The sequence below is a fragment of the Micromonospora coerulea genome (assembly GCF_016598485.1).
In the GTDB taxonomy this organism is placed as follows: domain Bacteria; phylum Actinomycetota; class Actinomycetes; order Mycobacteriales; family Micromonosporaceae; genus Micromonospora; species Micromonospora coerulea.
In genome coordinates this window covers 111,522-197,328 of record NZ_JAEMUW010000013.1, presented here as the reverse complement: position 1 = coordinate 197,328, position 85,807 = coordinate 111,522, and the positions used below count along the sequence as shown (strand labels likewise).

Below are 85,807 nucleotides of genomic sequence, written 5' to 3'. Positions count from 1 at the left end.
CGCCCCCCCCGGGGGGGGCGGGGGGCGCGCCCCCCCCCGCCCCCCCCCCGCCCCCCCCTGCCCCCCCCCCCCCCCCCCCCCCCGCGCCGATCATGGAGTTGTGGTCGTGGCCCCTCATCCGGGTGAAACGGGCGCCATAACTCGGTGATCGACGGGTGGGGGCGGGGTTGAGTGGGGGAGTGGAGAGCGGGGGGTTGCGGCGGGTTTATGACGAGGTGCTCGCGGAGGTGGACGCGGGCGGGTTCGGGGCGCCCGGCGAGGGGGAGCTGAGCGCGGAGCAGATCGTCGCGCACCTGGCCGCCAACGACGAGCTGCTGAGCGAGGCGACCGAGGCGGTGCTCGCCGGGTCCCCGTTCGCCTACTACGACCTGGAGGCGATCCATCGGCCGCAGCTCGACGCGCTGGTCTCCGAGTGCGGCGGGCTGGACGGGCTCGCCACCCTGCTCCGGGCCACCAGCCAGAAGCTCTGCGCGCTGGTCGAGCGGCTCGGCCCGGCCGCCGACACCCCGGTCGAGACCCACCTGAGCGAGGGCTTCGATCTGGTCGTCGAGGATTCCCTGCCCTGGGGGCGGGCCCTCGACCTGCACACCCGCGTCCACCTGCCGATGCACCTGGCTGAGCTCCGGCTGCTGCGGGACGGCGTGGCCCACGCACCCGTGGCCGGATCGTGAGCCGCCCGGCCTGGTGAAGCCCGCCCTTGGCCCCCGTCCCCACCCGCGCGGGGCGGAAAGCCGGGGGTGGAAAAGCGGGGGTTAGGGGGTGTGGCGGAAGGTGCGGCGGTAGGTGGCGGGAGGTACGCCCACGCGGTGGTGGAAGTGCTGGCGGAGGGCGGCAGTGGTGCCGAAGCCGGCGTGGCGGGCCACCTGGTCGACGGTGAGGTCGGTGGTCTCCAGGAGCAGTCGGGCGTGCTCGGTGCGCTGCCGGAGCAGCCACTGCGCCGGGCTCAGTCCGGTCTCCGAGCGGAAGTGCCGGGTGAACGTGCGTACGCTCATCCGGGCGTGCGCGGCCAGGTCGCGCAGCCCCACCGGCTCGTGCAGCCGTTGCCGGGCCCACTCCCGGGTCGCCGCGGTGCCGGTGTCCGCCGTCCGGGGGACCGGCCGCTCGATGTACTGGGCCTGGCCGCCGTCGCGCCACGGCGGCACGACGCAGCGCCGCGCCGCCCGGTTGGCCACCTCGCTGCCGTGGTCGGTGCGGATGACGTGCAGGCACAGGTCGATGCCGGCGGCCACGCCGGCGGAGGTGAGCACCCCGTCGTCGAGGAAGAGCACGTCCGGGTCGAGGTCGACGGCCGGGTGCAGCCGGCGGAACAGACCGGCGTACGCCCAGTGGGTGGTGGCCCGCCGGCCGTCGAGGAGCCCGGCGGCGGCCAGGACGAACGCGCCGGTGCAGATTGACATGATCCGGGCACCCCGCTGGTGGGCCGCCCGGAGCGCCGCCGCGACGTCCGGCTCGACGGTGCCGTCGGTCAGCGCCGACCCGCCGTGGATGCCGGCGACGATCACCGTGTCGGCGGCCTCGATCAGTTCCAGGCCGTGGTCGGGATGCACCTGGAAGCCGGCGGTGCTGCGGACCGGCCGGCCGCCCGGGGTGCAGACGCCGACGGTGTAGAGCTGTTCGAAGTCGGCCGTGCGGGCGGTGCCGAAGACCTGGGCGGGGGTGCCGAGGTCCAGACCGACCACCTGGTCGAGGGCGAGCACCGCGATCCGGTGCGGGACGAGGGCCATGGCCCGATTATTGCGCATGATGGCTTTCCGGCCACTCGTCGCACCGGCCGGCCGACCCGAGACTCGTACCGTGACCCGATTCCGTCGTCTCCACCCGGCCTGGGCCGTCGCCGCCGTCGCCTTCGTGGCGCTGGTCGGCGCGGCCGGCTTCCGCGCCACGCCCGGAGTGCTGCTGCACCCGCTGCACGCCGAGTTCCGCTGGCCGCTGGCGACCATCTCGGCCGCCGTCTCGGTCAACCTCATGCTGTACGGGCTGACCGCGCCCTTCGCCGCCGCGCTGATGGATCGCTTCGGCATCCGCCGGGTGGTGGCCGCCGCGCTGGTGCTGGTCGCGCTCGGCAGCGGGCTGACCGTGTTCATGACCGCGAGCTGGCAGCTGATCCTCTGCTGGGGCGTGCTGGTCGGGTTGGGTACCGGGTCGATGGCGCTGGCCTTCGTGGCGACGGTGACCGGGCGCTGGTTCGTACGCCGGCGGGGCCTGGTGACCGGGGTGCTGACCGCCGGCGGGGCCGCCGGGCAGCTGGTCTTCCTGCCGCTCGTCGCCGTGCTGGTGCGCGACCACGGGTGGCGGGTGGCGGCGCTCGTCGTCGCCGGGGCCGCGCTGGCGGTCGTACCGCTGGTGGTCTGGCTGCTCCGCGAGCACCCGGCGGACCTGGGCCTACCCGCCTACGGCGCGACCGAGGTGGTGCCCCCGGTGCCGCCGGCCGGCGGCGCGGCGGCCCGGGCGATCGGCGCGCTGGCCGCCGCCGCGCGGACCCGGCCGTTCTGGCTGCTCGCCGGCGGCTTCGCGATCTGCGGCGCGACCACCAACGGTCTGGTCGGCACCCACTTCGTGCCGGCCGCGCACGACCACGGCATGCCGGAGACCACCGCCGCGGGCCTGCTCGCCCTGGTGGGGCTCTTCGACATCGTCGGCACGGTGGCCTCCGGCTGGCTGACCGACCGGATGGACAGCCGGCTGCTGCTCGGCATCTACTACGCGCTGCGCGGCGCGTCGCTGCTGGTGCTGCCCGGCCTCTTCGCCGGTAGCGCCGAGCCGAGCATGCTGGTCTTCATCGTCTTCTACGGCCTGGACTGGGTGGCCACCGTGCCGCCGACGGTGGCGCTGTGCCGGGAGTACTTCGGCGCGTCCGGCGCGGTGGTCTTCGGCTGGGTCTTCGCCGCCCACCAGGTCGGCGCGGCCATCGCCGCCACCGCCGCCGGACTGGTTCGCGACCGGCTCGGCGACTACGCGCTGGCCTGGTACGTCGCCGGGGCGCTGTCGATCGGCGCGGCCGGGCTCTCCCTGCTGCTCCGCCGCCGGGGTGCCGCCGTGCCGGTGCCGGTGCTCACGCCGCCCGTCCCGGCGGGCGGCCGGGCGTGGAGCTATCGCGTTTGAGCCGGTCTCCCCGCGCTGCCCGGGCACCGCCGGGTCGGGGACGTCACGGGCGCCCCCTCAGCCGAGCGCCCACTGCTGCTCGGGGGCACCGGTGCAGGGGGCCTGTTCGAGCTCGTCACCGGCCTCGGTGCCGGCGTCGTCGACCTGGGCGCACTTGCCGCTGTGCGCGGCGACCAGCAGCACCGACCCGGGGCCGGTCGGGGCGAGCCGCCACTGCTGGTTGGGCTGGCCGTTGCAGGACCACTGCTGCACGTCCACGCCGTCGTCGGTGCGCTGCCCGTCGACGTCCAGGCACCTGCCGCTGGCCGCGTTGGTCAGGGTGAACACGTCGGCGGCGACCGCCGTCGCCACCCACTGCTGCTCGGGCCCGCCGGTGCAGTCGGCCAGCTCCGCGTCCGCGCCCTCGGGGTCGTCGTCGGTCACCCCGACGCAGAGCCCGGAGGCGGCGGCCCGGAACACCTTGGGCCCGGCCGCCGGCGCCGCCGGGGTGGTCGGCGCGGCGGTGGGCGACGGCGGGGCCGGGGTGGTCGGGGCGGCCGGGGTGGTCGGCGCGGCCTCGGCGGTCGGCGTCGCCCCGGTCGGCCCGTCGGCCGGCGGGCTGGGCGCGGCGGCCGCGGGCAGCACCGGCTCGTCGGCGCCGCCGAGCACGCCGGTGGTGAAGAACGCCCCGAGCAGTACGCCCACCAGCGCCACCCCGAGCGCGATCCGCATCAGTGGGTCCCGCGGCAGGCCGGGTCGGGCCGCGCGGCGGGCGCCGTACACGGTGCCGGGCGGGTCGGTGTGTGGGTCGGACATGGGGGCATCCTGACCCACCGCCACCGTCGATGGCCAGTCGCCCCGGCGTCGGGGTGACTCAGTCGACGACCCGGACGTCCTTCCAGAAGGCCACCCGGTCGCGCACCATCGCCGCATCCGGCTTGGGGTCCGGGTAGTACCAGACCGCGTCGGCGCTGGTCTTCCCGTCGTGTTCGAGCGTGTAGTAGGACGCGGTGCCCTTCCAGGGGCAGACGGTGTGCGTCCCGGAGTCGCGGATCACGTCGTCGCGCAGGGCGGCGCGAGGGAAGTAGTGGTTGCCCTCGACCACCACGGTGTCGTCACTCTCGGCGACGATCAGGTCGTTCCAGACGGCTTTCGGCATGCCCCCACGCTATGCCGCCCGCGTCGCGCCGGCCAGCGATCAGCGGGCCGGCTCGGGATCGGTGACGTCGGCGACCGTGGCGGCCAGCGCCGCGACGGCGGCATCGGCGTCCACCGCGACGGACACCCCGGGCTCGCCGGCACCGAGGGTGATCTCCCGGCCGCGCAGCCGCTCGTCGGCGACGACCGGCCAGGCGGTGGTCGCGCCGAACGGGGTGATGGTGCCGCGCTCGTAGCCGGTGGCGGCGCGGGCGGCGTCGGCGTCCGGCATGGACAGCCGGCTCACCCCGAGCAAGGCGCGCAGCTTGGGCCAGGAGACGACCCGGTCGCCGGGGGTGAGCACGAAGAGGTGGTCGTCCTCGCCCCGACGCACCACGATGGTCTTGACCACGTCGGGGACCTCGACGCCCCGGGCGGCGGCGGCCTCGGCGAGGCTGCGCACCGGGCCGTGCCGGATCACCCGGTACGGCAGGCCGGCGGCGTCGAGGGCGGCGATCGCGGGGGACGACATGCCCGCCACGGTAACCCGCAGGCCGGGTACGGGACGCGAAAAGGCCACCGTGGACATCCCACGGATCCGGCGCTCCAGGCGTACTGTGATCTCATGCACGCTGTCCGTGATCATGAGCGGGCGGTGGACACGCTGCGACGCTCGTACGCCGCGGTGCCCGCCGGCGAGCCCGTACGGCTGGCCAAACGCACCTCCAACCTGTTCCGACCGCGCTCGGCGCCCCGGGTCCCGGGGCTGGACGTCAGCGGGCTGACCGGGGTGCTCGCCGTCGACCCCCGGGCCCGCACCGCCGACGTGCAGGGCATGTGCACCTACGAGGACCTGGTCGACGCGACCCTGCCGCACGGGCTGATGCCGCTGGTCGTGCCGCAGTTGCGCACGATCACCCTGGGCGGTGCGGTGACCGGGCTGGGCATCGAGTCCACCTCCTTCCGTAACGGCCTGCCGCACGAGTCGGTGCTGGAGATGGACGTCCTCACCGGGGCGGGCGAGATCCTCACCATCCGGCCCGAGGGCGAGCACGCCAAGCTGTTCCGGGCCTTCCCCAACTCGCTGGGCAGCCTCGGCTACGCCACCCGGCTGCGCATCGAGCTGCAACCGGTCCGCCGGTACGTGGCGCTGCGCAACATCCGGTTCAGCCGGCTGGAGGAGCTGACCGACGCGATCCGCGACGTGGTCGCCAAGGGGGAGTGGGCGGGCGAGCCGGTCGACGCCATGGACGGGGTGGTGTTCAGCCCCGGCGAGGCGTACCTGGTGCTGGGCAGCTTCACCGACGAGGCGGAGCGGCCCAGCGACTACACCGGCCAGGACATCTACTACCGCTCGCTGCGCCGGCGCACCCGGGACGCCCTCACCACGTACGACTATCTCTGGCGCTGGGACACCGACTGGTTCTGGTGCTCGGCGGCGTTCGGCGTGCAGCACCCGGTGGTGCGCCGGCTCTGGCCGGCGCGGTACCGGCGCAGCGACTTCTACCACCGCCTGGTCCGGCTGGAGCACCAGCACCAGGTGGCCGCCCGGATCGACCGCTGGCGCGGCCGGCCGGCCCGGGAGCGGGTGGTGCAGGACGTGGAGATCCCGCTCGACGGCACGGCCGACTTCCTGCGCTGGTTCGACCGGCACGTCGGGATGACGCCGGTCTGGCTCTGCCCGCTGCGGCTGCGGGAGCCGGCCGGCCCGGGGTCCGCCCGGGCATGGCCGCTGTATCCCCTCCAACCGGGCGAAACCTACGTGAACATCGGCTTCTGGGGAAGCGTGCCGATCGCCGACGGTGCCGCGGACGGCGACGTCAACCGGGCGATCGAGCGGGCGGTGTCGGAGTCGGGCGGGCACAAGTCGCTCTACTCCGACGCGTACTACGACCGCGCGGCGTTCGACCGGCTCTACGGCGGCGAGACCTGGCGCGTGGTGAAGGACCGTTACGACCCCGACCACCGGCTCACCGGACTCTACGAAAAGGCGGTAGCGCGTCAATGAGCCTGATCGACCGTGAACAGGGGGCGGCGAACGCCCCGTCCGGCCCGCCGGCGGGCGGCCGGCGTACCGGCCCGACCGTGGCGGACGTGGTCCGCGCGGTGACCACCGGCGCGCTGCCGGTCCGGGTCACCGGGTACGACGGCAGCGCCGTCGGCCCCACCGACGCGGGGATCACCCTGTCGATCCGCACCGAGCGGGGCCTGTCGTACCTGCTGACCGCGCCCGGCGACCTGGGCATGGCCCGGGCGTACGTCAGCGGCGACCTGGGGCTGGACGGCGTCCACCCGGGCGACCCGTACGAGGCGCTGCGGGTGCTCAAGGACGAGATGCCGATGCGCCTGCCCCCGGTGGCGGAGGCGCTGGCCCTGGTCCGGGGGCTCGGTTGGGAGCGGCTGATGCCGCCGCCACCCCCGCCGCAGGAGGCCGCGCCGCGCTGGAAGCGGGTGATGAACGGGCTGCGCCACTCCCGTACCCGGGACAGCACCGCGATCTCCCACCACTACGACGTCTCGAACGCCTTCTACGAGAAGGTGCTCGGCCCGTCGATGACGTACACCTGCGCGGTCTTCCACACCCCGGAGGACACCCTGGAGCAGGCCCAGCGGGCCAAGTACGACCTGGTGGCGAACAAGCTGGCGCTGAAGCCGGGGATGCGGCTGCTGGACGTCGGCTGCGGCTGGGGCGGCATGGTCCGGCACGCGGCCCGGGAGTACGGCGTCAAGGCGCTCGGGGTGACCCTGTCCAGGGCGCAGGCGCAGTGGGCGCAGGCCGCGATCGAGCGGGAGGGGCTGGGCGAGCTGGCCGAGGTGCGGCACCTGGACTACCGGGACGCCCCGCGCGAGCAGTTCGACGCGATCTCCTCGATCGGGCTGACCGAGCACATCGGGGTGCGCAACTACCCGGCGTACTTCGGCGCGCTGCGCGACCGACTCAAGCCCGGTGGGCGGCTGCTCAACCACTGCATCACCCGGGCGGACAACCGCGCCCCGCACCGCTCCGGCGCGTTCATCGACCGGTACGTCTTCCCGGACGGCGAGCTGGCCGGGCCGGGCCGGCTGATCAGCGAGATCCACGACGCCGGGTTCGAGGTGCACCACGAGGAGAACCTGCGCCAGCACTACGCGCTGACCCTGGCCGGCTGGTGCCGCAACCTGGTCGAGCACTGGGACTTCTGCGTGAACGAGGTGGGCCCCGGCACCGCCCGGGTGTGGGGCCTCTACATGGCCGGTTCCCGGATGGGCTTCGAGCGCAACGGCATCCAGCTGCACCAGGTGCTCGCCACGCACAACGGCCCGGACGGCGTCAACGGCTACCCGCTACGCCCCGACTGGACGCCCTGACCGCTCCGCTGACGAAGAGGCCGCGCCACAGGCGCGGCCTTTTCGTATCACCGGGCGGACCGGTCCCCTGTCACACCCCATCGTGGTACAGGGGGCCCGTGCTGGTCGAAGTCGGCCAGGGCATGCGCGGCCGGTCAACAGGCTCCGAAGATTCCTCACGGTCGGATCAGGGAAGACGACATCGGTATCGGGCGAATATGGGACAATTTCACCATAGGGCGCCCGTTCGGCCCGAGTGCCGCAGCTCATCGGGACTCCCGTTCTCCGCTGAACGGCGCCTTCCCGCCTGTGTCCCCAATCGATGGTCAAGCGCCATCGACGAGCGTGGGCTCAGGCATCGCCTAGGAAGGAGCGGCAGTGATGGGACGTACTCGACTGTGGGCAGTTGCGGTGGCGGTCAGCGCGGCGGTGGCGGGCACCGCCGTGGGAAGCGCGGCCATGGGCGATGGTCGGGACTCACCCGACGCCCGCGACTCGCAGGAGTCCCGGGACTCGCATGACAAGCGAGACTCGCGGGACTCGGATGACAAGCGAGACTCGCGCGACTCGGATGACAAGCGAGACTCGTGGAACTGGGATGACTGGCGCGACTCGCGCGACTCGGATGACTGGGGCGACTCCCGGGACGAGCGGGAGACCGTTCGGGCGAGGCTGAGCGGCTACGAGGAGGATCCGCTCACCATCTCCACGCCCGGCTCGGGTCGTTTCGTCGCGCACATCGACGAACGGAATGAGGAGATCAGGTTCCGACTGAGCTACGAGGACCTCGAGGATGTCCAGCAGGCGCACATCCACTTCGGGGGGAGACACCAGAGCGGTGGGATCGCCGCCTTCCTCTGCTCGAACCTGGGCGACGGGAAGGGCGGCGCGCCAAAGGGCACCCAGCGCTGCCCCGAGTCTCCCGCCACGATCTCGGGGACCATCACGCCCGAAGATGTGATCGGCCCGGCTGACCAGGGCATTGAGCCCGGCGAGTTCGACGAGCTCGTCGACGCGATCGAGGCCGGCGTCACGTACGCCAACGTGCACACCAAGAAGTACCCGGCGGGCGAGATCAGGGGCCAGATCAAGAGCGACGACGACCGGAGCTGGGACAAGGACGACGACTGGAGCTGGGACAAGGCCGACGACGACTGGGGCCGGGACATGGGCGACGACGACCGGGGCCACGACAAGGGCGACGATCGGGGCAAGGGGAAGAGCGACGACTGAGCTCTCCGTTCGACCGGCTGAACGCCCGACCCGGCATGACGGGCCGGGCGTTCAGTCGTGCGGGCGTCCGCCCACACCGACCTGCGAACGCCACGAAAGGCCGCGCGATCCGCGCGGCCTTTCGTCGTCCTGAGATTGCCCGCCGGGACAGTCAACCTTCGGGCGGGAGCGGTCGTCCTTGGTGGCGACGAAAGGAGAGCCGGTGTGGCGGAAGCAACGCTTCGAGGGGTTGGACGTCCTCGTCGCGCAACGCGGCTGTGCCCTACTCGCGACGGCGGTGCTGCTGACCGGTAGCCGGGCCGCCGGGGAGGACCTGGTGCAGGCGGCGCTGGAGCGGCTGATGCGGAACTGGAGCCGGGTGCACGGCGACAAGGAGGGATATCTGCGTCGCACGCTTTACCACCTGGCGGTGGACCGGTGGCGGCTGCGCCGGCGCCGGCCGGAGGTGCTGACCGAGATCGAGCCGCCGGGCCAGACGGACGGCACCGACGTGCTGCACCTGCGGCAGGCGCTGATCCAGGCGCTGGCCATGCTGCCGCCGCGCCAGCGGGCCGTGCTGGTACTCCGCTACTGGGAGCAGTTCAGCGAGGCGGAAGCCGCCGAGCTGCTCGGCTGCTCGGTCGGCACCGTCAAGTCGTCCGCCTCCCGGGGGCTCACCCGGTTACGCCAGCTCACGGCCGACTGGGCGCTCGAGGACGCAGGTATGAACGGAGCAGTGGGATGACCACGGACCTTGAAGATCAGCTGACCGCCGGGATGCGGGACGAGGTCGCCGGCCTGGCGCTCACCCGGGATGTGCTGGGGGAGGCCGCCCGACGCCACCGGCGGCGCACCGCCCTGCACCGCACCGCGTACACCGCTGGCGTGGTCGGGGTGGTCGGGGCGCTGGCCGCGGTGGTGACCGTGGGCGGCGGTGCTCCGGCCGGCAGCGGCGGCTCGCCGGCGCCGGTCGCGGTCGGCCCCACGGCGACGGTCGCCGACACGCCCCAGATGCGGCTCGCCGCTGCCGCGGCGGCCAGCCAGAACATCAGTTACCGGGTGAAGGTCACCACCGCCGCGAAGGACAAGCCGGCCAAGCCCGGGGAGCTGCCGGCGCCGCAGGCCACGACGTGGGTCACCGAGGGCGCCTTCGACCCGGCGACCGCCACCGGCTACTGGAACTCGCCCTACGAGGGGCAGTTGCGTCCCGCGATCGTGTCGGGCTTTTCGGCCGAGAAGCTGATCAACGGCGTCCGGTACCGCGCTGCCCTGGACGGCACGGATCCGGACAGCGGGAAGCTCGTGTGGGCGCGGGAGAAGGGCAGCCATGACCACCTCGACTTCGACTCGGCGATGGGCGGCAGCCTGGGTGCCTCGGCGAGCCCGGAGGAGCTGTTCCGGGTGCTGGGCCAGGCCGGCGCCACGGTCACGGAGAAGGCCCCCGGGGTCTACCACTTCCAGTTGACGCTGAAGAACGTCTCCGACGAGATCCTCGCCGACAACTTCGTCGGCGACGTGACGATCGGCGCGGACAACCGGATCGCGAAGGTGTCCTACGACCGCGCGCCACGGACGAACATCCACGGCCGCAGATTCACCTACCACCTCCAGGTCGTCATCGAGCTGTCCGACTACGGCATGCCGGTGAAGGTCAACCGGCCTGCCCACCTGTTGCCGTTGCGGTAACGACGCTTCGCCGCACGAGAGGCCGCGCGACCCGCGCGGCCTTTCGTCGAAACCATTGACAAAGAAGTTTTGTACGTACAAACTGATTTTGCCATGAGAGATGTCCTGTACCTGGAGCAGATCGAGCAGGCCGAGGCCCTGCTGAAGCCGCAGCGCGTGGAGGTGCTGCGGCAACTGGCCGAGCCACGCACCTGCACCGAGGTCGCCGCCCTGCTGGAGCAGACCCCGCAGCGCGTCTACTACCACGTCAAGCAGCTCGCGGCGGCCGGCCTGGTCGAGCAGGTCGCCACCCGCAAGGTGCGCGGCATCAGCGAGGGCATCTACCAGGCCGCCGCCCGGTCGTACTGGCTCTCGCCGCGGCTGGTCGGGCGGATCGGCGGGCTGCGCCGGGCCCGGGACGAGCTGAGCCTGGGCTACCTGCTCGACCTGATGGAGGAGGTCCAGGCCGACGTCGCGGCGCTCGACCGCACCGCGCCGGAGCTGCCGTCCATCGGCGTCTCCGGCGAGATCCGGGTGCCCGTCGAGCGGCGCCAGGAGTTCCTGCACGACCTGCAGTCGACGCTGCAGGACCTGTTCACCCGCTACGGGGGCACCGAGGGGGACGCCTTCAAGCTCGCCGTGGCCTGCTATCCGAAAGGCGACAACCATGAGTGACCTGCTGACCGTGCGGGCCCGGCTGGCCGCGCCGGCTGAGGCCGTCCGCCGCGCCCTGACCGACCCGGCCGAGCTGCGCGTCTGGCTGGCCGAGCACGCCGAGGTCGAGCTGCCGGAGCGGTACGCGTTCTGGGGACGCTTCACCCCCGAGGGCGACGCGCCGCACCAGCGGCTGCTCCACGTCGACGCGCACATACTGCGCTTCGCCTGGCCGCTGGACGGTGTCGAGACCACCACCGAGTTCGAGCTGACGCCGGAGGACGGGACCACCGTGCTCACCCTGCGGCAGAGCCACTTCGACTTCGCCGAGGCGATGAGCGGCAGCAGCATCCGCGGCGTCCTGCAGACCTTCTGGGCCCTGGGGATCGCCAACCTTGCCGCCCACCTGGAGGGCCGGCCGCTGCTGCCGCGCACCGACTTCACCTCCGCCGACCTGCGCGGCGAGCTGACCATCGCCGCGCCGGTGGACCGGGTGTGGGAGTCGCTGACCGACTCGGCGCAGGCCAGCGCCTGGTTCGGGTACCCGATCGGCATCGAGCCCTGGGTCGGCGGCCGGTACGCCATGGGCGGCTTCGAGTCCGGGCACGCGGCCAAGGTGGTCGACCTGGAGCCCGGCCGGAAGATGTCCGTCGACTGGGGACCAGTCGGGGTCAGCACCTGGGAGCTGGCCGAGTCCGGCGGAAAGACGAAGCTCACCTTCGTGCAGAGCGGCTTCGACGAGGGCAACCCGCCGTACGGCGCGTGGAGCGGGTCGGTCGCCGGCCTGGCCGAGCTGCGCCGCTACCACGAGATGGCCGACTGGCAGCCGATCTGGCTCTCCGTGGAGATGCCCACCGGCACCACGGTGAGCTGACCGCCGGGTCCGCCGCCGCCGGCCCGGCCGGCCACCCCGCTGCGCCGACGCCCACCGGCCCCGGACCCGGTGGGTGCCGGCGCGGGGTCACCGGGCCAGCTCGGCGGCCCGCCGGAGCAGCGCCCGGCGCTCCGGCTCCGAGCGCACCCCGTCGGCGGCGGCCCGGAACAGCGCGGCGGCGCCGGCCGGGTCGCCCCGTCGGGCGGTGAGCTCGGCCTCCGCGGCCAGCGCCGGCGGGTAGCCGTCGAGCGCGCCGCCCGCGCGGGCCTCGGCGAGCAGGGCGAGGCCGGCCGTCGGGCCGTACGCGAAGCCGTGCGCCACCGCCCGGTTCAGCCGGATCACCGGCGTCGGGCGGAGGTGGACCAGCTCGTCGTACCAGTGGGCGATGGCCGCCCAGTCGGTGGCCCCGGCGGTCGGCGCGGTGGCGTGACAGGCGGCGATCCGGGCCTGCAGGGCGTACGGGCCGTGGCCCGCCCGCGCCAGCAGCGACCGGCCTTCGGCGATGGCGGCGTGGTCCCAGCGGGAGCGGTCCTGCTCCGCCAGGGTGAGCAGGTTGCCGTCGGCGTCGCGCCGGGTGGCCCGGCGGGAGTCGTGCAGCAGGAAGAGCGCGAGCAGCCCGGCCACCTCCGGCTGCGCCGGCATCAGCCGGTCCAGCAGCCGGGCCAACCGGATCGCCTCGCTGGCGAAGGCGGGCTCACCGTCGGCGTCGTACCCCCGGGTGAAGAGCAGGTAGAGCACGGCCAGGACGCCCGGCAGCCGCTCGACCAGCGCGGGCCCGGCCGGCACCCGGTACGGGATGCCGGCCGTCGCGATCCGCGTCTTCGCCCGGGTGAGCCGCCGGGTCATGGTCGACTCGGTGACCAGGAAGGCGCGGGCGATGTCGGCGGTCGGCACGCCGGCCACGGTGCGCAGCGTCAACGCCACCCGCGCCTCCAGCGCCAGCGCCGGGTGGCAGCAGGTGAAGATGAGCCGCAGCCGGTCGTCCACCACGTCCTCCTCCGCCTCGGTCGGCGCCGGCTCCGGGTCGGCGAGCAACGCCAGGTCGCGCAGCTTGCGGCGTTCCACGCTGGCCCGGCGCAGCACGTCCAGCGCCCGGTTCCGGGCGGTGGTCATCAGCCAGCCGCCCGGATTCGCCGGTACGCCGTCGCGGGGCCAGCGCTCCAGCGCCGCGGCCAGCGCCTCCTGCGCGCAGTCCTCGGCGAGCGTCCAGTCCCCGGTGACGCGGATCAGCGTCGCCACGATCCGCGGGTACGCCTCGACGCCCGCGCCGGCGACCGCGTCGGCCGCGTCGGTCACCGGCGTCAGTCCAGGTCCACGAGGGGGCGCAGTTCGAGCCGGCCCGCGTACGCCATCGGGTGGGCCCGGGCCACCTCGATCGCCTCGTCCAGGTCGGCGCACTCCAGCAGGTCGAAGCCCACGATCGCCTCCTTGGTCTCGGCGAACGGCCCGTCGGACAGCAGCAGCTCGCCGTCGCGGACCCGAACGGTGGTGGCCGCCGACGGCGGGGCGAACACGCTGCCCAACACCCGCTGGCCCCTGCCGTCCCGCTCGGCCACCCACTCGTGGATGTCGGGTGCGGCGGTGGGGTCGGCGTCCGGCTCGGTGTCGGTGCAGACGAACATCATGAACTTCATCGGTGCGCTCCTCGGTGTCGTGGTTACAGCAGCCTGACGAACGGGACGGGCGGATCCGGACACCTGCGTACCAGAAAATCGTGGGTGATTTCCGGGGCGGGGATGGGTACTGCCGAGCGATGTTCTTCATCTTCGGGCTCCGTACCAAGGTCGACCGGTCCGGCGTCGTCACCCGGGTCTGCCGCAACTGCGGCAACCAGGCCGCTCAGGTGATCACCCGCCGGGCCACGAAGTTCACCCTCTTCTTCGTCCCGCTGATCCCGGTCCGGACCCGCTACGTCCAGCAGTGCACCTTCTGCGGCGCCGAGTACGACATCGCCAGGGCCGACGCGCAGCGCCTCCCGGTCGGCTGACCGTGGCCCGTTTCCTCTGCTGGCTGATCGGCCGGCAGCCGGCCCTCCCGGCCGACGCCCCGGTGCACACCGTCTCCCGACCGCCGTGCACGCCCGGCCGCCGGCACCGCCGCCGCAGCCGGCCGTCGGCCGGCGCCGGGTCGCCCCGTTCGCCCTGGAACCGGTCCGCCGGCCGCTGACGGGCTGTGATCTTCGACCCGGTACGGACCCCGCCCCGATCTGCGCGAACTACGCTGGGGCCGCCGTCCGAACGGGGAGAACCGTGCGTAATCACCCAGCCGTCGTGCTGGTGGCCGTCCTGCTGTCCACCGTCGCGCTGCCGGTTTCGCTGACCGGCGCGTCCGTCGCGCTGCCCGATATCGGCCGGGACCTGCACTCCGGCCTCGCCGGCGTGCAGTGGGTGGTGAACGGCTACAACGCCACCTTCGCCAGCTTCATGCTCGCCACCGGCGCCCTCGCCGACCTGTTCGGCCGCCGCCGGGTCTACGCGCTCGGCGTCGCGATCTTCGCCGCGGGCGGGCTGCTCGCCGCGGTCGCCGACGGGATCGTGCTGCTCGACGTCGCCCGGGCCCTGGCCGGCGTCGGTGCGGCGGCCGCCGCGACCAGCGCCTCCGCCCTGCTCGCCGGGGCGTTCTCCGGCCGCGCCCAGGCGCGGGCGTTCGGGCTCTTCGGCACGGCGCTCGGGGTCGGGCTCGCCTTCGGCCCGTCGATCGCCGGGCTGCTCATCGAGGTCTTCGGCTGGCGGGCGGTCTTCGCCGCCCCGGCGCTGGCCGCCGGCGCGGTGCTCGCCCTGGTGCCGCTGCTGCCGGAGTCCCGCCCGCCGCACCCGGGACGGGTCGACTGGCCGGGCACCGTCTCGTTCACCGCCGCGCTGCTGCTGCTCATCTTCGGCTTCGTGCAGGGACCGGAGTACGGCTGGACGGCGCCGGTGATCCTCGGGGCGTTCGCCGCGGCGGCGGCGCTGCTGGTGGTCTTCGTCCGGGTGGAACGCCGCCGGCCGGACCCGATGTTCGACCTGGCCCTGCTGGCGAGCCCCCGCTTCCTCGGCATCTGCCTGGCGGCGGCCAGCATCGTGGCGGTCCTGGTGCCGCTGCTGGTCTACCTGCCGTCGTACCTGACCACGGTGGTCGGGCTCAGCCCCGGCGCGGCGGGCGCCACGCTGATCCTGCTCACCGCGCCCACCCTGGTGCTGCCGCTGCTCAGCGGGGCGCTGACCCGACTGGTCCCGGCCACCGCGGTCACCGTCGCGTCGGTGGTGGTGGTGGCCGCCGGTGCCGCCTGGGCCACCGTGCTCGGACCGGACGTGGGCACCGCGACGCTGGCCGGGCCGCTGCTGACCATCGGCGTCGGGGTGGGGCTGTCGATCGGGCTGCTCGACGCGATCGCGATCGGCAGCATCGTGCCGGCCCGCGCGGCGACCGGCGCCGCGATGATCAACACGGCCCGCCTGACCAGCGAGACCATCGCCATCGCCGTGGTCGGGGCGGTGCTGGCCAGCACCACCGCCGGCCGGCTCGCCGACCCCGGCTTCACCGGCGGTCTGCGTGCCGTGCTCTGGTCGCTGGCCGGGCTGGCCCTGGCGGCCGCGGTGGCCACCGCCGTACTGGTGCGCCGCGGCGCGCTCCGGGCCGTACCGGTGGGAAGCGCCTATCCTGGCGGATCATGACGAGCAGCGCGGAGCGACTGGCCGAGATCCGCGGCGGGGTGCCGCCCCGCCGGCACAACGCGCGGACGATCGCCGCGCTGACCGGAAACCCGGGCTGCACCCGCCGGGCGGTGCTGGACAGCGCCGGGGTGGACAAGCCGAAGCTGGCCGAGCGGATCGGCTTTCCGGCCCGGTTCGGCCAGTCCCGCTTCGCCATCACCCGGGGTAACGCCTTCGAGGCGCAGGTCAAGGCCGACGGCGGGATCGAGCTGCTGCGGCTGGTCGCCGAGCGGCTGGGCGTGCCGGTGCCGGCGCGGGCGAGCTGGACCGACCTCGGCGGCGACGACCTGCCGGACCGGCACGAACGGTCCCGGGCGGCGCTGACCGGCGGCGGTGACGAGGCGGCGCTCTTCGACCACCCGCTGCTCGGGCTGGAGGTGGCCGGACGCCGGGTGCACCTGGAGCCGGACCTGGTCGCGGCCCGGCTCGGTGGGCGGTTCCACGTCGTGGAGATCAAGTCCTTTCCGGTGATCGACGGCCAGGCCGACCCGGCGAAGGTCTCCGCCGCCGCCGTCCAGTCCGCCGTCTACGTGCTGGCGCTGCGCGAGCTGCTCGCCGCCGCCGGGCGCGACTCGGAGCTGGTCTCCCACGACGTGGTGCTGGTCTGTCCGCGCGACTTCGCCAACCAGCCGGTGGCCAGCCTGGTCGACGTGCGCAAGCAGCTACTCGTGCTGCGCCGCCAACTGGACCGGATGGCCCGGATCGACGCGCTGCTCGACGAGGTGCCGGCGGAGTTCACCGCCGACCTGACCGCGGAGCCGGGCACGCTCGCCGCCGCGCTGCGCACAGTCGAGGCCCGCTACGCCCCGGAGTGCCTGGCCGCCTGCGAGCTGGCCTACTTCTGCCGCGACGAGGCGCGCGGCCACACCACCACGCTGGGCCGGCCGGTGCGGGAGGCGCTGGGCGGGATCGCCGACGTGGCGGACGTGCTGGCGCTGGCCATCGGCGAACGCGCCCCCGGTCCGGAGCAGGCGGAGGCCGCGCCGCTGCTGCGCGCCGCCGCCGACCTGCGCGCCGCCATCCTCGCCGGAGACCCCGCATGAGTACGCTGCGCGCCCTCGCCAAGGCGCAGGCGGTCGCCGCCGGCGTGGCCCAGCCGGTCGCCACCGTCCGCCACCTGCACGTGTCAGACCGCCCGCTGGTGCTGGTGCCACTGGCCATGGCCGGAGAGGCGAACGCCCCCCTCGCCGCCCTGGTCGGTGCCGCGCCGGACGAGGCGCGGCTGCTGATCGTGCCGCAACCCCGCAACCGGCAGCAGCGCTTCGCGTTCGCCGCCGAACTGGCCGGGATCGTGCTGCCGTACCTGGACTCCTGCCGGGGGGTCTCCGAGGCGGTCCCCACCGACCGGGGCCGGGACGTCCGGTACCGCCACGTCGACGCGCCGCAACTGCTGGTGCCGAACCCGGCCGGGACCACCTTCCTGCGGCTGCTCGGCCGCTCCACCCGGTTCCGCCGCCCCGACGGCGACCACCCGGTGCACCCGTCGGTGCCGCTGCTCGGCCGCTGGCTGACCTTCTTCGCCGAGCGGGCCGAGCACCCCGGCTCGTCGGCGCTGCTGGCGATGACCGAGGCGCTGACCCTGCACTGGGCGACCGGGCAGAGCGCGGTGGAGGACCTGCACCTGCCGGCGCTGCTCGGCTGGATCGACCCGCCGCCGGGGTTGACCGGCGGGCAGGCGGCCGCCCGGGCCGAGGACCCGGCGGTCTGCCCGCCGGCCGGCCCGGCCACCGACCCGGACTTCGACAACCGGCGGCTCGCCCCGGCCGTCGCCGCGTACGCCGAGGCCGGGGACGACCCGGTCGGCCGCGCAGCGGCGTACGCGGAGCTGGAACGCCCGCTGCGCGACCAGCTCGCGCCCACCTGGGAGCTGATGTGGCGGGGCGTGGGGTTGCTGCGCGCCCTGCCGCCCGGGGCCCGGGTGGCCGGCCGGTGGGACCTCGACAAGGACGCCTTCACCGGGTACGCCGAGCACGTCGACGCCGGTGGTGGCCCGCAGCCACGACGCGACGGCGCGGTGGCCGCCGCCGTGCGCCTGCACCGGCTGGAACGGGCGCTGACCTCCTACGCGGTGCAGCGCGCCTACGACGATCCCCTCGTGATGGCCGAGCACCGGCTGACCGGGGAGGCGTTCGTCGGTGACGTGACCCTGGCCGACCCGAAGCGGGTGGACGACACCGGAAAGCGGCCGGTGCTGCGGCCCCGGATCCAGGTGGTGACCACCGAGCCGGTGCCGATGCCGGTCGGCGCGGCGCTGTGGTCGCCGGCCCGGCCGGCGCAGAAGGCCCGGGTGGTCTTCGTGACCCCGGGCGCGGACGGCAAGATTGAGGTGGTGCTGGAGCTGTCGGGCGGCATGGGCCGGGGGCTCACCGCGCCGCCGGGCACCGTGCCGGAGGTGGGGGAGCGGCTCTGCTTCACCACCCTGTCGGACGCCTTCCTGCCCGCGGGGAACTTCCCCGCGCCCGAGGAGACGCCCTGGACGCACGGCGGCCCGCCGGCCGCCGCACCGCTGCCCGACGAGCCGGCGACGGGCATCCCGGCCGGCGCCACCACCGGCGGCGACGACGGTGACCCGGCGGAGGACTGGGCCTGACTCCACCGTGCTGTGGCGCGGCACCGTCCTGATCGGGCGGGTGACGAGCGCCGAACGACTCTGGCGGCGGCACCAAGGCGGTGACTACGCTTGCGCCGTTCGCCGCCCGTGACCGGTCCTCATCGTCGAGGGTGCACGTCTGAGAGAGAGCCGGAGCGAATCGTTGTGCTGCCCCAGGACGTGAGCCGCGCCGTCGTGGCACCGGCCCGTCCGATCCCGTCCGGCCGCGTCGGTCTCGTCGCGGCCGCGCTCGTCGTCCTCGGCGAAGCCGGCTGGCTGGCGGCTGGGCTGCCCGGCGCCGCAGAGGTCAGCGACCTGGGCGCGGTGGCGCTGGCGGCCTGGGCCGCGTTCGCCTGCCTCCGCGTGGCCCGCCGGCACCCGGTCGCACTGCGCCGGTTCTGGGCCCTACTGGCGGCCACCATGGCGCTCGCCGCGCTCGGCCGCGTCCTGTGGATGGTGGAGCGGCTCGGTGGCCGGGAGTTGCCGCACACCCCGCTGATCGGCGGGCTCTTCACCGCCGGCATCGTGACCGGCACCGCCGCGCTGCTCTGCTCGTTGGCCGCCCCGCGCAGCCTGGTCGGGCAGGCCCGGACCCTCCTCGACGGGGTGATCGTCGCGCTGGCCCTGATCCCGATCGGCTGGGTGGTGGTGTTCCGCGACCTCGCCGCCGCCGAGCTCACCGATCCGCTGCGCACCTGGGGCCTGCTCTACCCGATGTTCGACCTGATGCAGCTGACCATCCTGGTCGCGGTCGCCGGGCCGTCCCGCCCGATGTGGCGCGCCTGGGCGGTGATCGGGGCCAGCCTGGCCACCCGGGCCGCCGCCGACACCGCCTACGTCTCGCTCGTCGCACACGGCAGCTACACCTCCGGCCATCCGATCGACGGCTGCTGGCCGCTGAGCTACCTGCTGATCGGCGCCGCAACCCGGTACCCGCCACCGGCCGGCAGCGACGGCGCCGAGGAGACGACCGAGTCGCCGCTGCCGCCGTGGTGGCGGGTCGCCCTGCCGTACCTGCCGGTCGGCGGGGCGATCGTCGCGGTGGCGCTGTCCCGCCGCCCCACCGGGCAGACCCCGCACCTGATCTTCCTCTGCATGATGGCGCTGCTCGGCGTGCTGGCGCTGCGTCAGGGGCTGGCCGCCAACGAGAACCTGCGGCTGGTCGCCCGCCTGCGCAGGCTGGCCTACTCCGACCAGCTCACCGGCCTGCCCAACCGGCTGACCTTCACCCGGCGGCTGCGCCGCGCCCTGCGCGACGAGGCGCCGGTCGCCGTGCTGCTGCTCGACCTGGACGGGTTCAAGCAGGTCAACGACCGCTTCGGGCACGTCACCGGAGACCGGCTGCTGACCAGCATCGCCGAGCGGATGCGGGACGCCACCGCCGACGACGGCATGATCGCCCGGCTCGGCGGCGACGAGTTCGCGGTGCTGGTCGACGGCGACCGGCCCGTGTCGCCCGAGCGGCTCGCCGAGCGGCTGCTCGCCGCCCTGGAGCCGCTCCCCGGCGAGGAGGACCTGGGCCTCAACCCGTCGGCCAGCATCGGCATCGCCGAGTACGGTCCGCAGCACGCCTCCCACACCGACCTGCTCCGCGATGCCGACATCGCGATGTACGCGGCCAAGGCGGCCGGCAAGTCCGCGTACCGGACGTGCACGCCGGCGCTGCGCGAGTCGGCGGTGACCCGCGCCGAGCTGATCGCCGAGCTGCGCCGCGCCGTGGACGAGGGGCAGCTGTGCGTGGAGTACCAGCCGATCGTCGACCTGGCCACCGGCACGGTGCGCAGCGCCGAGGCACTGGTCCGCTGGCGGCATCCCCGGCTCGGCGTGCTGCCCCCGGCCGCGTTCCTGCCGCTGGCCGAGGAGACCGGGCTGATCGTGCCGATCGACCGCTGGGTGCTCCACGAGGCGTGCCGGGCCGCCGCGGCCTGGCGGGAACGCGCGCCCCAGGTGACCGTCGCGGTGAACCTCGCCGCGGCGCACCTGCGCCGGCCCGATCTGATCGCCACGGTCATCGCCGCCACCGCCGGCGCCGGCCTGCCGCCCCGCGCGCTCACCCTGGAGCTGACCGAGTCGGCGCTGATCGAGGGGAGCGACGCGGTGCTGGATCGGCTGCGCCAGCTCCGCGAGCTGGGCATCCGGCTCGCCATCGACGACTTCGGCACCGGCTACTCCTCGCTGAGCTACCTGCACCACATCCCGGCCACCGAGCTCAAGGTGGACCGCTCCTTCGTGGCCCGGCTGGGCGCCGAGGACGTCCGGGCGTACGCCACGGTGGAGATGGTCAACCGGCTCGCCGCGGCGTTCGACCTGGCCGTGGTGGCCGAGGGGGTGGAGACCGACGCGCAGCACGCGGCGGTGACCGCGATCGGCTGCGTGCACGGCCAGGGCTGGCGGTACGGCCGCCCGGCCGCCCTGCCCGAGCTGCTGACCGCGCTGACCCCGGTCGACGCCACCCGCTGACCGGCCCGGTCGACGGGGGTCGAAGGTCCCGGGTGGATCAGGGGGTTCGGCCCTGCTGGCGACGGCGTGCCGACCGTGACGATGGGACGGTCACCGAAGAACGCCACCATCCCCACAGGAGCCGGACATGAAGCGACGGACGTTGGATCTGCTGTTCAGCATCGGCGGGCTGGGCCTCGCGGTCCTGCTGCTCGTCGTGGGCATCGTCCTCACCACGAACGCCAACTTCGCCAACACCTACGTACGCGACCAGCTCGGCGCCCAGCACATCAGCTTCAAGCCGGCCGACACCCTCACCGACGAGGAGAAGAAGTCCGACTGCCTGCGCGAGTACGCCGGCCAGCGGCTGACCACCGGCAAGCAGGCCGAGTGCTACGCCAACGAGTTCATCGGCCTGCACCTGACGGCGATCGGTGGCGGCAAGACATACGCCGACCTCGGTGAGCCGCAGGCCGCGCTGCGCGAGCAGGTGGCCCAGGCCGAGCAGGCCAAGGCCGCGAACCTGGCCGACCTGCAGAAGCAGCTCGCCGAGGTCAGCGCGCAGCGGGAGACGGTCTTCAAGGGCGAGACCCTGCGCGGTCTGCTGCTCACCTCGTACGGCTTCAGCGAGTTCGGCCGCAAGGCCGGGCAGGGCGCCCTGGCCATGTACCTGGGCGCGGCGCTGCTCCTGCTGCTGTCGCTGGCCGGCCTGGTGCACGCCTTCCGGACCCCGGCCAGCGAGACCTTCGCCGCCCCGGAGCAGGCCCGCGAGAAGATCACCACCTGACCCGCGCGGCACCGACCCGACCGCCCCCGGTCTCCCCACCCCTCGGGAGATCGGGGGCGGTCGCGTTGGGCGCACGCGTCGACCGGCCGACCCGCAGAATCGGGGTTGACCCTCACGTAACGGCAGGCGGGAGCCTTGGTCGCGGAAGGGAGGGAACCATGGCGTACACGGTGGGTCAGGTGGCGAAGTTGGCCGGGGTGACGGTGCGGACGCTGCACCACTACGACGAGATCGGCCTGCTCTCGCCGGGCGGGCGCAGCCCGGCCGGCTACCGCCGCTACGACGACGCGGACTCGGAGCGGTTGCAGCTCATCCGCTACTACCGGGAGCTGGGGTTCCCGCTGGAGGAGATCGCCGCGATCCTCGACGACCCCGAGGTGGATCCGGCGGCGCACCTGCGCCGGCAGCACGAGCTGCTGACCGTACGGATCAAGCGCCTCCAGGAGATGGTCACGGCGATCGAGTTCGCGATGGAGGCGAGCAAGGTGAACATTCGACTGACGCCCGAGGAGCGGTTCGAGGTCTTCGGCGACTTCGACCCGGACGCGCACGCCGAGGAGGCCGAGGAGCGCTGGGGCGACACCGACGCGTACCGGGAGTCGGCCCGGCGCACCGCCCGGTACTCGAAGGAGGACTGGCTGCGGCACAAGGCCGAGAACGAGGACTGGGGGCGGCGCCTCGCCGCCGTCATGGAGGCGGGCGTGCCGGCCGACGGCCCGGCGGCGATGGAGCTGGCCGAGGAGCACCGGCAGCTGATCAGCCGCTGGTTCTACGAGTGCTCGTACGAGATGCAGACCGGTCTGGCCGACATGTACGTGGCGGATCCCCGGTTCACCGCGTACTACGAGAAGATCCGGCCGGGGATGGCGGCGTACCTGAGCGAGGCCATCCACGCCAACGCGATCAGCCGGGCCTGACCGCATCTCCGGCGCCTCGGGGGCCGGAGATGCCGTCGCCTCAGCGGAGCGCGTCCGGCCGACGGGGGCACGCCGGGCGTGCCCCCGTCGGGCGGGACGTTGCTGTCGGTTCCCTTTGGAGCTGAATCGTTTACGACATCAAGCTCGGGTGTCGCCCGCGCCGGGTGATTCGCTGACGACATCAGCTCCAAAGCGACCGCGGGAGGAAATGGCAGCTACCCCAGAGACAGCCGTGGGCTCCGCTGCGCAGGTGCCGCCCAGCCCAGGGCGTCACAGGATCAGGTCGAGCAGCAGGACGCCGACGAAACCGACCACCGAGATGATCGTCTCCATCACCGACCAGCTCTTGATGGTCTGCCCGACGGTCAGCCCGAAGTACTCCTTCACCAGCCAGAAGCCGGCGTCGTTGACGTGCGAGAAGAACAGCGACCCGCAGCCGATCGCGAGGGCCAGCAGCGCCACCTCCGGCCCCTGGAGGGTGGCGGCCAGCGGCGCGACGATGCCTGCCGCGGTGATGGTGGCGACGGTGGCCGAGCCGGTCGCCACCCGGATGCCGACGGCGACCAGCCAGCCCAGCAGCAGCGGGGAGAGGTTGGCGTCCTTCGCGGCGTCGGCGACCAGGTTGCCCACGCCGGCGTCCACCAGCACCTGCTTGAAGCCGCCGCCGGCCGCGACGATCAGCAGGATGCCGGCGATCGGCGGCAGCGAGCCGCCGAGAAAACCGGAGACCTGGCTACGGCTGAAACCGGTCCGGTAGCCGAGGAAGATCATCGCGAAGATGACGCCGGCCAGCAGGGCGACGATCGGGGTGCCGACGATGTCCAGCGCCTTGCGCCCCCCGGTGTCCTTCTCCAGGGTCAGCTCGCCGATCGCGCGCAGGAGCATCAGCACCACCGGCAGCAGGACGGTGATGACCGCGGCCCACAGGGCGGGCGCGCGGCGCGCCCGTACCGCCTCGGTGGCGGCCTCGTCGATCGGCTCGCCGGGGCGGCCCCGGCCGGGGTTGACCAGGTCGTCCTCGGTGACCAGGTCCCCGTCGGCGTCGACCGGGCCGCGGCCGGTGGCCGAGGGCCCCCGCCTGCCGGCGACCGCCAGCGGTCGCCGGGTGGGCAGCAGCGCCTCCGGCGCGGTGGCGGGCACGTAGCGGGCGATGAAGTTGCCGAAGACCGGGCCGGCGACGATGACCGTCGGAATGGCGACCAGGAGGCCCAGCGCGAGGGTCTGACCGAGGTTGGCGCCGAGGGCGTCGATCGCGACGAGCGGGCCGGGGTGCGGCGGCACCAGGCCGTGCAGCACGGACAGGCCGGCCAGCGCCGGGATGCCGATCTTCATCAGCGGTACGTCGACCCGGCGGGACACCAGCAGCACGATCGGCACCAGGAGCACCACGCCGACCTCGAAGAAGAGCGGCAGCCCGATCAGCGCGGCCACCCCGGCCATCGCCCAGGGCAGCGCCCCGCCCGAGACCCGGCTGACCACCCGCTCGACGATGCTGTCCGCGCCGCCGGACTCGGCGAGCAGGCCGCCGATCATCGCGCCGAGCGCGATGAGCAGCCCGACGCCGCCGACGGTGGAGCCGACCCCGCCGCTGAACGAGGTGACGATCTTGTCGGGCGTCACGCCGGCGACCACGCCGAGCACGGCCGCGCCGAGGATCAGGGACAGGAACGGGTGGACCTTGCCCCAGGCGATGAGCAGCACCACCGCGGCGATGCCCAGCAGGGCCGCGATGATCAGTTGCGTGTTTCCGGCGTTGGTGAGTGGTTGCGCCGGCGCGGCGAGCACTGTGACCACGGTTATCACGACCTTCGGTAGTCGTCCGTGCCTCGGGACGGGCGATCACATGGGAGGGGCGGTGGGTGGTGGCTCCGGCGGCAGGCTCGGTGCCAGCCGTCGCAGCGACGCGAACGTCGGAACGAGCGCGTCGTACAGCTCGGAGAAGAGCGGCAGCAGGGCCGCGTACGTGGCCGCCGACCCCGGGTCGGGGTGTACCGTCTCGTCGATCCGGACCAGGTCGGCGGCGACCTCGATCGAGCCGATCAGGCCGAGGGCCTGCATGCCGAGCAGCGCGGCGCCGAAGCTCGACCCCTCGTGCCCGGCGGGGAAGCGCACCGGCAGTCCGAGCGCGTCGGCGAGCATCTGCCGCCACAGCGGGCTGCGGGCGAAGCCGCCGCTGGCCCGGATTTCGCGCACCTCGTTGCCGGCCGCCCGCACCGACGACAGCACCAGGGCGAGCTGCTGGCAGACCCCCTCCAGCGCGGCCCGGACCAGGTGCTCACGCCGGTGGCCGTGGGTCAGTCCGACGTACGCCCCGCGGGGCAGTGCGCTCCAGTGCGGCGCCCGCTCGCTGAGCAGGTACGGCAGCATGATCAGCCCGCCGGAGCCGACCGGCGCCTGGGCGGCCAGGTCGAGCAGTTCCACCTCGGCGTGCTCGCCCAGCTCGGGGGCGAGCGCGTCGCCGGCCCACTGGAGCACGATGCCGCCGTTGTTGATCGCGCCGCCGACCACCCAGCGGTCCGTGGTGAGCGCGTAGCAGAACACGCCGCCGAGCGGGTCGACGGCGGGCCGCTCGACGGCCACCCGCATCGCGCCGGAGGTGCCGATCGAGCAGGCCACCACGCCGGGCTTGACCGCGCCGAGGCCGAGGTTGGCCAGCGGGCCGTCCCCGGCGCCGACCACGATGGGGGTGGCCGCGGGCAGGCCGGTCGCCGCGGCCGCCTCGGCGGTCAGGCCCGGCAGCACGGTGGTGGTGGGCACCAGCTGCGGCAGCTGCTCCTCGGTGATCCCGGCGATGCCGAGCGCCTCCGGATCCCAGGCCAGCTGGTGGATGTCCAGCAGGCCGCTGGCCGAGGCCACCGAGTGGTCGATGACCAGCGCCTCGGTCAGCCGCAGCAGCACGTAGTCCTTGATGCCCACCCAGTGCGCGACCCGCTCGAAGAGCTTCGGCTCCTGCTCGGCGTACCAGACGAGCTTGGGCAGCGGCGCCATCGGGTGCACCGGCGTGCCGGTGCGGCGGTGCAGGGCCAGCCCGGACGGCGCGGCGCGCAGCCGCTCGGCCTGCGCGCTGGCCCGCGAGTCGGCCCAGGTGACCGACGGGGTGAGCGGCGTGCCGTAGGCGTCGAGACCGATCAGGCTGTGCATCGCGGTGCTGAACGACAGGCCGGCGATCGGCTCGGCCAGCTCGGCGACCACGGCCCGGACCGAGTCCACCACGGCGTCGAGGATCAGCGCGGGATCCTGCTCGGCGTAGCCGGGATGCGGTTCGTCGAGGGGGTAGCCGACCGAGTGCGCGGCGAGCTGCCGGCCGTCGGTGTCGTACGCCACGGCCTTGGTGCTGGTGGTGCCGATGTCCACGCCGACCACGACGGTGGAGGTCGGGTCGCCCACGGTCCACCTCCTCGCCCCCCAGGGCCACGGCGCGCACCCCGGCTGCGGCTGACGTTACCGACGCCGCGACCCCCCCGCATGGCGAAGCCGGCCGAGCGGGATGATCCGGCCCGGTCGCAATCGACGCAGCGGATTCGCACTATCGTGCGGGTCAATCAGCCGATCGGTCATATTAATGACTTTCGCGTGTCTTGTCGGTCTTCCGGCGCAGTTGATGTGCATGACACCCCGGTGGGCTCGCGCGGCGGAGGAGTCGGCGTGGCGAAGACTGATTCGACGGGTTCCACATGGCGTTACCGGTGGGCACACCGGCAGAACGAACGGCGGCAGCGGGCCTTCCGCGACGCCGACGAGGCGTGGTGCCGGCGCGACGAGGAGCTGCGCCGGCTACGGACGCTCGCCGGCTCCTTCCAGGGCACTGCCGAGGCGGGTGCCGGCCTGCCGCTGGAACTGTCCCCCGGCGAGGTCGTCTTCTGGGCCCTGCCGGCCGCGCAACTGGTCGAGGTGCGGCACACCGGCGTGCTGCCGGCCCCCGAGCTGACCGTCGACCCGGACCCGCCGGTGCTGCGGCCGCGCCGCCCGGAGGGCCTCAAGGTCACCGACGCCGGGCTCGCCGTGCTCACCAACCGGCGGCTGGTGCTGCTCGGCGGACGCGGCCGGCGCGACTGGGCGTACGGGCGGATGACCGGACTGGCGCACGACCCGGCGGCCCCGGTCACGCTGATCCAGGTGCTGGACCGGCGGCGCACCTCCGGGCTGCTGCTGCCCACCGGCGCGGTCGCCGACTTCCGGTTCAAGCTCACCATGGCCTTCGCCGACGCCATCGAGCAGCGTGCCGCCGTGGTCGCCCAGCTCGACGAGCTGATCGCCGAACACGCGCAGATGCAGCCGTTCCGGCCGGGCATCGTCACCCCGGCGCAGGCCCGGTACTCGGCCCGGGTGCCGGGTGGCCGGCGTACCGTCGCGGTGGCCACGGCCCTCGCGCTGGTGGTGCCGGCGATGCTCTTCGAGTCCGACCCGCCGGTTCGGCCCGGCTCGGACGTCGCCTCCGCCGCCACCCCGGCGGCCACCGGGACGCCCACGCCCCGACCGGTCGCCCCGGCGGTGCGGATCGACGCCCCGGGCACGCCGAAACCCGGCCAGCGGACCACCGCCGGGCCGACGCCCACGCGGTCCCGGAGCACCCCGCCGCAACCCGCCGGCGAGCGGCGCTGCGGCGCCCCGGCGAACCCCTTCGGGTACGACTTCTGCGGCGGCTACCGGATCCGCCGGCCCGCCGGGCGGATCTGCGACTACTTCGACTGCGCCCCCGGCTTCTGGGCCGGGCGCGGCTACCTGGTGCAGTGCCGGGACGGGATGATCAGCTGGACCGGCGGGCAGCCGGAGGCCTGCGCCGGCCATGCCGGCGTGCGCCGCACCGTCTGGACCTGACCGGTCAACCGCGGAGGTCGGGGACGGTGAGCGTGCCGTCCTCGGCGAGCGCGAAGCCGGGGTTCCAGGCGATCTCCCACAGGTGGCCGTCCGGGTCGGTGAAGTAGCCCGCGTACCCGCCGTAGAAGGTCTCCCGGGCCGGTCGGGTCACCCTCGCCCCGGCCTCCGCCGCCTGCCGCAGGACCTCGTCGACCTCCGCGCGGCTGCGCACGTTCTGCGCCAGGCTCAGCCCGCCGAAACCGTCGGTGCCGCGGTCGGCCAGGTCGGCGTCGTCGGCCAGCTTGTCCCGCCCCCACAGCACCACGGCGAGGCCACCGGCCTGGAAGAATACGGTCTGCTCGACCTCCTGACCCCGCCAGCCGAGCCGCTCGTAGAAGGCGCGCGACCGGGACAGGTCGGTCACGCCGAGGGTGACCAGGCTGATGCGTTGCTCCATGGGGGGACGGTATCGGCCCGTCCCCGGCCGGCGCCGGCCGCCGCGCCACCCGCGTCCGGCCGCCCACCCTCCTCCGTTCGACCCTCATGAATCCACCGAACCGGTCCCCGGTGCCGACGTGTCCTGCGCCGGCCCGCGCGGTTGTACCCGGTGGACGCGGAAACCCTTCGCGATGAGGAGCGACCCGGTGGCGGCGACGGACGACACGGCTACGGGCTGGCGGGCCCGCTGGGCCAGGCGGGAAAACGAGCGGCGGCGCGCCGCGTACGAGGCCGACGTGGAGACGTGGCGACGACGCGACGACGAGCTGCGGCGGATCTGCGCCCAGGCCGAGGATCCCCAGGAGCCGCTGGAGACGCCGGCGGGCCTGCCGGTGACCCTGGACCCCGACGAGGTCGTGGCCACCGTGCAACCCGTCGCGGAACTCGTCGAGGTGGCGGCCCGGCACACCGCCGGGCTGCCCGCGCCCGAACTGACCGTCGTCCCGGTGGAGGACCGGGGCGGGTCGTCCCGGCTGCCCAAGGGCGTCACCGTGGTCGACGCCGGCGTGGCGGTGGTGACCGACCGGAGGCTGATCCTCGTCGGACGCCGTGGGACCCGGGAGTGGCCGTACCCGCGGCTCACCGGGGTGGCACACGATCCGGACGAGCCGTTCACCCTGCTGCACACGGACGACCGGGGCCGGATCGGAGGAGTACGCGTGCCGGCCGGCGCCGCCGCCGACTTCCGGCTGCGCCTCACCATGGCGTACGCCGACGCGGCCGGGGAGCGGGACGCCCTGCTGGACCGGCTGGACGAGGCGGTGGTGACGCACTGGCGTACCCGCCCGGCGACGCCCGGGCCGGCCACCCCCGCCGACGCCCCGGCGGCCGCCCGCCTAGCCCGCCCGGCGCTGGTCGCCGCCGTGGCGGTGCTGGTGGCGCTGGCGGCGGTCGCCGGCACGGTCCGCTGGTCCGCGTTGGACCGGCCGGTGGTCGGGATGGGGCTGGACGGCGAACCCGGCGCGGACCCGACCGGACCGGTGGAGCCGACGGCGAGCACCGCCATCGGTGCGCCGGTCGGCTCCGTGGCTCCCCCGACCGGCACCGGGCCGACCGACGCCGCCGCGTCCGGCAGCCCCCAGCCCGGTACGGCCGCGGCGGCACCCACCGCCGCGCCGGCCACGACCGGAACGTCGAGCCCGCCCAGGGGAGGGCCCCCCACCACGTCCTCGGTACGACCGACGCCCGGCCGCACCAGCGCCCGCCCGGGCCCGACTAGCGGCTCGCCGAGCCCGACCGCGACCGGCCGGTGCGGCGCGCCGGAAAACCCGTACGGCTACAACTACTGCGGCGGCTCCTACGTCGAAGACCCCGCCGCGGACGTCTGCAGCTACTTCGACTGCGTCGCCACCTTCTGGGACGGCAACGGGTACGTGGTGCAGTGCAACGACGGCCTGGTCAGCATGACGGGCGTGGCGCGCGGGCCCTGCGCCGACCACGGCGGCACCAGGCGCCCGCTCTACGGCTGACCGGTCCGCCCGGGACGGGTGGCTGGCCCCCTCGGACTCAGCCCACGGACCGCCGGATTGGCAGCAGTCCGGCGAAGACCAGCGCGGCGCCGAGCGGCAACAGATCGAGGTCGACCGCGATCGCGACGAAGCCGACCAGCACCAGTACCGGCCCCCACGCCGGCAGCAGCCGGACGGCGACCGCCCGCACCAGCAGCGTGAGCAGGCCCAACTGGAACAGCGCCGGCCCGCCGGCCAGCACCGGGTCCGGCGGCGGCACCGCGTCCGCGAAGCCGGGGAAGATGTCGCCGAGGATGACCCAGACGAAGGCGGCCGCGCCGACCAGCCCGGCCACGGTCGCCACGTCGGTGAGCACCCGCAGGCGGGGCGACGTGGCGAGCAGCAGGCGGCGCAGCTCGACCATCAGCACGGCGAACAGGACGATGCCGAGCAGGAACAGGATGTGCCCGACCCGCCAGGGCCACCCCGACTTGTCGCGGTACCCGTCCCGGCCGTCCAGCAGGCGGAGGATGCCGTAGCCGAACAGCAGCACCGGCGCGGCCAACGCTGCTGGCCGCAACCAGGAACGTGGGGTCGTCACGGTCCCACGGGAACAGGTGGTTGTCATTGGGCCAGCCTGGCAGTGGGGTACGGCGCGAGCATCCGGGTCTTTCCTCGAGCGGTCCCGGAGCCGGCAACCCCGAGACCGCTCGGGGTGGGACTAGGTGCTCATCCGTTCGGTGAGCTGGAGGTCGGGGTGGTGGCTGACATTGCCGCGGAGGTTGGTGCTGCGGGATCGTGCCGCAGAATTGCCAGCAATGCCGAGACTCGCGCGTTACGCACGGCGTGCCCGTCGCGACGCAACTGCTCGGCCAGGGTGTCACGGGTCAACGGCAACCCCTGTTCGGCGAGCGCGTCGCGGGCGGCACGGGCGACCGGCAGGAGCTCGTGGATGTCCTGGGACGTCTGCCCGGCCGGCGAGCGTGACGCGACACTGCGACTCCCGGTGCCACGCCTGATGGACGGTGCGCCGGCCGTTCCATGATCGTCCCCGTTGGGCTGGCAGCGACCGTTGCTGCTGCGTCCTGAGCTGGTGGCCCGTCCGGCAGCACCGGGATCCCTGCCCCCGCCGGCCGCGGGGACGGGGACGGTGTCGGGGACGGCAACCGCGGCGGGGACGGGGACGGCGGCGGGGACGGGGACGGTCGGGACGCCACGGGCGGGGGCTGCCCTGTTGAGGGCGATCTTGGTCATGACGAGGAAACCGAGTGCGGGCAGGGCGGCGGCGATCCATCCGATGACGGACTGCTGCGCCTCCACCACCTGCGCGGCGATGGACAGGGTGACCGCGCACATCAATACGGTGCCAGGGAACCTCGTCGGGTGGTGCTGGCGTTTGCGGTGACGCAGTTCCAACCCAGCGGCGATGGACATGAGCTCGAGAACGATGGCATCGGCCCATGCGATCCAGCCGTCCTGCCCATGAGCTGCGGCGACGTTGTGGACGTGGGTGAAGCTCGCCGCCCCCGCCGCACCGCCGATCGTGAGCATGATGAGGATCTGGGTGAGGTTCTCGACGCGCGTTGCGCGTGTGTGTGGCATATGGATGAAATCCACACTGGCGGATGCGGTGTGCTGTTCAACCGCTGCGGCAGCGGGCGGTGGGGCCATAGGACTCCTCAGAGAAGGCGGAACGACGAATGAGTTGACGGCGAAGGGTCACGGTTCCCTCCTTCTCGAGTCGTCGGGCGACGCAACCTGCCTATTGATGAACGCGCGTTGCACGCGTCTTGTCAAGGCCCTTTACCAGGCGTATGGCGGGTCCCGGTTGGATGGCGCGGTCGAGTAGTGACACCCGGGGGGAGAAGCCCTATTAAAGGGCTGTCCGAGCAAGCCCCGCCGCGACAATGAAGCCGTCACCGCAGGTCACAGCGCTGACTGGCATGCCACGTATCCGCGGTAGGGGACTCGTTTCGGGAACACCCCCAAACGCACCCCCAAACGCGCACGGAAACGCAAGGGCAAACGCGACCCCACATCAGCGCTGACAGATACGACGCCGTCGGGCGGCGAGAAACCCAATTGGACGGCCGCGACGTGTTCGGCACAGCGGCATCCCAACAATCGCGGCCCTGCCGGATCCCCGCAGCCGCCCGGCTTTGCTGTCGGACCCTGTTCGGCGGCACGCCCGATGGATCAGAGCGTGGCCGCTTGCACTGTCAGGTCGTGTCAGACGGTGACCGGCGCTGTCAGGCCAATCCACCGTGCCGATCGTGCGGCAATAACCGCTCGCCCCAGGGGCGCGCCGACGATACCGTCCCCGCGTGTCCCGCACCGTCACCCTCGTCGTGGTCGACCCCGCTGGCGCGCCGCTGGGCGCCCTGCCCCCGTTCGACGTGCCGGAGCCCTGGTGGCAGGAGGTCGGCTCGGTGGTCACCAAGGCCCGCCGCCGGCACGGCCTCGACGTGGCGGTGCTGCGGCTGCTCACCGCGGACCGGCCGGAACCGCCCGGCGGCCACCTCACCTACCTGGGTCAGGTGGCCGAACGATCGGCCGTGCCACTGAAGCCGGTGTCGGTGGACCTGTCGCCGCACCCCCTGCGCGCCCCGTGGGCCGAGCCGGGCGGCCCGGCCGGCAGTATCGCCTGGGCCACCAGGGAGCTGGACCGCCTCGGCCGGCCGGTGACCGCCGTCGCGCAGCAGCGCACCTGGAACCTCTCGGCGATCTGGCGCCTCGACGGCGAGCAGCACACGGCCTGGCTCAAGCAGGCGCCGGCCTGCTACCGGCACGAGGGCGCGGTGCTGCGCTGGCTCAGCTACACCGTGCCGGGCGCCACCCCCATCCTGCTCGCCGACGACGGCGCCGGCCGGCTGCTGCTCGACCACGTGCCGGGCGAGGACCGGTACGCCGCCGACGTCGACGAGCGGGCCGCCATCGCCGCCGACCACCACGCCATCCAGCTCCGCGCCGCCGACGTGGCGGGTCTGGTGGCAGCCGGCGTGCCCGATCGGCGCGGACCGGCGCTCGCCGGCTGGATCCGCGCCGCCCTCGCCCCGCACGACACTTCCGTCGTGGACGACCTGCTTGCCGGCCTCGACGACCGCCTCGACGAGGTGCGCCGCTGCGGGCTGCCCAACACCCTCGTCCACGGCGACCTGCATCCCGGCAACGTCCGCGGCGACGGCCCGCGGCGGGTCATCATCGACTGGGGTGACGCGTTCGTCGGCCACCCCGCCTTCGACATCCTCCGGCTCACCGAGACCCTCGACCCGGCGACGGCCGCTGCGCTGTTCGCGGCGTGGGCCGCTCGGTGGCGGGCCGACGTGCCCGGCTGCGACCCGGAACGGGCCGTCACGCTGCTGCGCCCGGTCGCCCCGCTGCGGCTGGCCGCCGTCTACGCGATGTTCCTCGCCGGGATCGAGCCGAGCGAGCACCCGTACCACGCGGGCGACGTGCCGGCCTGCCTGGGGCAGGCGGCCACCGAGGCGAAGCGGGACTGACCCTCAGGCCCGCCGCACCGGGATCCACAGCTCCGCGTCGGCCTGCTCGCCGTCCGCCGACACCCGCACCCTCGAGATCTCCGGGCCGGGCCGGCTCTCGTACGGGTTCGACGGGAACCACTGGGTGAACACGTCCCGCCACAGGTGCTGCACCGCCTGCGGAAACGCGCCCGAGGTCTCGAAGACCGCCCAGGTGCCAGCCGCCACCGGCAGGACGTCCAAGTCCTCCGGCGCGTCGGCGCCGGTCACCACGCCGTGCCAGTAGTCCAGCTCGGTGCCCTCCTCCCGGCTGCCGGCCAGGTCGTCGCTGACGTTGACGATGCCCCGCGGCTCCTGGTCCGACAGCGCCTCCATCCGGCCTACGGTCTCCGGGTCGATGCCGCGGATGAACGCGACGATGGCCGGGTTCATCCCCTCGTGGACCAGCGGAACGCGGGCCTTCCGGCCGACCAGGTGGAAGGCCTCCTTCGTCACGATCCGGTATTCCATGCTGGTGCTCCCTTCGACGACGAGTCGGAAGGACATCCGGGGCTGAGCGCGCAGCGTCGCCCCCGTACGCCGGGCCTCGCTCGGCCCGACGCCGTGCACGGCGCGGAACGCCCGGGCGAACGCCTCGTTCGACCCGTATCCCCAGCGGACCGCGACGTCGAGCAGCGACTCCTCGCCAGCCAGCACCTCGGCACCGGCGACGGTGAGCCGACGCCGCCGGACGTACTCCGACAGCGGGATGCCCGCGAGGGCGGAGAAGAGCCGCCGGAAGTGGTACTCCGACGTGACCGCGATCCGCGCCAGCTCGGCCACCTCGACCGGTTGGTCGAGGTGCCGCTCGATGTGGTCCATGGCCTGGTTGAGCCGCTCCAGCACCCGGTTCCCCTTCCTCTGTGCAGCACCGACGCTAGGCGTCGCCGAGGGGCCGGACCCGATCCTGCCGAGCCCGTTGCGGTCGGGTCGGCGTCGCCCCGCGGCCAGCTGCCATCCGTGTTATAAGTATTATCTGAGGAGGTCGGATGATGCTTATATCGACGGCTGCTTGGCGGGCTCTGGTTGATGCCGGCCTCACGGTCATCCCGCTTGACGCTGAGCATGTCGAGCTGCAGCGCGGGGCCGCCCAAGCTGTATTGAGAGTGGTCAGCTCCTCAGCCGTCCTGAACCCGAGCGACATCGCCTCCTTGCGAACCCAGCATCGGCAGCCGGTCCTGCTCATCGTGCCGTCGGCGACGCCTGCTGTTCGAGCAGCAGTCGAGGCCGGTGGCTGGTCCTGGCTGGTTGATACCGGTCGGCAGGTCAGCGGCCTCCTGTCCATGGCAGGTCACCAGTTGCCCATCGGGAGCGGGGACGCTGATGCCCCGTCTCGTCGCACCCGACCAGGTCGCGTGCCGTGGGGCACGTTCATGCTGTTGCGACGACTGGCGGAGCACCCGTGGGCCACGCAGCAGCAGTTGGCTGCGCTCGCCGGTGTCTCCCAGCCTCGCGTTTCACAGGCCCTTGCCGCGTTGGCTGATCAAGGTCTGGTCCATCACACACCGGCTGGTTGGGACGTCACCGACATTGACGCCGTCTTTCAATGGTGGCTGCACGCGTATCCGGGGCCAGGTGGTCTACGAACCCTCTGGTACGACCTTGAGCCGCCGGTGAAGCAGGCGGAGACAGTCATTGGTCTCCTTAGGAGCGGCGACCGTGGGCGGACGGCCGTGTCCGGTGACGTCGCGGCCGACCTCATCGCCCCATGGCGAAGTCCGCGCCGAGCGATCGTCTATGCCCAGGCCGGTTTGGACCTGACCTCTGCCGGCCTGACACCCGCCAACGAGGATGACGCGACGTTGGAACTCATCGTGCCCAAGGACCCTGGAGTTTGGCCCAGCCCGACGGCCGAGGCGCAACCGGACAGCGTGCCGTTGGCAGACCTGTTGCAGGTCATGTGGGACATGTCGCGTACCCCGGGCGCTGACACAGACGAGGCGGTACGACGCCTCCAGCGAGCGCTGCGAGACCGTCGTGAAGGAGCGTGTAGGAGGCGGGTGGCATGACTGGGCCCACCTCGATGGCCGCCGACCGGCTGCACCGCTGTATGCCGGGCGTGCCACGCGGCAGCCACGACCCGCTGCGCTGACCCCGCCCGGTCCCGGCGCCTGACGGTCGGCGGCGGATGCTCGGATGGTCAGCGCACCGTGACCGGGGAGCCGAACACCACCGGGACGCCGGGCGAGTACAGCACGCTCGCCGGCGGTCCGGCCGGCGGCGGCAGACCGGCGGCGCTGACCAGCTCGTCGTCCAGGTGCAGCAGCTCGGCCCGGTGCAGCGGCCAGCGGGGATGCCAGTTCGGCAGGTGCAGGGTGCGCCCGTACGCCCGGGTGTGCAGGCCCCAGCGGGCGGTGACGAAGTGTTCCAGTGGGGTCGGGTCGGCGATCGGCTCGCCCACCCGGACCACCATCCGGCTGGTCGTGCCGGCCGGGCCGGGCCAGCGGCGCCGACAGCGGTAGGTGTAGCGGTCACCGTCCCGGTCCAGCCGCATCGCCGACCACTTGTACGGCAACCGCAGGCTCAGCTGCGCGACCAGCACCGGGACCAGCCGGGACGCGTCGAGCGCCCGGAACACCACCGCCCGCCGGCCGGTGCCGTCAACCGAGTAGAGCCGGACGTTGGTCTCCCAGAAGCTGCCGAGGTACGGCACTCCCGGGCCCCGTCCGAGGCCCAGCCCGACCATCCGGAAACCGATCAGGCCGACGTAGCTGAGTCCGTCGAGGGTGTCCGGGCGGGTGCCGCCGGGCAGCAGGGGCGCGACGAGTTCCGGTGCGACGGCCCAGTGCAGGAAGGTGAGGTCCTGCCAGTGCTGCCGAAGGACCGCGCGCGGGAACCTCCGTTCGGGCGCGCAGTCGACGGGCTCGATGTCCACGTACCCATCGTGCCTCGCTGAGCCGGTCGTCGGAGATCTGGTCGGGCCCGGTGACGTCAGGCCAGGAAGGCGAGAAGCTGTCGGGCCGTCTCGTCGGGGGCCTCCTCCGGCAGGAAGTGGCCGGCCGCGACGGGACCTCCGTCGACCTGGTCGGCCCAGCCGCGCCACACCTCCAGCGGTTCGTACCAACTCGCCACGGGGCCGGCGTGGCTCCACAGCGCCAGCACGGGGCACCGGATCCGCCGGTTGCCGAGGTCGGCCTCGTCGTGCTGGTAGTCCAGCCCGGCGGCCGCCCGGTACTGCTCACAGATGGCGTGGATGGTGTCCGCCGGGCGGAGCTTCGCCACGTACTCCGCCCGCACCGCGGCCGGGAACGCGTCCGGTACCTCGGACAACGAGTCGAGCATGTAGTCGACGATGACCTCCGGGGCCCGGCCGACGAGTCGTTCGGGCACCGGCTCGGGAGCGGCGAGGAACGACCAGAGCCAGAACCCGAGGCTGAAGTCCATGTCGGCGCGGCCGAACGCATCGCCGGTGGGCACGATGTCGAGCACCGCCAGGCGGGTCACCGTGTCGGGGTGGTCCAGCGCCATCCGGTACGCGCAGCGCGCGCCGCGGTCGTGCCCGACGACGGCGAACCTGTCGTACCCCAGCAGCCGCATCACCTCCACCTGCTCGCGGGCCACCTCGCGCATGCTGTACGGCGCGTGGTCCGGTGTGCTCGGCGGCTTCCCGCTGTCGCCGAAGCCGCGCAGGTCGGTGGCCACCACGGTGAACCGATCCGCGAGTCGCGGCGCGACCCGGTGCCACATGAGGTGGGTCTCGGGCATGCCGTGCAGCAGTAGGACGGGCGGGCCGTCGCCGCCCCGGCGTCCGTGGATGGTCGTGTCGGTGGTGGTGACATCCACCTCCTCGAAGCCGTCGAACACCAGAGCCTCCCCTCAGCCGATGCGGTGGGGCCGGCGCCGGCGTTGACGGGAGCCCGCTCGGGCTACCAGGCGGTCGCGCCGCCGTCGGCCGGGTAGTTGCCGCCGGTCAGGTATGCCGCCCGGTCGGAAGCGAGGAAGGCCGCCAGTTCGACGACCTCTTCGGGTTGAGCGAAGCGCTTGAGGAGCGTCTTGCGGGTTATCGCGTCCCGGGCCGCCTGGTTGTCGCCGAGGTCGCGGTCACTGGCCGGAGTCAGGACGGGTCCGGGACTGATCGCCACCACCCGGATCCCATCGGGCGCGCCTTCAAGCGCGAGCTGCCGCGTCATGCCGATGATGCCGGCGTTCGCCGCACAGTGCCCCACCATCGGGGGGACCTCGCCGGCGATCATCCCGGCCATGGACGCGACGTTGATGATGACGCCGCCACCGCGCCGGACCAGGTGCGGCCACGCGAACTTCGACACGAAGAAGGGAATGTCGAGTTCGCCGGCTATGGTCGCCCGCCAGTCCTCGACCGAGAAATCGGGCATCGGGCCGAAACGTAGCGAGGCCGCGTTGTTGTAGACCACGTCGAGCCCGCCATAGGCGGCCACGGCGTCCTCAACCATTTGCCGCGCCTGTTCCGGGTCGGTGAGATCGATCGGCGCGATGCCCGTCATTTCACCGCCGCCGCGACGTACGAGTTCGACCGTCTCATTGTTGCCGGCAGCCTGGATGTCGCATCCGACGACCTTCGCGCCTTCTCGCGCGAAGACCAGCGACGCGACGCGACCCATCCCGCCTCCGGTGCCGGTGATGAGTACCACCTTCTCGCCGAGTGTCCCCATGGAACTCCCTTGGCTCGTGATCTGTTCGGGCGGCTCCGCAGGGCAATCACGTTGAGTTCTCAGCCCTTCAGGGGCCGAGTATGCGCAGGAGTCATATTGACGAACGTAGTTGAGCGCCACCGCTACTTCGCACAGTAGTCGGTGCGCGAACTCAACGATCCAGGATCTGGAGAACGGGTGGCTTCAGGACTTGGGCTCGCGGTGGCACCCCGGCGATCGGTGATCGGCGCCGGGGGTCGGGTCAGGCGAGCCGCGATACCTGGTAGTGGCTGATGAACCAGTCGTCGCCGATCCGGCGCACGATGACGCTGAGTTGGACGGTCAGGACCGGCCGGTCGGTGAAGGCGAAGTCGACGCTCAGGTAGCCGAGGACAACGTCGTCGGCGAGGCGCCGGGTTTCCTGGATGGTGTAGGCGGCGGTCATGCCGATCGGCTGGGAGTCGTAGTACTCGGCGACGCCTTTGCGGCCGACGCTGTAGGGGTGCAGGCCTTGGAAGATCGCATCGTCGGTGAAAATTGACGCGACGCGTTCGGGGTCGTGGGCGTCGACGGCGGACTTCCACCGGTCGAGGACGGTGCGGAGGATCTCGGCCTCGGGGCTGGTCATGGTGCTGTCTCCTCTATTGGTCGGACCCGGGTCGCTCGGGTGCGGCGACAACGGCGTCACGGTGTCGTGCCGCCACACGCGCAGCGGCATCGAGGCGAGGACCGCTTCCAACGCATCCGCGTCACCCGCACGGAACAGGCCCCACGTGCGCCACTCGCCCGGCGCCAGCGGCGGTCGCCACAGTCGCAGGAGGCTGCCCTGCGCCGCCAGCTCGGCCGCCCGCGCCGCTTCACGCCTGCGCATGTCAGCGACCTCGTCGTCCGACGTGCCGTCGGGCACCGTGGTCACCATGTCAACCAGAAACTCCACTGCGCCTCCTGAACCATCGTGCGCCAGACACTGTGCCTCTTGCGTAGAGGTTCCCCCTTCTGATCCCTGATCAGAGGGCAATCACCACCTTGCCGGTCGCGTGACCACCCGCGACGTGCCGGATCGCGTCGGCCGCGTCGGTCAGCGGAAAGGTCCGATCGACCACCGGCCGCAGCCGCCCGGCCTCGATCAGCTCGCGCAACGCCATCAGGTTCGCGCTGCTCTCCTTCGCCACCAGCGGCACCAGCCGCTGCCCGACCAGCGGGGACAGCGCCAGCGCCCGCAGTTGCCGGTCGAAGCCCTGCAACCACTTCCCGTCGCTGGCCTCCCCGCCGACCAGGACGAGGGTTCCCTTCGGAGTGAGCACCCGCCGCAGCCGGGACAGCGGTCGGTTGCCGGCGGTGTCGATCACCGCGTCGTAGCGGAGATCGGGCAGGTCGTGCCGGGTGTAGTCGACCACCTCCGCCGCGCCGAGGGAGCGGACCAGGTCGAGCTTGCCGGGCCCGCAGACGCCGGTGACGTGCGCGCCGGCCGCGCGGGCGAGCTGGACGGCGTACGAGCCGACGCCGCCGCCGGCGCCGATGACCAGGACCCGCTGGCCGGGGCGTACCCGGGCGGCGTCGCGGACGGCGGTGAGGGCGGTCTGCCCGGAGACGGGGACGGCCGCGGCCTCGGCGTAGGTGAGGTTGGCGGGTTTCGGGGCGAGCCGGTCGGCGGGGGCGAGGGCGTACTCGGCGAAGCTGCCGGCGGCGGTGCCGTAGACCGCGTCGCCGACGGTGAACCCGGTGACGCCGGGGCCGACGGCGGTGACGAGGCCGGCCAGATCCAGGCCGGGGACCCCGTTGCGGGGGCGGCGCAGCCCGAAGCCGAGGCGCAGCGCGTAGGGCAGGCCGGTCATCAGGTGCCAGACGCCGGGGTCGACGCCGGCGGCGCGGACCCGCACCAGCACCTGGCCGGGGCCGACGGTCGGCGGGTCGATGTCGGCGTGGCGGAGCACGTCGGCCGGGCCGTACCGCTCCTGGACGATGGCCTTCACGATTCCTCCTGCGGGTACTGGAACACGTCGGTCAGCGGTACGCCGAAGACGGCGGCGATCTGGAAGGCCATCTCCAGCGAGGGTGAGTAGCGGCCCTGCTCGATGGCGATGACGGTCTGTCGGGTGACGCCGATCCGGCGGGCCAGCTCGGCCTGGGTCATCTCGTCGTGGGCGAAGCGCAGCGCCCGGATGGTGTTGGTGATCCGGGTCGGCTTCACCACGACTGGAACCCCCGCCGGTAGGCGACGATCTTCGCGACCGAGCCGACCACCGCCGACAGCACGAAGCACAGGTAGATGACGTTGGCGATCCAGAACTGGTCCCACTCCGCGAGCGCCATCGCCAGGGCGGCGACGCCGCCGACGATCACGAAGGACTGGCCGATGTATTCGCCGAGCCGGTGGATCTCCCGGTCCCGCTGGTCCTTCTGGTTCGCCCCCTCGGGCGAGACGATCGAGACCAGGATGTTCAGCACGATCGACGTGATGATGGCCGCGACCACCGTGGCCAGCAGCGGGCCCGCGTAGGAGACGTCCGCGAGCGCCTCGCCGTCCGCGCGGCCGAGGACCACCAGCACGTACGCGGCATAGCCGGCGACCGACACCAGCGCCATGATCCAGGCGCGCTTCTCCTCGAAGGCCATCCGACCCCTCCCCGGGTAAAGAATCTTTGACACCACGAGTGTCAAGCGAAGCCGACACGATGTCAAGTCTTCTTTACATGCCTTCGGTGCCTGCCGGTGCTGGGCGTGTCCTACGGCCGCACCAGCGGGTTGTACCGGCAGCGAATGTTCCTCGTGAAAGGCGGCCGGAGTGACCCACGCGGACAGGACCGGTTCGGGTTGGCGGGCACGCTGGGCCAGGCGGGAGAACGCGCGGCGACGACGGGCCCACGAGGACGCCATCGAGGCATGGTGCCTGCGGGGCGTACGGCTGCAACGCCTCCGGGCCGCCGCCGAGGACCACCCGACGCTCCGGCCGACCGTGCCCGTGGACCTCGCCCACGACGAGACCGTCGTGGCCGTCCAGCCGTCGACCGGGCTGGTCACCGTGCCGCGTCACGCGGATCTGCCGCCGCCCGAACTCTCCGCCATCCCGATCACCCACCCGCACGACGCACCCCCGCTGCCGCAGGGAAGCCGGGTAACCGCGGCCGGCACCGTCGTGGTCACCGACCGCCGGATCGTCCTGGTCGGTCGGCACGGCACCAGCGAGTTCCCGTACGCGCGGCTGAGCGGCCTCACCCACCACCCGGCAGTGCCGGTCACCCTGCTGCACGGGCCCACCGGCGCACTGGTGGCCGGTCTCCGCGTGCCCCGCGGCGCCGCGGCCCGGTTCCGGCTGCGACTGACCCTGGCGTACGCCGATGCCACCGGTCAGCGCAACGCCGTCCTCGCCCGGCTCGACGAGGCGGTGGTCGCCAACCGGCGGTCCCGGCCGGCGGCGGCGATGCTGGTCAGCGCCGCGCAGGCACCCGGGTACGCCCGCCTCACCCGACCCGCGGTCGCCGCCGCCGCAGCGGCACTCGTCGCTCTGGTGGCGTTCGCCGCGACGATCGGCCCGGCCCCGACCAACCATCCGCCGACCGCCCTGCCCACCGGCGGTGGCATGGTCGTGCTGCCCGCCACCACCACCCCGGGCGCCGACACCGCCGTCGGGTCGGCGGCCAGCAGCGCACCCGCGGACGATCCGGTCGTACCGAATGGACCCGCCCCGCACCCCGTGCCGGCGGGCATGGCCGGCGGCGGCCGGATGCCCGCACCGGTCGACCGGCGCGCGTCCCTTCCCGCGGACCGTGCCACCGGCCCGGCCCCGCGGACCGCCCGCCCGGCCCGGCCGGTTCCCGCCCCGAGCGCCACGCCCTCGCCGACCTCCGCTCCGACGCCCGCGCCGACCCCGACTCCGCCCGACCGGTGCGGTGCGCCGGAGAACCCGCTCGGCTACACCTACTGCGGCGGCGCACTGATCCACGAGCCGGCGGCCGACGTGTGCCGTTACTTCGTCTGCGTGGACGGATTCCGGGCCGGTCACGGTTACCTGGCGCGGTGCGGGGACGGGACGGTGGGCCGGGTGGGCGGGCGGTACGGCTCCTGCCCGCAGCGGTCGGGCCGGAAGGAGCCGGTCTACCGTGCCTCGACGAACCTCGCTGGCGCGGACCTTGTCGCCGTGCCGTCTGACCTGCTCTGATGGGTGGCCATGGGGGAAGCCGAGGTGCACCGCACCGTGGAGGCGGTGTGGCGGATCGAGTCCGGGCGGGTCATCGCCGGCCTGGCCGCGCTGGTGCGCGACGTCGGGCAGGCCGAGGAACTGGCCCAGGACGCCCTCGTCGCCGCGCTCGAGACGTGGCCGCGCGAGGGCGTACCGGCCAATCCCGGCGCCTGGCTGATGACCGTCGGCAAGCGGCGGGCGGTCGACGCGCTGCGCCGCCGGCAGACCCAGGACCGCAAGGTCGCCGAGCTCGGCCGCGACCTCGGCGGCGACGAGTTCACCCCCGACTTCGACGCCGCGTTCGAGGCGCGGATCGAGGACGACCTGCTCCGGCTGATCTTCGTCGCCTGCCACCCGGTCCTCTCGCCGATCGCCCGGGCCGCGCTCACCCTGCGGCTGCTCGGCGGACTGAGCACCGACGAGATCGCCCGCGCCTTCCTGACCTCGGAGGCCACCGTCGGCCAGCGGATCACCCGGGCCAAGCAGACCCTCGCCGCCGCCCGGGTGCCGTTCGAGGTGCCCGGCCCCGCCGACCGGGCCGAACGGCTCGACTCCGTCCTCGAGGTCATCTACCTGATCTTCAACGAGGGTTACTCGGCCACCGCCGGCGACGACTGGATGCGCCCCGCGCTCTGCCAGGACGCGCTGCGCCTGGCCCGGCTGCTGCAAGGGCTGATGCCCGACGAGCCCGAGGTGCACGGCCTGGCCGCCCTGCTGGAGATCCAGGCGTCCCGCACCGCCGCGCGCACCGGACCCGACGGCCAGCCCATCCTCCTCAACGACCAGGACCGCGGCCGCTGGGACCAACTGCTCATCCGCCGCGGCCTCGCCGCCCTCGACCGGGCCCGCGCCCTCGGCGGCACCCCCGGCCCGTACGCCCTCCAGGCCGAGATCGCCGCCTGCCACGCGCGGGCGCGTACCCCCGACCAGACCGACTGGGCGCGGATCGCCACCCGCTACGCGGAGCTGGCCCGGGTCGTGCCCTCGCCCGTGGTGGAACTCAACCGGGCCGTCGCCGTCTCCTTCGCCGACGGCCCGGCCGCCGGCCTGGAACTGGCCCGGGCCCTGGCCGACGAGCCGGCCCTCGCGCGTTACCACCTGCTGCCCAGCGTGCTCGGCGACCTGCTCGCCAAGCTGGGCCGCCACGACGAGGCCCGGCGCGAATTCGAGCGCGCCGCCACGCTCACCGACAACGCCCGGGAACGGGCACTGCTGCTCGACCGCGCCGCCGCCTGCGCCGGCCAGAAAAAATCTTGAGAGGTGATGTCGGATCCCGGCCGCCCCGATCGACGCGTCAGTGAGAGCCGACGACGAGGAGATCGAGATGACCAGTACGACGATGCCGCGGGCCGGGGTGACCGGCGCGGTGCCCACCCGCACCCTGCTCGCCGCCGGGATCGCCGCCGGGCCCTTCTTCGGGGTGGTCGCGGCGGCGCAGGTGCTCACCCGGGACGGGTTCGACCTGAGCCGGCAGCCGCTCAGCCTGCTCGCCCTCGGCGAGCACGGCTGGATCCAGGTCGCCAACTTCGTACTCACCGGGTTGCTGGCCCTCGCCGGTGCGCTTGGTCTACGGCGGGCCCTGGGTGGCACGCCGGCGGGGACGTGGGGGCCGGCTCTGGTGGCGGTCTTCGGCGTCGGCCTGATCATCGCCGGGGCGATGCCCTCCGACCCCAGCATGGGCTGGCCGGCCGGGGCGCCGGAAGGCTCGCCCGACTCGTTGAGCTGGCACGCCATCGGTCACGGCGTCGGGGCCATGCTGGCCTTCGGGTCGATCACCATCGCCTGCCTGGTCTTCGCCCGCCGGTACCTGCGTACCGGCCGGCGCGGCTGGGCGGTGTTCTCCCTGGCCTGCGCGCTGGCGACCGTCGTCGTCATGGCCTGGCCCGACCAGGACAGCATCAGCGTCCGGATGGCGCTGGGCTCGCTCTTCATCTTCGGCTGGCTCACTGCAGTTTCCGTGCACACCCTTACCGAGAGGAACCACTGAAATGCGTTTCATGATGATGCACAAACTGGACGAAAAGGTCCCCGGCAACTTCGAGCCGACCCCCGAGTTCATGAAGTCGATGGGCGCCTACATGGAGGAGGTCGTCAAGGCCGGCATCCTGCTTGCCGCCGAGGGGCTGTGCAAGAGCAGCGAGGAGTCGACGCGGATCACCGCCACCAAGGGCAAGACCACCATCACCGATGGGCCGTTCACCGAGACCAAGGAGCTCATCGCCGGGTTCGGGCTCGTCGAGGTGCGGTCGCAGGAGGAGGCGGTTGAGTGGGCCAAGCGGTTTGTCGACGTCTTCATCGAGCACGGGATCGACGTCGAGGTCGACGTCCGCCGGGTCAACGAAGGGCCGCACGAGGGCTGAGCAGAGCTGCGAGGCGCTGACCGGCGCCAGCGGAAGGCGGATCGGGTGGTGCCGGTGTTAGCCGGCACCACCCAATAGTCGAGGGCGGCGCAGTTGCTCAGGTCCACGAGGGCTGACCCCTTCTGCTGCGCAGGAGCCGGCTCCGGTGGGGCCGGCTCCTGCGCCGTCACATCCGCCGCCGGTGGCCCGTCAAGGGGGCATGAGAAGCATGGTGCGGGTCCTGGTCGCGCTGCTCGGCTTGGCGGCGATGGTCATCGGGGTGTGGGCGCTGGTGGCGCCTTCCTCTTTCAGTTCGGCGGTCGACTTTCCGCCCAGCGAGCATTTCGTGCACGACGTGGGGGCGTTCCAACTCGGCATCGGGGCGACCCTGCTGCTGGCCCTGATCTGGTCCGACGCCCTCGCGGTGGCGCTGGCCGGCTACCTGGTCGGCGGCCTGGCGCACACCCTGTCGCACGTGGCCGACGCGGACGTGGGCGGGAGTGCCGTGCAGAGCTGGTCGGTGCTGCTGTTGGCACTGCTGGCGCTGGTTGCGCTGGTGTTCCGGCTGCGGGAGCTGGGGTGGGTGGTCGGGTACGTCGCTCCCGCCGCCGCGCCGGCCTGGGCACCGTTCGCGCGGCAGAAGACGGTGGTGCTCACGACGTACAAGCGGGACGGGACGCCGGTGCCCACGGCCGTGAGCATCGCGGTGGTCGGGGAGCGGGCGTACGTGCGCAGCTTCGAAAAAGCGTGGAAGACGGTACGGATGCGCAACGACCCGCGGGTCACCGTGGCGCCGTCCACCACGCGCGGCACGCCGACCGGCCCAGCCATCGAGGCCACGGCCCGCCGACTGACCGGAGCGGAGTACGACCGGGCCGCCCGAGCACTGGCCCGCAAACATCCGATGCTGCACCGGGTGCTCGTGCCATTGATGCACCGACTCGGGCGGCGCAAGACCGGCCGTACCGTCCACTTCGAGCTGACTCCGGTGACACCGACCGGACTTCCTGGAACCGTGGCGGGGCAGGCGGACGTCGAAGGGGTGCGGAGGTGAGCGGGGATGGGTGGACGGCGCTGGCTGGTATGGGTCACCGCGGTGGCCGTGCTCGGTGGCTGCGGCGCGACCGGCAGCGGCTCCGGCGGGGCTGACCTGGACAGGCTGCGCCAGCAGGCGCGCGACGCCCTGACCCGCTACGACCAGGCGGTCCGCGACGCCGGTGGGGCGCAGGGCTTCGTGCCGGTCGGGGAGCTGACCGGCCAGCTCGGCGACTGGGAACCGGCGAACGGTGACAACAACAAGCAGGCGTTGCTGGCCGGCCAGGTCTTCCCCGCCACGGCGCTGCCCACCGCCGGGCAACAGACCGGGAAGGTGGTCTGGGAGAACGGTAGGACGCAGCCGGTTCCCCTGATGTCGGCCGAGGAGGCACTCGCCCAGCTGCGAGCGATGCGCGGCGGGGGCTGCGGGTGCCTACCCCTGGAAGTCACCGCCGCGCGCCTGACCACGGTGCGGATCCCCACCACCCGTGGCCCCGCCACGGCCTCGGCCTGGGAGTACACCCTCAAGGGCACGGCGGTGCGGCTGACCCGGATCGCGGTCGCCCCCTCGGCTGCCATCGTGGTGATGCCACCCGCATGGGATCCGGAGCAGCCGCACGGCGGGCTGGCGATCGAGTCGGCAACCGGGACCACGACGAGCCAGCGGCTGACCGTCGCCTTCACCGGCGCCCCGGATCCAGGTAGCCAGCCGTGCGGCGCCGACTACAGCGCGGAGGCCGTCGAGTCGGTCAACGCCGTCGTCGTGATCGTCATCGAGCACCGCCACGCAGACGGCGAGGCGTGCGGGGATGTCGGAGCGCGCCGCACCGCCACCGTCGACCTGGCGCAACCGCTGGGGGAGCGGGCGGTCCTCGAGGTGCAGCAGGGCCTGCCGGTCGCGCTGACGATCAACGGCTGATCCGCCGGCGCCGCCGCAGTGACGCCGGACGGGTCACATGAGGGAGACCTGGACGGCGACGTCGTGCTTCGGGTAGTGGCTGTCCACCTGGTCCGAGCCGTACTTGTCGCGGAACATCTGCACTACGTGGTTCACCCGGTCGGCGTCGGTGATGGGGGTGGCGCTCGAGTTCAGTTTCATCCCGTTCGTGGCCACCTGCACCATCGGTGTCTGTCGTACGTTCTTGTACCACTGGCTGTCCGAGCCGGTTATCGGCACCAGGAAGACACTCTCTTCCTCCTGCACGAACCACACCGGGCGCGAAATCTGCCGTCCGGTCTTTCGACCGGTCACGGTCAGCTCGACCTCGCTGGCGCCTTCAAGCGCTTCCCTGACGGCCTTGGTCACGGTGTCCTCCGTCAACGTCCCACACGTGCTCCCGCTTCTCAGGCTATGGACCTTCGCGTTCTCCCGCCGCGGGTTCCGAGACCCCGGCCATAACGCCTGCCACTGGCACCTCACGGCATGAACGTGGGCGATTGGCCGCCTCGTCTCGTCACCCTGGCCGACGGTGGCATGGTGATGGACCTGGCGATGGTCTCCCAGCTGGGCCCTATCCATCCCGCTTGTCGTCATCCCACCGTGCCAGCGCGGCGGAGAGGTCGTCCAGGAACGCATCGACCTGCATGCGGTCATACCCGTGCATGGCGGCCGGAAGGCTGTTGCGAGCCTGTTCGATCTCTGCCTTCGCCCCGAAGCGCTTCAGCATCACGTCCGAGACGAGCGCCTCCTGACCCTGCCTGATGAGGTGATTCACCCTGGCCGGGTCATACCCCCGCAGCGCCATGGTGAAGTCCGGCGAATCGAAATGCTGCCGAATCAGCTGCCGAAAATCGGTGAAGCGGCTGCCGCCGAAGCGGGCGAGGGCGGCCCCCACCTCGTCCGGCGAATCTCGGACGTCCTGCAGTTCGAGCAGGACCAGGCAGGGACGGTCGTCTACCGGGCTTCGTTGGGTCAGCGGACGATCGAGAGCCGACCCGCTGGCCGGCACCAGCAACAACACCGGGGAGGGTGTCTTCCTGCCAGTGAGAACCGGCAGCGGCTGATCGAGGACGACCGCGTCGATCTCGGCCCACGGCAGCAGTCGGTCGATTCCGGGCAGCCGCACGGTCAGCCCCTCGGTGCCGATGTGGAACCTGAACGGCCGGAGCCCGTAGAAGGCGAGTATGCCGCCCATCAACAGGCTCAACCCGCCGATGATCAGTGTCCCGATCGCACGGAACGCGCTGTCAGTCCGGCCGCACAGCAGCATGAAGACGCCGAACGCCAGCGACACGATGCCACCGACCAGGAAGGATCGGCTCCTGCGAAGCTCCACGGTCTCGCCCTGCTTTCCCGAAGGTTGCTGACGAAAGCGTTGCACCCGGGCGCAACCGACTATGCCCGGCGTGGCAGCGAGGTCAGCCGTTCGACATCAGGCGGCGCGGAATACCGGGCGGCCGGCCGGTCGCTGCGGCGCAAGTATCCGGTGCTGCACGGGGTGCTGGTGCCGCTGACGCACCGGCTCGTCCGCCGCCGGACCGGCCGTACGGTGCATTTCGAGCTGACTGGTTGAGATGCAACCGCGGCGGCCGAGGTTGCGTCTCAAGAGTGTGAGGACACCAGGGTCCAGTCGACTGTTGATGCCGTGGGTCATTGCCGCGGTCGTGCTCGCCGGCTGCGGGACCGCGGGGAGCGGCCCGGCAGCCGACGAGGTGGACGGCCTGCGCCAGCAGGCCGCCGGCGCGCTGGCCCGGTATGAGGCGGCGGTTCGGGCGGTGGGCGGCCCACCGAAGTTCGTCCCGGTGGGCGACCTGACCAGCCAGATCGGCGACTGGGAGCCGGCGAACGGAGACCACAAGCAGGGACTGGGGGCCGGTCGCATCGAAGCCGCCGCGACGATCCCGGGCCGTCCCGAATCGAGCGGGAAGGTCGGCTGGGCCGACGGCAGCAGCGACGACATGCCGCTCGTCTCCGCGGACGCGGCGTTGGCGCAGATGCGGGAGGTACACCCCGGCGAGTGCGCCGACTGCGCGCCGCTGATCGTCACCGGCGCTCGGCTGACCACCATGACCATCCAGACCACGCGGGGCGCGGTGACCGCCCCCGCGTGGGAATTCACCCTCCGTGGGACCGCCGTGCGGCTGGCCCGGCTGGCCGTCGACCCCTCCACCGTCGTGCGGGTGACGCCACCGCCCTGGGACGACGACCATCCGCACGCCGGGCTGGCGATCGAGTCGGCGGCCACCACGACCACCGGCCGCGAACTGACCGTCACCTTCACCGGCTCGCGCGGCCCGCGCAGCGAGCCGTGCGGCGCCGACTACGGCGCCGAGGCGGCCGAGTCGGACCAGGCGGTCGTCGTGATCGTCATCCCGTACCCGCATGGCGGTGACGAGGCGTGCTTGGCCATCGGGGCGGAGCGCACCACCACCGTCGAGCTGAACCGACCGCTCGGCGAGCGGGCGGTCCTGGAGGTGCAGCAGGGCCTACCCGTCCCGCTGACGATCACCGACTGATCTGCCGTCCGGTCTTCCGGCCGGTCACGGTCGGCTCGATCTCGCTGGCGCCCTCAAGCGCTTCCCTGACGGCCTTGGCACGGTGTCCTCCGTCAACTTCTCGAAGCTCCCACCTGCCGGGATATGGACGTTCGCGCTGAATTTCGCGATCCGCGAATCACGTGCGTCCCGAGCTCCCCTGACCGGTGGATACTGAAAGACGTGGATGCGGTGCTCGACTGGGCCTGGCGACTCGATGTCGGCCAGGTGGTCGGGCTCGCCCTGCTCGAGAACGTGATCCTCTTCCTGATCGCCGTCGGCGCCGGCAACGCCATGCTCCGCTTGCCCACGGTCGTCCGGCTGCTGCCCGACCCCGGCCGGATCAGCCGGCTGCAGGTGTGGCTCGCCGGTGGGGCGATCCTGATGAACGCGGTGGTCACGGTCGCCGGCTGGGGACTGTGGCGGGCCGGGATCATCCACCTGAACGCGGACCCGGACATCCGGATCGTGGCCGACTTCGTCCTGTTGCTCCTGCTGATGGACCTGCTGATGTACGCCGGACACGCGGTCGCGCACCGGCCCCGGCTCTTCCCGCTCGCTCACGCGCTGCACCACCGGTTCGTCGACGCCCGCCCCGCCACGCTGTACGCGCTCCACCCCCTGGAGATCCTCGGATTCGGCGGGCTCTGGCTGGCCGCGATCGCGACGCACGCGTTCTCGGTCTGGGCGATCCTCGCCTACACCGCGGTGAACCTCGTCTTCGGGATCTTCGGGCACCTGGGCGTGGAGGTGCTCCCGCCGGCGGCCCGACGCAGCCGGGTGTTCCGCTGGGTCGCCACCCCGACGCTGCACGCAGGGCACCACGTCGAGCCGGCGGTCAACCTCGGCTTCTACACGTCGATCTGGGACCGCCTGTTCGGCACCCTCGCCCCCGACTACGACCGTCGCCGGCTGTCGGCCGACCCCGAGCCGTACACCCTGGCGGCCTGACCCGCACATTTATCCGGTGGGCACCTCGACGGCGACGTCGTGCTTCGGATATCTGGCCTCCCCACGCTGTCCGGTCATCGCGTGCTGAAGTCCGGCACGGTGACCTCGTTCTCCGGCCCGATCCAGCTCGCCGGTCGCTCCCTGGAGTGGCGGAACGCTCCCCTGGGTACGCCGACAGTGCCGAACCGGTCCAATGAGGAGGTGGGGCATGTCCAGGGGCGGCCTGCGGGGTTATATCCCACGCCATGCCGAATCATCTTCGCGGGAGGCGGCCCCGGTGAGGGAGCGGGACAGGACCGATTCGGGTTGGGGAACCCGCTGGGCGAAACGCGAGAACAAGCGGCGCCGGCGCGCCTACGACGACGCCGTCGAGGCGTGGTACCTGCGGGGCGTGCGACTGCTCCGGCTGCGCGCCGCGGCCGAGGACTCACCGGCCGAGCCGGTCGCGGACCTGCCGGTAGACCTGGCCGACGGCGAGGTGGTCGTCGCGGTGCAGCCGAAGGCGGAACTGGTCGAGATCGAGGACGGCCAGGACGCGGACCTGCCCATCCCCGAACTCGCCGTCATTCCCGTCCGGCGAACACCGCAGGCACACCGGTTACCCGCGGGCGTGCGGGTGACCGACACCGGCACGGCCGTGGTCACCGACCGCCGCGTCATCCTCCTCGGCCGCGACAACGATCGCGAGTGGACGTACCCGGAGTTGAGCGGCCTGGCCCACTACCCGGCGGCGCCGATCACGCTGCTGCACGTCGTCGGCAGCCCGCCGGTTGCCGGCCTCCGCGTGCCCGTGGACGCCGCGATCTGCTTCCGGCTGAGGCTGACCATGGCGTACGCCGACTTCACCGGCCAGCGCCGCGTCGTGCTCGCCCGGCTCGACGAGGCGGTGGCCGCCAACCGGCGGTCGCGGCCGCCGGCGCCGGTGGTCGCCACCGCGGCGCAGGCGCCGGCGAGAGCCCGCCTCGCCCACCCCGCGATCATCGCCGCCGCCGTCGTGCTCATCGCCCTGCCCGCGTACGCCATGACGGTCGACTCGCGCGGATCGAACAGCCCGCCGGGCGCCTCCGGTGGCGGCAGATTTCTCACTCCCGGTGCCTTCCCTGGCACCGGGACGGCGCCCAGCGCCGCTCCCACCGCCGGTCCGGGTGTGCCCAGCACGACGTCTTCCCCCGCGGATCCCGACGCCACCAGCGGCGCGCCGGCCCCCGGTCCGGTCGACCCGGATGCGCCCCGGCCCTCCCCGACTCCGGGCCTCATCGACCCGGCACCGGCCCCCACCGCCTCTCCCGGCGTGCCAATGCCCGCGGAGCGGTGCGGGGCGCCGGAGAACCCGTACGGCTACAACTTCTGCGGCGGCGTGCTCGTCCACGAGCCGGCTCCCGACGTGTGCAGGTACTTCACCTGCGTGGAGGGGTTCCGGGAGGGCAGGGGTTACCTGACCGTGTGCGCGGACGGCAGGGTCGGCATGGTGGGCGGCAGGACCGGCACCTGTCCGGAGCGCGCCGACAGGAAGAAGCCGGTGTACGTGTATCGACCGGCCGCGGGTTGACCGCTCGCCCTACCGAGTGCGAAGAATCGCGGTGCTACCGACGATGGTGAAGCTTTCCTCTCGGGCGTCGAACTATCCAAGTGCTCGCGGTGCTCGCGTACTTGAACGGCTGAGACTCACGCGGCCCGCCGCACCCCAAGCGTCCGAAAAGGATTGCTGGTCGAAGGTACCCTGCACAAGGGGTAGTGAAGGCTGCCCGGCAGAGTGACGGGCGGGCGCCCATGGGCGCTCCAGGCCCCAGATGTTGGTGGGTCGAACAAGCGGGGGTAAACCATGTTCGAGCGGCTGGGCAGGTTCGTGGTACGCAGGGCGTGGTGGGTGATTGTCGGCTGGGTGCTCGCGGCAGTCGCCATCGTCGTCACCACACCGTCGCTGAGCGACATCACCTCCGCCGAGCAGAGCAGCTTCCTGCCCCGCTCGTACGAGTCGGTGCAGGCCATCGAACTCGGGAAGAAGGCGTTTCCGCAGCAAGCCACCGCGACGGCGACCATCGTGGTCAAGCGCGCCGACGGGCAGTCGCTCACACCGGCTGACGAGGCGAGGGTGAGCCAGCTCGCCCAGTCGCTCAAGGCCAAGAACATCTCGCGCACGTCCGGCTACCTGACCGGCCCCCAGGCCGTGGCGCCGGACAAGTCGGTGCAGGTGGTGAACGTCGGGCTCGATGCGGTCGCCCCGGACGACCCGGCGCTGCTCGACGCCGTACGCGAGCTGCGGGCCGCCATCGGTGCGGAGCTGGCGGGCAGCGGGCTGACCGCGGGCGTGGCCGGCGACGTGGCGAGCTTCGTCGACAACGAGGACACCTTCAACAAGGCCTTCTCGGTGGTCGGCATTGCGACGATCATCCTGATCATCGGACTGATCCTGATCATCTTCCGCAGCCCCATCGCCGCGCTGCTGCCCGTGGTGGTCATCGGCGTCGTCATGTGGGTCACGAGCGGGCTGGTCGCCGCAGCGGGCAAGGCGTTCGACCTCAACGTCAGCCAGGACCTGCAGACGATCCTGCTGATCGTGCTGTTCGGCATCGGCACCGACTACATCCTGTTCCTGCTCTTCCGCTACCGCGAGCGGCTGCGTGCCGGCGACGACAAGCGCACCGCGATGATCGTCTCCGTCCAGCGGGTCGGCGAGGTCATCACGTCCGCCGCCGGAGCGGTCATCGTCGCGTTCCTCGTGCTGCTCCTCGCGTCCCTGGGCTTCTTCGGCTCGCTCGGCCCGGCGCTCGCCATCGCCGTCGGCGTCATGCTGATCACCTCGCTCACCCTCATCCCGGCGGTCGTTTCGCTGCTCGGCCGGTACGTTTTCTGGCCGTCCAAGGCGTGGCAGCGTGCCCCCAAGGCCACCATGTCGCACCGGCTCGGCACCGCCATCGGGCGCCGGCCGGCGCTCGTCGCGGCGGCATCCGGCGCCCTGCTGGTCGCGCTCGCCGCAGGCGTGCTGGGCTACAAGGCCGACTACGACTTCAGCGCCGGCTTCCCGCAGGACACCGAGTCGGCGAAGGCCGCCGCGGACCTGCAGCGCGGGTTCGCCGCCGGCGCGCTCGCCCCCACCGAGGTCTACCTGACCACCGGCAACGGGTCGCCGCTGACCGAGCAACAGGTCAGCGACTTCGCGGCGGCCGCCGCAGGCGCCCCGGGAGTGGGCCGGGCCCAGCCCCCGGAGCGCAGCAGCGACCCGAGCGTGGCCCGGGTCAACCTCTTGCTCGACAAGAACCCGGTCTCCAACGAGGCGATCACGCTCGTCCGCGACGACCTTCGCGACGCCCTGCACCAGGCGGCCCCGCCCGGCACCCGGGCGGTGGTCGGCGGACCCACCGCGATCTTCGCGGACATCAACTCGGCAAACAACCGCGACCTGTCGGTGATCCTGCCGGTGGCCGCCGGCCTGATCGCGCTCATCCTCGCGCTGCTGCTGCGCAGCCTGGTCGCGCCGATCTACCTCGTGATCGCGGTGCTGCTCAACTTCGCCGCCACGCTGGGCGCCACGGTCTATCTCTTCCAGGGGCTGCAGGACAAGCCCGGGATCACCTTCCAGCTGCCGATCATCCTGTACCTCTTCGTGGTGGCGATCGGGACCGACTACAACATCCTGATGATCGCCCGACTGCGAGAGGAGGCGCGGGAGGGGAACGAGCCGCACCAGGCGGCCGCCATCGGTGTGGAACATGCCGGGCCGACGGTGGCCGCGGCGGGGCTGATCCTTGCCGGGACGTTCGGGGTGCTGATGCTCGCGCCGATCTCGTTCCTGCAGCAGATGGGCTTCGCGGTGGCGATCGGCATCGTTTTGTCGGCATTCGTCATGTCGATGTTCTTCGTCCCCGCCCTGACCGCGCTGATCGGGCACAAGGCGTGGTGGCCGGGCCACGGCGACGAGCGGCCGGCCAGCGGGCCGCACGCCCCGCCGGAGCCGGCGAGCGTGGCGAAGGCGTAGCGGGCAGCGCGGCCACCACCAAGCTGGCGGTGAGGGTGAGGCTATGGCGGACGTACTCGGTACCGTCACAGGAACTGGGAGAGCTAGCGATTAAGGCCGATGCGCCACAAGCAGACGACAGCTTGGGCTATCGAGAGCCGTACACGTTCACGGAGGTCAAAACACTTCTCGTCAAGAAGTGACCAATTGATCATGCCACTTGGTTCGCCGCCGCCACCTTGCGGGCGAGCTTGGCGTCGCCGGTGGGGACGGCGGGCAGTGCGCGTCGGGCTAGGGTCGCGATGTGCCGCGCAAGGACGTCGTGGGCATCGGCTGGCCAAGGCATCTGTCCAAGCTGGTCCGGTTTCAGTGTGTCAGCGTCGTGATCCGATCTCTCTGTGATTAAGTGACCCGGTCCGCGACCGCTATGGCCATTGGAGATGTGATGACCGACGGCATCCGGGAGATCGAGGTCAAATACCGGGTCGATGAGCCGGCGGCGTTGGTCCGCGCGCTCCACGCCAGGGGTGTGGCCCTCTCGGAACCGCTGCGACAGGACGATCAGGCCTATGCCGCTTTGGGCTGGACGTATGGGCAGAGCAAGGTGGGGGCGGCCTTCGCTCGGCTGCGGACCGAGAACGGTCGGCACGTGTTCTGCGTCAAGAAGCCGCTCGACAATGAGCTGGCCTGTCAGGAGCACGAGACCGAGGTGCTCGGCCGGGACGAGATGCACGGGGCGATCCTCGCCATGGGCTTCTATCCGACCGTGCGGATCGCGAAAACGCGCCGCACGGCCCGGCTCGACCGCATGCTGCTCTGCCTCGACGAGGTCGACGGTCTCGGCGCGTTCTTCGAGATCGAGTTGATGGTGAGCGGTGACCGGCCGGCGGAGCAGGTGCAGCAGGAGCTAGACCGGTTTGCCCAGTCGCTCGGTGTGGAGTTGGAGCGCAGCACCGAGACCTACGATTCTCTGATCAGGTCCGCGCTGGCCGTCGGGGTGTGACCGTCGCTCGGCTCCGCGAGGAGTGACCGCACCCGAGCGAAGAGCGCCGCAGCGACCTCGTCCGGCTGCTGCTCACCCACGTCATGCACGTGCACCGCGAAGCCGGCTCCGGTCAGCTCATCGGCCACCTGGACGTAGAGTTCCCGCTCGCGCTTGCCCGCTTCGGGTCCGCCGCGGTGGAAGCGGCTGTGGATGCCCCGTTCGGCGGCCCTTGTTCGCGAGCGGGTCGGGTCGCCGGTGAGGACGATGGTCAGATCAGGGCGGTCGGCGTACCGGTTGAGGTCCCAGATGTAGGCGGGATCGACACCGTCGAGGCGCTGCAATACCAGCGAGGTGGGCAGGTAACGGTCACAGAACACAACCTTCCCGGCGACGAGAGCGGGGCGGACCTCCGTCTCCAGATGGTGATACCGATCGGCGGCGACCAGGCAGGCGAGCGTCAGGCCGTGATAGTCGTCCGTGCCGAGCCGGGCAGTCCGCCCGAGTGTCGTGTGCGTGGGTTCCTTCGTCGGGTGGACCGGCCAGCCGGCGTCGGCGACTAACCGGGTCAGCAACGCCGTGACGGTGGTCTTGCCGACCCCGCTCGGACCTTCCACGACCACGAATCGGCCGGTCACGGGGGCGCCAGCCGATCGTGTTGCGCACGGGCCAGCTCGACCAGTTTGCGCCGGACGTACGGCACCTCAACCTCCCCGAACTGCAGGTTGACCGAAAAGTTGAACTCGTCGCGTCCCCGCATCGCCTCGTCCAATCCGTCGTCGGTCAGGTCGACCGCGGTGTAGTCCAGAAGCTGCGCCGGGTCGTATCGGCCGGTCGCCAACAGCCGGTTCCACTCTGGGGTGCCCGGGTAGGGGCGGAACTCGAAGACACTTGCCCGGAACGCGCCCGGCGCGTTGTCGGTGAGGTCCCACAGCTCGTACACGTGCCGGACCGTCGCGTCCAACTCGGCCCGGGTCTCGGTCGGCAGGCCGAGGATGAAGTAGCCCTTGACCCCGATACCGAGCCGGGTGAGCCGGCGGACCACCTGCCGAGTCAGCTCCGGGTTGATCCGTTTGCCGATGTGGCCGAGTACCCGTTCGCTGCCGGACTCGATGCCCAGGGCGACCTCCCGGCAGCCGTTCGCTGCCAGGGTCTCCAGGAGCGTGTCGTCGGCGCGGGCGAGGATGTTGATCCGGCCGGTGGCGTCCCAGACATACCGGCTGCCGACCATGGCATCGGTGAAGGCCGACATGCAGCGGCGGATGAAGCGTTCGTAGCCGAGGAAGAGGTCGTCGACGAAGCGGAACGCCGTCACCCCATAACGGGCGCAAAGGTCGTCCATCTCCGCGATGATGTTCGACGGTTCCCGCGTACGAATGGTCACGTCCGGATTGGCGCTGACCGCGGCGCCGCAGAAGGAGCAGTCGTACGGACAGCCCCGGGCACCGACCATGGCCGCCTCTAACGGGGCACCGTTGGGCCGGTACGGGTCGGCGGCGAAGTAGCGGCGGTCGACGAACGGTAGGGCGTTGATGTCAGGTGCGAGGTGCCAGGCCAAGCCCGGCACTCCTCCGGTTACCGGTGTCTGGAGTATGGGGTCGCGCCACATGACCCCGGGCAGGTGAGCCCGGTTGCGATGGTCCTGAAGCAGTTCGGCGACTCGGCTTTCGCCCTCGCCGAGGACGAGTGCCTCCAGCCGGCCGAAGCGGGGGTCGTCAATGACCGCTTGCGGCATGGCCTTCGCCTGGTGTCCGCCCACCATTACCTGAATGGCCGGGTCGAGTCCGGCCGCGATCCGGGCGCTCAGCTCGTAGGTCGGTGCCAGGAGGTTGAAGCCGACCCAGCGGGGCGAGGCTTCGTTGACGATCCTCTGGATCTGGTCGATGCCGAGGCCCAGCGACTCGCCGTCGAGGACTCCGACGGTGAAGCCCTGCGCCGCCGCGTAGGTGGCGAGGTAGCCCATCCCGAGGACCGGCAGGGTGAAGTCGTTGACCCGCGGCCGCAGGTCGTAGTCGCGCAGCGGAGCGTTGACCAGCAGCAGGTCGAGCGGCGCGCCGGGCAGCGCGCCGAGGATGTACTGCTCAGACGGCACCGGCCTGTCGGCAGCCGAAGGCGAGGGTGAGGAGGGTGTACGTGCCGAGTTGGTCACCGGTCACTCGCCGCCACGTCCGGGCGAACGTCCGCTCGTCCATCGGCCAGGCAGTGTCCGGGTCGGCGTGCTGGGCCCAGGTGCGTACGGCCAGGTCACCGTAGGGGTAGAGCGTCCAGTCGTTGCTCCAGTCGGCGACGGCGGCACCGGCACTCCACGGCCCGATGCCGGGAACGGTCTGGAGTTCCTTGACCAGGACCGAGGGGGAAAGGCTAAGCCAGTTCTCACCGTGGGCCAGGAAGGCCTCAGCGGCGCGCCGCAGCGGCCGGCGCTTGAACGCCATGCCACTGTTGGTGAAGTCGCCATCGCTTAGAGCTAACACACGCTCTGGAGATGGGAAAGAGTGGATGTCCATCTCGTCGGATAGTGCGACGCCCGGCCCGTGCCGGTCGCAGAATTCGCGGTACAGCTTCCGGGCCTGAGCGGCCCTGATGACCTGGCGGACGATCGCCGTGGCGAGCGCGTCCCACAGGCTGGGGTTCCGTAACCGCGCCACCCCTCCGAGCGTTGCCAGGGATGCATTGAGGCCTGCGGCCTCCCGCCGGGCCGGCGCCGGAAGCGCGTACACGTCGACGGACGGTGCCGGCTGGTCACCCGAGATCGCGGTCCAGGTCAACTGCTGCCCCTGTGCCTCGACTAGCCACGCCGTCCCGCCGTCGACCGGTAGGAGGCGGACGTGGCGCGCGCCAGCGGATCGCCAGGCGGGGTGGTCGGTCTGGAGAAAGTTGAAGCTCACGCCGCCTCCTGATTGATCGACCGGAATTCCGGCGATTGTTGCACCTCGATCGACTTAAGTCCGCGACGGCTCACCGGCCATTCCGCGTCGCCACGTCACGAGGCCGGCGCCAAATCGTTCACTCAGGCGCTGCATCCCTTACCCGCCAGGCGCCCTCCTCGAGACGAACGGCGAAGCGGGCGGAGCGACAACGGCGAGGGATCACATTGCTGGGCTGGTGCCAGTACTGTTCCGGCATCGCTGAATAGGGGAGAGCGCGTATGAAGGCGGATACCGTCCAGCTTGTTCATATCTTTGGCACTGACCGGCGCCACGTGGTTCCCGTCTTCCAGCGCCCCTACCTCTGGGACGAGGAGCGCAACTGGGCACCGCTCTGGTCGGACGTCCGGGCGGCGGCCGAGGAGGTTGAGACGGAGATGAGCGGGGTCGCCGACGCGTACACCGCGACACCGCGCACCCACTTCCTCGGGGCGATCGTGCTGGAGCGGATGCCTCCGGCGCCCGGCCGGATCCTCGCGATGAACGTGATCGACGGACAGCAGCGCCTGACGACCCTCCAGGTCCTGCTCGCCGCCTGCTGGGTCGCCGCGCGGGAGCACGGTGCCGAAAACGCCGAGGGGCTGCTGAAGCTGCTGCTCAACAACACCGAGCAACTGGTCCACAAGCAGCACTCGTACGAGCGGTACAAGGTCTGGCCGTCGCTGCCGGACCGCGACGCGTTCAAGGCGCTCTTCGCCGCGAAGCTCCCTGCGGAGCGGCCCGGGGAACACCGGCTGATCGCAGCGCGCCGGTATTTCGACGACGAGCTGCGCGCCTGGCTTGCCGAATCAACCGAGCCCGTCGAGCGGGCCGATGCGCTGGTCATCGCCCTTCGGGAGCGCCTGGGTCTAGTGGAGATCCAGTTGGAGGGGCACGACGACGCCCAGGTCATCTTCGAGACGCTGAACGACCGGGGCACCCGCCTGCGCGCCTCCGACCTGGTGAAGAACACCCTGTTCCGGCTGGCCGAGCAGCAGGGCGAGGACGTGACCGCCCTGCACCAGAAGTATTGTGTGCCGCTCGAAGCCGCGCGGTGGGGTGAGGAGGTCACCACGGGCCGGTTCAAGCGAGCCCGCATCGACCTGCTGCTCTCCTACTGGCTGTCAATCCACACTGGACTCGAAGTTCCCGTGGAGCGGCTGTTCGCCGACTTCCGCCGGTGGCTGGGGGAGAAGAAGGCGTCCGCCGCGGAGGTCCTGGCCGACCTGGCCCACCACGGCCATGCGATGCAGCGCATGGAGAGCCTGCCCGGCTCAGACCCGACCGGCCGTCTCCTCCAGGTGCTCAATCTGCTCAGCACCACCACGCCGGTGCCGATCCTGCTGCACCTACAGGCGAAGGACGGGGTCAGCACCGAGCAACGTGCCATCGCCGCCGGCGCCATCGAGTCCTTCATCGTCCGGCGGTTCGTCTGCGGCCTGACGACCAAGGACTACAACCGGCTGTTCCTGTCGGTGCTGCAGAACCTCCGCAAGGCCGACGACACCGTCGCCGGTGAGCAGCTGCGGGACCGGCTCGCCGGGCAGACCGCCGATTCGCGCTACTGGCCGGAGGACGGCGAGTTCGCGACGGGTCTGCTGCAGCGAAACCTGTACCGGCTGCTGCGCGGTCCCCGGCTGCGTGTCCTTCTCGGCGGCTTGGAAGCCCAGCTGCGAGGTGAAAAGTCGGAGATGGGCTTCAGCCCGGCTCAGGCGGCCAAGCTCAGCGTCGAGCACCTGCTCCCGCAGCAGTGGGAGCAGCACTACCCGCTCTCCACCGACGTGCCCGCCGAGAAGGCCAGAAAGCGACGGGACGAAGTCATCCACATGCTCGGCAACCTGACCCTAACCACCACCAAGCTCAACTCGTCGATCAGCAATGGGCCGTGGTCCGCCAAGCGGTTGGCACTGACCAATCACGCGGTGTTGCTGCTGACCGCCGCCAGTGTCCTGCAAGCACCTGCGGGCGTGCCAGACGGAAAGATCCCCAACTGGTCCGGAGGGTGGACCGAGGACCACGTCTGGATGCGGAGTCTGGTGCTCGCCAACCTCGCCAACACGGCATGGCCACGGCCAAGCTGACGCGCAGGTAGCTCAGTCGAGTTCGGGCGGTCGTCGCTCAGGCGGCGATCGCTCGAGCGGCCGAGTACATGTCGGCCGGGAGCGGGTGGCTCAGCTGCCACTCGATTCGCATCGGTCGGTCGCCGGTGTGCGACCGGTAGGTCATGGGCCCGGCGTATAGATATGCCGGCACCCCAGCGCGCCGTCGGCGATCTTGGTCTCCCGGACAAACAGATGCACCGTCGACCTACGCTCAACGTGGTAGATAGCGACCCGAGTGTGGCCGCCGCACGAGGCCGCCGCTATCGGGGTGGAACATGCCGGTCCGACGGTCGCGGCGGCGGGCCTGATCCTTGCCGGGACGTTTGGGGTGCTGATGCTCGCGCCGATCTCGTTCCTGCAGCAGATGGGCTTCGCGGTGGCGATCGGCATCGTGCTGTCGGCGTTCGTCATGTCGATGTTCTTCGTTCCCGCCCTGACCGCGCTGATCGGGCACCGGGCGTGGTGGCCGGGCCACGGCGACGAGCGGCCGGCCAGGGGGCCGCACGCCCCGCCGGAGCCGGCGAGCGTGGCAAAGGCGTAGCGGGCGGCTTGACCGCTCGCCCTGCGGCGCCGGCCGTACCGCCGCGGTACGGCCGGCGCCCAAGCATTCCCGCTGCGGGCGTCGCCCGCCGGGTTCTTACGACGCCGCCGGTATCCGCTCGACCGGCGGGGCCGCGACGGGCCGCAATGCTGGCCGCGCCAGGGCGCTGGGCCACCAGGTGCGGGGGCCGACGTGCAGCGCCAGCGCCGGGACGAGCAGGCTGCGGACGAGGAACGTGTCGAGCAGCACCCCGACGCCGATGATGACCGCCGACTGCACGGACGGCGCCAGCGGCAGCACGCTGAGCGCGCCGAACGTGGCGGCCAGCACCACGCCCGCGCTGGTGATCACCCCGCCGGTCACGGTCAGCGCGTGCAGCACGCCCTGCCGGTGCCCGAGCCGCGCCGTCTCCTCCCGGGCCCGGGTGGCGAGGAAGATGGTGTAGTCCACGCCGAGGGCGACGAGGAACAGGAACGTCTGCAGCGGGATCCCGACGAAGAGCTTCGGGTAGCCCATCGCGTCGAGGATCAGCCCGGCCGCCCCCATCGCGGCGGCGTAGGACAGGACCACGCTCGCGAGCAACAGCAGCGGCGCGACCAGCGCGCGCAACAGCAGCACCAGGATGACGAAGACGACCGCCAGCACCAGCGGCACCACGAGGCGGTTGTCCCGGCTGACCGTCCGTTCCTCGTCGAGCAGGTACGCGGTGTCCCCGCCAACGAGGGCCTGCGCACCCGGCACGGCGTGCACCGCGGAGCGGAGCCGGTCGACGGTGTCCAGCGCGGCGTCGCTGTCCGGCGTGTCGACCAAAACCGCCGCGACGCGCACCCACCGGCCGTCCGGCGAGCGCTCCGGCGCGCCCACCTCGGCCACTCCCGGCACGGTACGGGCGGCGGCCACCACCTGGTCGGCCGGGCCGGCGGCGGCCAGGATCTCGGCGGGTGCGACGGCTCCCCTTGGGTAGTGCGCCTCGATCATCCGCTGGCCGGTGACCGAGCCGACCTCCTTGGTGAAGGACTCGTCGTGCGGCATGCCGATGCTGAGGTTGCCGATGCCGAAGCTGAGAATCACCAGCGCCGCCGCCGTGCCCAGCCACACCGCGCGGGGCCGCCGGCCGACGACACCGGCGATCCGGCGCCACACTCCGTGCTCGGCCGCCACGTCGAGCCCGACCGCGTCCGGTGAGTAGCGCGGCACGAACGGCCAGAACAGCCACCGCCCGAAGATGACCAGAACGGCCGGCAGCAGCGTGGTCATGGCGAGCAGCGCCGCCGCGATACCGACCGCGCCGACCGGTCCGAGCCCCCGGGTGGACGGCAGTTGCGCGGCGAGCAGGCAGAGCAGGCCGATCGCGACGGTCGCCGCCGAGGCGCCGATAGCGCCGATCGACCGCCGCAGCGCGACGGCCATCGCCGCGTGCCGGTCGGCGTGCCGGCGCAGTTCCTCCCGGTAGCGGGCGATGAGCAGCAGGGCGTAGTCCACGCCGACACCGAAGACCAGCACGGTCAGGATGCTCTGGCTCTGGAAGTCCACGGCCAGCCCGGCGTGCCGGGCCAGCAAATACACCACCGCGCTGGCGAGCTGGTTGGCCACCGCGACCGTGATGAGCGGAATCAACCACAGGACCGGGCTACGGTACGTGACGAGGAGCAGCAACGCGACGGTGGCCGCGGTCGCCAGCAGCAGCGTGGTGTCCATGCCGGCGAACGCGTCGAAGACGTCGTCCTCGCCGCCGGCCGGACCGGTCAAGGCGGTCCGCAGGCCGGCCGGCGGGTCAACGGTCAGCTGCTCCTTGATGGCAGCCACCGCGTCGGCCCGCTGGTCGGCGTCCCCGGCGACCGGGAAGGAGAGCAGCAGCGCCTGCCCATCCTCGCTGGCCACCGGCGCGGGCACCTGGCCGCCGTCGGCGTACCGGGCGAACGCCGTGCGGTCGCCGTCGACCTTCGCGCGGTCCGCGTCGGTGAGCCCGCTCTCGCGGACGTAGACGGCGACGGCCAGGGGCTTCTGCGAGTCCGGGAATGCGTCCTCGGCCCGCTGCACCGCCCGGCTGGCTTCGGCGGTGGCGGGCAGCGCGCCGAGGGTGTCGTTGTTCTGCACCTCGGTCAGCTTGATCGCCAGCGGTCCGGCCGCCGCGATGAGGACGAGCCAGAAGACGAGCATGGCGTACTTGCTGCGGCGGCCGGACGCCATGCCGGCCAGTCGCTGCCGCGCGGTTTCCTTTTGCCTGGTTGTGGTCATGTCGTCGATCCTTCGTTCGGCGAGGGACGAAGACAGGAGTGCCAGGTCCCGAACGGAGGTGGTGGTAGCACCACCGATTCCGGTGGTGCCGCTGGCGGAGAATGGCGCCGTGGACAGCTCCGTAGGTTCGGTCGTCTGGCAGCAGATCCGGCCGGGCGCGCTCGCCGCCGTGCAGGGCCTGGCCGTGGCCCTGCTGAGCTTGACCACCAACGCGTTGCTGTTCGCGCTGTCGGTGGTCTCGCTCGCGCTCATTCCCGTGTTCGGCATCGGGTTCGCGCTCTTCCCGGCGGTGACCGTGCTGGTGCGGCTTTCGCTACGGCTGCAACGGCGGCTGAGCCGGTGGTGCGGGCTGCCGATCGCGACGCCGTACCGACCGATGCCGGCCGACGCTCAGCTCGGCACCTGGAAGCGGTTCCGGTGGGTGGTCGGGGACCCGGCGACCTGGCGGGACTTCGCCTGGCTGATTCCCGGCGCGTTCACCGGCGGGGCGTGCCTGCTCGGGTTCGTGCTGGTGGCGTACGGGCTGGAGGGCGTCCTGTTCGTGCCGCTGGTGCTGTACCTCAACGTCGACTGGTACGGCTACGGCGTGTTCTGGCCGATGGACAACATCGGAAAGGCGTGGCTCGCCGCGCCGCAGGGGTGGCTGATCCTGTTCGGCGGGCTGGCCGTCGCGCCGTGGCTGGTGTGGCTGCACTTCCGCTTCGCCGGCTTCTTCCTGACGCCGACCCGGGCGCAGGAGCTGGCACTGCGGGTCAGGCACCTCGCCGCCACCCGGGCCGACACCATCGACACGCAGGCCGCCGAGCTGCGCCGGATCGAACGCGACCTGCACGACGGGGCGCAGGCCCGACTGGTCGCGCTGCGGATGAGCATCGGCCTGGCCGAGCAGCTCCTGGCCGACGACCCGGCCGCGGCGCAGCGGCTGCTGACCGAGGCGCAGGAGGCCAGCGGCCACGCCCTCGCCGAGCTGCGAGATCTCGTCCGCGGCATCTACCCGCCCGTGCTCGCCGAGCGTGGCCTGGGCGGAGCGGTGCAGGCCCTCGCCCTGGCCGTGCCGCTGCCCGTGGACGTCGACGTGCGGCTACCGGGCAGCCCGCCGGCGGCCGTCGAATCCGCGGCGTACTTCGCGGTGGCCGAGGCGTTGACAAACGTCACCAAGCACAGCGGTGCGGGCCGCGCCTGGATCCGACTGACGCACCGCGACGGTTCACTGACCATGGTGGTCGGCGACGATGGTCGCGGCGGGGCGACCCCGGACGCGGGGACCGGCCTGGCGGGCGTGCGACGCCGTCTGGCAGCCTTCGATGGCACGATGACCGTGACAAGTCCGCCGGGCGGACCAACAGTCGTGACCATGGAGCTGCCGTGCGAGTTGTCATCGCGGAGGACCTCGCCCTCCTTCGGGACGGGCTGACGCGCATCCTCGACGCGTACGGCTTCCAGGTGGTCGAGGCGGTCGCCGACGGGCCGTCCGTGCTGCCGGCGCTCACCCGGCACCGCCCCGACGTCGCCGTCCTCGACGTACGCCTGCCGCCGACCTTCACCGACGAGGGCCTGCAGGCGGCGCTCGCGGCCCGCACGCAGCTTCCCGGGCTGCCGATCCTCGTGCTGTCCCAGCACGTCGAGCAGCTGTACGCCCGGGAACTCCTCGCCGACCGGGCTGGGGGAGTCGGCTACCTGCTCAAGGACCGGGTGTCCAACGTCGGCCAGTTCATCGACGCGGTGCGCCGAGTGGCCGACGGCGGTATGGTGATGGACCCCGAGGTGGTCTCCCAGTTGCTGGCCCGCAATTCCGGGGCGCAGCGGCTGGGGGAGCTGACCGCCCGGGAGCGGGAGGTGTTGGGGCTGATGGCCGAGGGGCGGTCGAACGCCGCGATCGCCGGGCGGCTGTTCGTCACCGAGAAGGCGGTCAGCAAGCACATCAACAACATCCTCAGCAAGCTGGGTATGCCACCGTCGGATGACGACAACAGGCGGGTGCTCGCGGTGCTCGCGTACTTGAACGGCTGAGACTCATGCAGCCAGCGGATCGCCCTTGAACAGCTCCGCGATCGCGGGAACCGATGTTCCCGTCGTTCCGAAGCGGGACAGCGCAATGCGAACTGCAGTGGTGCAATGTGCCCGTGAGTGCGGAGGTGATGGTGGCGGTGGCCAGCGTGCTCGGCGCCGTAATCGGCGTCGGCGGAGCCACGCTCGGCGCGCGATTGAGTGCCCGTTCCCAACGAGACCTGGCTGAGGCGGAACGAAGGGAGGCGTCGCAGGCTTCGTTCCTCGGCTGCCTTGAGGTCTCTCGTTGCCGCCGATGAGCTGGTCTGGGCCAGGAAAGAGGCGAAGCGAGCGGGCGGCGAAGTCGATCGTGCAACCGCCGAGTTGAGAGCCTTCTATAGATCGGCTTGGACAGCACTCGTCACTGCTAGCGCGGCTGTCCAACTCATCGTTCGGCCCGAGATCAGCCGCGCGGCTAGGGACGCTATGGAAATCGCCAGGGAGGTCGACCGCCTCGTCTGGAACTACGTCGTCCATGATGGAGAGCGAATCGCGGGCACCTACCAGAGCAGCGTTAACGAGCTGGAAGCCCGTCGAGACAGCTTCACCGCAATCGTGCGTCAGGACGCCACGCCCGCAGGCTTGCCTCAATAGTCCAGCTCAGAAAGCGGCCCAGCCGTCCGACGACGTCGAGAAGGATGTTGCGCTGGCAGTGTCGAGGAATACGGACCGCTGTGTCGGGTAGTCCGACCTGTCAGGCGGCGATCGCCCGGGCGGCGGCGTACATGTCGGCGGGGAGCGGGTGCTGCAGGCGCCAGAGGATGCGCATCGGCCGGTCGCCGCTGTGCTCCTGGTACGTCATCGGCCCGGCATACAGGTACGGCGGCGCGCCCAGGTCGCAGTCGGCGACCTTGGTCTCCCGCACGAACAGGTGCACCGTCGACCCGCGTTCGGCGTGGTGGATGTAGCGCTGCCCGGTCCCCGACGCCGACGACGTGGTGCTCTGCGACTCCCACTGGAACAGACTGTCGGTGATGGCCCGGTCGGCGTACATGGTCGTGGGGGAGTAGTGCTCCTCGGACTTGACCAGCGTGACGAAGAAGAGGTCCGCCTGCTCCGACTCAAGCCACTTCACCCCCTCGCGAAGCGACCCCGGGTTCGCCATCCCGAAGGCCGCGCACGCCTCGTTGCGGCTGTAGCGGGCGTGCACCCGCAGCGGCACTCGGTCCGACAGCGGCGCCACCGTCACCCGGTGGATGCGGTCCCGCAGCACCTCGGCGACCTGGCGCAGCTCCGCGCAGCGCGCTGGCTCCGCCCAGAGCCGCTTCAGCCGGGCATCGCGCTCGCTCGGTGGCACCGACGGCCCCCAGAGGCTGAAGTGCAACATGTCCAGCAGCCGGCCGCCGCCGGGGTGTTCGCCGCTCGCGACCCGGGCCAGCAGGTCCAGCCGGTCGACGTCGTCGGTGTGCAGCATCCGGCCGATGGCCCGGCCCAGCTCGCGGTCGTCCGGCCCGGCGGTCGAGGTCTCGATGCCCGCCAGGCGCCGCAGCCCGGTCCACCCACCGATGCTCGCCGAGCGGTACACGTCCTCGATTTCCAGGCCGGTCTCCCGCAGGAACTCGGCCAGGCTCACGTCACCGAGCTGCCGCAGCTCTGCCACCAGGCCGTTCTTCGAGGTCGGCAGCGCCGACTTCAGGTTGGCGAGCACGACCTCCTTCGCCACCCGGTCCAGCTCAACGTGGCAGCCACTCGGCAGCGACGGGAAGTCATCGCGGACGGCGGCCTCGACGGCCCGCCGGCTGACGCCGGTCAGCGCCCGCCAGCGCAGGTCGAAGCGGAAGTTGGCGTGCTGCCCGCCGATGAAGTCGAGCACGGTCAGGCAGGGCTTGTCGTCGTCCAGGCGCAGGCCGCGGCCGAGCTGCTGCAGGAAGATTGTGGCGCTCTCGGTGGGGCGCAGCATGAGGATCGTGTCGACCATCGGCAGGTCGACGCCCTCGTTGAACAGGTCGACGGTGAAGAGCACCCGCAGCTCACGGTTGCGGAATGCCGTCAGCAGCCCCTGCCGCCCGGCGGCGTCGATCCGCGAGGTCACCGCAGCCGACGGTACGCCGTGCTGGGTGAACCAGTCCGCCATGAACTCGGCGTGCCCGATGCTCACGCAGAAGCCGAGCGCTCGCATCCGCCCGACGTCGGCGGTGTCGCGTACCGCCCGCAGGATCATCTGGGCTCGGGCGTGGTTGCCGGTGTAGACGCCGTCCAGCTCCGCCGGGTCGTACCCCTGCCCGCGCTTCCACCGCAGCTGCGACAGGTCGACGTCGTCGTGCAGCCCGAAGTACTGGAAGGGCGCCAGCAACTGTCGCTCCAACGCCTCCCACAGGTGCAGCTCCACGGAGGCGCGGCCGTCGAACCACCGGCGCACGTCGCCGCCGTCGCTCCGGTCGGGGGTCGCGGTCAGCCCGAGCAGTACGCGCGGCCGCAGCCGTTCCAGCAGTCGGGCGTACGTAGGCGCCTCGGCGTGGTGGAACTCGTCGACAATCACCATGTCGTACGCCTCCGGGTCGATCTCCTGCCGATGCAGCGACTGGATCGAGGCGAAGACGTACTTCCAGTCCTTTGGCCTATCGCCGCCGACGAGGGTCTCGCCGAAGCTGCCGTCTCCCATCACCTGCCGGAACACCGAGCGGCTCTGCCGCAGGATCTGCTCCTGATGGGCGACGAACAGCAGCGAGTCGACGTGGCCTGCCTTGCGGAGCCGCCGGTAGTCCAGCGCCGCCACCACGGTCTTGCCGGTGCCGGTCGCCATCACGACGAGGTTGCGCCAGCGGTCGTGCACCAGCCGCTCGGCGTTCAGGTCGTCGAGGATCTCCTGCTGGTACGGGAACGCGCGGACGTCCAGGTTCGCGATCTCGGTCGGTGCATCGTCGGGGCGCTCGCCGCGCAGCGCGATGCGCAGCCGGTCGGCATCCTTCCCCGGGTCGTACGCCTCAAAGGCCGAGTCGTTCCAGTAGTCGGTGAACGTCGCCTCGAAGGTGTCGATGACGTGCGGCTGCTCCAGGTTCGAGATCCGCACGTTCCACTCAACGCCGTCGACCAGCGCGGCCTTCGACAGGTTCGACGAGCCGACGTACGCGGTGGTGGTGCCGTTGTTGCGGCGGAACAGCCACGCCTTTGCGTGCAGCCGGGTGGTCCTGGTCTCATACGAGACCTTGATCTCGGCGCCCAACTCGGCGAGCCGGTCCAGGGCCCGCTGGTCGGTGGCGCCCATGTATGTCGTGGTGATGACTCGCAGCCGGCCGCCGCGGGCGATCAGGTTGCGGATCGCCGGCTCGACGATGCGTAGGCCATGCCACTTGATGAACGCGCAGAGCAGGTCGACCTCGTCGGCGGAGGCCATCTCGTGGGTGACCTCGTGGCCGATGCGCGGCTGATGGCGGCCGTTGACCAGCAGGGCGCCGGTGGAGAGCGGGGTGGTTGGGCGCACCGGGAAGGCGGGCGCGGCGGGCGGCGTCGGCGGGGCGGCGATGGCGTGCAGGAGGTGCTGCGCGTCGGCGACCTGGTCGTCGGCGCCGACGGCGCGCGGCTCGGCCTTGGCGATGCTCTTGGCGATCCGATTGGCCAGCTCGACCTGGCGCGCGAGCTTGTCGTCGCCGCCGGGGACAGCCTGAAGTGCGCGGTTGGCCAGAGCGGCGATATGACGGGCGAGCGCCACGTGGGCGTCGGCGGGGTCGAGCTTATAGCGCTGGATGACGGCGGGATCGACGTGCGCGAGCCGGTCAGCCAGCTCACGCGTGATCAGGTGCGCGTACATACCCTGCTCAAGATCCGCCACCCGGGCAACGTAGCCGGCGATGGGCTGGGGTGCTGTCCCGCCGTAGAGCCATAGAGTGCTGCTGTCGGATTCATGACACATGTGCCCTGCTTCACTGCAGAGTCGCCATTCCGTAGTTCGCCGCCGGCCGCCCCGCCGAGGACTGGGTTCCCCGCGGCCTGCGCCGTGAGCTGGGGCGGAGCCGGAGCCTTCGCAGGTAGTTGCCCTTATGCAATATCAACTTCGTAGGTTATTGACAACGCAAAGAGGCGACGTGGGACCGGCTGAACGGGTGATTACTCGGGGGTCCCGCTCCTGGGACCCCTGCCGGTAGTGTCCCCGGCACACCTTGTGGGGAGGTGAGGGCGATGCTTGGTGCGCTAGAGGTACCGGTGCGGTCGTAGCCGGAACGGGTGATTATTCGCAACAGCTCCCTAGCTGCCCGATTTCGTACTGAAAGGCGCCTCTTGTCCGGAACGCCCGCTGCATTTAACGCCGTCGGCCGGCCCCGGCTTGCGAGCGATGTAGGCCATGGAAGATCACATTTGGTCGGGCGCATCGTCCGCGACGTTCAAGGCCATATCGGTTTCGCGTGGTGTGAGGCGGTCGAGAGTGGGCAGGCCCATCTCCGCTACATCGACCTACCGGGCGTTCGCGAGGAGGTTCGCAAAGTACCTATCGGCCGGGTCCGCTTAGCGAAGCTCGACCACGGCGCGCGGGTGTGGGTCAGGAGCACGACATTCGGCTGGATGGCAGGTGAAGTAGCCGGCCATTTGAGCCACGGCCGCTACCTCGTGCGGCTACCTGCCGTCTCCGGGGACATCGCCTTGGAAGAGCGGCACCTGTTGGTGCGGTGGAACCAGCCACTGGCCGACCCGGTTGGTGCCGTGGCGCACGGGTTTTGTGATTCACCCGAGTACTACGAGGCGCGCTACCGCTTCCTTGACCAGTTGGTCCACCAGCGTGGCGTCGCCCGAGGCTTCACCGCTGCGTTATCGGCGCCCATCGCGCTTTACCAGCACCAGCTCGACACCGCCGCCAGAGTCCTGGCAGATCCGGTGCCACGTTATCTTCTGGCAGACGAAGTTGGGCTCGGCAAGACCATAGAAGCTGGCCTCGTCATCCGCCAGATGCTCCTCGATGACCCCGAGGCAACCGTACTCGTTTCCGCGCCAGCCGAACTGACGAGTCAATGGGAAGAGGAACTGCACGATCGGTTCCTCCTCGGCGAGGAGATCGACGAGGGAAGGCTCCAGTTGGCCTCCCACGAGCAACTAGCGGACGACCCATCACTGGGGCAGTTGGCGCTTGTTGTGGTGGACGAGGCGCACCGAATGGTTGATCTTCTCGACCGGACGCCCGCGCTCCGGCAGAACCTGTTGCAGTCCAGGGCCCTCCTGCTGCTGTCAGCAACACCGATGCGCAGAAATTATGCAACCTTCCTCGACCTACTCAACCTTATTGATCCAGTCGCCTTTCCGAGGAACGACATAAAGGGCTTCCGAGAGCGAGTAGAACAACGCGAGAGAGAGGCCACGGGGCTTCAGTTACTTTCCTCGCCCCGCACTGCCAGACGCCATCGTCTCAGCGTTCTGAACAATCTAGAACTACTGCACGGAACGGACCCGACAGTTCTCCGCCTCGTGCAGGAATGCCGATCGGAGCAGGACGGGGCATCCCCCCTCTGGTCCGACCTAGTCAACTACGTAAGGGAGACGTACCGCGTCAGCAGGCGGATGATCCGGCATCGCCGGAATACGCCGGCCACTGAAGAGTACCCAGTGGCCGGCCGGCGCACGGTCTTCGTCCGGCTTGATGACCCAGCCCGGCCAATAGTGGATACGTTTCTAGAGCGCTACCAGGAACATCTCGGCGGCCGAGACAGTCGAAGCCTGTACGCGAGGGCGGTCCTCAACGGGCTGGGCGGACCACGCGTACTTCTACGCCACCTGCAGTTGCGGCTCGCGGCATCGGCCGGGAGTCACGATTTTGTACCCCCGCACGACCGGCCATTGCTGAAGACAGCCGTAGCTCGTCTCCAACTGGTGAACACCAGCGTGCGCCTGCGTTCCAGCCTCGAGGTGGTACAAGATCGGCTCGACCAGGACCTGAAGGTCGTGGTCGTCGGGACATCGCCCGACACTGCTCGGGAGTTCTATCAGCACGCCACCGCTCGCTGGCCAGGACGGGTCGGAAGGCACTTCGGTGGTGCGGGCCAGAGTGACCACGAAGAGGTCGTCTGGGACTTCTTATCAGCGCCAGGCGGCCAGGTTCTGGTAGGAGACCAGTCACTCGAAGAAGGCCGGAACCTGCAGGATGCCCACGTCCTCGTGAATTTGGACTTGCCGCTCGATCCGAACCGACTGGAGCAGAGGATCGGGCGGCTGGATCGATACAGTCAGCGACCAGGTGCTGCGGAGATCGTCGTCTTCGCTGAACCGGACAGCGACTGGGTCAGCTCACACCTCCGACTGCTGACCGACGGTATCGGAATCTTCGCGCAGTCCGCCGCCACGCTGCAGCACAGGTTGGCCGAACTTTTGGATGAGCTGAGCCAACGGTTGCAACATTCAGGCAGGCACGCGTTCGAGTTCGACCTCGACGAACTGCGGGCCAACCTTGAGGAGGAGCGCGAGGAGGTCGACCTTCTCGAGGAGGTCGAGGCCGGCGCCCTTACATCGCACTTCGACCAGGCGGCTGTGGTTGAACTGCGCGAAGCGGAACGCAATGTCACCGCGTTGCGTGAGGCATTCTCCCGACTTGTCGGGAGGCGAGGAGGCGTCGGGATCCGTTCCTATGAGGATCCGGACAAGGGCCTGCTGCACTTCGGCCCGGAGATCCACGGACTTCCCGCCGATGCGGTAGAGCAACTGCGTCCCCTACTCAAACGACCCCGCGCGTACGGACGCGACGCTTCCATCGCCCGAAGAGGGGCTGCTCCTCTACGCCTCGGGGATCCCCTCGTCGACTGGCTCGCCCGATACCTGCAGAGAGACGAGAGGGGACGGGCACACGCTTTTGTTCGCTCCTGCTCGGCGGTCGAAGTACCGACTCTCTGGCTGCATTGCGACTTCCTGGTGGAATTCGACGCCTCGCACGCGCAGGTCACCAGCGAAGCCGAGCGCAGGCGTTTGCGCCGTCGAGCTGACGCGCTTCTGCCGCCAGCCATCGTTCGCAACTGGACGAGTGCCTCCGGGCCGGCGCCAGGAAGCCTCGTGCGGGATGTACTGGGCCTACCGTTTTCCCCGGGATCCGACCAGGTGTTGAGGGGCGAACTGTGGGAGCAGGTATTGTCCGCTCTTCCCGACTGGCAACAGCTCTGCCAGATGGCCGGGGAGGCAGCCCAGGACCTCCTGCGGACGTCGCCAGCGTTGGCGAGTGCACCGGCGGCCGCGGCAAAGCGGGCACAGGCGGAGGTAGGGGCGCGCCTCTCTGTGCTGCGCGCCAGATCGGAGCGGCTGGGGTCAGCTGCTGAACGTCTGAGCGCACAACTGGACCTCAATCGCGAGGAGGCAATCGGTCAGGCGCTTGTGCGGGGCGTCAGCACACCCGCTGTCCAAATGACCGCCTGCGGCGGCATCGTCCTCTGGCCGGCCTCATGACAGAGCACGGGCCATCACTCGATCAGGAAGAGCCGCTTCGCCAACTCCTGGCCGCTCCCTCCATGGGCGCACCGGTATTCGAGGACGACCTCTATGCCCGGGTGGCGCAACTTGTCCGCGAGCCCAAGAGCGGTGACCTCGACCTCGCCGTACTCGTCCGGCATCTCCTGCGGCGGTGGTCGCTGGTAACCAAACGGAACGTGCGAGTCCCCGTCTCCCCAGAGATCTCCGCCCGGCTGCGCCGATTTGCTGGGGCCGTGGACCTGCGAGAGGCTTGGGGCGGCATCTGGTTCGCGCCCGCCTGGCAGCCCAAGTGGCTCGATCTGTGGGGCGATGCGCCGGACGCCGCGGCTGCGGCCGGCACGGAATTGGCGCAGCGCTTTCACCAGGACGACCTGCCCGCCGACCCGTTCTTCGAGCGCATTACGGGGCATGTTCGCTACCGCACCGCCGGCCAACGTGCCGCCTGCCGGGCCGTAGTGTCGATTCCAGACGGCAGCAGCATTATCGCCATGCTGCCTACCGGCTCCGGCAAGACAGAGGTAGCGCTCTGCTTGACGGAACGGTACCCGGACGCCGTAACCCTCATCGTCGTGCCGACTGTGGCACTGGCCTATGACTTCGAACGCCGGTTCCGAGATCATTACGCGCGCAGGTATCCGCGGGCGGACAAGTCGGCTCTGCACTTTGCGTGGACCGCCAGCACGAACGAGGATCTGCGGGAACGACTGCGCCGTCGGGTCATTGACGGAACCCAGCCAGTCCTCGTCACATCACCAGAGTCGGTCAGCCGAGCACTGCGCTCACTGTTGATGGAGGCTGCGTCCACCGGTCGCCTCGGGGGCTTCGTCGTCGACGAGGCCCATCTGGTCACTCAGTGGGGGCGCGACTTCCGCCCCGAGTTCCGGACGCTTGCCAACCTTCGGGATGAGCTCGTGAAGCGGGCGGGGGAGGCAGGACATCCCAGCCCGACGACTCTGCTCCTCAGCGCGACTCTTGGCTCACACGAACTGCGGGACCTGCGGGAACTCTTCGGATCCGGGGATTCGTGCACCTTGATCGCGGCCAACTCCCTTCGTGCTGAGCCCGATATGTGGATGAGCGGCGCCGAGGACGATCAGCAGCGTGAGGAGTGGATGCTTGAGTCCCTGGCGCACCTGCCGCGACCAGCCGTGCTCTATGTCACCTCTCCGGAAATCGCCCAGCGCTGGCTGACACGCCTGCATGAAGTAGGGTATCGACGGGTTGCGATTGTGACCGGGGAGACGAAATCTGACGATCGCGCCCGAGTCTTGGCCGACCTACGTACCACCGATGGCCATCCGAGCAGGGTAGACTTGGTCGTCGCCACGTCGGCCTTCGGCCTCGGCATCGACTACGGACACGTTCGGACCGTCGTGCATGCGTGCCTGCCCGAGACGGTGGACCGGTGGTACCAGGAGTTGGGTCGGGGCGGGCGCGATGGCGACGCCTCGGTTGCGCTCCTGGTGACCGCCCCCCAGGACCGTCGAGAGGCAGCAAGTCTCGGGATCACGGTGCTCACCGCCGATACGGCTCGCGAGCGATGGTCAGACCTCTGGCGCCATCGTCGAGAGTTGCGCGGGAGGTCTTTCCTCGATCTGGAAGGCAGTCGCGGTGTCGGCCGGGGATCATACAACCGCCGCTGGAACGCTCAACTCGTTCAAGGCCTCGTAGAGTTGGGAGGGCTTCGCCGCTTTCAGGTCGATGCTGAGGATCTGGCCGAGTTGGTCGGGGACGGCGACGATCAGCAGGCTGACTGGGCGTCAGTGGAACTGACTCGGGGTGATCTCGCCACCTCCGAATTCTGGTCGAAGGAGTGGACGCCCTGGCAGAAGAGCGAAGCAGCGCGCTCCACCCAAGCCCTGGAGCTCATGGAGTCAGTGGCCAAGCGACACGTCCGGGCCTGTGAGGCGATCGCACAGTCGTACCGTCCAGATGACGACACCTATGCGCTGTTCGGTCAGGCAGCCGACTTCGTCGAGCCAGCCTCGCCGTGTGGGCGGTGCCCGGGTTGCCGAGCCGACGGGGGGATCAGGGCGGACGAACGGCCACCCTGGCCGCCTCAGGTGTGGCCACTTCCAGGCGATATGATGGCTGACCTCGACGACCTCGCGGACGCCGCGGGCGCCCGTGATGGTCTCATCCTCCTCCTGACGGACGACCATGAGCGAGTCACTCCCCCGCTCGCTCGCGCACTGGTCCGCCGAGGCGTCCGGCACATCGCCGGGACTGTCGGAAGTCCTGTAGAGGACCCTGACTGGCTGTTTGTGGACCCGTCGCCTGTCGCCCCGAGCGACTTGACGCCTTGCTCTTCCTTTGTGGTCTGGCCACCAGGACACCGCATCCCGAGATCCTGGCTAAACCCGCGAGCCCGATCGGCTCGGCGGCTCGGCGCTCCTCCAGCATTCGATGTGCTGCTGGTGCCTAGTGGGGCAATCATCGGAAGTAGTGAGGTGGGGCGGGATCTCGCGGGGCTCGACGCCGACACCGCCCTCCACATTCTGGGGAGTTATTCGTGGACTATCTGAAGCGGCACATGCTCGCCAGCGTTCCCGCGCTGCTGGTGATCAGCCGGTATCTGGTGACGCAGCTCGACGGTATGGAAGAGAACGAGCTACAGAAGGTGCTGCGACCAGAGGCCATGACCGAGAGGCGTGGCGTCTCATCCGCTGGCGACGACCCCTCCAACGTCCTCACCTCATCTTTGAGCGTTGGCGAGGACCTGGGGCTGTTCGACAGCGAACGCAGCGGGCGTGGACGACGCGTCTGGAAGCTCAGAGATGGCATCCGCGAGGAAGTTGGGCGAATCCCGCCCGCAGACTCCCGCGTCTTCCGCAGCCTGGTACTCCGTCTGCTCTCATCGCGAGCGCTGGAAGAGGTGAGGGCTGGGAACAAGCCGTCCGACGTTGCGCTCGCCCTAACCTGGATCTTGCTACGGGATCCGCTGGAACCTCTTTCGATGAATTGGGACAAGGGACCGGAGACTGCGTTCGAGAAGGCCGGAATGCGTAACGCTGTTGAGAACGTCGAGCAGTGGGGAGCCTTTCGGCGGTGGGTCCGGTCACTCGGGATAGCGACGGTCGCACAGGTCGGCAGGCAGGAGGCCTACTTTCTGGTAGACCCCACCAGGGCGCTGCTTGACGTCCTCGACAGACTGCCGCAGCAGGAACCCGCGGAGCAGTGGTTCCGCGAACTCTTTGAGATCCTGCCGGTGCTCGGCCATCCGATCCTCGTGTCGGCCCTCCCCGAGGGCAGCGCAAAACCTCAGGCAATACCGGCATCGCTTGCGCTGGCTGCACAGAAGCTGAGGCGCCGAGGGCTGCTGAATCTCGCCCCATCCGCCGATGCGAGCGCCGCAGCCGTTCTGAGAATCGGTGGCCAGAGTTGGCGGATCGGCGAGGTACGTGTCGCGGAGGTGGCCGAATGACCAGCAGTATGAAGGGTTTCCGCTGCTGGACGAATGGGGCCGTGCGCCAAACGGTCTACTCTGACATCGGAGCGCTGGCCAGCGACGCAGACGCAGTCTTCCTCGCCGCGCACACGCCGATGGTCGTGTCACATCCTAAGGGGGAGCAACTTCCGGGCTATGGCTCCGACGAGCGCCAGGTCCTGCGGGCCCTACAGGCGCATATCGGAGATCCCGACCGGAACACGCTGATCGCAGTCACTGGTGAATCGGGCGCGGGCAAAAGTCACGTGGTCCGTTGGGTCAACGCACATCTCGACCCGAATCCTCGTTACCACGTCCTTTACGTCCCACGGGCGGTGCAGACCATCCGCGAGCTACTCCGGCGTATCGTCGCGGGTCTCCCCGGCGGCGGCGGACAGGACTTGATGAACCGCATCGACGCGGCCGTCGGGAAGACGACGCCAGCGGAGCTGCAGGACCGCCTGCTGGAGGAGATGCGGCTCGCCCTTACCTGGTCTCTCGAGCTACAGGCAGGAAGCAACGACGAAAACCCGGACAAGCGAAGCGCTCGGGAGGAGCGAAACAACCTGCTGGGAGAGCCGGACGAGAACGGGAAGCGCCGCGACGGCCTAGCCGACCTTCTGGTCCTGCCACAGGTGAACCGCGTCCTTCTCAGACCAGGTGGATTACTCGACAACGTCGTGCAGTCGATCTTCGCCCAGACCTCCCGGCGGGACGAACAGCAGGAGCGGTTCGAGGATGCGGATCTACCGCTGCGTGTGCCGGGTGTGCGCAGAGAGTTGGCGGGAAACGGCAACCTTCGTGTCCTGTGGGACCAGATCACACTGGATCCCGAACCGGCGTTGCGGTTGCTGGACGAGGCGCTGCGCAAGGCCTTACCTAGGACCATTGGTCTACACGACCACACCGGCGAGACCCTGAGCCTGCTGTTTCAGCGTTCCCGGCAAGCGCTCCGCCAACAGGGACGCGAACTGGTCCTCCTCTTCGAGGACCTCGCCCAATTCGGCCTGGTCGATGGTGAGCTGTACGACCAGTTCGTCATTCAACCCGGATCCGACATGGCTCCGCTTCGCGTCCTCTTCGCGGTGACCGAGCACCGCTACGGTGACTTCCCTGAGACGGTACAGACGCGCATCACGCACCAGTTTAAGGTCGACACCTTTCCCCTCGAGGATCGTGACGCCTTCATGGCCCGCTACCTGAACCTCGTCCGCCTCGGGCGCAAGAACGTTGAAGCCGCCTGGTCTGCGGCACGCAGCAGCGGAACGGAGGACTGGATCCCAAACGCTTGTGATACCCGCGAGGAGGGCTCGGCGTGCCGGTTCCGCAGTGAGTGCCACGCGGGCTTCGACGCGACGGATGTTCCGGGACTGGGCGAGGTCGGGCTCTACCCGTACAACAGCATCGCGCTGCGGCGGTCTCTCGAGGCCCGGGGACCAGAGGTGACGCCGAGGCAGATCCTGGACGTCTGCGTCTCAGAGGCGCTCGTTGAGGCTGAACCCCATATCGCCCGCGGCACCTATCCGCACGAGCGGGTTCGCGAGCGTTTCGACTTCAAGGTTCGACGTGGGAAGGAAACACTGCTCGGCGGCCGGGCCGGTGACGAGGCAGAGCGGCTGTACCGAGCCCTCGTGATTTGGGGAGACGAAGAGCCTCTACCGCCGGCCGTTGCCGAGGCCTTCGGGCTCGACAACGGCGCGGCACGCCAGCAGCAGCGCGGGCCTATAACCTCGCCCAAGCGGCGTGAGGAACCGGCGCAGGTGCAACCAAGTCCCCTCTCGGACCTCCTTCAATGGCAGAACGGTGAGCGCCTTCCGGATAACCAGGTAGACCTCTACCGTGACATCCTTCACCGTCTCGTCTCCTCGCGCCTCGACCTGGACCAGGATCTGTTCCACACTGCGAACAGCCGTGGTGCTGAAATTCTGAACGACCTCTTCAGCCGGCAAACCTTCGACTTCGGCTCCGACGCCCGTGGCCGATCCACCGGAGCGGGGAAACTTCGCTTCGAACTACTCCGTGGGGCAGAAGACATCCGGGTCCTGATTGCCGCGCGATGGTTCGTGGACCACGGGCACTGGGTCTCCGACAAGGGCAGATGGCCGTGGCCCGAGGGCTACGATCCGGTCGAGATGATGCTCAGCCTCGAAGAGCGATTGGATCACTGGGCTGAACTCGTCCGCACGGCGTTCCGGGATCGCGTCGGCGGACGGGACCTGGCGTGCGCGGCGGTGGGCACCCGAGCAGTCGCGCTGCTCGCCGCCGGAGTCTCGCCCGATCAACTTCGCCACGTCGAAGCTGTGCTGGCTGGGACCGCCGGAGCGGTCATCAAGAGCACACCGGGTTGGGCGGCGGTAGACAGCGTTGCACGTGAAGTGCTACGCGATGTGCGAGCGACTGACCTGGTGGGACAACTCGCGGCGGTGCGGCAGGGACCGACCGGCAAACCACAACTCATCGATGCCATCGAGCTTGAGGCTGCGCTTCAACGAGTGCTCAACGCACCGGCGGAGCACCTTAGATCGGTGGCGATGCGATACGTCGACGCTGAACCGGTCGTCGCCAAGGCGGCACGGGATTTGCTGTCCGCCATGGAAGGAGAGACCGAAGGCTTCCTGGCGGAGGTGGCCGCAGCCGTCAAGGAGTTGACCGGTGGCCTCGAAGGGCAGACGCCGAGGTCGGTTGCCCAGGCTGCGAAGGAGGTGGGAAAGCGCGCTCTCGACAACCACCTGTTGCGACCTCATGACGGCTGGTACGCGTTCAGCAACGCGCTTGACCGGCTCGAGGACCTGCCAGCCGACCTTCCGCTCGACTGGCAGGCAAACCTCGGAGAGTCAGCCGCGCAACAGGCACTGAACGTCCAACACTGGGCGCGAAAGGCGGTCCTGGGAGCGCAGGACCTCCACCTGGTCCGGCAAAGCATGGCAGCGACCCGCCGGGAGTGTACCCGCAGCGGAGGGCAGGCCGGCAGTCTGGACGACCTGTCGGCGACAGTGCGGCGGAAGCTCAGTCAGGTTGAGGTCCTGCTCCAGGCGTTGAGCACCGCGGAGGCGAAGAATGGTTGACGCCACGACGTGGATCAGTGAGACCCGCGGAGCGGTTGACCAGGCCAGCGACACCCTGCGGTTGCAGGCCGACCTTGACGCTCTTGGCCAGTTCGAAGAGCAGCTCGACGATGCCCTTCGGGAGCTCACGGCATTGGCGCAGGCTGCGGCCCTCGGCCGTGGTGACTGGTGGACCGGTGTGGACGCCATACCGGACGTCTGGACTCAACTACGGTCGGCACAACGCGAGCTGAACACACGGCAGTTGGGTTCGGTCGTGCGCCTACTAAATGGGCTGAGGAGCCAGGTGCGGGAGGTCGTACGGGACGGGTGGAGCAATCATGTCTCGTCGCAGGCTGGTAATGCTCTCGAACTCCGAGACCTGGTGAAGGCACTCGCCGGCGTCGAGGGTCTCGAGGATGTGGCGCCCAAGCTGGATGAGGCCCTCGGCCACCTGGCGCGGCTGCAACGAAAGCCGCCCGACGCCGACTCGGTGCGGGTGCTCGCGGAGGTCACTGAACTCCTGGCACTTCTGGAGCACCGACTCCCTGCGGCGGTGAAGGGGTTTGTTTCTGCGGCGACCCGGGGCGGCGCCGCACTCGACCTGCTCAACGACGACGTGCGGAATTGGATGGTCGACAACAACGCCCTTCACAACTTCCGTGTGGTGCCCGGGCGGCCTCAGGACGGCCAGAGTGGGTGAACCGGTGCTCGAAGCGCTCACGACCATCGAACTCCGTGAGGCGGAACTGCTCGCATGGGGAGCCGTTGGCGCCGAGTGGACCGAGGACGAACTCCTGGCGCTGTTGGTGGACCACGGCGAACCGACGGCTCTGCTCCGTGAACTCATCGACGCCGCGCTCGTTGTCCGCTCGCCCACCGGCGGCTACCGGTCCCGCAGTGCCGAGACCGTACGCCTGCTCGCCACGTTGCGTCAGGCGTTCCCGGGGAGGCGAGTTACCGATGGACGCCCGCTGGTGCTGGATCACCGGTTTCTCCATCGGCCACGGAGGCGCCCCACGCGGGACGTATCCGCCGCTGAGGTTCTCGCGGAGATCCGCGCGTCCCTGGGCCAGGCAGGCCTCACTGCGGCACGGCGGATCATCCCTGAGAGGTTGTCCGGATTTCAGCAGCGGAGCTCTGCGGCCGTGCTGGAGGCGCTGGGCAGCGGTCAACAGGCTGGAGCGATGATCACCGCCGGAACCGGCAGTGGGAAATCCTTGGCCTTTTACCTGCCATTGATCAGTTGGTTGGCGGACCAGACGGCCACTAGACGGAGCGGCTCACCAGGTGGCACGTTCGCTCTGGCCCTGTATCCCCGTAACGAGCTACTCAAGGACCAGCTGCGAACGTTGGTGGGGCACGCGAAGCGCCTCGGCGAAACCGACCGCTCGCGGGGGGTGACGTTGAGCGTTGCCACGTGGTTTGGTCCCACCCCCGCCTCCGCCTACCACGTCCAGAAGGGCTGGGCTGAGGGCTGGGAGAAGCGTGGAAGGGGCTACGTCTGTCCGTACCTGCGATGTCTCGAGTGCGACGCGGAGCTTGTATGGCCCGAGGCTGACTGCCGTGCTGGCGACGAGCGGCTCGTGTGCACCTCCTCCTCCTGCAGGGCGGAGGTCGAGGGGAAGTACCTGAGGCTGACGCGTGACCGCGCACGGCAGCAGCCGGCCGATCTCATGCTCAGCACGACAGAGTCGCTCAACCGGCAACTCGCCGCCCCGGGCAACCTCAGCGCGTTCGGCATCCGTCCGGCGACCCTCGCCGCCGTCCTGCTGGACGAGGTGCACACGTATGAGGGCACCGCTGGTGCGCAGAACGCCCTCCTGCTGCGCAGGCTCAAACACAGGCTGGGGCGCACTCTGGTGTGGGTCGGCCTGTCGGCGACGCTGCGTAACGCGGGGGACTTCTTCTCCCGGCTCGTGGACCTGCCGCCCAGCGCCGTCACGGTCGTCGAGCCAGAAGTTGGCGAATTAGAGGAGTCGGGGGCTGAGTACCTCTTGGCGCTTCGCCACGATCCGCATTCCGGGACGGGTACGCTCTCCACCACCATCCAGGCCTGCATGGCGCTCGCCCGCTGCCTCGACTCAACTGCGGATGACCCGTTCAACCCACCGCCCTCGTCCGCCGGCACTTTCGGCAGTCGGCTGTTCGCCTTTACCGACAAGCTTGACAGCACCAACCGGCTTTACTGGGACCTTCTCAATGCCGAAGGCTGGCAGTGGCCCGGGAAGCTTCTCAAACGTCGCCCGCAGACCCTCGCTCACCTGCGCGGGGGAAAGCAGGGACGATTGGCGGCGGACCGCCGGGAGGCCACCGGTGACCGCGACCCCGACGGGCAATGGTGGTGGCTGCCAGACCACCTGGGTCACGGCATCGAGGCCGACCGACCGTTGCGGATCGGCCGCACCAGTTCGCAGGATCGGGGAGTCGCCACAACCGCCCAGGTGATCGTCGCAACCGCAACCCTCGAGGTCGGGTTTGATGACGACCGGGTAGGCGCGGTCCTGCAACATAAGGCACCGCACGACGCCGCGCAGTTCCTACAGCGCAAGGGCCGTGCGGGACGAGTCCCGTCGATGCGGCCGTGGACAGCGGTAGTGCTCAGCGACTGGGGCCGGGACCGCCAGGCGTGGGACGCCTACGACGCCTTGTTCGACCCGGACCTGCCGCCGCGGAGCCTTCCCATCGAGAATTTTTACGTACTGCGGATCCAGGCAGTCTACGCTCTTCTCGACTGGCTGTCCATAGAGTTGGGCTACTCCGGTAGTGGATCCACCTGGGAAGATCTGGCAGGTCCCGCCTCGGCGCTGTTTCGGGAGAACCCCAAAAAGCAGTCTGAGGCGCGCAGCCGGCAGGCCGCTCTGTCCGCCCTGCTCGATCGGCTGTTGCGGCCCGGCCCGGAACGAGAGCGGCTCCGGCGTCACCTGCGGGACGCGCTCGCCATCGGCAAGGGTGAGTGGGCGGATTCGGTCGTCGACACCCTCCTGTGGGATGCGCCCAGGCCCCTGCTGCTGGCCGTGGTACCGACGATGCGTCGTCAACTGCGAGACCAGTGGCGTGGCGAGGAGCCGTTGGAGGACGACGCCGGGCTGCGGACGCGCACCCCGCTGCGGCAGTTTGTGCCGGGCAACCTCTTCGACGACCTCCTGGTCCCTGACGTCGAGTTGCAGGTGCCCGGGCGTGGTGGCGAGGTGGAGGTCGCGCACCTGCCGGCCCTCAGGGTGCTGAGAGAATTTTGCCCGGGCAACGTGAGCAGACACTTCGGCGTGTGGGCGACGAACAAGCGGCACTGGCTGCCGCTGCCCACCGTTGCTCCCGGCGAGCAGGAGTTGCTGGTCGACGTGGAGCGGACTTACCGTGCTGTGCTGGTGGACCTGGTCGACGATGGCGATGACCGGGTGGCCGTCTATGCGCCGGTGGCAGCAGCCCTGGAGTCTGTCCCGGACAGCGTCCGGGACGCGTCCAGCGTCCGCCCCGAGTGGCGGTTCGATGTGTCGGCCCTCGGCGGTGGATCCCCGGTGCGGCTGGCCCAGGGAGCCAGCCGGTTGCTCGAGGGGGTCACGGCCCACCTTCACGTCCAAGGCGGTGGGGTCCGGACCGTGCGGTACGCCAGGACAGCACGCGGAACAGTGTGGGAGCCACGCCCTCGACCGGTCGCCCTGAGCTTCGGAGTTTCCGGGGACCAGGGGTGGCTGCCGGCAGCCGTGGGTGTGGACGTCCAGTGCGACGCGTTGGAGGGCAGGGTCAGGATCCCCGACGACATCCAGTCCCCGACTGCCCAGGAGAGGTCACAGCGTCTACGGCACCGGCTCGAGGCCGAAGCTGATCTCCCGAACGCCATGTCAGTCTTCGATCGAGACACTCTCGTCGACGTGGTACTCCTGGCAGCCACGTCGGAGCAGGTCGAGAGTGGGAAGCTGTTGGACGAGTCAGGCCTGGCGGGCGCGTTGCGGCAGGCAGCCGAGACGTTGGGACTGACGGCGCCTGACGAGATCGGCGAGCGCGACGAAAACGACGAGCGGCGCTGGGAGAGCTGGCTGGGCGATCCCACCCTGCTCTCTGCCGTGCACGATTCGATGCAGGAGATCTCGGGCGACGAGCGGTCGCCGGCGTGGACCGCCTGGTGGCAGAGACGGTTCATTCTGTCGGTGGCCCAACTCGCCCTGGCTGCGCTCTCGGCGCTATGCCCCGGGGTCGACACCGACGACCTCATGGTCGACCTGTCCCCCGAAGACGACACCGTGTTCTGGATCTCGGAGCCCTCGCCTGGTGGGACGGGGCACGTGGAGGCATTCCAACGGCTCCTCGCCGAGAATCCGGAGGCGTTCGCGCACGCGCTCGAGGACACGCTCACCCCGTCTGAGGCGGAGACCATGGACGAGGAGCTCAGCCTGCTGGTACGCACTGAGGCAGCAGAGGTGCAGTCGGCGCTTGACGAGCTCCGGACCTCTTGGCGTAACGGCCACGCTGTTGTCGCCCGGGCAACAGAGCGGGTAAACGAGGTGGCACAGGCGCATGGTCTCGCCGTGCGTGGTCCGGCCCGCTCCGCGCTGAGCACCCGTCTTGCTGGGCCGGGCGCCCATCCTCGCCTGTTAGCCGAGGTCGCCTCGTGGCTGGAGCTGCGGGACCAGGCGGCCGAGCAGACTGGGATCGAGGTAAGCGCCCGAACCCTGGGGGCGCTGATGGCCTACCACGTGGACCTCGACGAGGTGCTGCATCTCGGAGCCGGGGTGACTGTACAACGACGGGCTCGCGCGGTGTCCAACGTATTGTGGCCGTGGGGTCAGGCCGCCCAGCCGACCGTCTCCTCCAATCCCTACGCTCCCCGCCTTGCGGCATCGTTTCCCCTTGTGCGGGACCACGTGGACCTCGGACCGGTCGTGTTCGACGTCGCGCCGTGGGATGACAAGCGGCGTAAGGAACTCCAGGAACTGCTGATCGAACAGGGTGAGGTAGCGCTGCGGGCCGGGCACGCCGATCGGGAGGTCCTGCGGTCTGCCGTCCTGGACCTGCAGACCCAACCGGTCGAAGTCGGGGCGCTCCTGTGTCATCCGGTGGTCCTGGGCGTACGGAGGACCGTCCGCTTCGTGGAAGCCCGGGTGTTGCTGCGGGAGGCGCCGTGAACAGGGTGATTCGCAAGTCCAAGGCGCAGAGCGCGAGTGAGGTGCTGGACCTGCTCGGCGCGTTGTGCGCTGCGGAACTCGTCAAGCCCAGCAGGTGTCTGTGGCTGGTGTCGCCGTGGATCTCCGACGTTGAGGTCGTCGACAACCGTGGCGGCACCTATCCGGCCCTGACCCGTTACGGACGCCGGCCTATCCGGCTCGCTGAAGTCCTCACCAGCTTGGCGGCCGAGGGGACGCAAGTGGTGATCGCGACGACGTCTGACGCCCACAACGACACGTTCCGCCGTCGCATTGAACGGCTCACCGTCGACATGCGGGTCACCGACCAGGTCACGATCGTCGTGAACGGCACCCGCGGCCTGCACACCAAAGCCCTGACCAGCGACGACTACGCCCTGGTTGGCAGCATGAACATCACCTACAACGGCATCCTCCTCAACGAGGAGCAGGTGGAGTTGAGGCGCGAACCCACCTACGTCGCCCAGGCACGGATGGACGCCTTCGACCGCTTTGGGGGTGTGCTGTGACGGTGCTGGAGGCGCTGCAGGTCGGCGTGGGAGACCCGGCCCGCTTCAAGGGGCTCCGCGAGCGGGTGGAGATGCTCGTAGAGGGGCAGGCGCAGAACTGGGTCAGCGGCTCCAACGGCTGGTTGGTGGTCCCGCTCCAGCGCCACCCGCAGGGCTTTTACCTGCTGTCCGAGGACCGGGAGGGGCAGCGTCGGGGGCGTGAGGTGTTACAGGCGTTCCTCGGTCCGGCGACTGCGACCCTCGAGGCGGTACAACTCTCCGCCAGCGCGGAGCAGGCGGACCGGTCCCTGCAGGCGGCGGGCCTGGTGCAACTGTCGTACGTGCGCCGGGTCGATGCCGCCCCCGGTGAGTTGCTCGACCGGCTGGAAGACGCTGTCGCCACCGCCAAGGGCAGGGACGCCCGGATACGCCCCATCCGGCCCTCGCACGTCGACCTCTTGCGTGACTTCCGACTTGCCCTGCTGCAGCGGGACGGTCGACTTGCCGAGCAGGCGCTGCGGGACCTGCGCCTGACCGGGCAGCTCAGCGCCGAGAACCTCCGGTTCTTGCGCATCGAACTGCTCGGCCAACTCGAGCGGTGGCGCGAGCTCCGCGAATTGCCATATTTGGCAGAACTGCTGCGGGCTCGCCGGCCCCGTGTGGTCAACGAGGTCCTCCTCGACATGCTGTGGTGGACCGAGGTGGCCGACCTGTGCGCGGCTGGTCTTGCCCCGCAGAACGTGCACGAAGACGCCCAACTCGGCGCACGCTATGGCGCCGTCCTTGGCGCGGTCGACGTCCCGGCCAACGCCGGCGGTCGCGCTGTCGCCGCAGTGGACGCCCTGACCCGGCGTGACGACGAGCGATTTCAGCGACTGCTGCACGCCGCTGACAACGCCGAACGGGAGCGGCTGCACCGCTTGGCCGCGCTTGCGCAGACGACACCGCAGCCGACAGAGACCGCCGGTGACGACGTCCGAGCGTTGTTTGAGAACAGGCAGTACGAGGCTGTCGTCCAAGCCTTCCTCGACATGGCCGACCCCGACATCGCCGAGTTCGCCGTGCAGGCCGTCCTCGACATCCAGGACAGCGGCAACGCACCTGCCGTACTTGAGATTGTCCAGAGACTCGTCGAGGAGGAACGGGTAAGCCTCGATCGGCGGCTGCGCCGGGACGTCGACGACCTTGCCCAATTCGTCGACAGCACCTGCGACGGTTGGGTGGAGTGGGGTTCCCGGCTGAGCCGGGATGAACGCTGGCCCGGCGCAGCCGAAGTACTGCGTGCCCACCACGCACAGTGGGAGGGCCTGCGGACGCTGCCGGCCTCCATGCTGAGCGAGTTGGCAAACGGGATACTGGATGCCTGGACGGGCATCAACGCGGACCAGGTGGCGATGGCGCTGGACCTCCTCTGCCTGGCCGCTGCGGAAACGGCCAGTACGGCGCAGGCGGCGGAGTTCTGCGACACCGTGCTGGAGGTGCTGGCGGAGCAGCAAAACGTGAGCCCGCCGGTACGCGAGGCGTACCTCGTTCTGCTCGACCAACTACTGCAGGCGGCACCGGCGGAGGCGCGTTACCGGGAGTTGCTGGCCCAGGCGGCCGACCTTTGGCGGCGGGTGGCCTCACCGACCATGTTCGACTGGGGTCTCGGCCTCGTCGAGGTCCTGCTCAACACTCCCGCTCCTGACCCCGGCAGCCAGGTCGCCACGGTGATGGAGGTCCTGGGCAGGGCGCAGGACTTCCGGAAGCGGCTCAACCAGCGACAGCGCTCGGAGTTGGAGGCGCTTGCCGAAGAGGTTGGCCTGCCGCTCCAGTCCGCAGAAGAGCCAACGGAGGAGACGGACGGACTGTGGCGACAGCTTGACGGTCGAGTAGTCGGGCTGTATTCGCTCCTACCGCGAGCCGCGGAGTCGCTTGAGAAGCGCCTGTCTCGGCTCTGCTCACCCAAAGCGATAGAGGGGAATGCCGATACGGTGTCCACAACGGCGCTGCAGTCGCTCGCACGTCGCGCTGATTATCTGATCGTCGACACCTGGCACGCCTCCCATTCCGCCACCGGCGCCATCGATGCCGCGCGCCCAAGAAGTAGACAGATTTTGCCACGGGGGCGTGGAGTGACCGCCTTCCTGCAGGCGTTGGAGCACTCGCTATCCTTGACTGCGACTGATTCTTAGCTCGCTAAGCCTTCATCGGCATTCGGGCAGTGCGCTTTCTTCGCCCGCGTTTCGCCATGCAATACGTGCCCTTGGCCCTGCCCAGCAGCAGGACCAAGGGCAATCGACAAACGCCGGCAGCGCAGGCGTCACACGGCGCAGTCCGGCGCTGGATTCCTCGGCGTGGG

71 protein-coding genes and 1 pseudogene are annotated in these 85,807 nt (G+C 70.9%); 44 read left to right on the top strand and 28 right to left on the bottom strand.

Features of this window, described 5'->3' with window-relative positions; translation table 11 throughout:
* Positions 1-179 precede the first annotated feature (179 nt).
* Positions 180-671 carry a hypothetical protein gene (locus I8N68_RS18600; RefSeq protein WP_200211459.1) on the top strand — a complete coding sequence of 164 codons (492 nt, stop codon included), beginning with the start codon at positions 180-182 and terminating at the stop codon, positions 669-671.
* A gap of 81 nt (positions 672-752) precedes the next feature.
* Here the strand turns inward: I8N68_RS18600 and I8N68_RS18595 are convergent, their stop codons facing one another.
* Positions 753-1,742: a GlxA family transcriptional regulator gene (locus tag I8N68_RS18595; protein WP_200211458.1), complete on the bottom strand. Its 990-nt coding sequence runs from the start codon at positions 1,740-1,742 to the stop codon at positions 753-755.
* A gap of 1 nt (position 1,743) precedes the next feature.
* Here I8N68_RS18595 and I8N68_RS18590 point away from each other — a divergent pair, with 1 nt between their 5' ends.
* Positions 1,744-3,102, top strand: a complete 1,359-nt coding sequence (locus I8N68_RS18590; protein ID WP_234040038.1) for an MFS transporter — start codon at positions 1,744-1,746, stop codon at positions 3,100-3,102.
* 57 nt (positions 3,103-3,159) lie between these two features.
* Here I8N68_RS18590 and I8N68_RS18585 read toward each other — a convergent pair whose 3' ends face one another.
* The 3 genes from I8N68_RS18585 to I8N68_RS18575 are packed head-to-tail and all read right to left on the bottom strand — an operon-like array spanning position 3,160 to position 4,750.
* Positions 3,160-3,897, bottom strand: coding sequence for an RICIN domain-containing protein (locus tag I8N68_RS18585; protein WP_200211451.1), 738 nt, complete (start codon positions 3,895-3,897; stop codon positions 3,160-3,162).
* Between the two features lie 58 nt (positions 3,898-3,955).
* The gene (locus I8N68_RS18580) at positions 3,956-4,240 is read right to left on the bottom strand and encodes a DUF427 domain-containing protein (RefSeq protein WP_200211448.1); all 285 of its coding nucleotides are present in this window, start codon (positions 4,238-4,240) and stop codon (positions 3,956-3,958) included.
* A gap of 39 nt (positions 4,241-4,279) precedes the next feature.
* On the bottom strand, positions 4,280-4,750 hold the full coding sequence (locus I8N68_RS18575) for an aminoacyl-tRNA deacylase (protein ID WP_234040037.1): 471 nt from the start codon (positions 4,748-4,750) through the stop codon (positions 4,280-4,282).
* A gap of 93 nt (positions 4,751-4,843) precedes the next feature.
* On the opposite strand from I8N68_RS18575, the gene I8N68_RS18570 reads away from it, so the two are divergent.
* The 7 genes from I8N68_RS18570 to I8N68_RS18540 all read left to right on the top strand — a co-directional run bounded on the left by I8N68_RS18570 (position 4,844) and on the right by I8N68_RS18540 (position 11,950).
* Positions 4,844-6,226 (top strand): FAD-binding oxidoreductase, encoded by a 1,383-nt coding sequence (locus I8N68_RS18570; RefSeq protein WP_200211446.1) that lies wholly within the window; start codon positions 4,844-4,846, stop codon positions 6,224-6,226.
* Positions 6,223-7,566 carry a class I SAM-dependent methyltransferase gene (locus I8N68_RS18565; protein WP_200211444.1) on the top strand — a complete coding sequence of 448 codons (1,344 nt, stop codon included), beginning with the start codon at positions 6,223-6,225 and terminating at the stop codon, positions 7,564-7,566. Before I8N68_RS18570 ends, I8N68_RS18565 begins: the two co-directional genes overlap by 4 nt.
* Positions 7,567-7,956: 390 nt before the next feature.
* On the top strand, positions 7,957-8,778 hold the full coding sequence (locus tag I8N68_RS18560; protein ID WP_200211439.1) for a CHRD domain-containing protein: 822 nt from the start codon (positions 7,957-7,959) through the stop codon (positions 8,776-8,778).
* 202 nt (positions 8,779-8,980) lie between these two features.
* The gene (locus I8N68_RS18555; RefSeq protein WP_307812877.1) at positions 8,981-9,502 is read left to right on the top strand and encodes a SigE family RNA polymerase sigma factor; all 522 of its coding nucleotides are present in this window, start codon (positions 8,981-8,983) and stop codon (positions 9,500-9,502) included.
* Positions 9,499-10,443, top strand: a complete 945-nt coding sequence (locus tag I8N68_RS18550) for a hypothetical protein (RefSeq protein WP_200211438.1) — start codon at positions 9,499-9,501, stop codon at positions 10,441-10,443. The genes I8N68_RS18555 and I8N68_RS18550 overlap by 4 nt, the downstream gene beginning before the upstream one ends.
* A 93-nt stretch (positions 10,444-10,536) precedes the next feature.
* The gene (locus I8N68_RS18545) at positions 10,537-11,097 is read left to right on the top strand and encodes a winged helix-turn-helix domain-containing protein (RefSeq protein ID WP_200211437.1); all 561 of its coding nucleotides are present in this window, start codon (positions 10,537-10,539) and stop codon (positions 11,095-11,097) included.
* Entirely contained in the window at positions 11,090-11,950 is an 861-nt protein-coding gene (locus I8N68_RS18540) for an SRPBCC family protein (protein ID WP_200211436.1), read from the top strand. The genes I8N68_RS18545 and I8N68_RS18540 overlap by 8 nt, the downstream gene beginning before the upstream one ends.
* Positions 11,951-12,037: 87 nt before the next feature.
* Here the strand turns inward: I8N68_RS18540 and I8N68_RS18535 are convergent, their stop codons facing one another.
* Complete coding sequence (locus I8N68_RS18535; RefSeq protein WP_200211433.1) at positions 12,038-13,246, bottom strand: RNA polymerase sigma factor; 1,209 nt, start codon at positions 13,244-13,246, stop codon at positions 12,038-12,040.
* 5 nt (positions 13,247-13,251) lie between these two features.
* Positions 13,252-13,584: a YciI family protein gene (locus tag I8N68_RS18530; RefSeq protein ID WP_200211432.1), complete on the bottom strand. Its 333-nt coding sequence runs from the start codon at positions 13,582-13,584 to the stop codon at positions 13,252-13,254.
* 119 nt (positions 13,585-13,703) lie between these two features.
* Here I8N68_RS18530 and I8N68_RS18525 point away from each other — a divergent pair, with 119 nt between their 5' ends.
* The 7 genes from I8N68_RS18525 (at position 13,704) to I8N68_RS18495 (ending at position 22,375) form a co-directional block, all read left to right on the top strand.
* Positions 13,704-13,937, top strand: coding sequence for a zinc-ribbon domain-containing protein (locus I8N68_RS18525; RefSeq protein ID WP_200211431.1), 234 nt, complete (start codon positions 13,704-13,706; stop codon positions 13,935-13,937).
* A gap of 262 nt (positions 13,938-14,199) precedes the next feature.
* Positions 14,200-15,603 carry an MFS transporter gene (locus tag I8N68_RS18520; RefSeq protein WP_200211430.1) on the top strand — a complete coding sequence of 468 codons (1,404 nt, stop codon included), beginning with the start codon at positions 14,200-14,202 and terminating at the stop codon, positions 15,601-15,603.
* Positions 15,600-16,685 carry a hypothetical protein gene (locus tag I8N68_RS18515; protein WP_200211428.1) on the top strand — a complete coding sequence of 362 codons (1,086 nt, stop codon included), beginning with the start codon at positions 15,600-15,602 and terminating at the stop codon, positions 16,683-16,685. The genes I8N68_RS18520 and I8N68_RS18515 overlap by 4 nt, the downstream gene beginning before the upstream one ends.
* Positions 16,682-18,232: a hypothetical protein gene (locus I8N68_RS18510; RefSeq protein ID WP_234040036.1), complete on the top strand. Its 1,551-nt coding sequence runs from the start codon at positions 16,682-16,684 to the stop codon at positions 18,230-18,232. The genes I8N68_RS18515 and I8N68_RS18510 overlap by 4 nt, the downstream gene beginning before the upstream one ends.
* Before the next feature lie 180 nt (positions 18,233-18,412).
* Complete coding sequence (locus I8N68_RS18505; protein ID WP_200211427.1) at positions 18,413-20,692, top strand: putative bifunctional diguanylate cyclase/phosphodiesterase; 2,280 nt, start codon at positions 18,413-18,415, stop codon at positions 20,690-20,692.
* Positions 20,693-20,819: 127 nt separating this feature from the next.
* The gene (locus I8N68_RS18500; protein ID WP_200211416.1) at positions 20,820-21,458 is read left to right on the top strand and encodes a hypothetical protein; all 639 of its coding nucleotides are present in this window, start codon (positions 20,820-20,822) and stop codon (positions 21,456-21,458) included.
* Between the two features lie 158 nt (positions 21,459-21,616).
* On the top strand, positions 21,617-22,375 hold the full coding sequence (locus tag I8N68_RS18495; protein ID WP_200211414.1) for a MerR family transcriptional regulator: 759 nt from the start codon (positions 21,617-21,619) through the stop codon (positions 22,373-22,375).
* A gap of 270 nt (positions 22,376-22,645) precedes the next feature.
* Here the strand turns inward: I8N68_RS18495 and I8N68_RS18490 are convergent, their stop codons facing one another.
* Together I8N68_RS18490 and I8N68_RS33950 are read right to left on the bottom strand one after the other, a co-directional pair.
* Entirely contained in the window at positions 22,646-24,169 is a 1,524-nt protein-coding gene (locus I8N68_RS18490; protein WP_200211413.1) for a GntP family permease, read from the bottom strand.
* 45 nt (positions 24,170-24,214) lie between these two features.
* On the bottom strand, positions 24,215-25,762 hold the full coding sequence (locus tag I8N68_RS33950) for a gluconokinase (RefSeq protein ID WP_200211412.1): 1,548 nt from the start codon (positions 25,760-25,762) through the stop codon (positions 24,215-24,217).
* Between the two features lie 258 nt (positions 25,763-26,020).
* Here I8N68_RS33950 and I8N68_RS18480 point away from each other — a divergent pair, with 258 nt between their 5' ends.
* Complete coding sequence (locus tag I8N68_RS18480) at positions 26,021-27,193, top strand: hypothetical protein (RefSeq protein ID WP_200211411.1); 1,173 nt, start codon at positions 26,021-26,023, stop codon at positions 27,191-27,193.
* A gap of 4 nt (positions 27,194-27,197) precedes the next feature.
* On the opposite strand, the gene I8N68_RS18475 is transcribed toward I8N68_RS18480, so the two are convergent.
* Positions 27,198-27,629 carry a VOC family protein gene (locus tag I8N68_RS18475; protein ID WP_200211410.1) on the bottom strand — a complete coding sequence of 144 codons (432 nt, stop codon included), beginning with the start codon at positions 27,627-27,629 and terminating at the stop codon, positions 27,198-27,200.
* A gap of 187 nt (positions 27,630-27,816) precedes the next feature.
* Here I8N68_RS18475 and I8N68_RS18470 point away from each other — a divergent pair, with 187 nt between their 5' ends.
* Positions 27,817-29,139, top strand: coding sequence for a hypothetical protein (locus tag I8N68_RS18470; protein WP_200211409.1), 1,323 nt, complete (start codon positions 27,817-27,819; stop codon positions 29,137-29,139).
* A 37-nt stretch (positions 29,140-29,176) separates the two neighbouring features.
* On the opposite strand, the gene I8N68_RS18465 is transcribed toward I8N68_RS18470, so the two are convergent.
* Positions 29,177-29,719, bottom strand: a complete 543-nt coding sequence (locus I8N68_RS18465; RefSeq protein WP_307812876.1) for a hypothetical protein — start codon at positions 29,717-29,719, stop codon at positions 29,177-29,179.
* A gap of 128 nt (positions 29,720-29,847) precedes the next feature.
* Entirely contained in the window at positions 29,848-30,789 is a 942-nt protein-coding gene (locus I8N68_RS18460; RefSeq protein WP_234040035.1) for a DUF2637 domain-containing protein, read from the bottom strand.
* 653 nt (positions 30,790-31,442) lie between these two features.
* On the opposite strand from I8N68_RS18460, the gene I8N68_RS18455 reads away from it, so the two are divergent.
* Positions 31,443-32,618, top strand: coding sequence for an aminoglycoside phosphotransferase family protein (locus I8N68_RS18455; protein WP_200211406.1), 1,176 nt, complete (start codon positions 31,443-31,445; stop codon positions 32,616-32,618).
* A gap of 3 nt (positions 32,619-32,621) precedes the next feature.
* On the opposite strand, the gene I8N68_RS18450 is transcribed toward I8N68_RS18455, so the two are convergent.
* The gene (locus tag I8N68_RS18450) at positions 32,622-33,482 is read right to left on the bottom strand and encodes an AraC family transcriptional regulator (protein WP_200211405.1); all 861 of its coding nucleotides are present in this window, start codon (positions 33,480-33,482) and stop codon (positions 32,622-32,624) included.
* 143 nt (positions 33,483-33,625) lie between these two features.
* On the opposite strand from I8N68_RS18450, the gene I8N68_RS18445 reads away from it, so the two are divergent.
* Positions 33,626-34,645, top strand: coding sequence for a MarR family transcriptional regulator (locus I8N68_RS18445; protein ID WP_200211404.1), 1,020 nt, complete (start codon positions 33,626-33,628; stop codon positions 34,643-34,645).
* Positions 34,646-34,776: 131 nt separating this feature from the next.
* On the opposite strand, the gene I8N68_RS18440 is transcribed toward I8N68_RS18445, so the two are convergent.
* The 7 genes from I8N68_RS18440 to I8N68_RS32910 form a co-directional block, all read right to left on the bottom strand.
* Positions 34,777-35,511: a YqjF family protein gene (locus I8N68_RS18440; protein ID WP_200211403.1), complete on the bottom strand. Its 735-nt coding sequence runs from the start codon at positions 35,509-35,511 to the stop codon at positions 34,777-34,779.
* A gap of 56 nt (positions 35,512-35,567) precedes the next feature.
* Entirely contained in the window at positions 35,568-36,440 is an 873-nt protein-coding gene (locus I8N68_RS18435) for an alpha/beta fold hydrolase (protein ID WP_200211402.1), read from the bottom strand.
* Positions 36,441-36,502: 62 nt separating this feature from the next.
* Positions 36,503-37,267, bottom strand: a complete 765-nt coding sequence (locus I8N68_RS18430; protein ID WP_200211400.1) for an SDR family NAD(P)-dependent oxidoreductase — start codon at positions 37,265-37,267, stop codon at positions 36,503-36,505.
* A 241-nt stretch (positions 37,268-37,508) separates the two neighbouring features.
* Positions 37,509-38,183: a muconolactone Delta-isomerase family protein gene (locus I8N68_RS32920; RefSeq protein ID WP_307812875.1), complete on the bottom strand. Its 675-nt coding sequence runs from the start codon at positions 38,181-38,183 to the stop codon at positions 37,509-37,511.
* 70 nt (positions 38,184-38,253) lie between these two features.
* Positions 38,254-39,219 (bottom strand): NAD(P)-dependent alcohol dehydrogenase, encoded by a 966-nt coding sequence (locus I8N68_RS18415; RefSeq protein WP_200211398.1) that lies wholly within the window; start codon positions 39,217-39,219, stop codon positions 38,254-38,256.
* Positions 39,216-39,440 (bottom strand): helix-turn-helix transcriptional regulator, encoded by a 225-nt coding sequence (locus I8N68_RS32915; RefSeq protein WP_372433759.1) that lies wholly within the window; start codon positions 39,438-39,440, stop codon positions 39,216-39,218. Before I8N68_RS32915 ends, I8N68_RS18415 begins: the two co-directional genes overlap by 4 nt.
* Positions 39,434-39,862, bottom strand: a complete 429-nt coding sequence (locus tag I8N68_RS32910; protein WP_234040034.1) for a hypothetical protein — start codon at positions 39,860-39,862, stop codon at positions 39,434-39,436. Before I8N68_RS32910 ends, I8N68_RS32915 begins: the two co-directional genes overlap by 7 nt.
* A gap of 169 nt (positions 39,863-40,031) precedes the next feature.
* On the opposite strand from I8N68_RS32910, the gene I8N68_RS18405 reads away from it, so the two are divergent.
* The 6 genes from I8N68_RS18405 to I8N68_RS18380 all read left to right on the top strand — a co-directional run bounded on the left by I8N68_RS18405 (position 40,032) and on the right by I8N68_RS18380 (position 45,719).
* Positions 40,032-41,405 carry a hypothetical protein gene (locus I8N68_RS18405; protein ID WP_200211395.1) on the top strand — a complete coding sequence of 458 codons (1,374 nt, stop codon included), beginning with the start codon at positions 40,032-40,034 and terminating at the stop codon, positions 41,403-41,405.
* 9 nt (positions 41,406-41,414) lie between these two features.
* Positions 41,415-42,683, top strand: coding sequence for an RNA polymerase sigma factor (locus I8N68_RS18400; RefSeq protein WP_200211394.1), 1,269 nt, complete (start codon positions 41,415-41,417; stop codon positions 42,681-42,683).
* Positions 42,684-42,750: 67 nt separating this feature from the next.
* Positions 42,751-43,413 carry a DUF998 domain-containing protein gene (locus I8N68_RS18395; protein ID WP_200211393.1) on the top strand — a complete coding sequence of 221 codons (663 nt, stop codon included), beginning with the start codon at positions 42,751-42,753 and terminating at the stop codon, positions 43,411-43,413.
* 10 nt (positions 43,414-43,423) lie between these two features.
* Positions 43,424-43,786, top strand: a complete 363-nt coding sequence (locus I8N68_RS18390; protein ID WP_234040033.1) for a YciI family protein — start codon at positions 43,424-43,426, stop codon at positions 43,784-43,786.
* A 199-nt stretch (positions 43,787-43,985) separates the two neighbouring features.
* A complete protein-coding gene (locus I8N68_RS18385; protein ID WP_200211388.1) occupies positions 43,986-44,819 on the top strand; it encodes a PPOX class F420-dependent oxidoreductase in 834 nt (277 codons plus the stop codon).
* Between the two features lie 6 nt (positions 44,820-44,825).
* Positions 44,826-45,719 carry a hypothetical protein gene (locus I8N68_RS18380; RefSeq protein WP_200211386.1) on the top strand — a complete coding sequence of 298 codons (894 nt, stop codon included), beginning with the start codon at positions 44,826-44,828 and terminating at the stop codon, positions 45,717-45,719.
* 33 nt (positions 45,720-45,752) lie between these two features.
* Here I8N68_RS18380 and I8N68_RS33945 read toward each other — a convergent pair whose 3' ends face one another.
* Both I8N68_RS33945 and I8N68_RS18370 read right to left on the bottom strand, forming a co-directional pair.
* Positions 45,753-46,106, bottom strand: a complete 354-nt coding sequence (locus tag I8N68_RS33945) for a nitroreductase/quinone reductase family protein (RefSeq protein WP_200211385.1) — start codon at positions 46,104-46,106, stop codon at positions 45,753-45,755.
* A 205-nt stretch (positions 46,107-46,311) separates the two neighbouring features.
* Positions 46,312-47,034, bottom strand: a complete 723-nt coding sequence (locus tag I8N68_RS18370; RefSeq protein WP_307812873.1) for a hypothetical protein — start codon at positions 47,032-47,034, stop codon at positions 46,312-46,314.
* A 66-nt stretch (positions 47,035-47,100) separates the two neighbouring features.
* Here I8N68_RS18370 and I8N68_RS18365 point away from each other — a divergent pair, with 66 nt between their 5' ends.
* The 6 genes from I8N68_RS18365 to I8N68_RS18340 all read left to right on the top strand — a co-directional run bounded on the left by I8N68_RS18365 (position 47,101) and on the right by I8N68_RS18340 (position 54,183).
* The gene (locus tag I8N68_RS18365) at positions 47,101-47,313 is read left to right on the top strand and encodes a hypothetical protein (protein WP_200211377.1); all 213 of its coding nucleotides are present in this window, start codon (positions 47,101-47,103) and stop codon (positions 47,311-47,313) included.
* Positions 47,314-47,380: 67 nt separating this feature from the next.
* Positions 47,381-48,256, top strand: coding sequence for a hypothetical protein (locus I8N68_RS18360; protein ID WP_200211375.1), 876 nt, complete (start codon positions 47,381-47,383; stop codon positions 48,254-48,256).
* Positions 48,257-48,457: 201 nt separating this feature from the next.
* Positions 48,458-49,225: a sterol desaturase family protein gene (locus I8N68_RS32905; protein WP_200211373.1), complete on the top strand. Its 768-nt coding sequence runs from the start codon at positions 48,458-48,460 to the stop codon at positions 49,223-49,225.
* A 277-nt stretch (positions 49,226-49,502) separates the two neighbouring features.
* The gene (locus tag I8N68_RS18350; protein WP_200211371.1) at positions 49,503-50,774 is read left to right on the top strand and encodes a hypothetical protein; all 1,272 of its coding nucleotides are present in this window, start codon (positions 49,503-49,505) and stop codon (positions 50,772-50,774) included.
* Between the two features lie 273 nt (positions 50,775-51,047).
* On the top strand, positions 51,048-53,201 hold the full coding sequence (locus tag I8N68_RS18345; RefSeq protein ID WP_200211369.1) for an MMPL family transporter: 2,154 nt from the start codon (positions 51,048-51,050) through the stop codon (positions 53,199-53,201).
* Between the two features lie 424 nt (positions 53,202-53,625).
* Entirely contained in the window at positions 53,626-54,183 is a 558-nt protein-coding gene (locus I8N68_RS18340) for a class IV adenylate cyclase (protein ID WP_200211367.1), read from the top strand.
* On the opposite strand, the gene tmk is transcribed toward I8N68_RS18340, so the two are convergent.
* The 3 genes from tmk to I8N68_RS18325 are packed head-to-tail and all read right to left on the bottom strand — an operon-like array spanning position 54,141 to position 57,047.
* Positions 54,141-54,785 (bottom strand): dTMP kinase, encoded by a 645-nt coding sequence (gene tmk / locus I8N68_RS18335; protein ID WP_307812879.1) that lies wholly within the window; start codon positions 54,783-54,785, stop codon positions 54,141-54,143. The two genes, I8N68_RS18340 and tmk, sit on opposite strands and share 43 nt — an antisense overlap.
* An 11-nt stretch (positions 54,786-54,796) precedes the next feature.
* Positions 54,797-56,254 carry a B12-binding domain-containing radical SAM protein gene (locus I8N68_RS18330; protein ID WP_307812872.1) on the bottom strand — a complete coding sequence of 486 codons (1,458 nt, stop codon included), beginning with the start codon at positions 56,252-56,254 and terminating at the stop codon, positions 54,797-54,799.
* A complete protein-coding gene (locus I8N68_RS18325; protein ID WP_234040031.1) occupies positions 56,244-57,047 on the bottom strand; it encodes a DNA glycosylase family protein in 804 nt (267 codons plus the stop codon). Before I8N68_RS18325 ends, I8N68_RS18330 begins: the two co-directional genes overlap by 11 nt.
* Positions 57,048-57,307: 260 nt before the next feature.
* On the opposite strand from I8N68_RS18325, the gene I8N68_RS18320 reads away from it, so the two are divergent.
* Positions 57,308-59,146 carry a DUF262 domain-containing protein gene (locus I8N68_RS18320; protein ID WP_234040030.1) on the top strand — a complete coding sequence of 613 codons (1,839 nt, stop codon included), beginning with the start codon at positions 57,308-57,310 and terminating at the stop codon, positions 59,144-59,146.
* A gap of 37 nt (positions 59,147-59,183) precedes the next feature.
* Here the strand turns inward: I8N68_RS18320 and I8N68_RS34270 are convergent.
* Positions 59,184-59,392, bottom strand: a pseudogene (locus I8N68_RS34270) (hypothetical protein); the annotation flags it as partial.
* Between the two features lie 43 nt (positions 59,393-59,435).
* Here I8N68_RS34270 and I8N68_RS18315 point away from each other — a divergent pair.
* Positions 59,436-59,708, top strand: a complete 273-nt coding sequence (locus I8N68_RS18315) for an MMPL family transporter (RefSeq protein ID WP_372433758.1) — start codon at positions 59,436-59,438, stop codon at positions 59,706-59,708.
* A 96-nt stretch (positions 59,709-59,804) separates the two neighbouring features.
* Here the strand turns inward: I8N68_RS18315 and I8N68_RS18310 are convergent, their stop codons facing one another.
* Positions 59,805-61,946, bottom strand: a complete 2,142-nt coding sequence (locus I8N68_RS18310) for an MMPL family transporter (RefSeq protein ID WP_234040028.1) — start codon at positions 61,944-61,946, stop codon at positions 59,805-59,807.
* Between the two features lie 109 nt (positions 61,947-62,055).
* Here I8N68_RS18310 and I8N68_RS18305 point away from each other — a divergent pair, with 109 nt between their 5' ends.
* Both I8N68_RS18305 and I8N68_RS18300 read left to right on the top strand, forming a co-directional pair.
* Entirely contained in the window at positions 62,056-63,360 is a 1,305-nt protein-coding gene (locus tag I8N68_RS18305) for a sensor histidine kinase (RefSeq protein ID WP_307812870.1), read from the top strand.
* A complete protein-coding gene (locus tag I8N68_RS18300) occupies positions 63,312-63,956 on the top strand; it encodes a LuxR C-terminal-related transcriptional regulator (protein WP_200211356.1) in 645 nt (214 codons plus the stop codon). The genes I8N68_RS18305 and I8N68_RS18300 overlap by 49 nt, the downstream gene beginning before the upstream one ends.
* Before the next feature lie 730 nt (positions 63,957-64,686).
* Here the strand turns inward: I8N68_RS18300 and I8N68_RS18295 are convergent.
* Positions 64,687-67,740, bottom strand: coding sequence for a DEAD/DEAH box helicase (locus I8N68_RS18295; RefSeq protein ID WP_234040076.1), 3,054 nt, complete (start codon positions 67,738-67,740; stop codon positions 64,687-64,689).
* A gap of 545 nt (positions 67,741-68,285) precedes the next feature.
* On the opposite strand from I8N68_RS18295, the gene dpdE reads away from it, so the two are divergent.
* Complete coding sequence (dpdE, locus tag I8N68_RS18290) at positions 68,286-71,342, top strand: protein DpdE (RefSeq protein WP_200211354.1); 3,057 nt, start codon at positions 68,286-68,288, stop codon at positions 71,340-71,342.
* Positions 71,343-71,356: 14 nt separating this feature from the next.
* Here the strand turns inward: dpdE and I8N68_RS33940 are convergent, their stop codons facing one another.
* Positions 71,357-71,506, bottom strand: coding sequence for a hypothetical protein (locus I8N68_RS33940; protein ID WP_200211353.1), 150 nt, complete (start codon positions 71,504-71,506; stop codon positions 71,357-71,359).
* Between I8N68_RS33940 and dpdF the strand changes: the two genes are divergently transcribed.
* From dpdF to dpdD, 7 genes are read left to right on the top strand one after another with little or no spacing between them, the layout of a single operon-like run.
* Positions 71,444-73,891, top strand: coding sequence for a protein DpdF (dpdF, locus tag I8N68_RS18280; RefSeq protein ID WP_307812878.1), 2,448 nt, complete (start codon positions 71,444-71,446; stop codon positions 73,889-73,891). The genes I8N68_RS33940 and dpdF overlap by 63 nt on opposite strands.
* Positions 73,879-74,790, top strand: coding sequence for a protein DpdG (gene dpdG / locus I8N68_RS18275; protein ID WP_200211351.1), 912 nt, complete (start codon positions 73,879-73,881; stop codon positions 74,788-74,790). The genes dpdF and dpdG overlap by 13 nt, the downstream gene beginning before the upstream one ends.
* Entirely contained in the window at positions 74,787-77,858 is a 3,072-nt protein-coding gene (locus I8N68_RS18270; RefSeq protein WP_200211350.1) for an ATP-binding protein, read from the top strand. Before dpdG ends, I8N68_RS18270 begins: the two co-directional genes overlap by 4 nt.
* Positions 77,851-78,540: a hypothetical protein gene (locus I8N68_RS18265; RefSeq protein WP_200211349.1), complete on the top strand. Its 690-nt coding sequence runs from the start codon at positions 77,851-77,853 to the stop codon at positions 78,538-78,540. Before I8N68_RS18270 ends, I8N68_RS18265 begins: the two co-directional genes overlap by 8 nt.
* Before the next feature lie 4 nt (positions 78,541-78,544).
* Entirely contained in the window at positions 78,545-82,960 is a 4,416-nt protein-coding gene (dpdJ, locus tag I8N68_RS18260; RefSeq protein WP_200211348.1) for a protein DpdJ, read from the top strand.
* Positions 82,957-83,487, top strand: a complete 531-nt coding sequence (dpdK, locus tag I8N68_RS18255; RefSeq protein WP_200211346.1) for a phospholipase D-like domain-containing protein DpdK — start codon at positions 82,957-82,959, stop codon at positions 83,485-83,487. The genes dpdJ and dpdK overlap by 4 nt, the downstream gene beginning before the upstream one ends.
* The gene (dpdD, locus tag I8N68_RS18250) at positions 83,484-85,640 is read left to right on the top strand and encodes a protein DpdD (protein WP_200211345.1); all 2,157 of its coding nucleotides are present in this window, start codon (positions 83,484-83,486) and stop codon (positions 85,638-85,640) included. Before dpdK ends, dpdD begins: the two co-directional genes overlap by 4 nt.
* Positions 85,641-85,807: the final 167 nt, after the last annotated feature.

What these genes read in the sequence shown, in the direction of transcription:
- I8N68_RS18270 (WP_200211350.1), top strand. Translation starts at nt 74,787, where the DNA reads ATGACCAGCAGTATGAAGGGTTTCCGCTGCTGGACGAATGGGGCCGTG.
- I8N68_RS18310 (WP_234040028.1), bottom strand. Translation starts at nt 61,946, where the DNA reads ATGACCACAACCAGGCAAAAGGAAACCGCGCGGCAGCGACTGGCCGGC.
- I8N68_RS18575 (WP_234040037.1), bottom strand. Translation starts at nt 4,750, where the DNA reads ATGTCGTCCCCCGCGATCGCCGCCCTCGACGCCGCCGGCCTGCCGTAC.
- I8N68_RS18525 (WP_200211431.1), top strand. Translation starts at nt 13,704, where the DNA reads ATGTTCTTCATCTTCGGGCTCCGTACCAAGGTCGACCGGTCCGGCGTC.
- I8N68_RS18590 (WP_234040038.1), top strand. Translation starts at nt 1,744, where the DNA reads ATGGCTTTCCGGCCACTCGTCGCACCGGCCGGCCGACCCGAGACTCGT.
- I8N68_RS18400 (WP_200211394.1), top strand. Translation starts at nt 41,415, where the DNA reads ATGGGGGAAGCCGAGGTGCACCGCACCGTGGAGGCGGTGTGGCGGATC.
- I8N68_RS18320 (WP_234040030.1), top strand. Translation starts at nt 57,308, where the DNA reads ATGAAGGCGGATACCGTCCAGCTTGTTCATATCTTTGGCACTGACCGG.
- I8N68_RS18295 (WP_234040076.1), bottom strand. Translation starts at nt 67,740, where the DNA reads ATGTACGCGCACCTGATCACGCGTGAGCTGGCTGACCGGCTCGCGCAC.
- I8N68_RS18595 (WP_200211458.1), bottom strand. Translation starts at nt 1,742, where the DNA reads ATGCGCAATAATCGGGCCATGGCCCTCGTCCCGCACCGGATCGCGGTG.
- I8N68_RS18515 (WP_200211428.1), top strand. Translation starts at nt 15,600, where the DNA reads ATGACGAGCAGCGCGGAGCGACTGGCCGAGATCCGCGGCGGGGTGCCG.
- I8N68_RS18360 (WP_200211375.1), top strand. Translation starts at nt 47,381, where the DNA reads ATGCCGTGGGTCATTGCCGCGGTCGTGCTCGCCGGCTGCGGGACCGCG.
- I8N68_RS33940 (WP_200211353.1), bottom strand. Translation starts at nt 71,506, where the DNA reads ATGCCGGACGAGTACGGCGAGGTCGAGGTCACCGCTCTTGGGCTCGCG.
- I8N68_RS18445 (WP_200211404.1), top strand. Translation starts at nt 33,626, where the DNA reads ATGATGCTTATATCGACGGCTGCTTGGCGGGCTCTGGTTGATGCCGGC.
- I8N68_RS18500 (WP_200211416.1), top strand. Translation starts at nt 20,820, where the DNA reads ATGAAGCGACGGACGTTGGATCTGCTGTTCAGCATCGGCGGGCTGGGC.
- I8N68_RS18345 (WP_200211369.1), top strand. Translation starts at nt 51,048, where the DNA reads ATGTTCGAGCGGCTGGGCAGGTTCGTGGTACGCAGGGCGTGGTGGGTG.
- I8N68_RS32910 (WP_234040034.1), bottom strand. Translation starts at nt 39,862, where the DNA reads ATGGCCTTCGAGGAGAAGCGCGCCTGGATCATGGCGCTGGTGTCGGTC.
- I8N68_RS18475 (WP_200211410.1), bottom strand. Translation starts at nt 27,629, where the DNA reads ATGGAGCAACGCATCAGCCTGGTCACCCTCGGCGTGACCGACCTGTCC.
- I8N68_RS18565 (WP_200211444.1), top strand. Translation starts at nt 6,223, where the DNA reads ATGAGCCTGATCGACCGTGAACAGGGGGCGGCGAACGCCCCGTCCGGC.
- I8N68_RS18585 (WP_200211451.1), bottom strand. Translation starts at nt 3,897, where the DNA reads ATGTCCGACCCACACACCGACCCGCCCGGCACCGTGTACGGCGCCCGC.
- I8N68_RS18430 (WP_200211400.1), bottom strand. Translation starts at nt 37,267, where the DNA reads ATGGGGACACTCGGCGAGAAGGTGGTACTCATCACCGGCACCGGAGGC.
- I8N68_RS18550 (WP_200211438.1), top strand. Translation starts at nt 9,499, where the DNA reads ATGACCACGGACCTTGAAGATCAGCTGACCGCCGGGATGCGGGACGAG.
- I8N68_RS18530 (WP_200211432.1), bottom strand. Translation starts at nt 13,584, where the DNA reads ATGAAGTTCATGATGTTCGTCTGCACCGACACCGAGCCGGACGCCGAC.
- I8N68_RS18580 (WP_200211448.1), bottom strand. Translation starts at nt 4,240, where the DNA reads ATGCCGAAAGCCGTCTGGAACGACCTGATCGTCGCCGAGAGTGACGAC.
- I8N68_RS18265 (WP_200211349.1), top strand. Translation starts at nt 77,851, where the DNA reads ATGGTTGACGCCACGACGTGGATCAGTGAGACCCGCGGAGCGGTTGAC.
- I8N68_RS18510 (WP_234040036.1), top strand. Translation starts at nt 16,682, where the DNA reads ATGAGTACGCTGCGCGCCCTCGCCAAGGCGCAGGCGGTCGCCGCCGGC.
- I8N68_RS18545 (WP_200211437.1), top strand. Translation starts at nt 10,537, where the DNA reads ATGAGAGATGTCCTGTACCTGGAGCAGATCGAGCAGGCCGAGGCCCTG.
- I8N68_RS18460 (WP_234040035.1), bottom strand. Translation starts at nt 30,789, where the DNA reads ATGGCCCCACCGCCCGCTGCCGCAGCGGTTGAACAGCACACCGCATCC.
- I8N68_RS18395 (WP_200211393.1), top strand. Translation starts at nt 42,751, where the DNA reads ATGACCAGTACGACGATGCCGCGGGCCGGGGTGACCGGCGCGGTGCCC.
- I8N68_RS18390 (WP_234040033.1), top strand. Translation starts at nt 43,424, where the DNA reads ATGATGATGCACAAACTGGACGAAAAGGTCCCCGGCAACTTCGAGCCG.
- I8N68_RS18570 (WP_200211446.1), top strand. Translation starts at nt 4,844, where the DNA reads ATGCACGCTGTCCGTGATCATGAGCGGGCGGTGGACACGCTGCGACGC.
- I8N68_RS18495 (WP_200211414.1), top strand. Translation starts at nt 21,617, where the DNA reads ATGGCGTACACGGTGGGTCAGGTGGCGAAGTTGGCCGGGGTGACGGTG.
- I8N68_RS18340 (WP_200211367.1), top strand. Translation starts at nt 53,626, where the DNA reads ATGACCGACGGCATCCGGGAGATCGAGGTCAAATACCGGGTCGATGAG.
- I8N68_RS18385 (WP_200211388.1), top strand. Translation starts at nt 43,986, where the DNA reads ATGAGAAGCATGGTGCGGGTCCTGGTCGCGCTGCTCGGCTTGGCGGCG.
- I8N68_RS18540 (WP_200211436.1), top strand. Translation starts at nt 11,090, where the DNA reads ATGAGTGACCTGCTGACCGTGCGGGCCCGGCTGGCCGCGCCGGCTGAG.
- I8N68_RS18380 (WP_200211386.1), top strand. Translation starts at nt 44,826, where the DNA reads ATGGGTGGACGGCGCTGGCTGGTATGGGTCACCGCGGTGGCCGTGCTC.